Source organism: Bacillus sp. FSL W7-1354, from assembly GCF_038002405.1.
In the GTDB taxonomy this organism is placed as follows: domain Bacteria; phylum Bacillota; class Bacilli; order Bacillales; family Bacillaceae; genus Bacillus; species Bacillus paralicheniformis.
The window spans coordinates 3,876,028-3,991,370 of sequence record NZ_JBBOCL010000001.1; the positions used below are offsets into that span (position 1 = coordinate 3,876,028).

Sequence of the window (115,343 nt, forward strand, 5' to 3'; positions counted from 1 at the left end):
CTGGAAGAGCTGAAAAAGAACAAAGAATTGGAAGTCAGCAATTCAAGCCCGACCAATATTGAAGTCAACGCCATCGGGATCAATAAAGCGGCCGCTTTGGCAAAAGTATGCGAGCGCCTCGGCTTTACGATGGAACACGTGATGGCGGTCGGAGACAGTTTAAATGATATCGCCATGATCAAAGAAGCGGGTTTAGGCGTTGCCATGGGGAACGCCCAGGAAATCGTCAAAGAAACCGCAGACTGGATCACGGATTCCAATATCGAACACGGAGTCGCAAAAGCGATCAGGCATTGGGTATTGTCCTAGCCGAAAAAAGAGCCGATTTGCGGCTCTTTTTTTTGTGCAAAATAAAAAATATTCATGGACTGAAGCAAGTTGAAAAAACCTTGTGAAATCAGGTTTTTCAGCTAAAACTTTTTAGGAAAAATGATTTATTTTATGTGAGGTTTTCTAACAATATGATGCCAAGCGGGCAAATCCTTGATATAATCTATTCAAGTTTGATTATTCGGAATTAAGGTTCCGAAAATCGGAACAAAACGAGGGATATACTAAAATTCGACCGAATGTGCATCAATATATAGGGGGGATTTGATGAATCAAGTTGATTTAAACTGCGATCTTGGAGAAAGCTTCGGCGCTTATAAAATCGGGCTCGATGAGGAGATTCTCGAATTTGTTACATCAGCCAACATCGCTTGCGGATTTCATGCCGGAGACCCTGGCGTCATGCGCAAAACCGTCAAAATGGCGGCGGAAAAAGGCGTGAAAATCGGCGCGCATCCGGGACTTCCCGATTTAGCGGGATTCGGGCGCCGCAATATGGCGATTACGCCTGAAGAAGCATACGATCTTGTCGTGTATCAAATCGGTGCGCTTTCAGGATTTTTAAAGGCCGAAGGTGTGACCATGCAGCATGTGAAACCCCATGGCGCACTGTATAATATGGCGGCGCAAAGCCGGGAACTGTCGGATGCGATCGTGCGTGCAGTTTATCAAACAGACCCGGAACTGATTTTATTCGGTTTGGCGGGAAGCGAACTTGTGCTTGCCGGTGAAAGAGCCGGTTTGAAAACGGCTCACGAAGTGTTCGCCGACCGTACATATCAGGAAGACGGAACGCTGACTTCCCGCCGCCAGAATGATGCGCTGATTCATGATGATGATGAAGCCGTCGGTCAGGTGATCCGCATGGTCAAAGAAGGCAAAGTCCGCAGCCTGCAAGGAACGGATGTCAGCCTTAAAGCAGATACGGTATGCATTCATGGAGATGGTGCACACGCGCTTCAGTTTGCGAAAAAAATCCGCCGTGAACTCAGAGCAGCAGATATTAAAATACAAGCTTTTTCTACATGATGTTGACAAAAGGAGGAATACCATTTGAAACAAAATAAAAAAACAAAAGCGTCATCAAGCAACTGGACGTTGCTTTTGGGCGCCGCTTTTTTAATGGCCACATCTGCAATCGGGCCGGGATTTTTAACACAAACCACAGTATTTACACAATCTCTGGCCGCAAGCTTCGGCTTTGTCATCCTCGTTTCCATCATTTTAGATATTTTCGCCCAAACCAATGTATGGAGAATTATTGCGGTTTCTGAAAAAAGAGGACAGGAAATAGCCAACCTCGTCTTACCGGGACTCGGCTATTTTATCGCCTTTCTTGTCGTTCTGGGCGGGCTTGCCTTCAACATCGGCAATATCGGAGGCGCCGGTCTCGGCCTTCAGGTTTTATTCGGCATTACACCGCAGACGGGTGCGATCATCAGCGCCGCGATCGCGGTTTTGATCTTTGTCATTAAAGAAGCGGGAAAAGCGATGGACCGGTTTACGCTGATCGCGGGCTTTGTCATGATTTTATTGGTTGTGTACGTTGCGATTACGACCGGGCCTCCGGTTGGAGAAGCGGTAACAAAGACGATCATGCCTGATAATATCGACATTCTTGCGATTGTGACGCTTGTCGGCGGTACGGTCGGCGGATACATTACATTTGCCGGCGGACACCGTTTACTTGATGCGGGTGTTAAAGGGAGGGCTGCGATTCCTGAAGTAACGAAAAGCTCTGTTTCCGGCATTTTGATCACATCTGTCATGAGAATTGCGCTTTTCCTTGCCGTACTTGGAGTCGTCTCAAAAGGCCTGCACATTAATCCGGATAACCCGCCGGCTTCTGTCTTCCAGCTTGCTGCGGGAAATATCGGCTACAAAATTTTCGGCCTCGTCATGTGGGGAGCTGCCGTTACATCTGTAATCGGCGCTGCTTATACGTCGGTATCATTCTTTAAAACGTTTTCTCCGAAAATCGAAAAGAATTCGCGCGGCATTATAATTGTCTTTATTATTGTATCAACGCTTTGTTTTGTAACAATTGGAAAGCCGGTCAACCTTCTCGTTCTTGCCGGCGCATTAAACGGTCTAATCTTACCGATCGCACTCGGATCCCTTTTGATCGGCGCGCATAAGAAGAATATTGTCGGCGACTACAGGCATCCGATCTGGCTTACAATTCCGGGTATTCTGGTCGTTATTGTCATGGCGGTCATGGGAGGCTATACGTTAATCAATGAAATTCCTAAGTTATGGGGATGATATCGTTGCGTCATGTAAATGAAATGCGCCCTGACGAAGTCAGGGCCCTGATTCGAAAAGGCGAAATAACGGGTCCGACAGCCGGGATGGCCGGGGGTTTTACCCAGGCAAACCTGGTGATTTTGAAAAAAGAGCTCGCTTTTGAGTTTTTGCTGTTTTGCCAGCGCAATCAAAAGCCGTGTCCGATTCTCGATGTCACAGATCCCGGATCTCCGGTTCCGTCCATCACGGCGCCGGATGCCGATATCCGCACCGATTTTCCGAAATACCGCGTATACAGGCGCGGCGAATTGGCGGATGAAGTGACCGATATCCATTCTTTATGGGAAAACGACATGGTCGGTTTTTTAATCGGCTGCAGCTTTACGTTTGAACAAGCGTTAATCAATAACGGAATCCCTGTCAGACACATTGAAGAAAAGCGAAATGTTCCGATGTATCAAACGAATATTCCTTGTGTCCCGGCAGGCCGTTTTCAAGGGCCGATGGTTGTCAGTATGAGGCCGGTTCCAAAAGAGCAGGCGGTGCGTGCCGTTCAGGTTACATCAAGGTTTCCCGCTGTTCACGGAGGACCTGTCCATATCGGCAGTCCTGAAGCCATCGGTATAACAGACATCGCAAAACCCGATTTCGGCGATGCGGTCACGATAAAAAAAGAAGAAGTTCCGGTATTTTGGGCATGCGGCGTCACCCCTCAGGCCGTCGCCATGCACGTAAAGCCGGAGCTGATGATCACGCATTCGCCCGGCCATATGCTGGTTACCGATGTTCGGGACGAACAATTTGGCGTGTTATAGGATCTAAAAAATCAATACAGAGTGGTTTATCTGTATTGATTTTTGATTTAAGGGGATGAAAGGCAAGGTGAAACAGAATGAAAAATCTATCGAATGTGACAATGTCTCCGCTCGGCGACTCCGCGGTTATCATTCAGCTCGGAGAGGGGATAAGCGAACAGACGCATCGTGTCGTCAGTGCACTGACAAAGCGGATTGAAAACGATCCGTTTCCCGGTTTTATTGAGTGTGTGCCGGCTTTCACGAGTGTGACCGTTTTCTATCAGCCGTTTGAAGTATACCGCAAGATGGAGAGCGGCAAGGCTGTTGATTCTCCGTATGAAAAGGTAAAAGCCCTCATCGAACATCATCTCCAAGAGCTCACAATGGAAGAAGAAACAAATCAGCGTACGGTGGAAATTCCGGTTTGTTACGGCGGCCGTTTCGGCCCTGATTTGGAGGAAGTGGCCGACATCAACGGACTGACTGCACAGGAAGTCATCGATATTCACACCTCGAGTGAGTACCTCGTTTATATGATCGGCTTTGCGCCGGGCTTCCCTTACTTAGGCGGAATGTCTGAAAAGATAGCCGCGCCGCGGCGGTCCTCTCCGCGGACTTCGATTCCCGCCGGCTCCGTGGGAATCGCCGGCATGCAAACAGGCGTCTATCCCCTTTCAACGCCGGGCGGCTGGCAGCTGATCGGCAATACGCCGCTTGAATTATTCAAGCCTTATGAACAGCCTCCGAGCCTTCTGAGAGCAGGGGATATCGTGAAATTTGTCAGCGTGACAGAAGAGGAGTATCACGCGCTGAAGGAGGGAAAATCTTGAGCATAGAAGTGTTAAAGCCGGGTCTGATGACGACGGTTCAAGACTTGGGCCGCGCAGGTTTTCAAAAATACGGCGCGCTTGTCAGCGGGGCCATGGATGCCGATTCTTTGCGGATTGCCAATCTCCTCGCGGGGAACAGCCAGAACGAAGCTGCACTTGAAGTGACGCTGATGGGACCGGGGCCGTCTCTCCGCTTTCAAAAACCGGCTCTTATAGCGGTGACGGGCGCTGACTTTTCACTGATGGTAAATGACGAAGAAGTCCCGCTTTGGCGTCCGGTTTTCATCAAAGAAGGCAGTGTGTTGACATTCGGCATGTGCAAGCGCGGAAGCCGTGCATACATGGCGGTGGCCGGAGGGATTGATGTGCCGCCTGTGATGGAAAGCAAAAGCACATATGTCAGAGCAGGGCTCGGCGGCTTTCAAGGAAGGGCGCTTCAAAAGGGAGACGTGTTATCGCTAGGCAGCCCGACGCCGTTGTCGGAAGCGATGTACAGAAAGCTTGCAGACCATGGCGATGGCTTAGGCTTTGGGGCTCCGAAGTGGGCTGTCGACCGCAAATATTTTCTCCCGTTAAAAAAGAATCCGGTCATTCGTGTCATCAAAGGCGATCAGTTCGCTTGCTTCACCTCATCATCGCAAGAACGCTTTTTCGCGGATACATTCCGGGTGACGGCCAAATCCGACCGGATGGGGTACCGTCTTCAAGGAGAAGCGCTCGAACTCACTCAGCCGCTGGAAATGATCTCTGAAGCGGTATCGTTCGGAACGATTCAGGTGCCGCCTGACGGCAATCCGATCGTTCTTCTCGCAGACAGACAGACAGCGGGCGGATATCCGAGAATCGCCCATATCGTATCCGCCGATTTTTCACAGGTGACGCAGATGATGCCGGGCGAGCAGGTACAGTTTCAGCTTGTCAGCCTTCAGGAAGCAGAGCGCATTTACATCGAACGGGAGACGAAAATCAGCGAACTTTCCGCCCGATTGAAGCTTGAATACATGTTATGATAGGTGTGATGTGTATCAGGAGGGGGAAGGCATGGAACATAAAAACAAAACAGTTGTCAAAGCTATGACCCTGCTCAATTTGTTCCTGACGAGAGAAAGGCTCTCACTAGGCGACATGATTGAGCTGACAGGCATGCCGAAAACATCTGTCTACCGCATGGTTTGTTCTCTCGAAGAAATGGGTTTTCTCGACCGTGACGAGAACGGGATGTATGCTTTAGGACTGCTGTTTTTGCAATACGGCCACCTTGTTTCAGAAAGGCTTGATATCCGAAAAATCGCTCTGCCTATCATGGAAGAACTCCGCGATGACGTGGATGAAGCCGTCCATTTGATCGTGAGGCAGGGGAATGAAGCGATGTATATAGAAAAAATTGAGGGCACGCAGACCGTTCGCCTCTATACAGCGATCGGGAGGCGGTCCCCTTTATATGCCGGAGCCTGCGCGAGAAGCATTCTGACGTTTTTACCTGAAGAGGAGCGGGATGCCTATATCAAGAAAACAGAGCTGGTGCCGATCGCTTCCGGTACGATCCGGGATAAGAACGAGCTGATCCGTATTTTGAATGAGTCGTACCGGAGCGGCTGCACGGTCAGTCATTCGGAGCTCGAAGATTATACCTCTGCGATCGCCGCGCCGATTTTCAATCATAAGCGCGAAGTCGCGGCGGGGATCAGCATCGCCGGGTTTGAAGCCCGCTTTCAGAAAGACCGTCTTCCTTATTTGACCGAAAGAGTGAAAAAGGCGGCGCTTGACATTTCGAGAAAGTTAGGTTTTTAGGAAAAAAGAAAAGTATCCTTTCGAGCCTCTCCCGAGTACATATATGGTAGCTGCCTCGAAAAAACGGCATACCGGAGGGGGAAAGGATATGACGCTTCAATATACGGCTCTCGGCGATTCTCTAACCGTCGGGGTCGGTGCAGGTTTGTTTGAGCCGGGGTTTGTCCAGCGCTATAAAAGGAAAATGGAAGAGGATTTGAACGAATGCGTTTCTTTGCTTGTATTTGCGAAATCGGGTCTTGAAACGTCGGACATTCTGGCGATGCTGAACGAGCCGTTCATCATGGAACAGGTCAAAAAAGCGGACGTCATCACGATAACGGGCTGCGGCAATGACCTTCTGCAATCGCTGGAGATATATGAAAAAGAAAAGGATGAACACGTCTTTTTGGAGGCTTCCTCACACTGTCAGAAAAACTACTCAGGCATGCTTGAGAAAATCGGAGACATAAAGGGAGACAAAGATACGCGTTACCTCGTCCGTCTTCTCAATTTATACAACCCTTTTCCGTCGATCGAATTAGCGGACAAATGGATTTCCGGCTTTAACAGGCATTTAAAACAACTCGAGTCCTCTCCGCAAATCAAGGTGATCGATACTTATGCTGTCTTTAAAGGACACGAACAAGAATATTTGTCAATTGACCGCGTACATCCAAACAGCAGAGGGTATGAAGCGATGGCGGAAAATTTGCGAGCGGCGGGCTACGGGCCGCTGAAAAGCTGAATATGATGAAGAAAGACCATTCCAATCAGGAATGGTCTTTTCAGCGTGTCGAGAAACCCTCGCATTCGTTGTCAGGCCTGCGCGTCGGTGCTCACGAATTCCAACATTCGCTGCGCTCCGATGCTCGGCCTTCCTAGACTGCAAGGGTTTTCAATCACGCTGAAAGGGTGACAAAATAGGTCGGATTTTTATAATCCGACCTATTTTTGTCCAATTTATTCTGTTTTTTCGATGAGAATGCTGGCGAATTGGACTTTTCCAAGTCCAATTCGCCAGCTTTTTGAGATTCATGGCAGCGAAAACAAGCATCGCCTGCATGGACAATTTTTTCTTACCCCGTAGGGTTGTCCAGCGCAGGCCATGCTTGTGTTTTAAATCCGCAAAAACCCGTTCGATCGTTTCTTTGCGTTTGGCGTAGATTCGCCTATTCTCATCCGTGTGGCGAAGATGGTCGGCTTCATCCAAATGATCCTGCCAGAGATGCCTGTGAATCATCTTTCGATGATTTCGACTTTCCGTACATTGCTTCAAAAAAGAACAGTGTTCACATCGGTTTGGATCTGATGCATAAATCCGATAGCCTTCACGGTTGGTTGTGCGATATGTCAGAACATGATCGTCAGGGCAAATATAAGCATCGTAATATTCATCGTATACATATTCATGTTTTCTCATGAACCCTTTTTTAGTTTGTGGTCGGGTGTAGGGCATGACGGGATGGACATTTTGATCACTTAGAAATTTTGCGATAAACGGCGTTTTATATCCGGCATCAACTGCGACCGTATGAGGCTTGGCGACGTGCTCTTTCACCTGTTGAAACAGGGTCGTGAACACTTGGCTGTCATGAATATTGGCAGGCTCAACAACCGTCCCCAGCACAAATCCATTCCGGTCACAAGCTGTATGAAAACCATAAGCAAAAAGACGTTCCCGTTCACCTTTTACAAAATAACCGCTCTCAGGATCTGTCGTACTTTCTTTTATTTCTCGTTCTTCTAAGCATTGCCTGGGCTTTAAGGGCTTTTTGCCGTTGGCTTCGCGATCGGCATTAATTTCTCGATCTAATTGTTCCTGATAAGCTCTTGTTTCTTTTCTCACAATCTTCTTCACAAACTTTTTCTTATTCGCATTGGCTTTGACATGGGTTCCATCGATAAAGGCGACCGCCGGGTCGACAAGACCGAGATCCATGGCCTGACGCAAGATTTTATAGAAGATTGTTTCAAATAGGTCCGTATCATGAAAACGGCGCTCATAGTTTTTACTGAAGGTTGAAAAATGAGGGATTTTTTCAGAAAATCCATATCCAATAAACCAGCGATAAGCGACATCGGTTTCGATCCGTTTAATGGTTTCGCGCATCGAGCGGTGGCCAAACACGTACTGAATCAGAACCATTTTGATCAATACAACGGGATCAATGCTTGGGCGCCCTTTTGAAGAATAAAGGGGAGCAACTTTTTCATAAATAAAAGAAAAGTCCATGGCTTCTTCTATTTTCCTGACCAGATGGTCTTCCGGGACAAGTTCACTTAAGGCAAAGACTTCAAGCTGTTCGCGCTGATCTTTAGAGTGCTTAGACAACATGGAAAAACCTCCAAAAACTAGATTTCACTCACATTTTAACAAAAAAAGCTTGTCGATCAAGCCACTTTTTGTGGCTTTGTCGACAAGCTGAGACCATTCCAATCAGGAATGGTCTTTTTTTATGCAATTCTTCAGCGCGCCTTTATTTTCCTCGAGTCGGCCGCGGTAGCCGAAACCAGACTAAAAAATGAAACTATTAAATTTTGTCACACGGCTCCTGCCAAAGTGCCGTTTTCTTTCAATTGAGCAGTCATCTGTAAGCGTTTTAATATAAAGACAAGGAGCCGACATTATTCGACATCATTTTTTTATCAGGCTTTAAAGGACAACAAAGGAGGGTTATGAAATGGAAGAAAGACAAAATCCAGATTTCAAAGTAAAGATTCAACGTTTCGGAAGCTATTTGAGCGGAATGATCATGCCGAATATCGGTGCATTTATCGCATGGGGGATCATTACCGCCCTGTTTATTCCGACGGGATGGATGCCGAATGAGGCGCTTGCTTCATTGGTTGATCCGATGATCAAATTTCTGCTGCCGCTCTTGATCGGATACACGGGCGGTAAGATGGTGTACGACCACCGCGGAGGCGTCGTCGGTGCGACTGCAGCGATGGGTGTCATTGTCGGTGCGGACATTCCGATGTTCCTCGGCGCGATGATCATGGGGCCGCTGGGCGGCTTCCTGATGAAACTGACGGACAGGCTTTTCAAAGATAAGGTCCGTTCCGGATTTGAAATGCTGATCAACAACTTTACAGCCGGAATTCTCGGTTTCATTTTGGCAGTGCTTGGCTTTCTTGCGATCGGTCCGGTGGTGCTCGGCTTGAACAAAACATTGGCGGCCGGCGTGGAAGTGATCGTCAATGCGAATCTGCTTCCATTGGCAAGTATTTTTGTAGAGCCTGCGAAAGTTCTTTTCCTTAACAATGCGATTAATCACGGTATTTTGAGCCCGATTGGTATTGAACAGGCCGCCCAGACAGGAAAATCGATTTTATTCCTTTTGGAGGCGAACCCAGGTCCGGGTCTCGGGATTCTTTTAGCTTACATGATTTTTGGAAAAGGCACATCAAAGCAGACCGCCCCGGGCGCTGCAGTGATTCACTTCCTTGGCGGGATTCACGAAATTTATTTCCCTTACATTCTGATGAAACCGCTGTTAATCCTGGCTGCAATAGCGGGCGGAGCGAGCGGTGTGCTGACATTCTCCATCTTTAATGCTGGGCTGGCGGCTGTTCCTTCACCGGGAAGCATTATTGCGGTGCTGGCGATGACGCCGAAAGGCAACCACATCGGTGTGATCCTTGGTGTTCTCGTCGCGGCAGCCGTTTCATTCATTGTAGCTTCTTTGATTTTGAAAACGTCTAAAGCCGGCGAAGAAGATTTAACAGCCGCAGCGGAAAAAATGCAGCAAATGAAAGGTAAGAAGAGCCAAGCCGTTTCTGCATTGACTTCGGCTGATGAAGCGGAAGAATCAGAGGCAACTTATGAAAATGTCGGCAAGATCATTTTCGCGTGTGATGCCGGAATGGGCTCCAGTGCGATGGGGGCATCGATTTTGAAAAACAAAGTCAAAAAAGCAGAACTCGATATCGACGTATCCAATACATCGATCAATAATCTGCCTGGAGATGCCGACATCGTCATTACGCATAAAGACTTAACGGAACGCGCAAAAGCGAAGCTTCCAAACGCTAGACACATATCAGTGGAAAATTTCCTTAACAGTCCAAAATACGATGAACTGATCAATCAGCTTAAAAAGTAAAGTTTGAGAATCCGTGAGCCTGTCAATCAGGCTCACACAACATGTATGAAAGAGAGTGATTTCCCAATGAAACCAGTACTTGCAAAAGAAAACATTCATCTCAATCAATCTGCCGCAACGCAGGAAGAAGCGATCAGGCTGGCCGGAAAGGCGCTGGTTGACGCCGGCTATGTGACCGCGGATTATATCGAGAAAATGTTGGAGAGGGAAGGCCTCACTTCCACTTACATGGGGAACGCAATCGCTATTCCGCATGGTACGGAAGACAGCAAGCGGGATGTTCTTCACTCCGGAATATCCGTGATCCAGCTTCCAGAAGGTGTCGAATACGGCGATGGCAATATCGCTAAAGTGATCTTTGGCATTGCCGGGAAAAATGATGAGCATTTGGACATTTTGTCAAAGATTGCGATCGTCTGCTCAGAAGCGGACAACGTCGAACGGATCATCAATGCGAAAAATGAAGACGAGTTAATGGCGGTTTTTGAAGAAGGTGACCAAATATGATTGCACTGCATTTCGGTGCGGGGAACATCGGCCGGGGATTTATCGGAGCCTTGCTCTGCAAATCGGGGTATGATGTCGTGTTCGCCGATGTAAACGATGCCGTGATCAAGGAACTGAACGACAAGGGCCGCTATATCGTCGAATTGGCCGATGCCGGAAGGAAGCAGGAAACGATTGGCCCGGTTCGGGCGATCAACAGTGCGACCCAGCTTGACGAATTGTATGATTTCATAGCGAAAGCCGACCTTGTCACCACTGCGGTGGGCCCTGCGGTTCTTAAGCTGATCGCAGAGCCGATTGCAGAAGGTTTGAAGCGCCGGATAAAACTAAATACACAGCCTTTAAACATCATAGCTTGCGAGAATATGATCGGAGGCAGCGCTCATCTTCGCGAGGAGATTTTTGCCCGCTTAACTGAAACAGAGCGCGCCGCAATCAGCGATTCAGTCGGTTTTCCGAACTCGGCAGTCGACAGAATTGTGCCGATCCAGCATCATGATGATCTGTTGAAAGTAACGGTGGAGCCTTTTTTCGAATGGGCCGTCGATCAAACGGAATTCGCCGGAAAAGTGCCGGATATTGAAGGTGTGACATATGTACCGGATCTCGCGCCATTCATCGAAAGAAAGCTGTTTACGGTCAATACCGGACATGCCATGGCGGCGTATGCCGGCTATAAGAAAGGTTTGAAGACGATAAAAGCCGCCATTCATCACCCGGAGGTCCGTCAAACGGTAGCAGGCGCGCTTGAAGAAACAGGCCGGTACCTTGTTCAAACATACGATTTTACACAGGAAGAGCACCGGGCATATATGACAAAAATTATCGGGCGCTTTGAAAATGAATGCCTATCAGACGATGTCACCCGTGTGGCCAGGTCGCCGCTTCGCAAGCTTGGCAGGGATGACCGTCTTGTCGGCCCGGCCAGAAAGCTTTGCGACCTCGGCTTTGAACCTGTCCGCCTTGCAGAAGGTATTGCCTTGGCGCTGCAGTTTGATTGTGCCGATGATCCGGAAGCCGTTGAGCTTCAAAGCATGATCGCTGAAAAAGGCTATGAAGGCGTGCTTCGAGATGTATGCGGACTAAAAGAGGATCATTCTTTATTCAAACTGGTGATCAGCCATTTGAAAGCATAGTTTCAGATAGAATCGGGAAAAGTTCGGCAGCCGGGCGGGGGCTGCCGAAACAGAATGTATGAACAGGGCGGCGCAGATGCAACCTAACCTGGAAACATCAGCTGTGGGCTGATGTTTCTTCACTTCTTGAAGATTTTAATAAAAAATTAATTAGTTCGAATTGAAGATTTCTTAACAGCGTTTTATGATAGGGATACCGTTTCAACCGCCGGACCCCCTTTCACTCCCGCAAAAACGACAACACCGGAGGCGGCGTTTTATGTATATGACAGCAAGGGAACAAAAATTGATGAAATACCTTTTGCATCAAAACCGCTATGTCAAAGTCAATGAAATTGCCGACTATATTGAAGTCAGCACAAGAACGGTCCACCGCGAGCTCAAAGCGGTTAAATCCGTTCTGGACAAGTACAGTCTTCAGCTTGATAAGCAGCCGGGAAAAGGCTTGAAACTGGTCGGTGTCTACAGAGACAAACAGCGGCTTCTTGAAGATCTGTCCCGGGACAGCCATGTCGAATACAGTGCCGATGAACGAAAGCTTTTGATTTTATGCGCGATGCTTGAAGCGGGAGAACCGATCAAGCTTTATACAATCGCCAATGACTTGCAGGTGACGACGGCAACGATCAGCAACGATCTTGACGAGCTGGAGAAGTGGATCGCTCCGTTCGGCCTGTCGCTGATCAGAAAAAGAGGTTACGGCATAGAGCTGAGGGGGCCGGAGGATGCCAAGCGAAAAATCGTCGGAAACTTGATGGCCGACAAGCTCGATGTTCAGCAGTTTCTGGAAACAATCGAAATGAATATTAAAGGCAAGAACGAAGCGCCGGAGAAAATATTCGGTGTCGTCAGCAGGGGGAAATTGCTGAAAGCGGAAAAAGTGCTGTTTCAGATGAAAGAAAAGTATGGGCTTTCCCTTTCCGACAGTGCATACATCGCTCTCGTCGTCCACTTGACGTTTGCGATCGAGCGGATACAGCTCGGTGAAATGATTAATATGAATGAAGAAGAATTGACGGACCTGAAGCGTACGAAAGAGTTTGAACTGGCGCTTGCGCTTGCAAAGGAGCTTGAAAATGCGTTTCACGTGAAGATCCCCGAAGCTGAGGCGGGTTATATAACGATGCATTTAAGAAGTGCCAACAAAAGCTTCAAAATCGACTACAGAGCGGAAGATATCGAGCTGGATACCGCCCTCAGGACGAAAAAGCTGATCGATTTCATCTCGCAAAAAACGGGCACGAATTTAACAGGCAACCATTCGCTTTATGAAGGATTAATCGCCCACCTTGAACCGGCGATCATCCGGATCAAAGAAAAGATGTCGGTGCATAATCCGTTAACAGAACAGGTCAAAAAAGATTATTTTCTCTTATATATGGCCATAGAGGAAGGCGTCGAAACATTTTTTCCGGAAATCCGGTTTCCAGATGAAGAAATTGCTTTTATCGTCCTTCACTTTGGATCGGCGCTTGAGATGAGCAAACAAAAAGTAGACATCAGCGCGCTCGTGATTTGTTCGAGCGGAATCGGTTCATCAAAGATGCTGGCCTCGCGGCTGAAAAAAGAGCTTCCTGAAATCGCTTCCTTTGAGATATCCTCGCTGATGGAGCTGAAATCGAAAAATACCGGTGCCTATGACATCATCGTTTCAACCGTGCCGATCCCATATGAAAACATTGACTGCGTCACCGTCAGTCCGCTCCTTGACACAGAAGATGTGAAACAGATCAAACACCAGCTCACCCGGAAAATCCCGCTCATCCTTCGGAAAAAGCGGATGACTCCCAAAAAACCGGAGCCGTTTCCTGATATGCTTCAGATTGCGCGGAAAATCGGCCATTACGCAGCCGGCATTCAACATTTACTGAGCCATTTTACAGTTGAAACGCTGGAAGCTGAATCAAGCCTGGAACATACGGTCAAACGCCTTTGCAGCACCCTTGAAGATCAAGGTCTGGTTACGGATGCAGGGCAGATGGCCGGCGGGCTGATGACAAGAGAAGCACAGGGGGGCCTCGGCATTCCCGGAACCACCTTCGCACTGTTCCATTTAAAAAGCGAAGCGGCCGCGATTCCCCTCTTTAAAGCTTATGATCTGTCCAAACCGTTCGAGATCAAAGGGATGGACGGAAGCGTCATGAAGATGACGCGGATGCTTATCATGCTGGCGCCGGCCGATCTGTCTCCGGAAGGTTCCGAGATTTTGAGCTTGATCAGCTCTTCGATGATTGAAAGTGACGAAAGTATAAAAGCGTACCAGACCGGAGACCGCGAGCAGCTGTACGGAAGGCTGAACGTTTTGTTTCACCGGTTTATACAGGATAAAGAGTGGTAAAAGCCCCGGTCACCCGGGGCTTTCTTCATTTTTCGCGCACACGGTCATGTTTAAACAAAAATTTCTCCGGTTAAAAGTCTAGTAATATCAGCTAAAGGGAGGAATCACAAATGGATTTGCGCAATCAGCAGACAAACGGACAGCCGGCACAGACGCAAGACCGTCAGCCCGGCATCGAAAGCGTCATGAACCCGCGTCCGATCTATGAAGATGAAAATTACAAAGGGACGGATAAATTGAAAGGAAAGGTCGCACTGATTACAGGGGGCGACAGCGGAATCGGCAGGGCAGTTGCCGTTGCCTATGCTAAAGAAGGCGCGGACATCTCGATCGTCTACTTAAATGAACATGAGGACGCTCAGGAGACGAAAGTGCGGGTTGAAAAAGAAGGCGTCAAATGCATGCTGCTTCCCGGAGACGTCAGAGACGAAGCATTTTGCAATGACGCGGTTGAACAGACTGTAAAGGAGCTCGGCCGTCTTGATATTCTTGTCAATAATGTGGCCGAACAGCATCCAAAAGACAGCATTAAAGAGATTTCCAGTGAACAGCTTGAGAAAACATTTAAAACAAATTTCTTCTCTTATTTCTACTTTACAAAAAAAGCGATCGATTATTTGGAGCCGGGCAGCGCGATCATCAATACAACATCGATCAACCCTTACCGGGGCAATCCGCAGCTGATTGACTACACGGCAACAAAAGGTGCGATCAATGCATTTACACGGTCGATGTCACAGGCGCTCGTCAAAGACGGCATCCGTGTCAATGCCGTTGCACCGGGACCGATTTGGACGCCGCTGATCCCGTCCACATTTTCAGGTGAGGAAGTGGCGAAGTTCGGTACAAATACACCGATGGGCCGTCCAGGTCAGCCGGTGGATCATGTGGGCTGCTATGTGCTTTTAGCATCTGACGATTCTTCGTATATGACAGGGCAGACCCTCCACGTCAACGGCGGAGACTTTATCACGACATAAAAGGGGGAAGCTCGTGTGAAGGTGACAAAGGAAGACGTAATCGAATACTACGAAAAAGCGGGCATCGCGCTGAGCGACGATGATAAAGAAAACATCCAAATCATGGACTACGGTTTAAATAAGCTGAATAAGCTGGGACTTCAGCTGTTCGTCTATGTCAACACAGACCGCTACTGTGCCAAAGAGCTTGTATTATTCCCTGAACAAACATGCCCCGAACACCGGCATCCTCCCGTAGACGGGCAGGAAGGGAAAGAAGAGACATTCAGGTGCAGATACGGAAAAGTGTATTTGTATGTAGAAGGAGAAAAAACGGAAGTCCCGGCCGTTCTGCCGCCGCACGAAGATATCGAGCATTTCACCGTTTGGCACGAAATTCAGCTCACACCCGGCGAACAGTACACGATTCCGCCGGATACGAAACATTGGTTCAAAGCGGGGAGTGAAGGTGCTGTGGTTACGGAGTTTTCTTCAACAAGCACCGATGATCACGATGTGTTTACAGACCCGAGAATTTAGCGAATGGGAGCCAATCTCATTCGCTTTTTTCCGTCCGATCAAACACATCAAAGCCGATGAAGCGTTGTCCGTCATGATCGGCAAAATAAAATTGAACACCGTTCACACAAAGTGTTTTGACCGCTTCCTGTGACGTCGGTCGAAACCGATGAACGCGGGCGCCGTTTAGGAAAGCCGGTTCAAGTTTGTGTTTTCTGCCGGTCAGCGTTCCAAGCCGCGCTATTTCCGGAGCCGCCTTCCCCGGAAATTCGACACCGATCATCCGCTGATGGCGGTCAAAGTCTGCAGCCAAAGCCGTATTGCCGATATCATCGGTTGCTGCGGCAGACCCGGCACGGTTTTCCGTCAAAGCAATGTAGCCCATATCAGCCCCAGCATCAAACGATATGAAAATATTCACGTCAAAAACCTCCGTTCAATTGTTTAATATACAAGACATTGTGGAAAAGTAACAGTGGAGACGATACAAAGGAGGGAACTTAAAATGGATCAGCAGCAATTGAAGAACAAAGTGCTCGACATTCTCGATCATCATAAAATCGGTTCGCTTGCAACGGTCGAAAGCGGCAAACCTCATTCCCGCTACATGACCTTTTTCCACGACGGGCTGACGCTTTATACACCGACAAGCGATGAGACGCACAAGGCAGAAGAAATTGATAACAATCCGAACGTCCACGTGCTGTTGGGTTATAACGGCGAAGGATTAGGCGATGCATACCTTGAAATCACAGGTACGGCAAAGCTCAACCATTCAAAAGATTTAAAGGACAAAGTCTGGGATGAAAAGCTTGAGCGCTGGTTTGACGGAAAGGACGATCCGAACTTGACCGTGCTTGAGATTGAGCCTTCGGAAATCAGACTGATGAATGAAGGTGAAAGCACCCCGGTCACGCTGGATCTGTAGCGCGCTGTGCTTAACAGTTTGTCATCAAGGACGAACTGTAGTATAATAAAAAACAGGAACACGCAAAAGAGCAAATAAATGGAAAGTAGACTTCTTTTTTCTTTCTTAGAAGATACTGATTTCTTCCTCTGACCCGCCCCTAACAGGATAGAGGGAAAAAAGACTTTTTGTTTCACAATTCACACTGGCGCGGCTTCGGAGCCGCAAGGACGAATGAGAGGTAGGGCTTTCGTTGTCTTGTATCAGAAATTCCATGGTGTTTACTTTCAACTCGGAACGATAGATGCTGATCTTTTACGAAATTCAAATGACCGCCTTTGGCAGCGGATAAATTATTTGCTCGAATAAATATGATAATTGAGACCGCTTCGGCTTTTGCCGGGGCGGTTTTTGATTTGCCGAAACGTTTGCGTTTTGAAAACAGTCTTACCTATAGACTGGAGGAAGAGAAATGGACTTTTTAACATCTAAGGTACTATTGATTTTTTGTTTTCTGTTGCTGATCCATTCCATCGAAACGCTCGCATACGCCGCTCGTCTGTCAGGCGCGAGAGTCGGATTTATCGCATCGGCGCTGTCATTATTTAATGTGATGGTCATCGTCTCAAGAATGTCAAACATGGTTCAGCAGCCTGTGACGGGGAAGCTTGTCGATGTTGCGGGTGCGGACGCACTTTCCCTCGTCGGCAGCCAATTTCGGTTTTTAATCTTTGGTTCAACCGTCGGTACAATTTTCGGAATGCTGCTTCTGCCGACGTTTGTCGCCGTATTTTCGAGAGCGATTGTTCATTTGGCAGGGGAAAACGGCTCCGTTTTGCAAGTGTTTCGCAAGGCGTTCTCAAAAAATATCTTCAAGCATGCCAAGCATTATGCGAGAAGACCGAGTCTGGAATATGTGAAAGACTTTCGGTTCTGCTACATACCGAAGCGGCTGTTTGTCTTGAACATGGCCATCACGGCGATTTATACAATCGGCGTTCTTGCCGCTCTTTATGCGGGCGTCCTCGTGCCCGAAAGGCATACGACCGCGGTGATGGCTTCCGGCCTTGTCAACGGGGTGGCGACGATGCTGCTGGCGCTGTTTGTCGATCCGAAGGTTTCGGTACTTGCAGATGACGTAGCAAAAGGGAGGCGGAGCTACACCTATTTGAAATGGGCTTCGATCACGATGGCAACATCGAGGGTGGCCGGGACGATTTTTGCCCAAGTTCTGTTTATCCCGGCTTCTTACTATATCGCATGGATGACGAAGTGGATGTAGTCGATTTTTGACGAAAAGATCAAAATTCGATCATTTTTCTTTCAAAATGAAACAAATGAAAATAAAAGATTATCTTTTTCGACACGATTAGACGGCTTGATCTTTCTTTTATTAATTGCCCGCTGTTTGATCCTGTGATAGTCTTATGTGTGGCGGTGATAAAAGTGGAGAGGGTTAGAGTAAGAGTAAGAAAACCGAAAAGAAAAAGGCGAAAAATCATAAAGCGCCTGTTTACCTTAATGTTGCTGGTTATCATAGCAGCAGCGGGTTATACCTACTTTGAATACAAAAAAGGCTTATCCGAATCTGACGGGGATTTTAAAGAAGACGGTCAGTTTGAATTTAACGGGGAAGGCTCTGATCTTGATGAAGTGAACATCCTCGTTCTAGGGATCGATTCAAGAGGGGAAGACCATTCAAGGTCTGACTCGATGATGGTGATCCATTATAATAAAAAGCAGAAACAGCCTAAATTGATTTCGATTATGAGGGACAGCTATGTCGACATACCGGGATATGACAAGCAAAAAGTCAATGCGGCTTATGCATACGGAGGCCCGGAACTCGTCAGAAAAACATTAAAAGAATCCTTTGATTTGGACATTAACTATTATGCCATCATCGATTTTAAAGGTTTTGCCAAAATCGTTGATGCGGTGGCGCCTGACGGCATCGAAGTCGACGTTCCGAAAAAAATGTCGTACGGAATCGGCATGACACTGCAGCCGGGAAAACAAATTCTTCACGGTGATAGGCTGCTGGGCTATGTCCGGTTCAGGCATGACAGAGAAAGCGATTTTGGACGGGTCAGAAGACAGCAGGAAATCTTTTCAGAGCTTCAAAAAGAAGCGATGAGCATCGGAAATATCGCCCAGCTTCCGAAGCTGTGGGGGCTCGTCGATCCGTATATTGAAACAAACATTCCGAACGGCGTCATCTTCTCCCTCGGCAAAGACTTTTTGCTCGGAAGCGTAAAAGAAACCAAAAGCTTCAGGCTCCCGGTTGACGGATCATTCACGAACAAAGACGATCCAACATACGGGGCGGTCCTCGATTTAGACCTTGAACAAAACAAGGAAGAGCTGAAACGCTTTTTAAATGAGTGATCAAAAAAACCGCCGGGTTTCCCGGCGGTTTTTACTGATCATATTTTTTTAGTCCCCGGTCATAAAGGAAATTGCCGAACGGAACAAATGCGGCCACAAGACCGGCAGCCGGCCATTTCACAGACCACCTCAGCACAAAAGTCGCATACAACAGAACAAACAAATACAAAATAAACAATCCGCCGTGAAGCGATCCGACAATCGTAACGGCCATCGGATAATCCGCCCAATATTTAAGCGGCATGGCGATAAACAGCAGGATTAAAAGCGACATGCCTTCAATAAAACCCATCAACCGAAGGCGGCCAATCGGCGTTTGCAGCATAGTATACCTCCTGTGGAGTGATAGTCTACCTTTATACTATAAACCAAAAGGGGACAAATATGACAGGTTTTTTCTCCGTTGGATTTATGCGTCTGCCGGAAGCTTCATTAAAGCGCCGAAATATTGCTGAGCAGTCGTAAAACAAATAAATGCGGTCAATTCCGTTATTTCTTCTTCTGAAAACACTTCTTTTAAAACATCAAACTGCCTGTCTGAAACGCGCTCCCTCTGCGCCAAAAAGACCTCTGCAAACCCCATTGCAAAGCTCGTTTTCTGCTGATTCGGGATCTCGGGTTTCCCCTTTGCCTTGCAATATTCGCATCCGTTTCCCTGAGCCAGCACGCGGCGCACCTGCTCCTTTAGTTCCTTTGATAAAAAGCCGTCTCCTGACAGCTCCTCAGCTAAAGCCGTCCAGTTTGACATCAGGCTTTCGGAGTGTCCGAGCAGCCGCTGAAACGGCGTCTCTCCTCTGTCTGAAAAATTGATTCTTGTCATATGATGATCACCTCTTCATAATCATATATAAGCAGAAGTGAAAAATGAATTTCGAACGAAAGAATTTTCATGATAATATTAAAATGATGAAATAGAATGAAGGGAATAAAGTTACATATGAAAATTGATGACCTCGATTTTAAAATCATAGCCGAATTAAAGAAAGACAGCCGTTTATCGATGCGGGAGCTGGGCAGGAAGATCAGCCTTTCCGCGCCGTCTGTGACCGAAAGAGTCAGGCGGCTCGAATCGTTCGGCGTCATTAAAAAATATACGCTTGACATCGATTACCAAAAGGTCGGCCTTCCCGTATCCTGCATCATTGAAGCAACGGTGAAAAACGGGGAATACGAAAGGTTTAAAGCGTATATCGAACGCCTCCCGAATATTGAATTCTGCTACCGGATCGCGGGAGCCGCCTGCTATATGCTGAAAATCAATGCAGAGAGCCTGACGCAGATCGAAGCGTTTATCAATGAAACATCACCATATGCCCAAACCGTGACACACGTCATTTTTTCTGAAATTGAAATAAAGGAATCATGAACATTAGAGCTGCATCTGTATGATCTGTTATAATAAAAGGATGCATGAACAAGAAAGTGATGTGATGGACTTGTCTAAAACAGTCGTTTTAGCAGAAAAACCTTCAGTCGGCCGTGACTTGGCCCGCGTGCTGAAGTGTCATAAAAAAGGAAACGGATATCTTGAAGGCGACCGCTATATCGTGACATGGGCGCTCGGCCATCTGGTCACATTGGCGGACCCTGAAGGATACGGAAAGGAATTCCAGTCTTGGCGGCTTGAAGATCTGCCAATCATCCCCGAGCCTTTAAAGCTCGTCGTCATTAAAAAGACCGGAAAGCAGTTTCAGGCGGTTAAATCGCAGCTGATCAGAAAAGACGTCAAAGACATCGTCATAGCAACCGATGCCGGCCGGGAAGGCGAGCTTGTCGCCCGCTGGATCATCGAAAAAGCAAAGATTACGAAGCCATTGAAGCGCCTGTGGATTTCATCGGTCACAGACAAAGCGATTAAAGACGGATTTAAAAACTTAAAGAACGGCAAAGACTTTGAAAACCTTTACCATTCAGCCGTGGCTCGAGCTGAAGCCGATTGGATCGTCGGCATCAACGCGACGAGGGCGCTGACAACGAAATTCAACGCCCAGCTTTCCTGCGGACGCGTACAGACGCCGACATTGGCGATGATCGCGAAAAGAGAGGAAGATATCAAGAACTTTAAACCCGTCCCTTATTTCGGCTTGCGTGCAGCGGTTGACGGTATGACGCTGACGTGGCAGGACAAGAAAACGAAGCAGACTCGCACTTTCAACGCGTCTGTGACGTCACAGCTTGCAGGAGCGCTGCAAGGCAAACCGGCCGCTATCGTCGACTTGAAAAAAACGGCGAAAAAAAGCTTTGCCCCCGGACTTTATGATCTGACCGAGCTGCAGAGGGACGCCCATAAACGCTATGGATTTTCCGCAAAAGAAACGCTGTCCGTTTTGCAGAAGCTCTATGAGCAGCATAAGCTCGTCACCTATCCGCGGACGGACTCAAGATTTCTTTCTAATGACATCGTCCCTACCCTGAAAGACCGTTTGGAAGGCATGCAGGTGAAGCCTTATGCTCAGCATGTGACCCGGATCTTAAAGCATGGCGTTAAAGTCAATAAAAGCTTTGTTAACGATGCGAAAGTATCCGATCACCACGCGATTATTCCGACGGAAGAGCCGCTTGCGCTCGGCGCGTTAAGCGAAAAGGAAAGAAAGCTTTACGATTTGATCGCGAAGCGCTTTCTCGCCGTTTTAATGCCGCCGTTTGAATATGAAGAAACTAAAGTGTTCGCCGAAATCGGTGGAGAAACCTTTACGGCAAAAGGGAAAACCGTTCAGTCGCAAGGCTGGAAAGCGGTGTACGATTTCGCAGACGAAGATGATGACGAGGAAGAAAAGGATCAAACCCTTCCTAAACTCGCAAAAGGCGACACGCTGTCCGTCCGGTCTTTGACAGAGACGAAGGGTGAAACAAAACCGCCGGCGCGGTTTAATGAAGGAACATTGCTGTCTGCGATGGAAAATCCGGCCGCATTTATGCAGGGAGAAGAAAAAAAACTTGTGAAAACTCTCGGAGAGACGGGCGGACTCGGGACGGTGGCAACACGCGCCGACATTATCGAAAAGCTGTTCAACACATTCCTGATCGAGAAAAAAGGAAAAGATATCTATATCACCTCAAAAGGAAAACAGCTCCTTGAGCTTGTTCCGTCAGATTTAAAATCTCCTGCCCTCACCGCTGAATGGGAGCAGAAGCTGTCAGGCATTGCGAAAGGAAAACTGAAATCCTCCGCCTTTATCAAAGAAATGAAGGAGTACGCAAAGCAGACGATCAGAGAAATCAAAAGCAGCAATCAAACGTTTAAGCACGACAATATCACAGGGACCCATTGCCCTGACTGCGGAAAACTGATGCTGAAAGTAAACGGCAAACGCGGCACAATGCTCGTCTGCCAGGACAGGGAGTGCGGCCACCGCAAAACAGTCGCCAAACAGACGAACGCCCGCTGCCCGAACTGCCATAAGCGCATGGAACTGCGAGGACACGGAGAAGGCCAGACATTCGCCTGCGTCTGCGGCCACAGAGAAAAACTCTCCGTTTTCGAAAAGCGCAGGGCAAAAGACAAAAATTCAAAAGCATCAAAACGCGATGTACACTCCTACATGAAAAAGCAAAACAAAGATGAGCCAATCAACAACGCGCTCGCCGAACAGCTGAAGAAGCTGAAGCTTGATCAATAATCATCAAACAGCCTGCCGGAAACGGCAGGCTGTTTTAATGTGACCAAATATCACAAAACTAGCGAACTTGTCAGTGGAAAAGTCGCGAATCTACACGATATTTTTATACTTCTATTTATCCCGGAAAGCTGTTCAAAGGAATCAGTTGTTTATAAAATTCAATTAACCGGGGGATTGGTTTGGCTGTGCTTTCCCTGGTGCGATTGGACCTTCAAAGATACTAGTACAGAGATCTTGGTAATGGGCTATTTCAGATCCAAATACCTCTCGGGATTTACGCATCAGTTCGGTGAATACGGACTGATCCCTCACCGATTCATTCAACGATGCAACTGCTTCAGCCAGTGCAGCACGAGCCGTCATTGCTTGGTGGTTCACGGATTGGACGTCCCAATACACATCCGGTGTTCCAGAACTAATCCGTGCCAGTAGCGCAAGCATAGTTGCATGCGGAGGGGGTGCAAGAGAACCAAGTTTTGCAATGTCAACATCTAATTCTGCAAGCGCCAATCCAAAGGTGAGTATCGCTGCATGAGTGAGTGCCTGCAAAGCCGCGGCCAATTGATCATGCTCCTCAGCTTCTAATAGCACCGGACGACCTTTCCAATCTAAAATCATCTGAATCAAATGACTTCCTTTAGGCCCATCGTTTTGAACGATGACAGCTACCGGTCTACCCACGATACTAAGGCTGGGAGCAAACATAGGGTTAAGACCTATGCTTTCGAAAGGCAAACCCAAAGCGTGTATTTTGTTAAATATGGGTGATTGTACAGAAAGAGTGTGCGCCAAGAGAGAATCAGGCTTCATTAACGCCCCGACAACTTTTACTGCTTGAAGAGCCGCGGTCTCTGGTAAAGCGAGCATCACCATGTCGGCCTTTTGGATCTTATCTTTGGCCTGTGGAGTCGGAACCGTAATGTCACATTTCATGAATTGTCGACGAACGGAAGGAGGATTCATATCGATAATACATACTTCAACACCCGATTCTTCAAGAAGGTCTGCAAACATCCCGCCAACGCCGCCGGCTCCTCCCGCAATCACACACTGCCTTATTTCCTGACTCATCTTGAACCTCCCACTGCAGAGACTTCCGCTGCTGCGATAGCTGAGACCATAGCTCGCGCTTTAACCTGAGTTTCTTTGAATTCCTCTTCTGGATCTGACAATGCTACGATCGCTCCTCCGACACCAAAAGTCGCCTTGTCACCGGTCACAACAACTGTGCGGATAACAATACTAAGATCCGCAGCTCCACTCAGTCCAAACCAGCCGAGGCTGCCAGAGTAGACACCTCGGGGGCCCTTCTCGAGTCGGTCTATGATTTCCATCGTCCGAATTTTCGGAGCACCGGTCATCGAACCGCCTGGAAAAGCAGCGCGGACGCAATCAACCGTTGATTTGTCCGGACGTATAGTGCCGCGAATCGTCGAGATCAACTGGTGAACTGGTGCATATGTTTCTACATCGAACAGCTTAGGTACATGAACAGATCCTATTTCACAAACAGTGTTAAGGTCATTTCTGACTAAGTCAACGATCATTAAGTTCTCTGCGAGATCTTTTTCATCACTTAGCAACTCATTTCGTAATTGGTGATCTTCAGCAGAAGTCCTGCCTCTCATCCGGGTACCCTTGATCGGTTTGGACTCAACGATACGATCAGCACCGATTGAGAGGAACCGTTCCGGAGAGGCACTTAGTACTGCTGCATCCGCAAAGTTTAAAAATGCCCCATAGGGAACCGGACTGATTCTTCTTAGGTGCGTATACGTAATCCAAGGATCTATAGGGGTATAAACAGTTGCTGAATTAGTCAAACATATCTCATAGGATTCACCATTGCGGATTTCTTCTAAGCAATTGTTGATCAGTTGAAGATAAGAGGGCCGGTTATGCCGAAATTCGATTGGGATATTGTGGTCCGGCACGGATGTAAGGATTGAATCCTTGTCCGAATCGTTTGCTGCAGCAGGAATGTCATTCAAGATTCGCTCTGCCGTATTTAGCCAGTTGAGTGCTTGCTTATCCTCATCCCCAGTCGAAAGACACAACAGATAGGCTTCCTGTTCAAGATGATCAAAAACAAGCATGCGGTCAACGAAAAGCAGGGCTGCATCAGGAATCTCAGATTGATACCGGCTGCTCCCGCAAGTTTCAGCTTTTAGCTCATAGCCAATGTAGCCCACATAGCCGAGATTGAAGTCAAAGGGAAGGCCTTCCGGAGTAGATGTTGCCCGACGGCGGATTTGCTCATCAAGATAATCATAAAATGACTGTTGAATGAACTCCGTCTCTTGACCCGAACGTTGTACTTTTACAACACCTTCTGCTACTCTATAGGTCAAATATTCAGCATTCTCTCCCGCACCATCGCCAAGATAGGAAAATCGTGACAAGCCTTCGATGACACTGCTGCTGTCAAGCCAGAATCCATGAGGTGCATCAGCAAATAGTGTCTGGTAACTTAACTGAGCGTCAGGAAATCCCGATAATTTTCGAAAATGGATCCGGTAGAAATCGCTTTTAGAATGGGAAGGCTCCTTTAATTTGGGAGACGGTCTTGATCGTTCAGTGCGCTTCGGAGTCAGGTCTCTAAAGTTGGCAAGCAACTCGCGCCCATAATGACTGCAGATTGACTCGGGGTGGAATTGCACACCCCAAATCGGCAGATTGCGGTGTCGAAGCCCCATAATCAACTCATCTTTTGTCCACGCAATTGCTTCCACATCATCACCCAGATCAGTAACGACAAGGGAGTGATAGCGTACGACAGAGAACTCAGGAGGAAGCCCGTCAAAGATATCAACCCCTGAATGGTGAATGACTGATGTTCGTCCATGCATAGGCTCAGAAGCGTGGTTCACCTTCCCGCCAAACAAATGAGCTATGCCTTGATGTCCAAGACAGACTCCGAGGACTGGCAGCTTAGCTTCTTGAATAATAGTTGCATTAATACCAAAGTCCTCAACCCGTTCCGGTCGACCGGGGCCTGGGGAGATCACGATGTTGTCAATCTCATCAATCGGCACTTGTGACCAGTCCACATCATTACGGACAACTATTGGCGGTCGGCCATTTACTTCGCCGATCAATTGATACAGGTTGTAAGTAAATGAATCATAGTTGTCAATTAGAAGTGTTTGTATCCCTGCCCCCATTAAACAATTCCTCCCTTTTTCTTTTTTGGCCGGCCAGGCTTGAAGAAATGTCCTGTCTCCGATTTTCTGAATGGTCAATTACGATATCCTCAACCCTGCACGTTTCAGAAATAATGAGCTCATAAAGGTTACGCAAAAACTCTTGACTTAAACCATTCTCGTCAGCGTATCGAGCTGCCCGTTCCTGGACAAAGTTAATTCGGTGCGGCTGCATCATCGGAATATTATACTCGCGTTTGTATAATCCAATCTTAATGCAGCATTCTAAACGTTCTTTCAATGTATCCAACAGTTGTTCATCAATACGATCAAGTTTTACACGCAGGCCCTCAAGCCCCTTTTCTATTTCTGATAACATGTAAATGCCTCCAATTCTAAATTCTTTTGATAAAAGAGAGGGACTTTACCTTGACGATCCGCGTCTCTCCTTTTCACCCGAAACTTAGACTATGAAGTATACGGTTAATAAGATAAGAAGATTTGAGTGTTTCGACTATAGTTTCAGTGAAATTACCTTCAGACCGCAACAACCGAATCTCGAAGACAGATGGTTTCCACAGCACTTGAAAATGATAATCTGCAGCATTATGAATACCTAACGTGCCGAGGAGACTTAACAAGCGGATTGAAATTGTCGTGGTATCTGCATTAATAGAATAGACCAGCTTGTCCTTCTAAAATGGAGTAACCTTGATACAATGCCGCATGACAGGTGGATTCACATACGTACGAGCACTGCTGACCCATCAGATCAGGATGATTGGATAAACAATCCAGTATCAAATGCTAAAAATTTTATAAAAGCAGATTATAATAGTTTCCGCCACGACCACCCCTGTGTTGACGAAGGATTTAACAATCTTAACTTTCATCGATGCTATGCAAATTCGGTTTATTTCTGTTAAATTATAACTCTGAACCTAAATTATAACAATTTAAATATTAAAAAAAGTTTCAACACTTGTGTGAATGAACTGCGCCGCGATTGCTCTAAAGGATGAAGACCAAATGAAAAGGCATGAGTGCCATACAATTCCGGACTCATGCCAGTCTAACCGCTTCATGACATTTTATTGTCTAACTTCGCTGGGGCATATCAAAATGAGCGGCAGCCTTTTAGTAGATTTGATCATGTATACATGGAGTGGTGCTTAGGATAGGTGCCGCCGGATTTACCGGGCATGGCTTCAAGTTCAGCAGTGTGGCGGAGAGATCTTTATGCGAGATGAGCACCGCTGGGAACACAAAGCATGAAACAGCCGCTGTCGTGGTTTCCTTCACTTTCGTCAGCATGCCGGATCACGTTTCCCGGCAGCGAAAAAGTGGTATGGAAGAAACAAAGGAGGACGTGATATGGCAAACAAAACCGCAGGAAAAGTAGCTGCAGAACTGCTGAAGGAATGGAATATTGATCATGTTTACGGCATGCCGGGGGACAGCGTCAACGAATTTATCGATGAATTGCGGCATGAAGAAAACAGCCTCCGCTTCATTCAAGTGCGCCATGAAGAAACCGCTGCTCTCGCTGCCGCAGCTGATGCGAAGCTGACAGGCAAAATCGGCGTCTGCCTTTCGATAGCGGGCCCGGGTGCCGTTCATCTGCTGAACGGATTGTATGACGCGAAAGCTGACGGGGCGCCTGTGCTGGCGATTACAGGGCAGGTGTCTTCAAATGAAATCGGAAGAGATTACTTTCAGGAGATCGGTCTTGAACGAATGTTTGAGGATGTGGCTGTCTTTAATCAGCAGGTTCATTCGGCCGAAGCCCTGCCTGACCTTTTAAATCAGGCGATCCGTACCGCCTACAGCCAAAAAGGGGTCGCCGTACTGAGCGTATCCGATGATCTGTTTGCGGAAAAGATTAAACGGAAGCCGGTTTATACGTCTGCGCTTTATATTGAAGGCGATCTTCAACCGAAGCAAAGCCAGCTGATGCAGTGTGCACAATTGATTAATCATGCGAAAAAGCCGGTGATTTTAGCCGGAAAGGGAATGAAATCGGCAAGAGATGAGCTGCTCGAGTTTGCCGATAAAGCGGCCGCACCGATCATCGTTACGCTCCCCGGGAAAGGAGTCGTACCCGATCGGCACCCGCACATGCTCGGGAATCTCGGACACATCGGTACAAAACCCGCATATGAAGCGATGGAGGAAAGCGATCTGTTGATCATGCTGGGGACTTCTTTTCCGTACCGCGATTATCTTCCGGAAGATGCGCCGGCTATTCAGCTTGATAACAACCCGGCGAAAATCGGCAAACGGTATCCTGTCACCGCCGGCCTTGTCTGCGATGCGAAAAAAGGGCTTATGGAACTGACGAAAACCATTGAACGGAAATCGAACCGCGCATTTTTGGAAAGCTGTATACAACATATGAGGAAGTGGCGCTATGAAATTGAAAAAGACGAACAGGTGGCGACAGAACCGCTCAAGCCTCAGCAGGTGATTGCAAGGCTTGAGGACGCAGTCGCCGATGATGCGGTCCTGTCCGTTGACGTCGGAAATGTGACGGTTTGGACGGCGCGCCATTTTAATATGACCAATCAGGATTTTCTGATTTCAAGCTGGCTTGGCACGATGGGATGCGGTCTTCCAGGCGCGATTTCCGCAAAGCTTTCCAATCCGGAGCGCCAAGCTGTAGCCGTGTGCGGAGACGGCGGCTTCAGCATGTCCATGCACGATTTTCCGACTGCTGTCAAATATGACCTGCCCATTGTTGTCGTGATTTTAAATAATCAGAACTTGGGAATGATTCAATATGAACAGCAGGAAAAAGGGCATGTTAATTATGCAACAGCGCTTGAAAACGTCGATTATGCCAAGTTTGCCGAGGCCTGCGGCGGGAAGGGCTTCAGCGTGACAAAGCACGAAGAGCTCATTCCGGCTTTGAAAAATGCCTTTCAATCACAAAAGCCGTCGATTATCGATGTGGCAATAGCAGATGAACCGCCGCTTCCGGGAAAAATATCTTATACACAAGCTGTCAACTACAGCAAATATATGATCAAAAAACTGGTTGAGAAAAAAGAGCTCGACTTGCCGCCGCTGAAAAAAAGTTTGAAAAGGATTTTTTAGTATGATGCCAAGGGAGATCGTCCCTTGGCTTTATCATGTTCAGATGTTAAAATTTGATGGATAGTATTGGAATATCCGCGTTTTTTCTTTTTGCATCAAAACCCGTCTCAACACGATAAAAAGAGAGGGGATTGAAACGTGGGTTATTTTAAGAAAAGTACCTTCAGTACAGCTTTCATACTATCAGCCGGATTGCTGTTGATGTCAATCATTCCTCAGCACGCCTTCGCTCATGGTTTTGTCGAAAAACCAGGGAGCAGAGCGGCTCTGTGCAGTGAGGCTTACGGACTTCTCAATCTGAACTGCGGAAGCGTGATGTATGAGCCGCAAAGCCTGGAAGCGAAAAAAGGGTTTCCGCATGACGGCCCGGCAGACGGACAAATAGCATCTGCGGGCGGACTGTTCGGCGGGATTCTTGATCAGCAGTCGGAAAATCGCTGGTTTAAACATATCATGACCGGCGGGGAACACACCTTTACCTGGACATATACCGCCCCCCACAACACCAGCCAATGGCACTACTATATCACCAAAAAAGGCTGGGATCCTGACAAACCGCTAAAGCGTGCAGATTTCGAACGGATTGGAACCGTTCCGCATGATGGTTCCCCTGCATCCCGCCATTTATCTCACCAAATTTACATTCCAGAAGACCGCTCCGGGTATCATGTGATATTGGCCGTTTGGGATGTGGCTGATACTGAAAACGCTTTCTATCAGGTGATCGACGTTGATCTAGTGAACAAATAAAGCCCAGTCGTCTGAAAACCGATTTGTGAATCAGCGGGTTTTGGTGCAAACAGAGAAAATAAGTAATCAAAAACCCCGGCATGTTTTGGGAAAGCCGGGGTTTTTGGTATTCTTTATTTCTTTTTCTTCATGGCGGCAGCCATGAACGGCAGCAGGGTGCCGAACAGCATCGTGCCGCCGAAGAAATTCCCGAGGTAAGGCTGTCCGATCAGGTAACAGACGGCAAATACAGCCGCAGCAAGACCGATCATGATATAGCCTGGATAAAACCTTTTTTTAAAGCTTGTCCGCTGGGTCACCCGGAAAAATATCAACCCGATGACGAGCGGGACAATCCATAGGTAAAACAGTATAAATACTTTCATAATCAAAACTCCATATTTTTTTATCTATCATACCAGATTGCAGTATAAAATGCGTGTGACAAATCCCGGACTCATTTGCTGCGGGCGAGGTATTCCTCCTTCAGGAGCCCGTATACGAAATGGTCGGCGAAGTGGTCGTGGAGCCACTCGCATTGCCTGAGGCAGCCTTCTTTCGTGAAGCCGAGCCTTTCCGGAATAGCCTGGCTTTTTACGTTTTGAACAGCGGCTCTAATTTCAATTCTGTTTAAATCGTATTCGCTGAAAAGCGTGTCGATCAGCGCCCGGCAGGCATCAGTCATCAGCCCTTTTCCTTGAAAAGGCTCCCCCAGCCAATAGCCGATCGAAGTCGTACGGTTGATCCAATTAATATAATGGAGTCCGATGATTCCGGCAAAATTGCCTTGATGCCATATTCCCGCTTGAAACCCGTTGTTCGCAGCGGCCTGTTTCATGCATTCTTCGATAAAAGCTTCGGTATCCTCCAGCTGCTTTGTGCCGTCCACCCAAAACAGCCATTTCCGCAACACATCTTTAGACTGCTGGATCTGCATATAAACTGTTTTGGCATCTTTTGGTTCGAGCATTTTTAAATAAAGATCATCACGCACCATTAATTTAAACATCCAGAATCCCCCTTTTCTTCAGTATAATATAAAAAAGCCGACCAAGGTCGGCTTTAACCAGAAAATGTATCATAAATCAAGAAAATATTAAGGGCGACGATTAAGGCGGCGATCAGCCAAGAGAGGGCTGTTATCCACTTCGCATTTTTCAGGCTCCCCATAATGCGTTTATTGCTCGTAAATAAGATAAGCGGGATAAGGGCAAAGGCGATCCCGAATGACAGGACGACCTGGCTCAAGACAAGAGCGGTTGTCGGATTCACCCCTGAAGCAATAATAGCGATAGGCGGCAACATCGTAATGAACCGTCTTAAATAAAGCGGAATCCTGAAATTAATGAAGCCCTGCATGATAATATCTCCTGAAAGCGTTCCGACAGACGAACTTGATAAACCAGCGATTAACAGGCCGACGCCGAACAGTACGGCGGAAAGCGGACTGACCATGCTGCTGAAGTGGCTGAAGGCCACATCAAGGTCTTCGACAAAAATGCCGTTCTTATAAAACAGTGCAGCGGCGACGATCAGCATGCTCGCATTGATTGCTCCGGCAATCAGCATGGCGATTAAAATGTCGATGAACTCAAACCGGAATATCTTCTTCTTTTCCGCTTCCGTTTTTCCGATCACTCTCCGCTGGGTGAGAGCGGAATGGAGATAGATGGCATGCGGCATCACGGTCGCTCCCAAGATTCCCGCCGCCAGCAGGATGCTGTCTGCACCATCGAAGCGGGGAACAAACATGCCCTCCAAAACCGAACCGATATCAGGTTTTGCAAAAAAGGTTTGAAAGGCAAAAGCGATCACGACGATGAACAGCATTCCTGTTATCGCCGCTTCTAGCGGCCTGACGCCGCGCCTTTGCAGTTCCAAAATCGCGAAAGATCCGGCGGCTGCAATAATCGAGGCTTCAAGCATCGGTATGCCGAACAGCAAGTAGAGACCGAGAGCAGCTCCGATAAATTCAGCCAAGTCGGTCGCGATCACGACAAGCTCTCCCTGAATCCACAAGCCGATGGAGACCGGTTTAGGGAATTCTTCCCTGGCGACTTCGGGCAGATTTTTACCCGTTGCAATTCCGAGCTTGGCAGACAGCGACTGAATCAGCAAAGCCATAATATTTGAAAAAAGAATCACCCATAAAAGCAAGTAGCCGTATTTCGAACCAGCCGCGATATTTGTGGCGAAATTGCCGGGATCAATATAAGCTATAGCCGCGATAAACGCCGGACCCAAAAAAGGGAGCAGCCTTTTGAAGCCTTTGCTTTTTCCGTCCAGTGCATCTTGAGCTTCTTTTGATATTTGCGAGTGTTTGGACAAATCGTGACTGACCATTTGATTCACCTAGATTCTCAGTTGTTTTTCCTTGTACATAAAAGTTTCCTTAGTGCAAAAATTATATCATCATCATATGCCCGCGATGATCAATTGTCAACCATAAGATGTTATAGTATATGCGCGAACGGTTTCGCCCAAACAAAAAACCAGCACCGCTTTTGGGCGATGCTGGCCGGATATTATGCCTGAGAACCCATTCTCCCGTGGAAGATTAGGTTTAAAATGAAGACGAGAATTGCGGCTCCGATTATCGCTGGAAAGATGGCGAATCCCGCAATATCAGGCCCCCACGTTCCAAGCAGCCCGTGGCCGATCCAGGCTCCGATAAAGCCGACAACCATGGAGCCGATAATACCTCCTGGTGCACCGTGGCCTCCGATTGCGCCTCCTATTAAACCGATGACAATCGCTACGATTAAAGAAACGAGAAATCCTAACATTGTCTTTCCACCTCTTTCAATTGATTTATATTACATGTTTAGCCCGTCTCGGGCGTCTATAAACGCTTGAAAGCATATTGAGAAAGACGGCTGGCTATTCCTCGAGAAGCGAAGCGCCTGCGATGCCCGGATGCGTCATTTCATACGGATCCAAAATGAGATCCAATTCTTCCTCTGTCAAAACATCATGGAGCAAACACAGCTCGCGCACGGATTGTCCTGTGGCGATCGCTTCTTTTGCAATTCGTGCGGCAGCTTCATAGCCGAGGTGCGGATTGACGGCCGTAATCGTTCCTACGCTTTTTTCGACGAATTCTTTCAGCCTGATCTCATTCGCTTCAATCCCGGTGATGCAGTAATCGGTAAATACGCGAAATCCGTTGTTCATGATTTTAATCGACTGCAGCAAATTAAAGACGAGTACGGGCTCCATCACGTTTAACTCAAGCTGCCCCGCCTCTGATGCAAGGCAGATGGTATGATCGTTGCCGATCACCTGAAATGCGATCTGGTTCATCAGTTCAGGCATCACCGGATTCACCTTGCCGGGCATGATGGAGGAGCCGGGCTGGCGGGGGGGCAGCCGGATCTCGGCAAGCCCTGCCCTCGGGCCTGACGCCATTAAACGCAAATCGTTGGCGATTTTGGACATGTTCATCATGCCGACTTTCAATGCAGCCGATACTTCTGTGTAGGCATCCGTGTTTTGTGTGGCATCGACAAGATGGTCAGCGCCTTTCAGCTGATAGCCGCTGATATCTGATAGGTGTTCGACAACGCTTTGAATATATCTCGGATCAGCGTTTAAACCTGTGCCGACTGCGGTTGCTCCCATATTGACTTCATAGAGATGATGCTGAGACTGCTTGATCCGCTGAATATCGCGTTCGATGACCCGGGAATAGGCTTCGAATTCCTGACCGAGCCTGATCGGAACGGCATCCTGAAGATGAGTGCGGCCCATTTTGATAACGGAATCGAACTCCTCCGCTTTTTGGCGGAAGGCATCCAGCATATGTTCCATCGTCGATATAAGCTGTCTTAAGTGATTCAATGTGGCCAGATGAATGGCTGTCGGAAACACATCATTCGTTGATTGGGCCATATTGACATGTGTGTTCGGGCTTAAATGGAAGTAATCACCTTTTTCTTTTCCTAAAAGCTCCAAACCTCTGTTTGCGATAACTTCATTTGTATTCATATTCATTGAAGTGCCGGCGCCGCCTTGAATGGGGTCGACAATAAAATGATCGTGCCAGAGCCCTTCCGCTATTTCGCCGGCCGCTTTTACAATGACTTCGCCGAGCTCTTTATATAAACGTTTAATATCCATATTGGCGAGAGCCGCCGCTTTTTTGACCATTGCCAAAGCTTTAATCAGCTCTTCATCAATCCGGTAGCCTGTAATCGGAAAGTTCTCCACGGCCCTCATGGTTTGTACGCCGTAATAGGCGTCAGCCGGAACTTCTTTTTCGCCTAGAAAATCCTTTTCGATCCTGGTTGCTTTCGTATCCATGGCAAAACCTCCGTAGGTTGTTTCTTATGATGTATTGTGCCTCGATCGGCCGTGTTTTAATTTGCTTTTAAAAAAAGGAAAATCGTCTTCTGATTGGGGCTGTCAAGTAATAAAGAGCCTGTTTTCTCTAATAATATACGCTCATTTGCATGGCAAAAAAATTTAAAGGAAAGATATGCAGAAACAGACAAATGGTCATATAGTTATGTTTATGTATTATTAACTTAATTAAATTTCTTTACTTCATTTGTCTTTTTGTAGTAAATTTCCTTATATAAATTTTCGTATGAGAAAGGAAGAGCTGTGATGGGACATGTACTGATGATCAATTTCCCGGGAGAGGGGCACATCAATCCCTCTCTTGGCGTCACAAAGGAGCTGCAAAGACGAGGAGAAAGCATCGTCTATTATGCAGTTGAGGAATACGCTGAAAAAATTAAAAAAACAGGGGCGGAAGTCCGTTTATACCCGGATTTCAGAGAGGCTTTATCACCCGAAAAAGAAAGAGAAAAGATGGACTTTGCCGAGTTGGTATACAATATGTCAGGTAAAGTCGATGAGATCGTTCAGCTCATCTACCAGGAAGTCAGGGACGAGTCTTATGATTATGTGATATATGACCATCACTTTTTGGCGGGGAAAATCATTGCTGAAATGCTTGGGCTGCCGAGCGTTTCGTTATGTACGACATTTGCAATTGACGAGACGTTCGCAAAAACGTTTACGCTGCAAGGCGACCTTGAAAGCTCGCCGTATTTTGAAAAATTGAAGCAATCCCTTGGCGAATTAAGTGAGCGGTACCCCGTCAGTCTCGACAAGCCGTTTGACGTATTCTCCTGTCCGGGGGACATTACGATTGTCTTTACCTCCAGGGAGTTTCAGCCTCATGCCGAGCGATTTGGAAATGACTATTTGTTTGTCGGGCCGTCGATTACGAGCAGACAGGATCCAGGCAGCTTCCCGTTCGCTGAGCTGGAGGGGGAAACCGTCATCGTGATCTCGATGGGCACGATCTTTAATCAGCAAAAAGAGCTGTATCATATGTGTATCGAAGCGTTGAAAGACTTTGACGGCAAGGTGGTTATGGCTGTTGGGAAATCAACGGACCCCGCGGATCTCGGCACCATACCGGATCATTTTATCGTGAGGCCGTATATCCCGCAATTGGAGGTTTTGAAAAAAGCCGATGTATTTGTCACCCACGGCGGCATGAACAGTACAAATGAAGGCCTGTATTTTGATACGCCGCTCATCGTCATTCCGATGGGTGCTGACCAGTTTTTCGTCGCAGCTCAGGTGGAACGGACAGGGGCCGGGATCAAGCTTGATAAAAATGAACTTTCTCCGGCTGTTTTACAAAAAACGATTAAAGATATGCTTGAAAACCGCTCCTATAAAGACGGAGCCGCCAAAATCGGCCGCTCGCTCCGCGATGCCGGCGGCTATCAAAAAGCAGCTGATGCTGTATTGGAGTTGGCGGGGAAAAAAGTAAGACGCTCCAAAAACGGAGCGCCCCGTTAATTCATCCTGATCTTCCGCTCCACACTGCCGTCTTTTTTATGGACGATGACGGCAGTGCCTTTGTTTTCGGCGATTTCTTTCGCCCGTTCGACGGCTTCTGCTTTTGTATCCTTTACTTCGCTGGCCCGCTTGGCGTCTTCGGCTTTGACTGCCCAGCCTTTTTCGTGTTTAATGACATGCTCGCACTTTTCCGCAAGCTCCGGCCTGCTGCTCGAACCGCTGTCACCGCGTACCGTTTCATCAGCTTCCTCCGCATAGGATTTGAGTTCGCTTTTGCTCCTGTTATCCGCCCATTCCTTCGCCTGACTCGTCGCGATCGGAATCGCCCGGCTTTCGTCGTATCCTTCGTCTACCATTGCATTCGCAATTTCAATGGCTTTCTTTTTTACCGGTTTGTCCAAATGCTTCAATGAAGCGGGATAGTCTTCCATTGACCATGGCATTTGATCATTCCTCCTTTTACATAAAGGTTTACCCTCCGGCTGCCGATCAAAAAACACGGATTCATAAAGTGAATCATTGTATACTATAAAAAAACACGATTGAGAGGGCGAACCTTCTGTGCGCAACGATAAAACAGATTTGGAAAACGAACTGAAAAAAATTGAAAAATGGGAAAAAGAGCAGCAGAAAGCGTGGTTTTGGGAAAGGATCGGGCGGCTGCCGTTCAAGGTTCTGGACAAGCTTACACCGGCATTCATTCAAGATAAAATCGGTCTCTTGCTCGACGAAATCGGCGGCTTTATTCAAAACGGCGGCCAATATTTGACGTCCGAAAAACATCTGATCCGCCAGTTTCAAAAAAAGCTGCCGGATGAAACGATCGAAACGGTCGAAGATATTCAAAGGGCTCCTTTGGAAGTGATGGATCAAATGTGTGAAAACCTCGGAAAAAACAGGGCGAATACCGCGGCTGTCCAAGGAGCGACAACAGGTGTCGGCGGCTTATTCACGCTTGCCGTCGATATTCCCGCGATCCTCGGCCTTTCATTGAAGACATTACAGGACATCGCGGTGTCTTACGGCTACGATCCTAAAGAAAAAACGGAGCGGATGTTCATTATTAAATGCCTGCAGCTCAGCGCTGCTGATATTGTCGGGAAAAGGGCGATCATTCAGGAACTCAGCCGATACCATCTACAGTCAGGCTCACGGGAAAATATGATTTCGCAAATTCAAGGCTGGCGGGAGGTTGTTTATACATACCGCGATTCTTTCGGATGGAAAAAGCTGTTTCAAATGGTGCCCGTCGCAGGCATCCTCTTTGGCGCAATCTCAAACCGTTCAATGGTGAACGGCGTTGCCGAAACAGGGATGATGATGTATAAAAAGCGGAGGATCATGGAAAGGCTTGCGGAGCTGGACGCCGCAGATACAGAGTGATAAAAAGGCTGCCGTTTCGATAACGGCAGCCTTTTTCATGGAGTTACGCTTTTTCCGTAAAGCGAGGCAGTCTGAAGATAATCGCGCATATGCCGCAGACGCCGATCAAAATCGGATAAAAAGAATAAGGAAGAATGCTGACAGGCGATATTTTCGCGATTTGTGCAGCTGACAGCATTTGCGCGCCGTAAGGAATCAATCCTTGTACCACACAGGAAAAGATATCGAGGATGCTCGCCGATTTCCTATTGTCGATTCCGTACCGGTCGGATAAATCTTTTGCCAGCGGCCCCGCTGTAATAATGGCAATCGTATTGTTGGCCGTCGCCAGGTTTGCCGCACTGACAAGGCCGGCAATGCCCGCTTCCGCTCCTTTTTTTGAACGGATTCTCCGCGATACAAATTGAAGGAGAAATGCGATCCCGCCGTTTCGCTTCATCATTTCCGCCATTCCGCCAATCAGAAGCGATAAAATGATTAGTTCGGACATCCCGCCGATGCCTTCGGTGATCGCGGTTAAATACGTATGAAGCGTCAGGCTGCCGTCGGAAATACCGATTACTCCGGCTAACACGATGCCGCCGAAAATAACGGCCATAACATTAAATCCGAGAAGGGCGAATATCAGAACCCCGAGATACGGCAGCACCTTCACCCAGCTGTAAGTCCCGGCTTGTGCGGCAGGATGCCCTCCGGCTGAAAACACCATCAGCAGGATGACCGTGGCAACCGCGGCAGGCAGGACGATCAGGAAATTCGTTTTAAACTTGTCCGACATTTTCGTCTTTTGTGTGCGGACAGCGGCAATGGTCGTATCGGAAATAAATGATAAGTTATCACCGAACATCGCGCCCCCCACAACCGCAGCAACCGAATAGGCCGCCGGAACGCCGATTTCGGCGCTGATCCCTGCTGAGATCGGAGCGAGCGCAGCAATCGTTCCGGTTGACGTGCCCATCGACACAGAGATAAACGCAGCGATGATAAATAAACCGGCAACCATAAACTGCCCCGGTACAAACGAAAGCGCAAGATTAACGGTTGATTCGACGGCCCCCATCGCCTTTGCGGCTGATGAAAACGCGCCGGCCAAAATAAAGATCATCACCATGATCATAATATCGGGGTGTCCGGCGCCTTTCGCAAACCACTCCGTCTTTTGGCTGAGCTTCTCCTTACTGTTCATCGCCAGTGAGACAACCGATGCCGCAAGCGCCGCGGCCACGATTGGCAGGCTGTAAAAATCGCCTGTGATCAAGCCTGATCCAACGAATAAACAAACAAATAAAAACAGCGGCAAAAGCCCTGAAGCTTTTCCGTTTTGATTTTGCATGATGTACACCTCTTCTATAGGTTCAAACCGTTTTTTCACCAATATCCAACACTTTAAAAGGCGAACGCTCAAAAGTCAAATGGTAAAATAAGTTCGGGAGAAAATCAAATGAAAGAGGAGTGAAGCTGATGGATCGCAAAACGAGTCTTCTTGAATTGACAAAGGAAGTCACAGAAAAGCATGCCAATTTTTCCGTTTCGGAAGTGAACGACCATTGTATGCGAATTGCTGTTTTGGAGGGCGAATACGTATGGCATTTCCATCCCGGCTCAGATGAGCTGTTTATTGTTTTGGAAGGAGAGCTGTTGATCGACTTTCAGGACCGTCCCACAGAAGTCCTGAAAGCGAACGATTCCCTGCTGATTCCGAAAGGCGTCATTCACCGGACGCGCGCTGATGTAAGGTCGGTTAACCTTTGTATAGAAAAAACTAATGCGGAAACCGTCCCGTTCGCGGAAGGGAATGTGCTGAAGCTGATACGGTGCAAACCAGCCGGACAACAGCTTCATGCATTCAGCGAGGCGCAGGCCAAATGGGCTCCGCTGCAAAACGTCAGCGGATTCATCAGACAGTGGGGCGGATGGATGGAAACAGAAAACGGGCCGGAAGCCCTTGTCCTCGTGCTTTGGAAATCAAAGCGCGATTATTTGAACTTTATGGCCGATCATCATGATGCAATATATGAAAGAACGAATCAGAAAGGTACGTTCGAATCCATCAACATTACCCTGTTTGAAGAGCCTGCCGAGATATCTAAGACGCTGCAGAACAATACGCCGGCTCCGGTACCGGAATGGACGGTAAAAGGCAGCGGATGATTGCATGATTCCCGGACTCTTTCGTGAATGTGCTATTTGTGTTTACTCTTTTTGAAATGTGGAATGTAAAAACCATAACACTTCAAAAGGAGGAATCGAAAATGGCAAACAATAATGACAACAACAAAATGAGCAGGGAAGAAGCAGGCAGAAAAGGCGGAGAAAAAACAAGCCAAAACCATGATAAAGAATTCTACCAAGAGATCGGTCAAAAAGGCGGAGAAGCAACAAGCAAAAATCATGACAAAGAATTCTACCAGGAAATCGGCGAAAAAGGCGGGGAAGCCACAAGCCGTAATCATGACAAAGAATTCTACCAGGAAATCGGTGAAAAAGGCGGAGAAGCCACAAGCCGAAACCATGATAAAGAATTCTACCAGGAAATCGGTGAAAAGGGCGGAGAAGCCACAAGCAAAAACCATGACAAAGAATTCTACCAGGAGATCGGTCAAAAAGGCGGAGAAGCCACAAGCCGAAACCATGACAAGGAGTTCTATCAAGAAAACGGTGAAAAAGGCGGACGTCAAAGAAGAAGCGGTTAATGTACAGTGAAGAGAGGGGCTGACAAACAGTCCCTCTCAGCGTGTCGACAAACCCTCGCATTCGTTGTCAGGCCTGCGCGTCGGTGCTCACGAATTGCAACATTCGCTCCGCCCCAATGCTCGGCCTTCCTAGACTGCAAGGGTTGAGGGTCACGCTGAAAGGATTTTGTCAATAATCTGGAGGGGCTGAACATCAGCCCCTCCTTTTTTATGGAAGATGCCTGCCGCTGCCGCACGAGCGCTCATATTAAAATATTATTAATTATTGATCTTCTGAAGAGATTTCCGGTCTGTTTTGTTATATAATTTACAGATGATGCATCAAATTGTAATTATAAAAGTTTGAATGCTAAAAGTTAAGGACTAAAGTACTGGTGGGAGTGTACCGAATGGCAGCGTTGATTAAATTTTTTCAGCATCCTGGGGTCAGGCGTTTTTCAGTTTTTGTTGTATTGGCGGGAGTTTTATATCTGTTCCGCAGCATGATGAATCTCATATTGCTCACATTTATCTTTACGTTTTTGATGAACCGTCTGGAAAATGTGATCCGCGGTTTTTTAAACCGCTTTATTAAAGTCAGCCAGAGACTGATTATTTCCTGTTTGTATGCGGCTCTTGCCATCGCGCTTTCGATCGGCGGTGTGGTCTATTACCCCGTGATCGTCACCCAGATTCAGCAGCTGATCAAACAAGGAAAGTATATTGCTTCTCACCCTGACAGCATTCCTTTTCTCGATATGATCACCGGTATGTTCGGCGATATCAATTTGACATCCTATTTGGAAAAAGGTCTTAACTTTATCTATACATATATCACAGATATTAGCGCGTTTGGCCTGCAGGTGGTTATGTCATTGGTTCTCAGCATGTTCTTATTGATCGAAAAAGACAAGGTCTTGAGCTTAATGGATAAATTTAAGACGAGCAAAATAGCCATTTTCTACGAGGAAATTGCTTACTTTGGTAAAAAATTCACGAGAACGTTCGGAAAGGTGCTTGAGGCTCAGTTTATTATCGCCTCCATCAATTGCGCATTGACGACCATTGCCCTCGCGATTATGGGTTTTCCTCAGCTATTCGGCCTTGCCGTCATGGTGTTTTTCCTCGGGCTGGTTCCGGTCGCAGGCGTTGTGCTCTCCCTTATTCCGTTAAGCATTATCGCCTACAGTATCGGCGGAATCGCTTATATCGTATCACTGGTATTGGTCATCATGATCGTCCATGCGATAGAGGCCTATTTCCTCAATCCGAAACTAATGTCCGCCAAGACGGAGCTGCCGATTTTCTTCACGTTTATCGTGCTGATTTTTTCTGAACATTTCATAGGGATTTGGGGTTTAATTATCGGTATTCCGATATTTGTTTTCCTGCTTGATATCCTTGATGTCACAAGTCAAGAGAAAAGCCGAACAGCGGGCACCGGAAAATAGCATATATGTAAATCAGAAAATTTGGTTTACATATTTCGAATTTTCAGGTATAACTGTTATATAACGAAATAGCGCCACACGTTTAATCCTTTAGTAGGAGTGGGGGACCCGATCATTTGGGGTGAATTTTTCTGTTCCCGTGCGAACTGAAAGACGGACATCTCTTCGTCCGAACCCGTCAGCTAACCTCATCAACGTGAAGAGAGTCATGTGGAACCAATTTTAATGGTAAAAGCCCATGGGAGATCTCTCATGGGCTTTTTTTGGAAAGGGGAGACATGTTATATGAAGTTAGCAACAAAAATTATTATCGCTCTATTACTCGGTGCAGTCGTCGGTATTATACTGAACGTCACTTCGCCGGATTTATTTAGCAAGCTTAATACATTTTTATTCGGGCCGCTCGGCACGATCTTCCTCAACTTAATTAAAATGCTCGTTGTACCGATTGTTTTCTTTTCTCTCACTTTAGGGGTAGCAGGACTTGGAGATCCAAAGAAACTTGGCAGGATCGGTGCCAAAACGATTTCTTTCTTTTTAGTTACAACTGCAATTGCCATTATTATCGGACTTATTTTAGCGTTGGTCATCAAACCGGGAACCATCGGAACGTATGATACAAGCGCAGCGGAATATTCAGCTGAGAAGGCGCCGAGCATTGCCGAAACGCTTTTGAATATCATTCCGACAAACCCGGTTCAGGCAATGGCTGAAGGAAATATGCTGCAAATCATTGCTTTCTCCATTTTGGTCGGTCTCGGAATTACGATGCTCGGCAAAAAAGCGGACGCTCTTCTCAAAGTGGTTGAACAAGGTAACGATCTCATGATGTATCTCGTCAATCTCGTGATGAAGTTCGCGCCGTACGGTACATTCGGCTTGATTGCCGGGGCGATCGGAAGCCAAGGCTGGGACGCCATTAAAGCAATGGGGCTTTATATGATCGTCGTCATTCTGGCGCTTTTCATACACACCATCGTCACATACGGCGCAGCGATTGCGTTTTTGGCAAAGCGGAACCCGCTCACATTCTTTAAAGATTTTTCAGAGGTTATGCTTGTTGCCTTCAGTACGTCAAGCAGCAACGCGACGCTTCCGGTTTCGATGGATGTCGCTCAAAGAAAGCTGAAAGTGCCAGAGCCGATCTCAAGCTTTGTTCAGCCGCTTGGAGCTACGATCAACATGGATGGCACGGCGATTATGCAAGGGGTAGCGACGGTCTTTATCGCTCAGGTGTACGGCAATGACCTGTCACTCACACAGCTGTTGATGGTTGTTCTCACCGCAGTGCTTGCCAGCATTGGAACAGCGGGTGTACCGGGTGTCGGACTGATTATGCTCGCCATGGTTCTTCAAACAGTTGGCCTTCCAGTTGAGGGAATTGCGCTAATATTGGGAATTGACAGACTTCTGGACATGATTCGTACGGCTGTCAATACAACAGGCGATGCAGCATGCGCTGTCATCGTCACCGAGACGGAAAAGAAACACGGCAAAATCGAAGCCCCTCATAGTGAAGTGTCCGTGTAACTCAAAAATGATATAATCAAACAGTGCCTTTTCGGCACTGTTTATTTTTTTGGGAAAGAGGAGGGGGCTATGACAAAGCAGCCTGTTTTACATATAGAAAATGTTGATAAAATCATAGACGGCAAAACGATATTGAAGGATATCCGCTTAACGGCGAATGAAGGGGAGATCATCGGCCTGCTTGGTCCGAACGGATCAGGAAAAACGACCCTCATTAAATTGATCACCGGGTTAATTAAAATGAAGAGCGGATCAATTGTCATAAACGGCTTTCCGATTGACCGCCAATTTGAAAAAGCGATCCGATCGGTCGGAGCCATCGTTGAAAATCCTGAATTTTATCCGTATCTGACAGGCTATGAAAACCTGAAACACTACGCAAATATGCACGCTGGAATCGGTCGGGATAGACTGGCGGAAGTGATCAGCAGGGTCGGGCTAGAAGATGCCGCAGAAGACAAGGTCAAAACATACTCGCTCGGGATGAAACAGCGCCTCGGTATTGCCCAGGCGATTCTTCACCGTCCGAAGCTGCTGATTTTGGACGAGCCGACGAACGGATTGGACCCGGCGGGAATGAAAGATTTCCGCGAGCATCTGCGTGAGCTTGCCGAAGAAGAAGGAACGGCGATCCTGTTTGCGACCCACTTGCTGAAGGAAGTGGAAGATTTGTGCGATCGGGTCGTCATTCTTCAACAAGGGAAAATCAAATCAACCGTCGTCCTCAATGATGCAGATGAAAAGCAGGAAAAGGCGATGCTGGAGGTACAGCCCTATGACAAAGCGCTTCAGTGGCTGAAAGACCAGGGATACGAAGCCCGCGCCGAAAAAGGTTTGCTCGCCGTAAAGGTCGCGAAAGCGCAAATTCCTGCTTTAAATCAACAGCTTGTCGCCAATGAGATTGACGTCTATTCGATCGCTCCGTTTAAGCAGTCTCTTGAGGATGAATATATGGCGCGGACGAATGGAACGGAAGAGAGGAATACTGATGTTTAAACTGATTCAAAACGAGCATGTTAAATTGCTGAAGCGAAAAGTAACATTTGTATCGCTGGCGCTGATCGCAGTCTTTCAATTTCTCCTCGCGCTCATAACGAAAAGAATCCTGATGAGCGCCGGGACAGAGGATCATTTCATCGGCTATTTTTCATTCACCCCAAACCTGAATATCCTCTTGCAGGGGCTTTCGATTGTGGTGGCGGCTTCAATTATATCTTTTGAATATGATAAAAAGACGATCAAATTTTTGCTGATCCGCCCTGTCAGAAGAGAAAAAATTCTTGTTTCAAAATACGTGACGAGCGTGCTCGCAAGCATTTGGCTCTTTATCATTTACTACGGATTTTCTTTATTGTTCGGTCTGCTCTTTTTCGGCGTGAAGCTCGACGAAAAAGCGGAGCCGCTCTTTATCAATACGGTGACAATGATCGGTACGCAGTGGTTTGAAGTATGGATGATGGTTTCCTTTGCGTTTTTATGCTCTGCATTGTTTAAAAGCAGCGCGCTCAGCATCATGGTGTCGATCGTCGTGCTGTACGGCGCCAAAATGCTTGTGACGATCATGTCTTATTTGGAAAAACCGCTCGGTAAATTTTTGTTGTTCGCTAATACTGATTTAACGCAATACGCCGGTGAGGCCAAGCCGCTTTTTAGCGGGATGACGCCTTTGTTTTCACTCGTCATCGTCTTTCTCCATCTCGTGTTTTTTCTCGGAACGGCGTGGTGGGCCTTTTGTAAACGCGATATGAAAGTATAAAATATTTTGTCTAAAGTGTGACAAAAGGAATGACATTTTTGTGAAATATGTCGTAATTACCGTGTGAATTTCCTATTCTAAATTATAATTTTAGGATAAGGGAATGGGGGATGAGACATCCATGAAAAAATTTATTACGGCATTGCCGATTGTATTGCTGTTGTCATTTTCATTTGTTTCTTTTGCCTTTAATTTCGATCATCTTGTCTATTTTAGACTTGCGCTCGGGCTCTTTTCGCTCGCAGGTTTGTTTCTGCTATATAAATTGAAAAACGGCGTCCGCTTCTTTATGGCGTATCTTTATGGAAGCTGGGTCGTGCTGGCCGGAATCGCCGCATATGAAGAACCGCTTTTTTCCGATTTCTTCTTCGGCGGTCTCACGATCACGATGGGCTACTTAACCTACATGCTGATTTATCTCGGTATGAAGGTTGACCGTCGCGGCGGTCAAGCCGTTTAGTCAAAAGCGCACCTCGCTGAAGGTGCGCTTTTTTGTTTTGCCAAGGGTATCATTTGCACAACAAGCCGTGAACGAACTATAATACTTATTAAATCTATCGGAATTTGGTCAGGAGGATGCCGGTGTGTGTTCAATATTTGTGAAAACGGAAAGGCAGCAGGAATGGCTCGGTAAAATCGGGAAACTGGCGGATGAATTTGAGAAAACAGCAGCGTATTATGACGAACATGCCCAATTTCCCGCAGAACATATTCAAAAGCTGCGGGATTCAGGCTACACAGCGCTGACGGTCGGAAAAGAATACGGGGGAGAAGGCATTTCACTCTACGATATGCTTTTGTTTCAGGAACGGCTTGCCAAAGGAGACGGACCGACAGCTCTCAGCATCGGCTGGCACTTGAGCGTGATGGGAGAACTGGCGGAAGGAAACAGCTGGGACCGGCATGTGTTTTCATCGATTTCACATGAAGCATTAAAGGGCGCGCTGATCAACAGAGCTGCAAGTGAAGCGCAGACGGGAAGCCCGACAAGAGGAGGACGCCCCGGAACCCATGCGGTTAAAAAGAATGGCGGATGGATTGTAAACGGACGTAAAACATTTACAACGATGTCTCCGGTTCTCGACTACTTTCTTGTCACCGCTTGGATTGAAGAGAAGCAAACGATTGGCGTTTTCTTGATCCATAAAGATGCGGAAGGCTTGGCAATAGAAGAAACGTGGGATATGGCGGCGATGAGGGGTACGGGAAGCCACGATTTGGTGCTGACCGATGTCCGTCTCGACGAATCCATGCTTGTCGAGCTGTTGGCGGGTAAAAGAACGGATAAAGTCAACGGCTGGCTGCTTCATATACCGGCTGTTTATCTAGGTATCGCGCAAGCAGCGAGAGATTATGCCGTCCAATTTGCAAAAGACTATCAGCCGAACAGTTTGAAAGGTCCGATTAAAGAAGTGCCTGCTGTTCAGCGTCATATCGGCGAAATCGATTTGGAACTCATGAAAGCCCGCCACTTTATGTATCATGTCGCAGAGCTTTATGATGACCCGGAGCGCCGCGCCTTTTTAACAGGTGAGCTTGGAGCGGTTAAACATACAGTAACGAATACGGCCATTGCTGTCGTAGACAGGGCGATGAGAGTCGTCGGAGCGAAGAGTCTGGCGAGAACGAACCCGCTCCAAAGATTCTATCGCGATGTCCGGGCGGGCCTCCACAATCCGCCGATGGATGATGCGACAATCGGCAAGCTTGCTGGTATTGCATTCAGTGAATAGTAAAAAAGAAGCCGTTCAAAATGAGCGGCTTCTTTTTTAAGTTTGTTTTGCTTTAGACATTGCCAAAAGGCGGTTCTCGTGTCTGCGGTCGATCTTGTCATAAATGACTTCCATTTCTTTCGGGTTCTTGGCGATTTCTTTCTTATATTCTTCGACAAGCTGATGAAAGGTTTTAATCTTCCGTTTTGACATGATTATCCGCCTTTCTTGTTGGATTGGTATTCGCTTTCGAGTTCGCTTAAAGACAATTCGTAAAGGTGGCGCTCTTCTTTTTTATATATGCCAAGCTGGATAAGCCGCTGAATGAGTTGTTTCTTTCTCATTTCCACCGCTTTCTTTAATTGAGGGGCCATGTGATCACCTCGTCAACCATTAGTGATATTGATAATCATTATCAATAAAGGATATTATACTAAATAGTATCACCAAATGTAAAGAGACATCCTTAAAATAATATTGAAAGAAATTGAAAAATATGAATTATTATCCAAAAACGTATATAAAAAAAGAAGCCGACAAGGGCTTCACAACTAGAAAAAATAATTGCAAAATAGGAACAAAAAACATTCTACCTGAATATAAAAAACGAATCAAGAACTTTTTGCGAAATTTCGACATTTTCGTTTCCCGGGAAATACTCGTGTCGAATTATTAATGAAAGCTCACTTTTATGAAACAAATATTGCTGCTGTCCCGTCTTGTATAAAAAGGACATGGGCGCTCCCATGTCCTGCGGTTCAGACAAAAAATCAGAACTTTAAACGAATTAGCTAATATGTTCAGCCAGGAACTCGTTCACTTCTTCAGGTGTTTTGGCATTTGCGCTGTGAAGGTGACCCGTTTTTTCGCCGTTTTTGAAAATCAACAGGCTTGGAATGCCCATGACCTGATACTTATCGGCAAGTTCAGGAAGATCGTCTTTATTCAGCTCATACCAGTCATTTTCCTGATAAGCCTCAAGAATGTCTCCAATGAACATGTTCATGCGTGTGCAGTCCGGGCACCAGTCAGCATAAAATTTGACGATGATTTCTTTATCGGATTGGATCAGTTCATTAAATTGTGCTTCTGTTGTGATTTTTTTCAATTGCAACCTCTCCTTTTCAATGCCATTTTAATATAAAATGAAAAGGATTTACATACAAATGCTTTTTATATGCTGTTTTTAGACCGTATTAAAATAATTAGATCATTTTCCCGGGAAAGTGATAAGATAGTAAAGATGAATCCAGTGGGGGGAGTACGAATTGAAGACAAGATTAGGATTGGTATACGGCGGAAAATCAGCGGAGCATAACGTTTCTCTGCAAACCGCGCTGGCCGTCACGAAAGCATTAGATACTGAAAAATTTGATATACACCCGATTTATATAACAGAAAAAGGCGAGTGGGTGAGAGGGCCGCAACTGACAGAACCGGTTTCAAATGTGAAAATGCTTCAGTTTGAACAGACGGGCCAGACATTTTCTCCGGCATTGCTGAACCGCGATATGTTTCCGGGCGAAGCTGATGTAAAAGAAGACTCGATTGATGTTGTTTTCCCGCTTTTGCACGGACCGAATGGGGAAGACGGCACCATTCAAGGCATGCTTGAACTATTGAATGTGCCATATGTGGGCAACGGAGTCTTAGCTTCCTCTGCGGGCATGGATAAAGTGGTCATGAAGCATCTGTTTGCACAGGCAGGGCTTGACCAGGCGAAATACGTTTCATTTGTGAAAAAAACATGGAGTCACTCCAAAGAAGAAAGCTATGATCAAGTGGAAGCTGAGCTTGGTTATCCGTGCTTCGTAAAACCGGCTAACCTTGGATCAAGCGTCGGGATCAGCAAATGCAGAAACCGTGAAGAGCTTGACCAAGCCTTTGGGCTTGCATTTCAATATGACCGGAAAATTGTCGTTGAAGAGGGCGTCATCGGCCGCGAAATAGAACTCGGCGTTCTGGGGAATGATGAACCTGTCTGCTCAGTCGCGGGGGAAATCGCTCCGAAGAAAGATTTTTATGACTATAAAGCAAAATATGAAGACGGCGACACTGATTTGATTATTCCGGCTTCCCTGACAGAGGACGAATACGAAACAATGCGCAGCATGGCGGTCAAAGCGTTTCAGGCGATTGACGGCTCAGGCCTTGTGAGAGCGGACTTTTTCCTTACAAACGAAGGCAGGGTCCTGATCAATGAAGTCAATACGATGCCGGGATTCACACCGTTCAGCATGTTCCCGCTTCTCTGGAAGCAATCAGGGGTTGAGTATGCTGAACTGATTGAAAAACTTGTCGCTTTGGCAATCGATCGGCACGAAGAAAAACAGCAGATCAAACATACATTTTAACGGGACGGAGCGGACCGAATCCGGGGGAAAGCGGTTCGCCCTTATATACAGCTGCAGACACTATCCTTATTTGTGGTAGTGTCTCTTTTCCTTGCTGGAGAAAGAGAGGGACATACATGATAACGAGAACGGTAAAAGAAATTGCTGAAATGTCGGAAGGCGTTTTGACGAATGAAGCTTTTGAAGGGCGTCTCGTCAAAGGCGTCTCAACCGATTCGAGAAAACTGGCGAAAGACCAACTGTTTATTCCGCTTGCAGGCGAGCGGTTCAATGGTCACGTTTTTGCAGAGCAGGCTTTTCAGGAAGGCGTCGCAGCCGTGCTGTGGAACCGGAGCGAACCGAATCCTCCGGAAGGGAAGCCGGTCATTTTAGTTGACGATACGCTGGAAGCGCTGCAGAAGCTTGCGAAGGCATACAGGCATCAGCTGGACGTGAAAATCGTCGGCGTGACCGGTTCAAATGGGAAAACGACGACAAAAGACATGATTCATGCTGTGTTGGGCACCGAGTATAAAGTGCATAAGACAGAAGGAAACTATAATAACCACATCGGCCTGCCCCTGACGATTCTGGCGATGCCGGAAGATACGGAAATCGCCATTTTGGAGATGGGGATGAGCGCCAAAGGGGAAATTGATTTTCTGACACGTCTGGCGCGTCCTGATATCGCCGTCATCACAAACATCGGCGAATCGCACCTCCTTGAACTCGGATCAAGAGAAGGAATTGCAGAGGCAAAGCTCGAAATTGTCAATGGGCTTTCAAAAGAGGGCACACTCATTTATATCGGAGATGAACCGCTGCTCGCCGAAAGGCTGAACCAGCCGCCTTACGAGACAAAGACGTTTGGAGAGGATCCGGCTTTCGACTATCAGCTTGAGGATATGACGCAGACGGAAGAGGGCACGGCATTCCGCGTCAGAGGGATCGAAAACCGGTTCTTCATCCCGGTGCTCGGAAAGCATAATGTGAAAAACGCTTTAGCTGCGATTGCGGCCGGAGACCTTCTGAATGTCAGCAGGACTCATATTGCAGAAGGGCTGACGAAACTGAAAGTGACCGGTATGCGGCTTGAGCTTGTAAAGACACGGGCCGGCGTTGCGATCATTAATGACGCCTATAATGCAAGTCCGACATCGATGAAAGCTGCGATCGAGCTTGTCGACCAGATGAAGGGATACGGCAAGAAAATGCTCGTTCTCGGCGATATGCTGGAGCTCGGCGAAGGAGAGAAAGCGTTTCATGAAGACATCGGGCAGGCAGTCAATCCGGACTCAATCGACTTTTTATTTACGTACGGGGATCTCGGTGCATATATTGCAAAAGGGGCGCTTAAACATTTTCCCGAACACCGCGTCCTTCATTTCAACCCGGAAAACAAAGACGGTTTGAAAAAGATATTGAAAGAAAAAGCGAATACAGGGGATCTGATCCTTGTCAAAGCGTCCAGAGGCATGCGTCTTGAGGATGTTATAAAAGATTTGTAAGGGAACATTGAATCATAAAGTCGTTTTTTATGTGATCATCAGTAAAAGAAAACGGGTGAATGGTCATGATAGGATGTTTATGCATTCACGGATTTACCGGAGCACCGTATGAATTGGAACCGCTGGCTTCTCATTTAAAACAAACGGCCGATTGGCGAGTCGAAATGATCACGCTGCCCGGGCACGGGGAGATGCCGGTTTTAAAAGGCGTCTGTTTTCAGGAATGGATCGCTTGCGCAGAAGTGGAGCTTGTCCGTTTGTTGAAAACGTGTGATACGGTATTTTTAATCGGATTTTCAATGGGCGGGATGATTGCCGCCTATTTAGCCGGAAAATATCCGGTCAGCCGCCTTGTCCTGTTGAGCGCGGCTGCCCAGTACATCAGCCCGGGACAGCTGATCCAGGATTTGAAGAATGTGATCAAAGATTCTTTGCAAGGCAAGCTTGAGGATAATCTGCTTTACAAAAGGTACAAACAAAAGCTGACAAGCACCCCGGTGTCTTCAGCATTTCAGTTTCGCAAGCTCGTTAAGATGACAAAGCCTGCTTTGAAAAACCTCCGCATCCCTGTGCTCATTGTTCAGGGGGAATGCGATTCAATCGTGCCGCTGTCAAGCGCGTATTATCTTTATGAAACCATACCTTCCGAAGAGAAAGAGCTGTGCCTCTTGCCGGAATCCAAGCACCATGTCTGCCTTGAAGAAAACTCCGCTGTCCTCTTTCAAACCGTTGAGGCGTTTCTCAAAAAAACGCCGATTGAATCCATAAAAAAATAAATAATTGAACGGCAATCTGCAAAAAATAATCGGGGATGCGGGCAGAGAAAAATGAGTGTATGCTGTCGAAAGCCGCACAAGCCTGTGTTACAATGTGTAAAAGACGTCAACAGGCGGGCTTGACGTTTCGCGGACGGTTGTCCCAGAGGTCTATAGATGGCTGCCGAACCGGCGAGAGAGCACACTGCTCATTTTCATCTTGTTGAAAAACGTATAACGGAATGGTAATATAACATGTAAAGTAATTCGGGCTTTGCATAAGTATGGACCTGTCCTTTGCACAAAGGGCAGTTTTTATTGATAAAACACGATTACTGAAACAGTAAGCAGAAGGAGTTTGAATACATTGACAATAACGTTTCAAGATTTTCAATTAAGTTCTGATCTCACAAAAGCGATCAAGCGTATGGGATTTGAAGAGGCAACACCGATTCAGGCACAAACGATTCCGCTCGGCCTTGCAAATAAAGATGTGATCGGACAAGCGCAAACGGGAACAGGAAAAACGGCTGCATTTGGCATCCCCCTTGTTGAGAAAATCAACCCCGAGTCTCCTAACATTCAAGCCATTGTTATCGCACCTACTCGTGAATTAGCCATTCAAGTTTCTGAAGAGCTATATAAAATTGGACAGGATAAACGCGCTCGCGTGCTGCCGATTTACGGTGGACAGGATATCGGACGCCAGATTCGCGCGCTTAAGAAAAATCCTCATATTATCGTCGGAACACCTGGCCGTTTACTTGACCATATCAACCGCCGCACAATGCGTCTTCAAACAGTGAACACCGTTGTGCTTGATGAAGCGGATGAAATGCTGAACATGGGATTCATCGAAGATATCGAATCCATCCTTTCCAATGTGCCCGCTGAGCATCAAACATTGCTGTTTTCTGCAACAATGCCTGCTCCGATTAAACGGATTGCAGAACGTTTCATGACCAACCCGGAGCACGTGAAAGTGAAAGCGAAGGAAATGACAGTATCAAACATTCAGCAGTTCTACCTTGAAGTACATGAACGCAAAAAGTTTGATACGCTGACACGTCTTCTTGACATCCAGTCTCCTGAACTGGCGATTGTATTCGGCCGGACAAAGCGCCGCGTCGATGAACTAACAGAAGCGCTTAATCTGCGCGGTTATACAGCTGAAGGAATCCACGGCGATTTGACTCAGGCGAAGCGAATGGTGGCACTCCGGAAATTTAAGCAAGGCGCAATTGAAGTGCTCGTTGCGACAGACGTTGCGGCGCGTGGCCTTGATATTTCAGGGGTAACGCACGTCTACAACTTCGATGTGCCGCAAGATCCTGAAAGCTATGTTCACCGCATCGGAAGAACGGGACGCGCAGGCAAAACAGGAATGGCGATGACCTTCATTACACCGCGCGAAAAAGACATGCTCCGCGCCATCGAGCAGACGACAAAACGCAAAATGGACCGCATGAAAGCACCGACTCTAGATGAGGCGATTGAAGGACAGCAGCAGGTGACGGTTGACCGTCTCCGGACGATCATCGAGGAAAATAACCTGAACTTCTATATGACAGCTGCAGCGGAATTATTGGAAGACCATGATTCTGTGACAGTTGTTGCGGCTGCCATTAAAATGATGACCAAAGAGCCGGACAACACGCCTGTCCGTTTGACGGAAGAGGCTCCGCTCAGAACGAAGCGAAATAAAAGTCACCACCCCCGTTCATCAAAACGCAGAGACGGCGGCGGCTACAGAGGAAAGAACAATCGTTCATCTTATGATAAAAAGCGTTCTTCGAATGACAGACGCCAAAAAAAATCATATAATTCATAATCAAAAGGCGGATCCTTTTTTACGGATTCGCCTTTTTTTAAAAACGAAAGTCTTTATCCGAAACATTTTCAGCCTAAGACCGTAAATAGAACTAGATTGGGGGAATCGAGTTTTGAGAAGCGAGCCGAAAAATCAAATAAGCCGCGATGGCGTAAAAGTCTGGAGAATTACAGCTTGTATCACATCATTCGTTTTAATGCTGGCTGCAGCAGGCCTTGTTGCCGCAGGGTTGATATTTAAATGGCCGGTATGGATCGGCATTTTGTCAGCGGCCGTTTGGCTGGTGATTTCATTTGTCATCATTATTATTATTCCGAATATCCGCCACAGAATATGGCGCTACGAAGTCCATGAGAACGAAATCGATATTCAGCACGGCATCTTTGTGGTGACCCGCGTGATCGTTCCGATGGTCAGAGTCCAGCATGTTGATACATCGCAGGGCCCCATCCTCAGAAAATATAATCTCGCCTCCGTGCAAATTTCAACAGCCGCGACGACCCATTCCATTCCCGCTCTGGATGTTGAAGAGGCGGATCAGCTCAGGGACTCCATTTCCAGGCTGGCAAGGGTGACTGAAGATGATGTCTGAACCGAGACGCATGCACCCCGCCGCCGTCATTCTCAACTTTATCAAAGGCCTTGTTGAGACCGTTAAAAACTTTATCATTCCATTTGGCGTAGTGCTTTTTTTAAATCAGTCGCACACAGTCAAAATGCTGGCGATCGCCGCGGCCGTGCTGTTTTTCATTGCTTTGGTCGTGACGAGCATCATCAAGTGGAGCAAATTTACATACCGTATCGAAGAGGATGAATTGCGAATAGAGGAAGGCCTGATTAATAAGAAAAAAAGGTATATTCCGATCGAACGGATTCAAACGATCAACACGAGCGCAGGCCTCATTCAGCAAATATTCAAGCTGGTGAAGCTTCAAGTCGAAACGGCAAGCGGAGGAACGGAAGCGGAAGTTTCCTTGGTCGCCATTACCCAGGCAGAAGCCGAACGTATTCAGCAAGCGCTTTTCGAAAGGAAAAAAGCGGCGGAAAGCACTGGAGCCGATGTCACGGATCCGCAGGAAGAGACTGCTGCAGAGGCGGAGGAAACAGCGGAAGAACCGCAAATGATGTACAAAATGACCGGGCAGGAGCTTTTAACTGCAGCGTCAACATCAAGCGGGATCGGCGTCATTATTTCAGGGGTATTCGCTTTTTTCACTCAAGTCGACGACTTCTTTGATTTGGACTGGCTGTATGACCGTTTTGCTTTTTTGAATAGCGCTGGAGCGACTGTCATCGCCTTAGCTGCTTTTGTTGCCCTTTTCATTGCATGGCTTCTCAGCATTGTCGGGATGCTTTTGAAATACGCGAATTTTACAGTCGTGCGTAAAGAGAAAGAAATCGTCATTTCCAGAGGGCTGATTGAAAAGCATCAAATCACGATTCCGCTGCAGCGGATTCAAGCGATTAAAATCAAGGAGAGTCTGATCAGGCAGCCTTTTGGACTTGCAGCCGTCACAATCGTCAGCGCAGGCGGAAACGTTTTGGAAGAAGATAAATCAGCCGTCCTATTTCCGATTATCAGCAAAAAAATGATCAAACAGCACCTCGGAGAACTCATTCCGGATTATGCGCCGGAAGACGATTTGAACCGCTTGCCGAAACGCGCACTGCGCCGTTATATCCTGCGCGCATCCTGGCCGGTTCTCGCCGTCGTTCCGCTTTCTATTCTGTTTCCGCCGTGGGGCTATTTGTCCGCTGTATTGATTCCTTTTTACTGGATCATCGGCTACTTATCATACCGCGATGCCGGCTGGAAGATCAGCGGCAGCAAAATCATCATGTCATCGCGCTTCATCGGCAGAACAACCGCTGTCATTCAGCGCAGGCGCATGCAGGTGTTCGAAGTCAGCCGCTCGTATTTCCAGCGCAGAAGACAGCTTGTTTCGATCCATACATCAACAAAATCATCTGCTTTAATGGAGAAGTTTTCGGTGGCTGATGTCGAGGAGAAAGATTCGGACGATATTTTTGCATGGTATTCTTATGAAAAAAGAGTGAACGGTTAAAAGCCGTTCACTCTTTTATTTAACAACGGAGGAGCCAGAGCGAGTCCGCCCAGCAGTCCGAAGATGTGCGCCATGATATTGATATTTTGGTTGACAAACGTCATCAAAACCGAAATGGCGAGGATGGTGACGATGATTTGGGAATTGGCGCTTCCCATCAGCTCTTTTCTAAACAGCACGATGTACAGGTACACACCGAACAATCCGAATATCGCTCCTGAAGCACCGACATGCATATACTCCAGCGGTTCGATGAAATACGTGCCGATATTGCCGATCACTCCTGTCCCAATATAAACGATGAGAAACTTGAGTTTCCCGAGCATTCGTTCCAGCCCGGGGGCAAATAAAAAGATCGACATCGAATTAAAGAGCAGATGGCCGAACCCGGCGTGAATAAAGATCGGTGTCACAAACCTCCACCATTCTCCATTCGCTATCCCCCAGTTAAATCCAATCAATAAATCAGACCACATCTGTACGGCCGTCAACGGAAGTAAAAAAAGAATCCAGATGGCAAACTGCAGGGCCAGTATGGCTGATGTGACCGGGTAGAGCCTGATAAACGTCTGAAAATTTTCTGTTCTGATAAACATGCTTATGATTTAAGCCCCTTTACAATGATCTCGTACATATATAGTAACACGTTTATGAACAGGCAGCGGCGATTAGTACGGAGGAGAAAAATGATTTTGAAAGGTTGTCATGCTAGTCTGCATATTGTCTGAGACACGCTCATATATTGGGTAGTGCAATAAGGGAGACGAGTCGTTGCAGGCTTTTATGGTACGCACGCCGATACAGCCGGCCCTGTTCTTATGGCGTACCGTTAAAGTCGAACAAGCGGTTTCTTCCTTTTTACATCAATGATTAAAAAGGGGTTGAAAAAAGGTGAGAAAAAGCTTTGTTTTGCTTTTAACGGGGCTGCTTGTAATCCTTATGCTTTCTGCCTGCGGCCAAAAATCGCAAGAAGATGTTGTGACGGGGCTCGACAAGAAGGCAAAAGAATACACGTCCTATAAGGCAAAAGCGAAAATGACGATTGAAACGGGAAATGAACCGCAGGAGTACAATGTGGAAATCTGGCATAAAAAACCTTCTCTTTACCGGGTCTATTTGGAAAACCCGAAAAAAGACCAGAGCCAGGTGATCTTGCGCAATGAAAACGGCGTGTTTGTTTTGACTCCGTCGCTGAATAAAAGCTTCCGCTTCCACAGCGACTGGCCTAATAACAGCAGCCAAGTATACTTATTCGAATCGCTCGTAAAAGATGTCAAAAATGATGGGGAAGCTTCTTTTTCCGCAAAGGATTCAAAATACATTTTTGAAACGAAAACGAATTATCAGCATAATCAGATGCTGCCGACCCAGGAAATCGTTTTCCATAAAAAAAACATGGCTCCTTCATCGGTTAAGGTGATGGACACGGACCGCAAACCGATGGTAAAGGTTGAGTTTACAAGCTTTGAATTCGATAAGCCGCTCGATAAAGACGCATTTGATGAAAAGAAAAATATGACGCTGTCTCAAATTGACGTAGCGACAAGCGCGGACGTGTCAGACTCTTTCGCCGTCAAAACGCCGCTCGATGTGCCTCAGGGCGTGAAAAAGCTTGAGGAGAAAGAAATGGCGACTGAAGACGGCAAACGAATCGTCATCACATACGGCGGTGAAAAGTCCTTTACATTGATTCAGGAAAAAGCCCGCGTCGCCAAAACATCTACTTCTGTGTCCATGAACGGAGAGCCGGTTGACCTCGGCTTCACGGTCGGCGCACTGACGGATAAATCGTTGTCATGGACTTATGACGGAGTCGACTATTTCATCTCATCAGAAGACCTTTCTCAAGATGAACTTCTGATGGTTGCCAAAAGCATGCAAGGCCAGTCTTCAAAATAGACTGTGCCTATCCAGCAGCCTGTTTTCCGCCCGGAAGCGGAAAACAGGCTGTTTTTATATTTCCGGGGCAAGCGTATGTTTTCTACAGTTTTTCTGTAAAATGTATAGCGTGCCAGCAATTTTTCTCTTGTTCTGGGCAGTTGTTCCCGTACAAAATTTCCCTTTCTCCGAACTTTTTAGTATGATGGGAAGGACGATTGAAACAAGGAACAGGAAGTGTCATGATGAGCTTAAAACCATTCTATAGAAAGACATGGGCCGAAATCGATTTAACGGCTTTAAAAGAAAACGTGCGCAATATGAAGCGGCACATCGGCGAGCATGTCCACTTGATGGCCGTCGTTAAAGCGAATGCCTACGGACACGGGGATGCACAGGTAGCGAAGGCGGCTCTTGCAGAAGGGGCGTCCATTCTTGCTGTGGCTTTACTGGATGAAGCGCTTTCGCTGAGAGCGCAGGGGATTGAAGAACCGATTCTTGTCCTCGGCGCAGTGCCGCCCGAATATGCCGGCATTGCCGCGGAAAAGCGCATTACCGTGACGGGCTACTCAGCCGGCTGGCTGAAAGACGTGCTCGGTTTTCTCGGTGAGACCGAAGCTCCTCTTGAATATCATTTGAAGATCGACACGGGCATGGGCCGCCTTGGCTGCAAAACGGAAGAAGAGATCAAAGAAATGATGGAGATGACCGAATCGAGCGATAAACTCAATTGTACGGGCGTGTTCACTCATTTCGCGACGGCGGACGAAAAGGACACCGATTATTTCGACATGCAGCTTGACCGCTTTAAAGAATTGATCAGCCCTCTCCCGCTTGACCGTTTAATGGTGCATTCGTCAAACAGCGCCGCGGGTCTGCGCTTCAGGGAACAGCTCTTTAATGCCGTCCGCTTCGGCATCGGCATGTACGGTTTGGCGCCGTCAACCGAAATAAAAGACGAGCTGCCGTTTCGTCTGCGGGAAGTGTTTTCGCTTCATACCGAACTCACCCATGTGAAAAAAATTAAAAAAGGTGAGAGCGTCAGCTACGGGGCGACATATACGGCCAAACGCGACGAATGGATCGGGACAGTTCCCGTCGGGTATGCTGATGGATGGCTGAGGCGCCTTGCCGGGACGGAAGTGCTGATCGACGGAAAACGCCAAAAAATAGCGGGGAGAATCTGCATGGACCAGTTCATGATTTCCCTCGCCGAAGAATACCCTGTCGGCACAAAGGTTACCTTGATCGGGAAGCAAAAAGACGAATGGATTTCAGTCGACGAAATCGCCCAACATTTGCAGACGATCAATTATGAAATTACCTGTATGATAAGTTCAAGGGTGCCCCGTATGTTTTTGGAAAATGGGAGTATAATGGAAATAAGGAATCCGATCTTGCCTGATCAATCCTGAAAATTGATGAATTAGCGGAAAAACAACTTTGCTTGCGAAAAGAATAATGATATCATTATGGATGGAATGGATAGAGTGTTGTATCCGTAAGTTTGGTGGAGGTGTATGTTTTTGTCTGAATCCAGCGCAACAACTGAAATATTGATTCGCTTGCCAGAAGCTTTAGTATCAGAACTGGATGGTGTCGTCATGCAAGATAACGGGAGCAGAAATGAACTGATTTACCAAGCCACAAAAATGTATTTGCGCGAGCGCAAAAATCGACAAATTCGGGAATCGATGAGACGCGGTTATATGGAGATGGCCAAGATTAATTTGAACATCTCTTCTGAGGCTCAATTTGCAGAGTATGAGGCTGAAAACACAGTAGAGCGCTTAGTAAGCGGAGGATAATCATTTGATTGTTAAACGCGGCGATGTTTATTTTGCTGACCTATCTCCTGTTGTTGGCTCAGAACAAGGCGGGGTGCGCCCGGTTTTAGTGATTCAAAACAACATCGGCAATCGCTTCAGCCCAACTGCTATTGTTGCAGCCATAACAGCCCAAATACAGAAAGCAAAATTACCTACCCACGTCGAAATTGATGCGAAACGCTACGGTTTTGAAAGAGATTCCGTTATATTGCTCGAACAAATTCGGACGATTGACAAGCAAAGATTAACGGACAAAATCACCCATCTCGATGATGAAATGATGGAAAAGGTCAACGAAGCCTTACAAATCAGTTTGGCACTCATTGATTTTTAATATTGATGAAAGTTGCTCGAGGCGAAAGAGCAACTTTTTTTGTGTTCAAAAATAACAAACGATATAATGGAACTGTTAGTCCAAAAAATGTTATCAGATGTAGTTAGGGGGATGAACATGTCGAATCAAGCAGTGTTAAAATTTATCTCGGAGAACCAAAATGTACTCGCCGTGAATTTGGCGGATATTCTGAAAGAACTAAACAGCAACATGACAAACGTGAAGCTGACTGAACACATGTATGAGACGATCAGCAATGAATACATTCATATCCTTATGAATGAGTCCGGGGACGGGAATGAAAAATCGATCGACACCATCTACCAGTTTTCTTCAAAAGCCGTACAGCTCGGCGTTCCGCTGAAGCTTCTGTCGTCGGGATTATCAGCTTTTTGGAAGCACCTGTACTATGAAATGAACAAGGACGTCCCGGAAGATCAGCAATGCTATGATCTGATATGGGAAATCGATAAATTTATCGAACCGATCAACAGCGAAATCTTGAATCAGTATGCGATCTCCTGGGAGAAAACCGTCGCTCTTCAAAAGGTCGCATTACAGGAGCTCTCGGCGCCGCTGATCCCGGTTTTTGAAAATATTACGGTGATGCCTCTCGTCGGCACGATCGACACGGAGCGGGCCAAAAAGATTATGGAAAACCTGTTGAGCGGCGTCGTCAAACACCGGTCCGAAGTCGTCCTCATTGACATTACGGGCGTGCCTGTCGTCGATACGATGGTCGCACACCACATCATGCAGGCTTCCGAAGCTGTCAGACTGGTCGGCGCAAAATGCCTGCTCGTTGGAATCCGCCCGGAAATCGCGCAGACGATTGTGAATTTGGGAATCGATTTAACTCAGGTTATTACAAAAAATACCCTGCAAAAAGGAATTCAAACCGCATTAGAAATGACAGACAGAAAAATTGTTTCATTGGAGGAATAAGTTTTGAGGATACCTAACATTCCAATTTTGAAGCTATATAACTGTTTATTGGTATCCATTCAAGTGGAGCTCGATGACCAAACCGCCCTGAAATTTCAAGAGGACCTGCTGAACAAAATATATGAAACCGGTTCGAACGGAGTGGTGATCGATCTGACTTCGGTGGACATCATCGATTCATTCATCGCCAAAGTACTTGGCGATGTTATTACAATGTCAAAACTGATGGGCGCCAAAGTCGTTCTGACTGGTATCCAGCCGGCTGTTGCGGTGACATTGATTGAACTCGGCATTTCTTTGGACGAGATCGAGACGGCGCTCGATCTCGAAAAGGGGCTCGAGACATTGCAGCGGGAATTGGGGGAATAAATATGGCAGACCAATCCTGTGTGAAGATTTTGACAGAATGGGACATAGTGGCCGCCAGACAGCTCGGGCGAAATGTCGCCAAAGAACTGGGGTTCGGCACAGTGGACCAGGCCAGAATCACAACAGCCATCTCAGAGCTGGCGCGTAATATTTATTTGTATGCCGGAAAAGGCCGAATCTGCATCGAACAGGTTCAGGAAGAAGGTAAAAAGGGGTTGAAAGTCATAGCGGAGGATGAGGGGCCGGGAATCGCTGACATCAAAAAAGTGATGGAAGACGGTTTTTCAACCTCAGGCGGCCTCGGAGCGGGCCTGCCGGGGGTAAAGCGTCTGATGGACCAATTTGAATTGCATTCGGACGCGGAAAATGGAACGGATATACAAGCCATAAAGTGGCTGCGGTAGGAGGGAAGGAATGGATTTCAGGGAAGTGATTGAGCAGCGCTATCGACAGCTGCTTAGCCGTTATATATCTGAATTAACAGAGACATCCCTTTATCAGGGGCAGAAATTCAGCAGAAAAACGATTGAACATCAAGTGCCGCCGGAAGAGATTATCAGCATACACCGAAAAGTTCTGTCTGAATTATATCCGGATCTTCCGGACCATGTGTTCCATTCTCTCGATTTTTTAATTGAAGTGATGATTGGATACGGTTTGGCCTATCAAGAACATCAGACATTAAGAGGAATTCAGCAGGAAATTAAATCGGAAATCGAAATTGCCGCAAATGTCCAGCAAACGCTGCTCGAAACGAAGATCCCGAAAGTTGAAGCGCTTGAAATCGGAGCGGTCAGCGTTCCGGCTAAGCAAATGAGCGGTGATTATTATCATTTTGTACGGGACAAGGAATCGATTAACATCGCCATTGCAGATGTGATCGGAAAAGGAATACCGGCCGCGTTATGCATGTCGATGATCAAATATGCGATGGACTCTCTGCCGGATTCGGGCACGTCTCCTTCACAGGTGCTGAAAAACCTGAACAGGGTCGTCGAACAAAATGTGGACCCTAGCATGTTTATTACAATGTTTTATGGCAATTATCATCTCCAAAAACACCTATTTACGTTTTCATCTGCCGGTCATGAACCTGGCTTTTATTATTCTTGCAGGGAAAATAAATTTTACGATTTAAACGCAAAAGGCCTCGTTCTTGGCATTTCATCACAATACGACTATGAGCAGTACGAGCAAAAACTGGATATTGGCGATATGATCGTTCTTTTTTCAGATGGTGTAACCGAATGCCGGACAGACAGCGGATTTTTGGAGCGGTCTGACTTGCAGAACCTGATCACTGTACATATGGAGAAACCGGCTCAGCAAATGGTTGACTGTATATACGAACATCTGCTCAAGCTTCAGGATTTTCAGCTTCATGACGATTTTACTCTCATTGTTTTCAAAAGAAAGGTTTAAAGTTTCTCTTCGCTGGGTAATAAACCAGTAGCTCATTAAGAGAACCAGAGGTGATATTGTGAATTTGGCAGTTGATACGAAAAAAAATGATCATGTGATAGAAGTAAAAGTGGCGGGCGAAATTGATGTGCATACGGCCCCGGCATTGCGGGATGAGCTGATGCCGCTCGCGGAAGAAGGAAAAGATCTCAAAGTTTCTCTGAAAGACGTTTCATATATGGACAGTACAGGGCTGGGTGTATTTGTCGGCATTTACAAAGCGGTAAACAGAACTGGGGGTTCTTTAGTGCTTGAAAATCTGTCAGAGCGTTTGATCCGTTTGTTTGATATTACAGGCTTAAAGGACATCATTGATATTTCTGGAAAGTCAGAGGGTGGATTATAATGAAGAGAGCAGCTGATTACATTGAAATGAAGTCACCTGCCAAACCTGAATACGTAGGAATCATTCGTTTAACCCTGTCGGGGATTGCAAGCAAGATGGGGTATTCTTATGATGACATCGAAGATTTGAAAATTGCGGTCAGCGAAGCGTGCACAAACGCTGTGCAGCATGCTTATAAAGCAGACAAAACTGGAGAGGTCTCCGTCAGATTCGGCGTGTTTGAAGACCGCCTCGAAATCATCGTCGCAGATCAGGGAGACAGTTTTGACATTCACGATAAACAGAAAGGGCTGGGGCCATATTCCCCTGAACATACGGTAGATCAATTGTCAGAAGGAGGGCTCGGTTTATATTTAATGGAGACGCTCATGGATGAAGTGCGTGTCCAGATTGACTCAGGCGTAACCGTCTCGATGACAAAGTTCTTAAACAGGGAGCGAGTTGATGATGGCACAACCGTCCAAAACTACGAAACTAACTAAAACCGAAGTCGACACGCTGATCAAAAAATATCAGGATAGCCAGGATGAAGACGCTCAGCTGACCCTTGTTCAGACATATAAAAATCTGGTGGAAACACTCGCCAAAAAATACTCAAAAGGAAAAAGCTTTCATGAAGATTTATGCCAGGTTGGGATGCTCGGATTGCTTGGAGCCATCAAACGCTATGATCCCGATGTGGGAAAATCGTTTGAAGCGTTTGCGATTCCGACCATTATCGGAGAAATCAAACGGTTTCTCCGTGATAAAACCTGGAGCGTCCACGTTCCGAGAAGGATCAAGGAGCTCGGGCCGAGAATTAAAATGGCGGTGGATCATTTAACGAATGAAACGCAAAGGTCCCCAAAAGTCGATGAGATTGCCGAGTTTCTTGACGTCACAGAAGAAGAAGTGCTGGAAACAATGGAGATGGGCAAAAGCTATCAGGCGCTTTCCGTCGACCACAGCATTGAAGCGGATGCAGACGGCAGCACGGTGACGATCCTCGACATCGTCGGCTCGCAGGAGGAAGGCTATGAAAAGGTGAACCAAAAGCTGATGCTTGAAAGCGTATTGCACGTACTGTCCGACCGCGAAAAGCAAATCATTGAGCTGACTTACATTCAAAACAAAAGCCAAAAAGAAACCGGTGACATGCTGGGCATATCGCAAATGCACGTCTCACGTCTGCAGCGCAAAGCTGTCAAAAAGCTGCGGGAAGCGTTGGCTGAAGATCCGTTTATGGAGCTTAAACCATGATTTGGACTGAGTCGAATGAACATATGCAAGCGCTTGTTTATCAGCTTCCTAAAGAAGGAAAAGCCGTCTGCGGAGACAGTTTTTATTTCCATGCGACTGACGAAACTATGGTGTGCGCGCTGGCCGACGGGCTTGGCAGCGGTGCGATGGCACAAGAATCCTCCGCGGTTATCAGCGAAGTTGTCGAAGAGCACGGTCATGAAGAAGTCGCAAGCTTGATGGAACGGTGCAATCAAGAGCTGAAACATAAGCGCGGCGCAACTGTGGCGATTTTAAAAGCCGATTTTCGAACAAGAACGATTGCTTACAGCTCTGTAGGCAATATCCGCTTTATCTTGTACGCTCCTTCGGACAAATATATCCACCCTCTCCCTGTGACGGGATACATGTCGGGAAAGCCGCAAACATACAAAACATTCACCTACACGTATGAAAAAGGGTCAAGATTCATCATTTATTCAGACGGATTGGAAGTACCCGCTCTCCGGTCTTATTTAAAACAGCACCACACACCTGGAGATATATCGAATCAGCTAGAATCATACACACTAATGGGAAAAGACGATCTCACCTATATCATCGGACAGCTTTTTTAAAGAAGCTGCCCTTTGATATAGGTGTTTTTCTGTTTGTTTTGGTACACTAAGAAGACAACATTCTTTTGGAGGCTACAATGGATACTTTAGCGTTAATCGTCAAACAAATCGCAAAAGAAACAGAGCTTGCGTCAAAGCATGTCGAGAGTGTCATTCAATTGTTAGAGGACGGAAACACCGTTCCCTTTATCGCGAGATACCGCAAAGAACAAACGGGCTCCATGGATGAAGTCCAAATTCAAACAATCTCCGAACGCTGGGAATACATCCAGCATTTAAATCAGCGGAAAGACGAAGTCATCCGGCTGATCGACGAACAGGGTAAGCTGACCGGACAGCTGAAGCTCGATATCGAAAAAGCGGACAAGCTCCAGGAAGTTGAAGACTTATACAGACCATTTAAACAAAAACGAAAAACGAAGGCGACGATCGCCAAAAGCAAAGGCCTTGAACCTTTGGCTGATTTCATCATCTCGCTCCCGCGCAACGAAGACGTAATAGCCGAAGCACGCAAGTACATAAATGAAGAAAAGGAAGTCATGAGCGCCGAAGAAGCGCTTGAAGGAGCAAAAAACATACTGGCTGAACGGATCTCAGACGAACCGGAATACAGAAAGTGGATCCGGCAGGAGACTTTTAAAAGAGGAACGCTGAAATCCGCGGTGAAAGACGCCGAAGCCGATGAGAAGAAAATCTATGAAATGTATTATGAATATGAAGAGCCGATTCAAAAAATCGTTCCTCATCGCGTGCTTGCGGTTAACCGCGGCGAAAAAGAGGAGATTTTGAGAGTGTCGGTCGAGCCGCCGGCAGACCGCATTCAAGCTTACTTGGAAAAACGAATTTTACAACACAAGCAAACAAGTGCTCAAGATGTGCTGAAAAGCGCAATCGAAGACGGCTATAAGCGCCTCATTCAGCCGTCCATCGAAAGAGAAATCAGAAAAGAATTGACGGAAAAGGCGGAAGATCAAGCGATTCACATTTTTGCCGAGAATCTGCGCAAGCTGCTGCTGCAGCCGCCGATGAAAGGAAAGCTCGTTCTCGGCGTCGATCCGGCATTCCGCACAGGCTGCAAGCTTGCAGTTGTCGATGAGACGGGAAAGATGCTCAAGATCGATGTCATATATCCGCACCCTCCCGTCAATAAAAAAAGCGCGGCCATTGAAAAAGTGAAACGCATCATCGAAGATTTTCAAATTGAGGTCATCGCCATCGGGAACGGAACGGCATCAAGAGAGACGGAACAATTTATCGCCGATCTTTTGAAGGACATCGACAGAAAGGTGTACTATCTGATCGTCAATGAAGCGGGAGCCAGCGTCTACTCGGCATCAGAGCTTGCGAGGGAAGAATTCCCGGATCTGCAGGTTGAAGAACGGAGCGCCGTGTCGATCGCACGCAGACTCCAGGACCCGCTCGCCGAACTTGTCAAAATCGATCCCAAGTCGGTCGGTGTCGGCCAGTACCAGCACGATGTCAGCCAGAAAAAACTAAACGACTCGCTCCGCTTCGTGGTGGAAACCGTCGTCAACCAAGTCGGCGTCAACGTGAATACGGCGTCAGCCGCGCTCTTGCAATATGTAGCCGGACTATCGAAAACAGTCGCGGCCAACATCGTCAAAAAGCGGGATGAAATCGGAAAATTCACGAGCAGGAAAGAGCTGAAAGACATTCCGCGCCTGGGCGCGAAAACGTATGAGCAATGCATCGGCTTTTTAAGGGTGCCTGACGGCGGTGAACCGCTCGACCGCACAGGCATCCACCCTGAGAGCTATAAGGAGACGAGAGAGCTTCTGAAAAAGCTCGGCCTATCAACAGCCGACATCGGTACAAGAGAGCTTCAGGACAAAATCAACGAACTGAATATTTCCGAAGCAGCTGAACAGCTTGGAATCGGGGAAATCACTCTGAAAGACATTTGCGCCCAGCTGACAAGGCCTGAGCGCGATCCGAGGGATGAAGTCCCTAAACCGCTCTTAAAAACCGATGTGCTTCAATTGGAGGACTTAAAAGAAGGGATGGAACTGCAGGGGACAGTGCGGAACGTCGTTGACTTCGGGGCATTTGTCGACATCGGCGTGAAACAGGACGGGCTCGTCCACATTTCCAAGCTCAGCCATTCCTTCGTCAAGCATCCGCTTGACGTGGTATCGGTCGGGGACATTGTTACCGTATGGGTGGAAGATGTCGATGCTGCAAAAGGAAGGGTATCCTTATCAATGGTGAGGGATCGATAGTCCAGCTTGCCGGAGCTTTGTTTCTCCGGCGGGCTGATCTTTTACACTCCGATTTTTAACAGAATGCGGTGGATGACGCCAGCCACATGAGCCGGCGTCTGAACCATCCCTTCATTGATCCATTCCTCCAAAACGCCGACCACTCCTGAGACGACAAATGATATTTCCATTTCATCGCATGTAACCTCGTTTTCCGATTGCTCTATCATGCTCAATTCTTCAAAAATTTTCCTCTGGAAAAAGTCTTTAAATTTATTGATGGTCAAAATGTTTCCTTTCGGTTTCGTCAATAAAGTGAAAATCGCAGCGTTTTGATAAATATATTCGGTCGTTTTTTCGATGAAGGTGAGCAAATTGTGCGGATCTTCGCTCGGAAAATAATCATCGTAAAATCTCCCCAGCTGATCAAACAATTCATTTTCTATTTGTTCATACAAGTCAAAAATATCTTTATAATGAAGATAAAAGGTTCCGCGTCCTAAATCCGCGCGCCTCGATAAATCAGAAACGGTGATTTTATTGATTTCTTTCTCATGGAGCAGTTTTAAAAAAGCCTCTTTTATCGCTCTTTTCGTCTTGATTGATCTTCTGTCCTCCATCGTTTTGCCCTCCGTTTATAGACAAATTTTCATGTGTTGTTCATTATTGAACAGCTCAATCACGATTGCCGATTGAACATCGCTTTTGCTTAAAATTATAATGAACATGTGTTTATTAATCAATAGCTGTTCATATTTTCGAGGAGGTTTTCAATGATTCAATATCGTCTGGCTTCAGCTGATCACTTGGACGAGGTGGCACAACTGTTTCATGAGTCTTTTGACAACTATCCGTTTATGGATTTGCTTGTAAGACCCGAAAAGAAAAACCCCGAATTCTTTTATGAACTGCATAAAGTCATCACTCAGGCATATATAAATAGGCGGGGGTGCTTTATCGGTGTTGTGAATGGTGAAATCGTCACCGCGGCCCTCTTAAAACATCGGGATGATCCAGACGTTGGAGTGATGGATTATATATCAGCCGGAGGAATAAAGTTATTTATAAAAGGGGGCCTTTCCGCGGTATGGAATATGGTGAATGTGGCGGAAGAGGCGAAAAGATCGTACAAGGGCATCAAACAGCAGAAATGGTATTTGGAGGCGCTGGGGGTCTCCTGCTTCCATCAGGGCAAAAGTTTCGGCAGCAAGATGATCAATGACTGCCTGGTCCCTTTCATCCGAAGAAACGGAGGCGGGATCCTCGCTTTAATCACCAACACGAATTTAAATCGATCGTTTTACAAAAAGAACGGATTCGATGAATTTAGTGCATTTCCCCTTAAGCGATTCGGCCGTGAAATAGGAAATTGGAGTTTCAAAAGAACAATTTACTAATGTATTAGAAAGCCGATATAAAAAGTACGACGGCTTTCATGTTGATCAGCAAAACATGAATGTTTTGTCTGACGGCAGCAACCAGCCGTCTTTTTTTAATGAAAAACCCGCACAGCTCATAGAGGAGGAATAAAACGTCAATGAGAACGATTATAAAGGCGAGATGGATCATTGCGGCGCTCTGGATTGCAATGGCCGCCGTCTTATTCATCACGGCGCCTGATATGGGGCAATTAACAAAGGAGAAGGGCCAGATAGCGGTCCCTGAAGGCTATCCGTCTTCTTACGCGAACAAGCTTCTCGAACAAATGTCAAAAGACGGGGATACGGACAAATCGGTTGTTATCGTATTTCAGGACAAACAGCTCCTGCCGAACCGGGAGGCGGCTTTAAAAAAAGCGATCACCATTTTAGAAAAGGATTCCTCCCTTCACGTCTCAGATATTACATCATACTTTGACGCGGAGGAGGATATTCAAAAGCAGCTGTTGTCAAAGGATCGAACGACGCTGCTTGTACCTGTCACATTTGATGCGAACAAAATCAGTGCGGCCGATTTTAAAGCAAAGGTAAATGAAAAGCTCAAACCTTTAAAGCTTGACTACGAGATGACCGGACAGCCGCTCATTGATGATGATGTTATAACAAGCTCACAGGAAGGCCTGAAGAAGACCGAATATATCACGGTCGGTTTTATTTTAATCGTATTGATTCTCGTCTTCCGTTCTGCGGTTGCGCCTTTTGTCCCGCTCTTGGCGGTCGCGCTTTCCTACCTTGTGAGCCAGTCCGTCGTCGCCTATCTTGTCGAATACGCTGATTTTCCGCTGTCCACGTTTACGCAAATCTTCATGGTGGCGATCATGTTCGGAATCGGGACAGATTACTGCATTCTTCTTTTAAGCCGTTTTAAGGAAGAGCTTGCCCACGGGAAAGACAAGATTGAAGCTATCCTGACAACGTATAAAACGGCGGGAAAAACCGTTCTGTTCAGCGGATTCGCCGTTTTGATCGGTTTTACTTGCATCGGCTTCGCCGAATTCCAGCTTTACAAATCTGCGGTCGCAGTAGCGGTTGGTGTCGCAGGCTTGATTTTGGCGCTTTTGACGATCGTGCCGTTTTTCATGGCTGTTTTGGGAAAAGTGCTGTTTTGGCCCATCAGAGGGAATATCGGGCATCCGCAGTCAAAACTATGGGAAACCGCCGGGCGTTTCGCATTCAGTAAGCCGCTGATCAGTCTGTTGATCGTAGCGGCCGTGGCCGTTCCGCCGATCTTAATGTATAAAGGAACGCTTTCCTACAACAACCTTGATGAAATCGGAGATCAATACGAATCCGTCAGTGCATTCAACACCATCTCCGACAAGTTCGGGCCTGGGGAATCTTTGCCGGTCACGGTCGTGCTTAAAACATCGGATGCGCTCGATACCAATGACGGGCTGATCGCGATTGAAAAAATCAGCCGCGCCATTGAACAGACAAATGGCGTCAGTAAAGTTCGCAGTGCGACCCGTCCGGTCGGAAAAGGACTGAGCGACCTGTATGTCAAAACACAGGCAAACGAACTGAATAAAGGGCTTGAGAGCGGCAATAAAGGTCTGAAAAAGATCAAAGACGGGCTTGCCGAGGCGAGCAAGTCGATCGCGGATCAGAAGCCGCAAATCGAAGCATCCGGAAAAGGAATCAATCAGCTGATCAAAGGAACCGAATCGATTAAAGCCGGCATCAGCGACGTTGAAGCCAATATGAGAAAGCTGAAGGACGGTACAGACCAAAGCAAAGAAGGCGTCGCCCGGGCGAAAAAAGAAATTCAAGCTGCGAAAAAACAGCTGACGGCGCAGGTCGATCAATTAAATGGACAAATCGAAAACTACAAAGAAATATCGAAAGTCTTGAAAGCAGCATTGTCACAAGCAGAAAGTGCCCAAGGCATAACGGCTGACGTGCAAAAGATGATCGAGCAGACAAATCAAAATTTCAAAAATCTTGAAAGCGAAATTCCCGAAGTGAAGGAGAATCCTTCTTATTTAGCGATCAAAGGCTCTTACACAGAGCTTGCATCGGCAATCAAGCAGGGATCACAGAAAGCGGCCGTTTACACGAAGCAGGCGGCAAACGCGAAAAAGCAGCTTGAAGCAGCAGATGCATTTATCGCAAAAACGCAGGAAGAGCAAAAAGTGTACACAAGCAAAATCGATGCTCTGATCAACGGCCTCGGCCAAATCGAAAAAGGACTTGAAGAGACATCGAAGGGGCAGGGACAGCTCGCCGATTCGCTGCCTAAGCTCGAATCAGGAGCGGGCGATGTCGCTGAAGGCCAAAAGCAGATGAAGGAAAAAGTCGGAGAATTCGCCGGCCAGCTCGATCAATTAACAAAAGGTTTGAATTCAAGCGTGGACGGCCTCGAAAAAATTTCAAGCGGTCTGATGGGGGCAGGCGACTACCTGGATCAGCTGAAAAACGCATCGGATCAAGAAATGTCCGGCTGGTTTGTCCCTAAAGAAGTCCTGAAAAACAAGCAGTTTCAGCAGGTGTTTAATTCCTATATGTCAGACGACCGCCATATCACGACGATTGATGTGATATTGGAAGGCAATCCGTACGGAAACGGAGCAATTGCTAATGTTAAAGATATTGAAGCGTCCGTAAAACGGGCTCTTCCCGATACGCATTTGAAAGATGCATCATTTGGCGTCGGCGGCGTTTCCAGCATCAATGCCGATCTGAAGCAGCTGTCAGACCAGGATTTCAGCAACACGGTGATCTATATGATGATCGGAATTTTCCTGATCCTCGTCCTGCTGTTCCGTTCTATTGTCATGCCGGTGTATTTGGTCGGATCGTTGATCTTGACGTACTTTGCGTCCATCGGTATAACCGAGTTTATTTTCACGGCGTTTTTCGGCTATCCCGGCCTCAACTGGGCGGTGCCTTTCTTTGGATTCGTGATTTTAATGGCGCTTGGTGTGGACTATTCGATCTTCCTGATGGAACGCTTTAACGAATACCGGGGAACGGATATTAAAACGGCTATGACGGAATCGATGAAAAATATGGGGTCCGTTATTATTTCAGCTGCTGTCATTTTGGCGGGAACCTTCGCGGCGATGCTGCCGTCCGGCGTTTTATCGCTTCTGCAAATCGCCACCCTAATACTGACGGGTCTCTTGCTGTATGCATTCGTCATGCTGCCGCTGTTCGTCCCTGTGATGGTTCGGATCTTCGGCTCAGCCAACTGGTTTCCGTTCAAAAGAAAAGAATAAACGGCTCGTCCATCCACAGAAGAATCATTCGCCCATGCTCCCCGAAATCGGGCGGTCAGCTCCATTTGGGGAGTAACGGGCGCCATTGTGTGAGATGATAAAAGGACCGGTGAAGATGATGAGGAAACAGAAGAAATTCCGTTTGGGCTCCGATGAACACTGTCTATCAGCAGTGTTTTTTTCTGTAAAAATACCAGCACTGATTCAGCAATTTAATCTGGTAATGATCTTTTTCATAAAAAGCTCTCTGCATCTGGCTTTTGAGCCAATTCGGCATTGCTCATCCCTCCTCAGGCTCTTATCATAAGAGTATGGGTGTTGTGTATTAGTTTATGCCGCCCGGAATTTGTCCTGTTCAATGTTTTTAAAAATGAGGTGGACCGAAGCAATGGACGAACAACAACTGCAGCAGCTGACAGAACAGCTATCGCTCACATATTTTAAAAAACCGTTCCGGCACCGCGCTTACTTCAACAGCCGCCTGAAAACGACCGGAGGCAGGTATTTGCTGAATTCCCACAATATCGAACTGAATAAAAAATACCTGACAGAGCACGGGCAAAATGAGCTTGAAGGCATCATCAAGCATGAATTGTGCCATTACCACCTCCATCTTGAAGGAAAAGGCTACAAGCACCGCGACAAAGATTTTAGAACGCTATTAAAGGAAGTCGGTGCGCCGCGATTCTGCACGCCGCTCGCAGGAGAGAAAAAGCCGCAAAGAAAAGTGCGCACATACAAGTGCGAAGCATGCGGACAAACGTTTCTTCGAAAGCGGAAAATGGATACAAGCCGTTACGTTTGCGGCAAGTGCGGAGGGAAAATAAAAGAAATCATAAAAAAGGGTTGACTGATCAGGCTTGTCTATGATAAATTATAAAAGCCGTCGCAAGACGAGCCACAAAGACAAATTGTTCTTCTTGACACATTTTGTCGACATATTTATAATAAAATGAGTCTGATCATTCCACAGTAGCTCAGTGGTAGAGCTATCGGCTGTTAACCGATCGGTCGCAGGTTCGAATCCTGCCTGTGGAGCCAATGGAGAAGTACTCAAGTGGCTGAAGAGGCGCCCCTGCTAAGGGTGTAGGTCGCGTAAGCGGCGCGAGGGTTCAAATCCCTCCTTCTCCGCCATTAGGAAAATATGATGCTGACTTCATATGGCCCGTTGGTCAAGTGGTTAAGACACCGCCCTTTCACGGCGGTAACACGGGTTCGAATCCCGTACGGGTCATTTCTCATATGTTGGGCTATAGCCAAGCGGTAAGGCAACGGACTTTGACTCCGTCATGCGTTGGTTCGAATCCAGCTAGCCCAGCCATTATATTTGAGCCATTAGCTCAGTTGGTAGAGCATCTGACTTTTAATCAGAGGGTCGAAGGTTCGAGTCCTTCATGGCTCACCATTGTTTTTTCACGCGGGTGTGGCGGAATTGGCAGACGCGCTAGACTTAGGATCTAGTGTCTTTACGGCGTGGGGGTTCGAGTCCCTTCACCCGCACTTTAAAAACAACATATCATGCGGTCGTGGCGGAATGGCAGACGCGCTAGGTTGAGGGCCTAGTGGGGGCAACCCCGTGGAGGTTCAAGTCCTCTCGGCCGCATCATAGGAATACCAAGGGTTTAAGCGCCCTTGGTATTTTTTATATTCATCTAGTTTTTTGTCTCCTGTGCCCACACCGTGCCCACTTACTTAAAATAAGTCGTCTAACTTGTCCGTCATTTCTTTCTGTTTATTGGGATATAGGTGTCCGTATACATCTATTGTTGTTTTTACAGAAGTATTTAATTTTACGACTGAAAATGTCCTTTGATGATGGAGTGTCTTTATATTGAAAAATATAGGACTCATCTGAATGAAGAATATTGAGTTTTTTAAATAAATCCTCTTGTTTCTCTCTCCAATAGTCTAGGAGAGAGAAAAGTTTTCTATTAATGCTTATGCGTCGAATAGAATTTTTTGTTTTGGGTAACGTCACTATAAACTCTTTGTTTAAATATGTTGCAGATTTGCGAACATCTATTTCCATTAATATTCGGTCTATGTCTTTCCATTGGAGGGCTAACATTTCACCGCATCTCATTCCGGTGAAAAAGGCTAGTGCATAAAATGTTTTAAAAATGACTTGATCATCAGGAATTAAGTTGATAAATTTTTTAAATTCCTCCGGTCTCCAAAATTTCATCTTTTTTCGATCAAGAGGGAGTTGTTTGATTTTGCTGCATGGATTGTTTTGAATAAATTTTTCATTTTGGGCTGTCTCGAATATTTTATTTAAAGTGGATATGATATTATTTACGGATTTATTGCTCAGTTTCTTATCGAGTAAGTAATTTCTAAAATCGATGATATGGGTGTGCGAGATCTTTTGTAGATCAGCATTTTTGAAATATTCTCGAATGTGTTTATTTATTGTGTATTGCTGAATTGAGTAATAATTTGGCTTGCTGTCGACCTTGCAGTTTTTTAAATGCTGATAAACTCTCTGTTCCTAAAGCTGTAGCATTATAATGAAATTTTGAAAATCCAAAACAAAGATTATGTTGCATTTATTGATGCTGAGGAAGGAACATGTCACTTTAAAGACAGGATTTTTTTGATTCAATAAAACCTATTTATCTTGAGCAGAATGGAAACACCATCCACGCAATACTTGATTACTTAAAGTAAAATTAGCTGTTGATTTTCATACCATATATTGATATATTTGGAATGAAAATAATTAACTAGGAGATCAAATATGGCGAAAAAGTTTATTAAAACTATTGTCTCACTTTTGGTCTTTGTGTTGGTTATGGGTGTTCTAAGTCCATTATCTCAAGCAATTGAAGAGGGGAAAGAGGATGAAAGCATTGATTTCAACTCAACTCTCAATACATTGAATGAGATTTTTCCAAAAAACATTGATGGAATATCATCAATTTCAACAATCAATAAAAAGGACATTCAAAATTTGGATAATGAAGAGTTTGAAAAAGAGTTTGATTTTTTAATAGAAGACCCAGTATTTCAGCAGTTAGAACAGGTGCTTGCCGAACAAGAGATTAAGGACGCTGAAATAAAGCCGATGTGGGTGCCAATTGTTGCTACAGCTTTAAGGGTCTTAATTAGCAAAGTTGGCAGGTCTGGAATGAAAAAAGGTTGGGCAATCGCGAGACCATATGTTGAAAAAGCTTTAAAGGCGCCGAGTAAATACAAGATTGATGGCCCCGGTGGTGGTGGCAGAATTATTCAAGTTCGTTTAAAATCTACCGGAAAACCAATTTTCAGATTAGATTATTATCCAGTTAAGACGGGAGGCCCCTATAAACTTCATTACCATGTGCCGCCTAACATGAAAAAACATCATATCATTTTCTAAAGGGAGGGTTTCCTAAATGAATTATGATGAAACGCAACATCTACATATTAGTTACGATAAAAATGGATTAGATCTTGAAGCAGTAGGATTAAAGAGACTAGATGTTGATGTTTGGGACGTGTATTTTAACTTTCAGGATCATGCAATGGATGAGCCGTCTTTGAAGTTTTCAAAAATCGATCCATTCGGTTGTAAGATATTCTCGATAACAAGTAAAGATTTAAGTGAAGATGAAGCTACTCAATACTTCGAACTTTGGATTAAACATGAGTTAAATAAAGCTCTCTAATTTAAGCTCCCTTGCTACGAGGGAGCTTTATTGTACGCTAAGAAAGAATAAGCACAGCATAGCAATATATATGTATCTTGAGCAGAAGGGAAGAGGTAGCGGTTATTCTTTATTCAATGCCTCAACAAAACGCCACCCGTACAATTCTTTTCTCATTTCAAGGTCATCAGTACCATCACCACCTTGGCTTAAAAGAATCAATTCAGCAGAAAACCACTCTTCAAGAACCTCTTCAAATATTTCACAATAGTTTTTCGAGGACTTTTCACCTATTCTTTGGTGTATTAATTCTTGTTCATGAAAAAAAAGGGGGGATTTATTCTATGCAGGATGCGCTCTATTTGCTTGATGAAGCAGAACAGGCTTTAGAGGATACATGATAAAGCTTTAACTTCTGAAGATTTGCAACATACCTTCGCCTTTAAAATTAAAAAATCTTTAGCTGCTTTAAACATGGATAGACCTTGTTAAATAAAGAGGGAATAGAGAACCACTTTGGTAAGTTCGTACTCCATTTTTACTCCATAATTAATAAAAAACAATCAAATTTTGTGTAATCAACGATGTAATGAAAATAAGCTTTCATAAGCAGTGATAAGCTTCCACTTTATTGAGGGCCTAGTGGGTGAATAACCCGTGAGGTTCAAGTCCTCTCGGCCGCATCATAGGAATACCAAGAGTTTTGACACCCTTGGTATTTTTTGTTTTGTTGTTGTATTTTTACTTTAATGAAAAATAGGCTCAATAAATACATATTCATCAGATTCAGACTTTACTTGTTTCATAGAGTGGAACTTACTTCGTTCTGCATGTGGCATGAATTCCATAAACCCAGCTGCAGTTCTATCGGGATGGGGAAAATTTTATATCCGTTTTGGTGTGCCGGTAATAACGACTTCGGTGTAATGATAATTGATCACTTTCAGCCAATAATGAGAACGTGTATTAATTTCATCAGGCGAGTCAGCTTTCTTGAGCACGATTCCCTCTGAAATTTTTTCTTTGACCAAGGCAAAGTAAGCTAGTCCGTTTCCTTGAATTCCTTCGATAGGATGATTCAGTTCAAGTGAATTCAGAACTGTCTTACGCCACAGTGAGCGGCTTGTTGGCGATTGACCGACTGTCTTTGTAGAAACATCGAAAACACAGTAAACAATCTGATGAGCTGACTTTTTGGACATGAAACGTTCCATTACAGCTTCAAAGTCAGGAGCACCACCTGGGGCAGCTACAATGACTTCACAATCTCTCATGTATATCTCCTTTATACGAAATGGTATAAATAGTTATTAATTACAAATATTAATCCGTCAGATTTATGATTCTGCGAAAAGAGGATAAGGCTATAGTTTTACAAGAACACTTATAATGTGATTTTTTAGGTCTTTGTAATTAAATTACATTTATTTATGATATTCACTCATGAATTCATGGTATTATATTGAAGAGAACGATCAAAAACTTTGGCATTAGTAATTAATAATGTTTTAAATCTATACGGGTGCTACCTCATGTCAAAGTCAGAATAATTATTATAGGAGGTAACATATGTTTAAGTTTAAAAGGAATTTCTTAGTTGGATTAACGGCAGCTTTAATGAGTATTAGCTTGTTTTCGGCAACCGCCTCTGCAGCTAGTCCAGACTACTGGCAAAATTGGACTGATGGCGGCGGAACAGTAAACGCTGTTAATGGGCCTGGCGGGAATTACAGCGTTAATTGGTCTAATACCGGAAATTTCGTTGTTGGTAAAGGTTGGACTACAGGTTCGCCATCTAGGACAATAAACTATAATGCCGGAGTTTGGGCGCCGAATGGCAATGGATATTTGGCTTTATATGGTTGGACGAGAGCACCGCTCATAGAATATTATGTAGTGGATTCATGGGGTACTTATAGACCTACTGGAACGTATAAAGGTACTGTAAAAAGTGATGGCGGCACATATGACATATATACAACTACACGTTATAATGCACCTTCCATTGATGGCGAAAAAACTACTTTCACGCAGTACTGGAGTGTTCGCCAAACGAAGAGACCAACTGGAAGCAACGCTAAAATCACTTTCAGCAATCATGTTAGAGCATGGAAGAGTCATGGAATGAATCTGGGTAGTATTTGGTCTTATCAAGTCTTAGCGACAGAGGGATATCAAAGTAGTGGAAGTTCTAACGTAACAGTGTGGTAAAAGATCATCTTTAATCAGGGGTAGCGGCTGTTGATCGTTCCTTGAGACATTTTATAATCATTGTTAATGTGAGTGACTAAGAGGCGATGGTCTTTTAGTTGGGATTCCAATGTATTCCTCGGAGTGGGGAAAACGATTGTTTAGGCCTTGATAGGAAAACACTGGATTAAAGGGAAAGCAAGGTTATAGAATTTGAACCAGTATAAATTTTAAAGCAGGCATATGCCTGCTTTATTTTAATGCGCTATTAATGATTTTTGCATGTATTCCATCTGATTTGTACCCTGCAAGTATTCCTCAGTTGCTTCATTCGTAAAGTGAGGAATTCCTTTTATTTCGGCTAATTTTTCTCTAAAATTTTCAACCGAAGAGCAAATTGATAAATACAAAGAACGAGCAAGAAGTACAGAATACGATCATTGGAAGGATTGAATTATATTTAGACTTTTCTGTTGTGAAGGCACGAGCTTTTACAACAAATATAAAAGGGTTCAATCGAGGATTCCGTCAAATAAAAATAACTCCAGGATAGCGGTCGAGGGTTCTAATTAACGAAAAAAAAAGACAATAGTGAAATCTCTTTTTTGTCATCAATCTCATGGATAGACCATGTTAAAAAAGCAAAAAATCTTAATAACCACTTTGGTAAACTTCGGAATTCGTTTGAAAAGCTTACTTCATAATTCTTAAAAAACAATGAAGTTTTATGTAATTGGTGTAAAGAGATACAATGAAAACAAGCTTTCATAAATCGTGATAAGCTTCCACTTTATCGAGGGCCTAGTGGGGCAACCCCGTGAGGGTCAAGTCCTCTCGCCCGCATACCAATAATACCGAGGGTTTCATTACCTTTAGTATTATTTTTTTGCAGAAAATACGGAAATAAATGTACCGTATGGTGGAATATGTAATTATATTTAGCACTAAAAAAGTGCTGACCTCTGCACAAAACCGTTGTGCGAGTCTGCACTTTTATTCTGCAAGATACAATGCCGGTTATCATCGATTATGGGGAGTTGTTTAATCCGTTCTTAGGTGTGCTGATATTTGGTTTTTAGAAACTTTTTTTAAGTGGCTAAAACCAACAAATTTTTTGCTTTCTTCATCCCACAGGCGGAACTTTAATGACTTAAGACTTGTTGCCAGTGTAATGGTCGGAACGTTTTGTAATGGTTTAATGTTGTTATACACTTCTTCAAGCTTATAGTTTGGGACTCTCGGGCTTAAATGATGAACATGATGGAAACCGATATTGCCTGTTAGCCATTGCATGACTTTTGGAAGCTTATAAAAAGAGCTTCCTTCAACTGCTGCTTTTACATATTCCCAATGCTCATCTTCTTCAAAATAAGAATCCTCAAACGTATGCTGAATATAAAACATCCAAATTCCGAGAGATCCCGATATCATAAAAATTGGCGCCTGAACCAGCAGGAAGTTTTGCCAGCCAATAGCCCAGCATAAAAGAGCTGTCAAAGCGACGATTCCCAGGTTCGTTACATACGTATTCATCCGTTCTTTGCGTTTTGCCCCTTTACGATTAAAACGATTGGTAATCCCGAAGACGTAAATCGGCCCAACCATAAACATAACAAACGGATTTCTGTACAAACGGTACATTATTTTTGTCTTAGTTGAGGCTTCCTTATATTCTTCAACGGTCAGTACCCAAATATCGCCTGTACCGCGTTTGTCCAAGTTGCTGCTTGTCGCATGGTGGACAGAATGGTCGCGTCCCCAGTGATCAAAAGGATGCAAAGTCAGAATTCCTGTAATTATTCCAAGGATTCGATTCGCCATTTTGTTTTTAAAAAAGGAGTAGTGGCAGCAATCATGAAAGATGATGAAGGTTCTCACTAAAAAACCTGCCGCAACAACAGAAATCGCTAATGTAAGGAAATAAGAAATCGACAAGCTCTTATATGCCAAACACCATAACAGGAAAAATGGCACCAATGTGTTAATGATTTGAGAAATACTTTTTTGTAAATCGGACTTTTCATAAGGTGTAACCAGTTTTCTCAAAGTCCTTAGGTTTTGCTCATTCATTTTTTAATGTTTCCCTCCTATGATGATCTAGAAAACGTTTTATTGCCTTTGAAGTCCCTGTGTCATCCACCATAAATGACAAGTATCTTTCCTATTCTTCTATAAAATCATTGGAAATGAGAAGCTGATTTCCAGCTCGATTAAATGTTTATTAGCAGAGCCAGCCGGGATACAAATGCGTATGAAAATTATACCCGGCTCTTTATCGGGCCAAACGCTCTCCCTGCTCCCCTAGGGAATCGGTTTATTTAGTCCGTGAGCATTGATTGTTTGAGGACATTACTAGTAAGGTTTGAAGACACTCTGATTCATTTTCACGGTGTTTTTAAACCATGGTTATTAGACCTGTTAGACATGTTATAAATTCAATGCAGAATTATTGAGACTCCGCTTCTGCACTGACATCCACATTTAGGAAATAATGCCATGAATAAAACAAAAATATGATTTGCAATTATTTCCGTTCCCTGTTATGATAAAGAAGAATTATTTTTGTTCGGTGTAAAGGATAGTATGAATATTGACTTTTCGTCTTGATGATACTTTGGGCAAGGATAGTAATACAATGTGCGGTAACGCACTAGGAGGCAACAAAAATGGAACAAGGTACAGTTAAATGGTTTAATGCAGAAAAAGGTTTTGGATTTATCGAACGTGAAAATGGAGACGATGTATTCGTACACTTTTCTGCAATCCAAAGTGACGGATTCAAATCATTAGACGAAGGTCAAAAAGTAACATTTGACGTTGAGCAAGGTCCTCGCGGAGCTCAAGCTGCTAACGTTCAAAAAACTGCTTAATCTTCAATCGTTTATACAAACAGGCTCTATATATAGGGCCTGTTTTTTTATGTTCTCTGTATAATGCTTAATAAAAAACCCTACTCAACGTTCGAGTAGGGAGGTGGTAAAAGGTAATAGAAAAAGATTTAACGCTTCAAAGGTTGTTTACAGTATAACATACTGGATTGACAATATGCGGAATGTATATAAAATATTTATTTTTTTTCGAATGCAATTACTTTTTATTTTTTTTCACTAACTTGCTCGTTAATTTAAGTACAAGACTTCGCAATCTAAGTCCTACAAATCACTGGCATCAAACATCAAACAAAAAGCATCCCTTTTCGTAAAGAATCATCCTTTTCTTCGTTCATTCAACAATTTTTAGATATTTTGGATCAATGAAAATAACAGCTGGTCCATCTACAAGAATTCTGCCAACTTCAATTTTTACATAAGACTCAATCTTAATAGAAGTAATCTAGTTATAGAAATTCCATCATTTTTTATTGTTGTCCATATATTTAGATGTTACCAACTCGCGTATCTCTTTTATGAAAGGAAGATAAACGATTCACTGCCGAAGTGAATAAAAAAAATTCTTAAAGATAAAGGTGAGATTGATTGTTCTTTCTTCTAGAAATCATTACTTAGATATACCTAAAACAATGGAAGCCCTGCCTCTCTTCCATCCTTACGGCTCCTTGTCCGTGCCAGTGTGAATCAGGATTACAAAAATCAAGTGACGATTTAATCGAGTTTTTTGATAAACTGTAAATGTTCGTAAAAGAAATTTAAGTAATAAAAATGGATTAATTGTAGGAATAACAAAAGAGGTTAATGTTCTAAAAATAAGTTGAAGAAGTTAAACGTCTTTGAAATGATTTACTTTTAATTATCATAATGTTACCGGAAATTACAGGATGTTTTTTTGGATGCAATATATTATCTATAATGAACTTTAACTGAAACTTTTTATTTGATTTTCAGTGATTCCTTTAATTACTTCCAGTTCACTAATCAAAAATTCATATGCATTATCCAACATTTTTTTTTCGCTTGCATTAAGTGCTTTTTCTTTATTCATACGCATTAAATCACGTACAACTTCAGCGCCTTCTTGTATTTTACCCGTTTTTATTTTGTTCGTGTTTACTTTAAACCTTTGTTTCCACGGCAGTAACCGATCTGATTCTCCATGCTGGAAAATGTGTATAATGTGTTTTAATGCAAGTATATCAGTAACAGGTCGTATACCTGAACTCAATATTTTACCCGTTGGAATCATAACTTGCATATTACTGATTGACATTTTTATGACATAATACTGTTGTTTTTCCCCTAAGAATTCTTTTTCTTCTATGGCTTCAATTATACCTGCTCCTTGCATTGGATAAATAATGTTATCGCCAATTTGAAACATATCATCCACCTCCATATATGGTATCCTTCTTAAGATTACCATATATTCGGTTTTTCATCAAATATTTAATAATAACATGATCATATTTTTGATGTCAATAAATTTCTTTATAAAATTAGATTAAGCAAAAACAACAAAGCAATAGTGAACGTGTCGTATCGCAAAAAGGAAAGGTCACCTCGTTCTTTTCTCTATTTTCTTGTCTATTTTTATATTTTTCGCCTGTATATCTTCTACAGTTTCTCTTTTAACCTCATTACGAAGTTTAAATTTATCAGCAGAAACCTCTACCTGCGATAAAATTGGTGAAATTTTAGTCAGCTTTTTTACATAACGTGACTGGTGGCAAGTCTGTTAAAATAACCAACTTTAATTAGCTTTTTGTTCCTTTATGAAAAAATAGTTGCCACCTTTCACTTTCGGTACTTCCATATTAAGCTATGCAATGTTTCTGTTTTCTTGAGTCATCATTGATCATATGTAGTCAGATCAACGTCAGGAGCTAACATATGCGCAGTCATCTCCTTCACCGAGGAAGAAGTACACAGTATCCCGTTCGGAATTGACCTCGGATTTGTATTTATGGAACTGTATTTTGTTGAGCTCGATCGACAAAAGGAATGGGGCAATTGCATTTTCTCCTCCCACATCTCGAATTTGTTAATGAAAATCAATCAAGTGTTACATCTTCTTCTTCACTGCAAAGTTCAACAGTATCTTTCCATTCAAACCCGGCTGTTCATAATGCTTCAACGCATCATAGAAATCTTCAAAATCATATACTTTTTCTGGAGCATTGATGACCATTCTTCCGCTCTCAACGAGCTTAATCACCTGCGAGAAGCGATTGCGGTATTCAGAAACGGAATGTCTCTCGTTCCAAAGTCTTAAGGCGAATAATTGTGGTGACACATGGTATACATTGTGTAACTTTCGCCAATCGTTTGGTATACCTGACAACAGACCATAACTGACAAACGTTCCTTCAGGTTTTAGCGTCCTCGCCAGCAGTTCGCCGCTTTCTCCTCCAATAGAGTCAATTGCATGGTCAACCCCGATGTCGCAAGCATCAGAAATCTGTTCATATATAGAACCGTTGGAAGCGTCGATGACTCTCCATGCCCCAAGTTTTTGAAGTTTTTCTATCTTGCGGCTGTTTCTTGTAATGACAATTAAACGGAATCCCAGTATAGTAGAAATTTGCGCAAACAAACCTGCAATAGATGTACCTCCGCCATTCATTAACACAATTTCATTCGGCTGAACACGCAATGATTCCGTACAAATTAGCCAGGCTGTTAATGGATTAATATACAGTTGACTGGCGTCGTTATCACTTATTGATGGAGGCAGCTCTATTGCATAATCAGCTTTGGTGGTTACATATTGTTGCCAAGTTCCCTCTCCTCTTACAGGGAGGACCCTTTTTCCAATCAATGATGGTGATACATCTTTGCCCTGATCTATGACAATTCCCACACCATCATATCCTGCAACAGCCGGCAGCTTAATTCTATGAGAATAGGCCCCTCTAATTGGAAGCAAATCTGATGGATTAATTGGACTGGCAATCATTTTGACAAGAATTTCATTTGGCTGAAGAGGAAGCTTTTCTCCGGTATATAGCTGTAATTTTTGAAGCGGATCACCAAATTCCTTATATATTAATGAAACATTATTCATGATTTGTTATTGGCTCCTTAGTTTAATACTTCTATAAATAAATTTGCACTCTTTTGAGATTATGTCAATATTGTCTTTGTTTTTAGCTCCTAGTGTAAGTGCAGCTTCTACTACAGCGCAGACACAACAAAGAAATATCACCCAGACTGTTAGCTATCCATCTGTAGGACAACTGTCTCAAAAAGAAATTCATATCATGGCGCTCATGATGATCCTAAACATCAAAGAGTTTCCATACTCAGCACTGGGCTTCGGCGTTAGCCAAAAAATTAGCTTAACAAGCACTCCGGTACATACTTGAAACAGCCGTGATTGCTAAAAAATTATGCCAAAAAGGCGAAAAACGGTTTTTATAAAGTAGCAAACTACATTGAAAAAGTCCAACATTCAAGAAAAATGAATTGTTGCAATTTTTATAAAAGCCGGACTTCCACCTGATGTTTCGATTTAGTACCTATTACTTAAAGTCGCAGTCTAACTTGTCCGTCATTTCTTATAATTGTTTTATAAACAGCACAACCATATAATAGAACGAAAAAAGGATGGCGTATCATGCCGATCAATTCTTTTGAAAACTATCCGATGAGCTGGAAGCCATCGATTGATAAAACTGAAAAGCCCATTTATAAAGCACTTGCAAGGCAATTGGAGCAGGATATAGTAAACGGAGTTTTATTGCCTGGAACAAAGCTTCCTCCTCAGCGGGAACTGGCTGATTATTTGGATTTAAATTTGAGTACCATTTCAAAGGCGTTTAAAATGTGTGAGTTAAAGGGCCTGTTAAGTGCAACTGTTGGGAGCGGCACATTTGTATCGTATGATGCGTTATCGAATGCGTATTTACTTGAGGATACAAAGCCAAAGCTCATTGAAATGGGCGCAACACTGCCGGATCATGCTTCTTACGAGCCGCTCAAGCTCCATTTGAGCAGCATGCTGCAAGAGACAGATTATGAAAAATGGTTTGGTTATGGCCGGGCGGGCGAAAGCCTTTGGCAAAAGGATGCAGCTGTAAAGCTAATTCGAAGAGGCGGTTTTGAAACAACCGTTGAGCACATTTTATTTGCAAATGGGGGACAAAATGCGATCGCTGCCGCATTGGCGGGTCTTTGTAAGCCTGGAGACCGCATTGGTGTTGATCATCATACATATCCCGGATTAAAAACTGTTGCATCAATGCTAAGTGTGCAAATCGTACCGATAAAATCCGAGAACGGTGAAATGAAGCCGGAGTCACTTGAATATGCTTATAAAAATGAAAACATTACAGGCATTTATTTGATCCCGGATTACCATAACCCGACAGCTTCCTTTATGTCTGTAGAGAATCGAAAGGTCATCGCAGAAATTGCAAAAAAGTATAATTTGTTTGTTATTGAAGATGCATCGTACCATCTTCTTGGCAAAAATCCACTTCCAGCCCTTGCATCATTCGCGCCGGAACAGGTGATCCATATCGCAAGTTTATCTAAATCATTGGCACCGGGGCTGCGACTGGCGTATGTTGCAGTGCCGTATCAATTTAAGGAGCCGGTTTCGAGGGCGCTTTATAATTTAAATATAACGGTTTCCCCGCTATTAGCAGAACTTGCTGCGCGCACGATTGTATCAAATCAATTTGAAGTCTTAATTGAGGGGCATCGTGAACAAACGATTTGCAGAAACCAAATCGCAAATCGATATTTTGCTGACTATACGTGTTTAGGTGGTGAAACAGGCATCTTTCGGTGGTTGTTGTTACCGGGTGGGATTACAGGTGCTGAATTTGAAAAATTAGCTGCTGAACATGGAGTGCAAGTGTATGCGGCTGAACGCTTCGTAGTTGGGAATAGTTGTCCGGAAAGGGCGGTAAGGGTTTCTGTATGTGCACCAGAAACGCTCGAAGAGCTTGAAAAAGGATTAATAATCCTTAGGCGCTTGCTAAACGATCTTGCCTAATTATTGTCCGCCATACAATTTCAATATTGTATGGTTTTTTTGCGCGTGTTATGATGATTCAAATCTAGTTGGAGGTTGATCAAGGAAGGCAGGTTAGATCATGCTGCACAAAGAAAGTGTAAAATCGTTAGACGTTCAATCAGCTTCATTACAAAGCTACATTGGTTCCCCAGAAAAACAAAAAACGTTATACAAGCGTACATTATTTGTTGTAAGTGTTTCACAAATTTTTGGCGGTGCAGGGCTGGCGGCAGGAATTACTGTCGGTGCCCTTATTGCTCAGCAAATGCTCGGAACGGATGCTTACGCAGGGGTCCCGACAGCTTTATTTACTTTAGGATCAGCGGGGGCAGCCTTATTTGTAGGCAGACTTTCTCAACGCTATGGTCGTCGTGCAGGTCTTTCAGCCGGTTTTGTGATTGGCGGTCTTGGAGCAATAGGAGTCATCATTGCAGCAATCATAAATAGTATTTTCTTGTTATTTGCTTCATTGCTTATTTACGGTGCTGGAACAGCGACAAATTTACAAGCTCGTTATGCAGGTACGGACTTGGCAAATCGTAAGCAGCGGGCGACTGCTGTCAGTGTGACGATGGTTATGACGACATTTGGCGCGGTTGCGGGTCCGAATTTAGTGAATGTGATGGGGGGGTTCGCCCATTCTATCGGTGTTCCATCACTAGCGGGCCCTTTCATTTTAGCCGCGGCGGCATATATCTTAGCAGGTGTTGTTCTTTTCATCATGCTTCGTCCAGATCCATTAGTTATCGCAAGAACAATCGAATCGATCAAGCAAGAGCCAAGTGATAAAGGACATTTGACAACAACTGAACACACAGAAAACAAAAGAGGCATAATTGTTGGTGCAGCCGTTATGGTTCTTACCCAAATTGTAATGGTCGCTATTATGACAATGACACCGGTTCATATGAGACATCATGGGCATGACTTGGGTGCAGTTGGTCTTGTTATTGGCTTTCATATAGGTGCCATGTATCTCCCTTCACTTGTTACAGGGGTTCTTGTTGATAAGTTGGGACGTACTGCAATGGCGATTGCATCTGGAACTACGCTGCTTCTGGCAGGCTTAATAGCAGCATTTGCACCGGGAGATTCTATGGTTCTTATCGTAATTGCTCTTTCTTTGCTGGGATTAGGGTGGAATTTTGGTTTGATAAGCGGGACTGCACTGATAGTTGATTCAACTGAAACGGCCACACGGGCGAAAACACAAGGTACGGTGGATGTTCTGATTGCGTTGTCAGGAGCTGCCGGCGGAGCATTGTCCGGAATGGTTGTGGCAGGCTCAAGTTATCTAACATTATCACTTACTGGAGGAATTTTATCCTTATTACTCATTCCTGTGGTGGCATGGTCTCGTGAAGGTAAAAGATAAGCCGGATGCATTCAATTCGGGAGTCCAAGACAAAAACTTAGTATAAATCCCTCATTCGTTTCGATAAGAACACATTCATGTTGCTTGAACAGTACCATTTTATGCCCAAAATACAAATTTCAAATGCTTGAAATAACTTTTGTAACGGACAAAATACTTTCACTTTTATTGAAGTCCTTATGGGGGAACCCCCCCCATGAAGGTTCAAGTTTTCTCGGCAGTATTACCGGAATACCAAGGGTTATGAGTCCTTGGTATTTTTTTCTTTTTTGTTTTTAACTATGTTAGGCTTTGGTAAAAGGTCGAATAGATAACAAGGAGGCGCAAAATGGGGAAACTCTCAACTTATCTATTGAAAGTTTGGCTCGCAATACCTAGATGGTTCAGAATGTTTACTTTAAGTGCAATCTCCATATATGTTTTATGGTCATTGTTCATTAATGGAGTGAAAAATATATTTAGATTATCTCTCTCTTCCTTGATTGTAAGTCTAATAGCATCCGGAATCATATTGATGATTTTCAATAAAAGTTCTGTGAAAAAGTAGGGAGTGGCATTAAAAACATTTCTTATCGTAATATACGAGCGTCTGTAAAGCGGCCTAATACTTTTCCAGCAAACGGCATAAAAAAATGAAGAACAAGCCCTCCTAAACAAACGGTTAATAAAGTTCCGATGCCAATCGGTCCTTTTAAGATGACGGCCGCTGTCAAGAAGACGAGGTAAATGATGGTTCTCGAAACAAATATGTTGGTTCTCGTTAATTCTTTTATGATGAATGTGAATCGGTCAATTGGCATCGGAGCAAAATTTGTGTATAAGTATGTCGCGGTTCCTAAACCTGTAACAACCAAGCCGATTCCAAAACAAATCACTTTGCTCCACCATTGTTCTGGTGTGATAAAAAAGTGCAGGAAAAAAAGCCACATATCAATGCCGATCCCCGTTATAAACGCCGTTAGCATCCCTGAAACTTCCGGTCTTTGGCTTTTTAAAAAAGAATTGCAGCCTATGAATAGCAAAGCAATGATGACTTCCCAACTTCCCACAGTAAGCCCCACATGTATGGACAGTCCCACCAAAAGTGCGTCAAAAGGCGAAGCGCCAAGATCTGATTGAATCGTAAAAGCAATCCCAAGGGTTAAGATTAAAATTCCTAATACATAAAAAACATATTTCACTTAACTCGCCCTCTTTATTTTTATTGCAAATACAACAAAATTTCGGTATATTTAATGTACGCCATTTATGTTGTATTTGCAACAAAAACATGTTCGAAAGGAGTTTATGATGAAGGATATTCTTCGTGAAATTGGAATGATTGCCCGGGCTTTGGATTCTATAAGCAATATCGAATTTAAAGAACATGACCTGACAAAAGGGCAATATTTGTACCTTGTCCGAATATGCGAAAACCCGGGAATCATTCAGGAGAAGTTAGCTGAAATGATTAAAGTGGACCGGACCACCGCAGCCCGCGCTATAAAAAAACTTGAAATGAAAGGCTTTATTGAACGGAGAGATGATGAATATAACAAAAAAATAAAAAAACTCTTTCCGACGGAAAAGGGGAATGAGGTATTTCCTTTTATAAAAAGAGAAAATGATCATTCGAATTGTGTGGCATTAGAGGGGTTTTCCGAGGGGGAAGCGGAGACCATCTTCAATCTTCTTCAAAGAGTAAGAAAAAATGTAGAAAAAGACTGGGAGTTTGTGAAAAAGGGGAACAAGAGAAATTATTGACGGCATAAAGGAGCGGCAGATTGAAATGACAGTAAATATAAAAAGGTGCACCCTTGAAGACTTACAAAAGCTTCAAGAAATTGGTTGTGAAACATTTAATGAGACATTTAAGCATCAGAACTCGCCGGAAAATATGAAGGCCTATTTGGAAAAGGCGTTTCACTTAACACAATTAGAAAAAGAACTATCCAACAGCGCTTCGCAATTCTTTTTTGTCTATTGTAACAATGAAATCGCTGGATATTTAAAGGTCAATACTGATGAGGCCCAAACTGAAAAAATGGGTGATGAATCACTTGAAATTGAGAGAATTTATATCAAGAACGAGTTTCAAAAACATGGGCTTGGCAAATATCTGTTCAATAAAGCTATGGAAATTGCGAAGGAACTGAATAAAAAGAAAATCTGGCTGGGCGTATGGGAAAAAAACGAAAACGCAATTGTTTTTTATAAGAAAATGGGGTTTGTTCAAACCGGTGCTCACTCTTTTTATATGGGAGATGAAGAACAAACGGACTTGATCATGACCAAAACACTCCTATAACTTTTTTGAAAGGAGGATGACGATGTATATTCCAAAATATTTTAAAGTCGAAAATGTTGATGAAATTTTGGATTTTGTCCAAAAAAACTCTTTTGGCACGATTGTTACGACAGAACAAGGGAAGCCAATCGCTACTCATTTGCCTTTGGGGTTCAATAAAAAAGGTGATGATTACTATATCACCGGCCATGTCTCTTTTGGAAATCTGCAGTGGAGAACTTTTGAAACCTGTCAAGATGTGCTTGTTATGTTTCAGGGGCCGCACGCATACATTTCTTCTTCCTGGTATGGGCATGAGGAAGTGCCGACATGGAATTATCAAGCCATCCATATATACGGTCAAGCAAGCATTCTAGAGAGAGATGAATTAATAGAAGAATTAACAATTATGATGGGAAAATACGAAAAACACCGAGAAAATCCAATTTTATGGGATAACCTTTCTCCTCAACTTTTAGAAAGACAACTGAAAGCGATTGTCGGGTTTAAGATTAAGGTGGAAGAAATTCAGGCTGCATATAAATTAAGTCAAAACCGAAATGATACAGACTACATGAACATCATTGATCAATTGCAAAATGAAGGAGATACCCATGCGGAGCAATTGGCGGCAGTGATGAAAAAGAGGCTGGAAAATTAAATATAAATCCACCTTCAACCTCATGCAGGAGTTAAAGGTCGGAATCAGAGCCGTCATTTATGCAGCATCTTAAAGATCGAGCGGGAAATGAAAAGGCAGGCCGAATGGTTAGGTCGAATCATCTTTGTCGAAGACTTAATGGGGTCGCAGCCCGCGAAAGTTCAAGTCTCTCGGCCGCATCATAGGAATACCAAGGGTTATGACCCCTTGGTATTTATTTATGGAGGGTTACCGACTCCATTAATTTGTTGTTGTCCCGTTTATGAAATTATTGATTTAAAATAGGGATTTCACTAAGCAATTTCTTCAAATGAATAGAGTCCCACGGCAAATGTTCGGTTATACCTAATCCAACTACATCTGTTTCGGAAGAGAGTTCTTTCAGAAGATGAAGCAGGTGCGGCATTTGCATTGTTCCCTCAGGAGAAAAAGTTACAGGTGCTTCAGGATTGGCGAATAATAAAGAACGAAACGCCTTCGGATCAAGCACGTCTAAATCAAGGTGTATGGCCAGATACTTGATGTTGCTTTCTTTTATCCATTCTTTTATAGAATTGGTACTGGTCATTAACTCTTTAGTTCCGGCAGTTCTAATCCCAAGTCTTTGAATCACTTCAGTGTCTGGTTCTGTGGGAACTATACCTTGTCTTTGAAGTGCTTTTGATATCGCGTTTGTTTCTTCTTCTGTAGGAGCTGCTAATCCCGCGATAAAGACATTTTCAGGTTTAAGGGGAATGTTCACATGTTTTGCGAACTCTTCATCTCCTTCTCCCAAAAGGTTCCCGAGCGGTAAAGTATGACCGTTATCATATCCTGCATATCTAACTAAATCGCTGTGAGCGTCAATCCAAATTAAACCTAAGTCCCCGCCGTATCGTTCGTTTAAATAAGCAAATGGTGCTTGTTCGACTAAGCAGTCACCGCCAAACATGACAATGCGATCCGGCTTATGGGCATGAATGATATGCTGAGCAGCCTCCAATTGTTCCAGTAGTTGTTTTCTCCCGTTTATTCCGTTTTCGTTTTCAAGTGGAGTTCCATCATAAGTTTGAACCGGAACATGAATAAGGGGCTGATCATTTTCAGGAGCCAGCCAAGCAAGCAGTTCCGCTCCAAAAGAGTAGTTGGGATTGTTTCCCCCTTGCCATTGCGGCATCAACAGACGTATCGTTTTTTTAGCCATGTTATCGTCTCCTTTACTTCAAATTACGGTTAGTATAAAATGAACGCAAACAAAAAAACAGTACGCACTTTATTGATAGGTACTATCCGAAAGGGAAGTGTTAATATGAGTATGGCTGAATATAAAGGCAAAGTTAAAAATATTCAAGATACACCTTTTGGCTACACATTGTCCGTGATCGGCGGCAAATGGAAAATGGTTATTATTTATCTCCTCGCGGAAAATCAACCGGTTCGCTTTAATGAGCTGAAAAGACAAATAGGGGCTATTACTTATAAAACATTGAGTTCACAACTTAAAGAATTGGAAGCGGATGGTCTGGTGAAGCGGAAAGAGTACCCTCAAGTTCCCCCAAAGGTCGAGTACAGTCTCACTGGTAAAGCGGAATCACTATTGCCGGTTTTAGAAGGGTTATGTGAATGGGGGGTGAAAAACCAATAAAGTTAAGGATTCATTCATCTTGGAGAGAGAAGAATCAAATGCTTCGTTCTATTGCCGACAATCCTTTTGTCTGGCCGGAAATGTCCATAAACATTAGGGCCTTTATTAGTTATTCACCAGTTGTGAAAACGGGGTGCTTGCAATATAGCTCTGCCGGCACATGAATGTTCCAAGTCTAAAAGGGTTACCTTAATCCAATATAATGATCGGTATTTGCAGCAGCCGCTCAAAAAACGTGATTGAACTTTTGAACCTAGAAAAACTGTTATGGTATATTTAAATATAACGTAAAATTTGAAATGAGGAATGGCATGAATAAAATCGAAAAACATAAGAAAATTAAAGCGAAAATGATTTTCAAAGTTATAATGGTCATGATCGGAGGAATCATAGCGGCCTATGGATTGGAAACAGTGCTGATTCCTAACAATGTATCTGATGGCGGCGTGACAGGACTCAGCATTGTTGGTTCGCAACTATTTGACTTGCCGCTTGGTATACTTATCGCAGCTTTAAACATCCCGTTTGTCTGGCTGGGGTATAAGCAAATCGGGAAAAGCTTTGCGTTATTATCGATTATCGGAATCGCATCACTTGCAGCAGGTACAAGTTTTATGCACCACACTCCGGCTATAATCGAAGGGGACACTTTGTTAGTCACTGTTGTCGGAGGGATCATCCTTGGTTTTGGAATGGGGCTGGCGCTGCGTAATGGCGGAGCATTGGACGGAATTGATATGCTTGCTGTGCTGTTATCGCGCAAATTGCCATTTGGAACGAGCGATCTCATTCTATTCTTTAACCTTTTTGTGTTTATTTTTGTTTCCGCTGTATTTGGCTTGCAAGGGGCATTGCTATCAGTCATCGCCTACTATATTGCGTCCAAAGTCATTCATGTTGTCGAGGAAGGATTAAGCGGTTCTAAAACCTTTCAAATTATTACAACAGAACCTGAGTTGATGGTGGAGACAATTCGCGATCAATTGGGCCGAAGTGCTACATATAAAGAAGCTTACGGTGGTTTTTCCCACGAAAAGTTTAAAGAAATTACATGTGTCATCAATCGCTTAGAAGACACCAAATTAAAGGAAATCATTAATGAAGTTGATAAAAATGCTTTTGTCACTGTATATGACGTAGCTGAAGTTAAAGGAAGTAATTTTAGAAAACCTAATATTCATTAATCAGGGATTTCCTAAGAAAAAACATACCAAAGCTTGTTGGTATGTTTTTTTATATCATGTCGGTTTCCGAACAATTTGCTAATGCTGGACAGGCATGTGCCAAGGCAAAGTTATAATGTTCCTACTCATTTTTTAAGAGTACTTTTTTACCGGTCTTTGCCGACTTCCGAATGGCGTCTAACAACCGGTGCAGTTTGACAGCGTCATGAAAGTTTGGGATTTGATTTTTATGTTCAAATATATCTTCCGCTAAAATAGTATAAGCAGTTTCAACATAGCCTCTTGCACCATGATCCTTTACTGGGGAAATTTTTACTTCTTCAGAATAAACATCTTCAGCATTTAACAAATTATGAGGATGTGTAATCTTTTTGACTTTGAGATTGCCAAATTGTACGTGTCCTGAGGAATTATGCTGTGTTAAACGCAAAACACCTTTTTCCCCTCTAATCTCTAATTGAAAAGCTGGATAAACTCCGCCCTGAATATGGACAGAGGCTGAAGCGCCATTAACGAGCGTCCCCTGGATTAAAATTTGGTCAGCTGTGTTTTTTGGTATTTTCATCCCTGTTTCTTGTATGACGGCTTCTGTATAATGACTGTTCATTGCAGCTGATAATTCTTTAAAATCACCCAGGATATGACAAAGAACATCAAGCGAGTGACCACCGTTGATTGTAAGAAGGTTCGCCCCATTTTCTCTTTTTAAAAGGTAACTGCTTTTTTCATCTGTTATTCCTCCCTTTCCTTGTGTTGCTACCTGCATCGTGCAGGAGATGACCTTGCCGATCTCCCCCTGTTTGATTGCCCGCTTTAAATAATTGACTTCTGGAGATTGCCTTCCCTGTAATCCAATCGCATGATGAATGTTTGCGTCATCTGCCAATTTTGCCAGTTTTTCAGCCTGCACAGTATCTTTGCCTAAAGGCCATTCACAATATATATGTTTATTTTCTTCTATGGCTGCAAGCGAAGCTTCATAATGGAAAGGAACCTTTATACTGACGACTACCAAATCAACATCTTTTGATTGTGCTAATTCCTTATAATCTATAAAAGCAGAGGCAGCCTTAAGCATCATAGCGCTTTTTTTGCGGTTTCCATTTTTGATGTTCCAATCGCCGTTATTTCATAAAAAGGATTTTCCTTCAATACCGGAATATGTGTTTGACTAGCCCATTGATTATTCAAAGATCCGCCTATAATCCCTGCTTTTATCACGTTGTTCTTCATTAGCTATCCCTCCAAAACTCTTTAAACCGAGTATAATTAAAATTAGAGATCATTTTAAATGTTAAGTTATGATGGTTATATCACTTTTTTTGATGGGGGTTGAAATATGAATGGATATTGAAAACATGAAAGCTTTTGTTTCAGTGGCGGAATTAAAAAGCATATCTGCTGCTGCAATTAAATTGAATCACCTTCAATCCAATATGACTGCGAAAATAAAAAAAATCGAAACTCATTATCATCAACAACTGTTTATCAGAAATTCAAAAGGAGTCAAACTAACGAAAGAGGGAGAAAAATTATATCATCAATACAAGAAAATCTTGTTCGTTTGGGAAGAAACCGAAAACATCATGAAAAAACACGATGAAAAACTCCGTATTGGCACGATGATATCTGTTGGTGGAACTCAATTCTCAAGTGCTTTAAATAAGCTTTATCATACATATCCTGATTTATCGGTAACATTAAAAACAGGTTCAACAGAATATATTGAAAATCAAGTTCTCCTTGGAAAAATCGATGTTGCTTATACGATTGGATCGCTAAACAATAAAAAGATAAGTTATCAAAAAGTGGGATATGAAGAATTGGTGATCATAGGCCAAGGTATAGATCAATATACGAGATTTGATGATTATATAAACGGAAAAAACGTACTTGTATTATCAGATAAGTGCTTGTATCTAACATTATTATGTCATATTTTTGAAGATTCGAACATCCAACAGGGGGAAATCATTGAAGTGGGCGATCCAGAATCCTTAGTGCAATTTGCATTGATGGGTATGGGAATTTCCTTAGTATCAAAGCGCATAGCAGATCGCTACAATATCCTTAATTATTTAGAAGTTCCCTCATCTTATCGAAACGTCGATTTGTATTTCATTACAAGACTAAATCATAAATTTACACCTATAGAGAAACAGTTTATTGAATTAAATAACTCGCTTAGCGACATCATTAAAGGAATGTAAGGTTGATAAAAAAGTTATGCTCTCTTAAAACCAATACAAAAAGGTGTACCCTTATGCGTGAAACATATATCAATGAAAGGGATTCATTTCTTTTGGGAACTTGGTTAGGTAATATCCCTGATCTAAATTAGAGATGATTCATTTTGAAGCTTTAAGTGCTAAGCTTTCACAAGAAACATAAGCCGCGCTTTCATTCAAGTGCCTTCAACAAAGCTATATTATACACATTTTCAATTGGCATGACGTAACAGACCACTTCAAAACAGGGAACTTTGGCATCGATTTTTTCCACACTTATTAAGAAATTGGAGAAGGGCGGCTTCTAAGCCCTTTGCCGCCCTAAAATCCGAATATCCTTTATTGTTTTTAGCAAGTTTCTTTTGAGAAATAGGAGTTTAAAACATCATAAACAATCGGCAAAGAAGTAAATCCGTCAGTTTCTAAAAAGTGCCCCCCGTGTTGAACTTCGTAAAGCTTAGCGTCAATTTGTTGCGCCAGATCTTTGCTCCAATCAAATGGCACAATTTGATCGTCTCTAGAGGCAATGACAGCACGATGCTTAGCTGACTCAATGATGTTTTGAAAATCAAACGATTCCTCGGTAAATTCATCTAACATCTTTAAATCGGGCAGTGACTTGGCAAAGCCGGAAACGAGCAAGATTCCGCCAAGTGGTTGACGCAATTGCGTTTGTTCCAAAAACCTCAAAACGGCGGCGCACCCCAGGCTGTGTGCAACCAGATAAGTATGTTTATTTAATGTGTTCTTATTTAAAGAGAGCGTATCAAGCCAATCTTTAAGCCTTGGCTGGTGAGGATTAGGCATGTCTAAAATTTCTGCGTGTATTCCGTCTGCAAGCAGACGTTTTTTCAGCCAAGGAAACCAGTGGTTGGTTGAGGAGGCTCTGTAGCCATGAATGATATAAATTTGTTTTGTCATCCTGTTCTCCTTACAAATAATTTTTATTCAGTATAAAATCCCTCCCGTCAGGAAACAAGTACGCACTTTTTAGTAAGTATTTTTTACTCATAAGGCAAACCTTCTCTTTGTCCCCATCTGCACATTTCATCTATGAGAGGGTATAAAGACAGTCCTCTGTCTGATAACGAATACTCCACTCTGAGGGGATTTTGAGAAATCTCCACCCGGTGAATCAGACCGTCAGTTTGCAACTCCTTCAGCTGGGAACTTAACATTTTATGGGTGATTAACGGCATAGCCCGTTTGAGCTCCCCGTATCTCATCGTTTTTTCACACGCCAGCTCATAGAGGATTCTCATTTTCCATTTACCACCTATAAGAGATAAGGTGTATTCAAATGGAGCTTGTTTGCTGCGGCATAAGGTATTCATGGTAATCAAACCTCCTTTTTTAAGATCATAACAAAAATCAATATTGAGCCTGGCTTCAACATGAATAGCAAAAGATTCACTTGTTTTCCTTATTTTGTTGAGGAGATGTGATATGATACAAAAAAAGGGAGCGGATTTCTTCTGAAAAAGGGCGGGAATACTTTTGCGCGAATTTGCACCTCAAGTTTTTCAAACGATAGGGATTATTGGTTTTATTTTAGCTTTTGTCCAGATTCCAATCGGCTGGTTTATCGGATTTTTCTTTTCCGGTTTGTTCTTCATGATGTTGAAATCAAACAATGAAAAATCGGGAACCTTCAATGTGATGGCTGGAGCCGCGTGTTTCTTGTATTCATTTCATTGTTTGTTTACGCAAGTGTTGTGACTGAATGGAGAACCAATATAAAAGCAGGAGGATGTCACTTTTATAAATAACGAGTTTTAAATATGGAGCGTGATGAAATGAAAGAAAACAGCCTTTTCCATTTTGAACCCACAAATCTATTTTTTTGTCTATTTTCTTCTGTGTATTTGGAAATCAAAAATGGGTGATTTATAATTGCGAAAGTTGAAACTATTGCTAGCCGCTAATTTGATTTCCACCATAGGTACCGGTATCACTTCCTATTTAATTGTCTGGCTGCTGATTGATCAATTGAAACAATCCGTTTTATATGGGTTATTGACGATGACAACGATGATTTTAGTGTTTTTTGCTTCACCTTATTTAGGGAGTTTGGTGGATCGATATTCTCGAAAAGCGATATTTCTCTATTTAGAAATAATAGGAATAGTGGTCTTAGGCGTTTTTTCTGTTCTATTCAATATTTCCGCCGTGTTGGACATCACCCTTGTTGTGATACTGATTTTTTATCATACGGCTTACGATTCGATAAAGTATCCTGCTTTAGCCGCTTTAACTCAGGAAATGTTCAAAAAAGAGGACTATAGTAAGGTGAACAGCAGTCTTGAAGTTCAGGGGCAGGCGGCGCTGATGATTAGTTCGGGGCTGGCTGCCATGATGATCGGCAAGATGGATGCGACAGTCATTTTGGTCATAAACATCGCTACATTTATAGCAGCTTCCATCCTCATCTACAAACTTCCCTATCAACGAAATGCTGAAGCAGAAGAGCATTCCAATACAATGAAAAATGAATCTTACTGGCAAAACTTTAGCTCCTCACTCCAATATTTATCTCATCGAAAAGTTTTGTTTGCTCTTTTATTGACTTCTTTTATACCAAGCATCGTGATTATTGTCGCAAACTACTTGGATCCGGTTTTCATTTACGACTATTTAAACGAAGGTCCGTCAGTTATCGGCATTGCCAATATTGTTTACGCCATTGGAGCTATGGGCGCCGGTTTTGTCACATATCAAATATCAAAGAAATGGCCCGATATGCAAGGTGTTATATTGTTTATGACAGTATTTGCTCTAGCAACCATTGTGATCTTCCTCGTTCCGAATGCTGTGACATTTATAGTTGCAAGCCTCTTTTGGGGGCATTCAAATGCTGCGATCAGAGTATTTAGGAAAAGTTATATGTTCCATCATGTCGATAATGCATATATGGGACGTGTCAATTCGTTGTTTAATGCGGTAAAGCTGTTGGGACAAGTTGCTTTAATAGGCATCTTAACGATTACAGTAGTGCCGGCGGGTCAAACTGTTTACGGATACTTCGTTTTATTCATCATTGTAATTGCTGCTCTTTTAACAACAACTTATTTATTTAACAGAACTTATAACAAAGATAAAGAAAAGCGGGTATCTTTATAGAGTAGCTCCCCCCGTAGAGGAGGCATAAAAAAGCATTGCTGTTTAAATACGATGCTTTTTTATGCCATAGGAGCCTCCCGTGATGATCTCAAAGCTTCATTCACCGCTAAGAATAGCAACCGGGCGCGCCCAGCCGGCAGACGCTTTTTCAACTTTTACCGGAAAAGCCATGACGTAAAATCCAGTGGAAGGCAATTGATCAAGGTTGGCGAGCTTTTCAATTTGGCAGTAAGGAATGGTGCTGCCTGAATAATGACCTTCCTAAATAATGGATGGGTCTTTTTCCTGCTCAAAGCGCTTGGCGGTCATGCTGAATGGAGCGTCCCAGCTCCAGGCGTCAGTTCCGACAAGGCGCACGCCGCGTTCCGTTAAAAATAGAGTGGCTTCACGCCCCATCCCGCAGCCGCTGTGCAGGTAATCGTTTTGTCCGTATTTGGCGCCAGCCGACGTATTCACAAGAACAATGTCGCCGGGCGCGAGTTTATGATTGATGCGGTGAAGCTCCTGTTCGATTTCTTCAGGGGTAACGATATGCCCGTCTTTCAAATGTCTGAAATCCAGCTTAACGCCAGGGCCATGAAACCAGTCAAGCGGCACTTCATCAATTGTCATCATCCGCTTGCCGTCGTCTGTAACAGAACGGTAATGATATGGAGCGTCGATATGCGTTCCGGCATGCGTGGACATCTTCACTTTTTCCAGCGACCAGCCTTCTCCCCCGGGAAGATCTTGCGAGGAAAGGCCGGGAAAGCTCTGGACCATCTGTTTAGCTCCTTGCTTATGATCCGCATATTCGATTTCAGGGACAAACCCCGGCGGATCAGACGGTATATCACCTCTTAACGATACCGACAAATCTACAATTTGATTGATTTTCATCTGTTTTCTCCTTTCTGCCTAAGCGGCTGACCATTGAAATTGTAGGCGATCAAGCTGTTATCTTTTTTATTTTACATGATGAGCCATACAAAAAGCCTGCAGAACATTCTGCAGGCGATTCGCATTTTTCTACACTTGCTGTGACTTAGGTTTCCTCAGCTTGTAAATCGCGATCAGCATGATAAACCAAACCGGCGTGACAAATAAGGCAACGCGGGTGTCCTGCGCCAGTGCAAGGACGATGAGGATAAACGTAAGAAAACCGAGAACCACATAATTTGAAAACGGGTAAAGCGGCATCTTGAATTTGTTTATTTTCGCTAAATCCGGTCTTGTTTTGCGGTATTTCAAATGGCAAATGACGGTGATTCCCCAAATAAAGATGAAGCATATCGTCGAGATGCTTGTAATCAGCCTAAACACTTGTTCAGGCATGATATAGTTCAGCATGATGCCAATCAGAATCACGACCGCTGAGAAAAACAACGCATTGCTCGGCACTTTGCTTGAGGTCAGTTTGGTCATAGCGCCGTGCGCATTATGTTCTTTCGCAAGCGAGTATATCATCCGGCTCGTGCTGAAGACTGCGCTGTTGCTTGCCGCAGCCGCCGATGTCAGCACCACAAAATTGATGATGCTTGCAGCCGCAATGATGCCGACCGCTGCAAAGACTTGGACGAACGGACTCTCATTTGGGTTGATGACATTCCACGGATAGATGCTCATGATCACAAGGAGCGCACCGATATAAAACAGCAAAACACGGACGGGGATATTGTTGATCGCTTTAGGAATGACCTTTTCCGGATCTTTCGTTTCCCCCTCTGTCAGTCCCACAAGTTCGATGCCAACAAACGCAAAGACAACCATCTGGAATGAAAGGAGAAAACCGTGCAGTCCATTTGGAAACATGCCGCCGTGGCTCCAAAGGTTGTGAAAGGCGGCAGCGCCCGAATGGGTGGGAAATCCTTTGAAGATCATGAAAAGGCCGATCACGATCAGCGCCAAAATCGCAATAACTTTGATTAATGCGAACCAGAACTCCAATTCTCCAAAAAGCTTGACGGTCGCCAGGTTCATGATCAGCAAAATGAGCAGGGCGATCAATCCGGGCAGCCATTGCGGTACATCAGGCAGCCAGTATTGGGTATAAAGCCCGACCGCGGTTAAATCGGCTATCGCGAGCGAAATCCAGCAAAACCAGTATGTCCAACCCGTTATTAATGCCGCCATGTCGCCTAAGTAGTCCCTGACAAAGTCGACAAACGAATGGTATTCCAAATTGGATAAAAGCAGTTCTCCAAGAGAACGCATAATGAAAAAACAAATGATTCCCGTAATCAGATAAGCAAATAAAATCGACGGTCCTGCAAAATGGATTGATTTCCCCGAACCAAGAAACAGCCCCGTTCCGATCGCTCCGCCGATGGCGATGAGCTGAATATGCCTGTTTTTCAGGCCTCTCGATAATTTTTGTTCGCGTATATCGTTGTCAGTTACATCTTCTGTCACTTTATGTATGCCTCTATTTTTATTTTTTAGGCCCGATCCCCGCATGTTTTAAAATCTATAATAACATTAAAATTTGAAGTAACAGATAAGATTCGCCTGATGCGTTTGTAAAGAGGTGGTTTGCGTGGAAGTAGACTGATCCTTCTTTTTGTAACCAGATCTTTATACAATGGTCGTTGTTCATTAATCATATTTGGTTCGGAATAAGAAGCGGGAATGAATCGAATCGTCCGTAAGTATTGTCATACCTGCTGCAAAATACATATCCGTCTGTTTGGACAGCGTGCTGAGGCAAATCCTTGAAATTGTTGAAGCCATTGTCATCGACTCGCGATTTCAGCAGAGACATCATTCAAAAGTATGCCGCAAAAGATGACGGCTTTCCAGAAAAACGGGAGGCCCGAGCCAAGCAACAAATCGTACTTGGCCTGTTTTTAATGGGGAAGGTTTTGTCATTGAGGGCTTGATATGCCAAGCTGCTGCGCACGTCCGCTTTCGTGATACAATATAGGTATTTCAGAGAGCATGATGTATTAGGAGGAACGAAAGCTGAACAAAAGGAAATCTCAACGCAGTCAATCGGTTTTTTCGGCAATGCTGATCGTAATCGCGGTGTATGTTCTGTATACCTTGTTTGAAAATTTAATTCTTGATCCGCAATCAACATCTTTTCTCAGCCATAAATCTCACCTGAGGGACTCCTTTCATCTCCCGGTCTGGCTGAAGGTGATGTATGTTCACGTTGTTGCCGCTTGTTTGGCGATGGCTTCGGGCGCTGTCAACTTCTCCAGCGCCTTGTTGACCAAAAGCCGCAAGATTCACCGTTTTAACGGCTGGTTCTACGTCGTTTGCGTGCTGATTGTGACGCTGTCGTCAGGCTATATGGCACCGCATTCTACCGGTGGGAAGGCCGTCAGCATAGCCTTTAACATGGTGAATATGTATTGGCCTGCCGCCACGGTTATTTCCGTCATCAAAGCCCGGCGTAATCAGTTTATCAAGCACCGGAATTGGATGATTCGCAGCTATCTATTCTGTTTTACCAATATGTTCATTCACTTGATCACTTTCGTGTGCCATAAAGGACTCGGCCTGATATATGACATCAGCTACACGATAGGCGTTTTCGGAGCGATTGTGCTTTGCATCGCGTTGGCCGAATGGATCATTCGGTTCGCCTTTAAAAAGCGGGCGCAAATTTTTCATACAAATCACAGGGGCTTTTAAGCCCCTGCTCTTTTTCCTGAGGATTCCATATAGATCAAGGAGGCGAGTATTCTCATTGAATACGGGAAAGGAGTGTGAAGCAGTTTTGCTTTTGCTTGGGCTGTTTGATTCAGCTCATAGAGTAATAGAAAAAGTGATCTGGCTCACAGTTTTCATCACGCACCTCCTGTAAAGTAAATGATAGTTTTTTGCCGGCGAAAATAAAGAAAAACAGGGGATGTGTCAACCGATGAAAAGAACTGATCTGCCTCTAGTGTATTCGTGCTCCGGATGTTCCTCGGCCGCGCAAACGGCCAATATGATTGCCATTAAAATGGATCGGGAGAAAACGGCCGAAATGTCGTGCATTGCCGGAGTCGGCGGCGATGTGAAACCGCTTGTCAAAACAGCAAAATCCGGGCGGGATATCATTGCGATTGACGGCTGTCCTTTATGCTGTGTCAAGAGCTGTTTAGCTAAGCATGATGTTCAGCCGAAGCATCATTTTGTATTATCGGATTTTAACGTGCCGAAGAAAAAAGGAGCAGATCCCGACCCTGTCCTTTATATGAATGCGTATGAACAAATTTTGCAGCTCTTAAAATGCTAAGCCTTTTGGGAATGTTTATTTAGGGTGCTGTTTAGAGCATCAGTGAACGGATGCATTTGAATTGAAAAATCGAATGTCGATTACAGGCCATACGCTTTCTGCGAACGGCGGATTGATTTAAAATACCGAGGGTTTCATCCCTTGGTATTTTTGTTGTTACATCTTCTAAAAACCATGTCCAGCTTTTCGGCAAATTCCTCCGGGTATAAAACGCATCCCACATGATTGCCTGGAAAATCGACTACTTTCGTTTTCAAATGATCAGCCAATGCTTTTGCATACCTGTACGGGAGACAGCCTTGCGAATCAATGCCGCCGGCAGGAACGACTGTAACCGGTGAAGCTTTAAGCCTGCCGATGTCGGGTGAATATTCTCTTAAACCCGGCACCTCGGACAGGATAAAATAGTCAATGTTGGCCATGAGCTGCTCCGTCCGGGTTTTTGGACGGTCCGGCTGAGCTGTGGACGTAATGCCCATCGCTTTCGCGAATGCTTCTAAAGCCTGTAATCCGCTTCGTTTGTATTGTTTTTCAAGGTTCTCCAAGCTCTCGAACCCTTTGGTGCGGTCACTGCCGGCCAACAATTGCGGAATCGGAGGCTCGTGTGCGACCAACATGCGGATTTGTGCAGGATGGCGGATGGCAAGATCAAGGCCGATGACCGCGCCGGAGCTGCAGCCGAATACATGGGCCGGTTCATCCGTCAGAGCGGCCAGCAGCCGGCTCGCATCATCGCTGTGTGCGGAAACCTGGTAATTTTCATTCGGATCTTCCAGCCTGCTGCGGGAATGCCCGCGGCGGTCGTATGTGACGACCGTGTAACGGTCGGATAGGCGGTCTGTAATCGGGTATGATTCTGCATCGCCGTTGCCCCCGTGAATCATAAGCAAGATAGGCCCCGAGCCGCGCACTTCGTAGTAGAGCTTTGCTCCGGGTACTTCCAATACACCGTGTTTCATGACAATATTCTCCTCTCGTTGCATGATCACTTTTACATTACATGACGGAGAAAGCATAGAAAATGCAGAAATCAGCTAATAAACAAACTCGCCATATTAAAAAGCACCGATCACAAGGATCCGTGCTCCAGTTTATTTTGTGTAAACGATTTTTTTAATCGTTTCGATGGAAAGATGATGTTCCGCTGCTAAGTGCTCAATCGTTTCGCCATTTTTAAAGGCCCTTTTTATCGCGGTGTTGCGATCATCGATCAGCTTTCTTGCTCCTGAACGTGCACCCCATTTTTTGTGGGCGGATTCAGTCTTGGGAATGTAGATCGTTTCCCCTTGAACATACTTTTGAATTTCCGATAGCAGCTTTTCAGGTAGAACAGCGGCAGCCTTTACGTATGCCATGTTTGCCAGCTCCTTATTCCTTTGATTGTAAAATAAGGGGCAAAGCCAATTACCAGAAAAGCTTACTTCAGGCGATTTTATTTGTCCACCCCATGCAAAGTATCGCCTTTTCCGATAACAGGCTTTGCATGAGACGCTGCATGATCCGGCATTCTGATGCTTGCCATGTGATCACCTCCTTCGAATTTGCTATTCATTATAAATGAAATCGAGATTGGCGGCACTTGATGATAAAATATTTTTAAAAAGAATGACCAGTCCGCAAACTATTTTTCACGCTCCCGCGTCTATCCTAATGTAACAGCCGTATATACGTATATTCGAAAAAGGAGTTCTTTATTGCAATGAAGAAACAAGCAGCCAGAGCGTCTCTTGTCGCTTGCATAACAGACCGGAAAGAAGACTTTTACCGGCTGGCGCACAGCTATGTGAAAAATCAAGAAGACGCCTTAGATATTGTCCAGGAATCAATCAAAAAAGCGCTCGATTCCGTCGATTCTGTTCGCAATCCGGATACGATCAAAAGCTGGTTTTACAAAATTTTGGTGCGGACGGCAATCGATTTTTTGCGCAAACGGAAAAAACTAAAGGTTATGGATGATCAAACGATCGAATTTTTAAGCAAGGGCAAGGAAGATATCTACCGGGATACAGATCTTCATGAGGCGCTTGACGAGTTGCCGCATCCCTACCGCACCATTATTGTTCTACGATTTTTTGAGGATCTCAAACTGGAAGAGATTGCGGAAATCACAGGCGAAAATTTGAATACGGTCAAAACGCGCCTTTACAGAGGATTGAAGCTTATGCGCATCCAATTGACGAAGGAGGATCTTTCTTAATGGAAAAGAAATTGGAACAGCTGAGAAAAGCATATCAAAACGTCCCCATTCCGAAGGAACTGGATCAGGTTGTCGAAACTGCGCTTCAGCATAAACCGAAGAAGAAGAGAAGGCTGGTGGTATGGCCTGCATCAACGCTTGTCGCGGCGGCTGTACTACTGGCTGCCGTCGTGAATATCAATCCCGGAGCAGCCCAGGCCATGTCGCGTTTACCCGTCATCGGCAAGGTCGTTAAGGCCATCACATTCACCGAGATCAAACAGAAAGATGGAGAATCGAGTATTGACGTGAAAACACCGGCTCTGTCCGGCTTGAATAACCGGGAGCTTGAAAATGGCATTAACGAGAAATATGTAAAGGAAAGCCGTCAGCTTTACCGGGAATTCATGAAGGAGACGTCCCGGAATAAAAAAGGGCATCTCAGCATCTACAGCGATTATGAGACAGTCACGGATACGAAGGATTTGATTTCGATTCGGCGAAGCGTCGAAAGAACGGAAGCGTCCAGCTATACCGAACGGCGCTATATCACCATTGACAAAAAGAATGAAATTCTGCTTACCTTGAAGAGTTTGTTTAAAGACGACCGGTATATTACGGCCATCAGCGAAAACATTAAAGAACAAATGAAACAGCAAATGAAAGATGATCCTGATAAAATATATTGGATCAATGACGAGGAAGTCGAGCCATTCAAACGAATCAAGGCCGACCAAAATTTTTATATTACAGAGAATCATAAACTGGTGATTTCGTTTGACGATTATGAAGTCGCACCCGGATATATGGGCGCGGTAGAGTTTGAAATTCCGACTAAGGCGATTTCGAGCCTGCTGATCGGCGACCGCTACATCCGCTAGTCAAAAAATCCATGATTCGCTGAAATCATGGATTTCTTACTTTTTACAACTTTGTAACACCATATTCAGCTAGAAACTTTTATACTAGAGAGACGGCATCATTCAGGGTAGATAAAAATGACGATTTTTTGAAACAAAAAACGGTCCTGACTTCGTCTATAATATCGGAGCCGTAAAAGGCGCGAAACATAAAGAAGAACCGTACGTACATATCATTGGAGGAATACCATGCGAGATCAGACACAACAACACCGTTACATACCGGGGTTAGACGGGCTTCGGGCTTTTGCCGTTTTGGCGGTTATCGCTTACCACCTCAACATGAGCTGGGCCGACGGAGGCTTTATTGGCGTTGATATCTTTTTTGTTTTATCAGGATATTTGATTACATCGATTATCCTGCCAGCGTATGGAAATGACATTTCCCTCACATTCAGAGATTTTTGGGTGCGCCGGATACGGCGGCTGCTTCCAGCGGCGACGCTCATGATTTTCGCAACCGTCATATGGGTCGCTTTGTTTAACAGAGAGCTGATGCATACCGTGCGGGGAGATGCGATCTCCTCTCTTTTGTATGTCAGCAATTGGTGGTTTATCTTTCACGACCTCTCATATTTTGATAGTTTCGGATCGCCGTCTCCTTTAAAAAACTTGTGGTCACTGGCGATTGAAGAACAGTTTTATTTCATCTGGCCGATCATTTTGCTGTTGGGCATCTACATATTTAAAAAGCGGGAGAGGCTGGCTGCGGCGGTTGTGCTGTGTGCGCTTTGTTCAGCCGTATGGATGAGCATCCTGTACGTCCCTGGCGGCGATCCGAGCCGCGTATATTACGGGACTGATACGCGCGCCTTCGAGCTGTTGATCGGATGCGCATTAGCACTTGTGTGGCCGATGAAAAGACTATCTGGGAACAGGCTCCCAAGCAGCCTGAAGCACGCGTTGCACGGAACTGAGCTTGCCGCTTTCGCGCTGCTTATGATGAGCATTTATTTTGTCGATGAATTCAGCCCGTTTCTCTATCACGGCGGAATGCTTCTGATCAGCATAATCGCAGCGATTTTGATTGCATGCGTCAGTCATCCGAGCAGCTTCTTGGGCTTTGTCCTTTCCGTGAAGCCGCTGCGCTGGATCGGGAAAAGGTCGTACGGCATTTATCTTTGGCACTATCCCGTCATCGTGCTGAGCACACCTGTTCAAGAGATTGGAAATCCGGTGTTCTGGCATGTTGCGATTAAGGTCGCTGTTACGTTTATTCTGGCGGAACTTTCGTATCGCTTTATCGAGAAGCCAATCCGACAAGACGGTTTTAAACCGTTTGTCAGCCGGGTTTTTCTGGATAAAATCACGGAATGGAAAACCGCTTCCGTTCCCAGCAAAATATCAATCGGACTGATGTTTGCCGCACTCCTCATTTTTGCAGGAGGCCTGTCGGGATTGGCCGACGAAAAGAAACAGCCGCAACAGGCCTATTCCAAATCTTATGAGGAAACAAGCGCCTCAGCGGATCAGCCGGCTGACAAAAGTGAAGAACGGAAGGATGATAAGAAAGCACAAGCTGAAAGCGGGAAAGATGATGAAACTAAAAGCCGGCAGAAAGCCGGCGGGGATGAATCGTCAAATACAAAAGATGAGCAGTCTGCGGAAAAAGAGCCTGATCATATCGAGAAAGAGGTATTGGCTGTCGGGGATTCGGTCATGCTTGACATTGCTTCCAGCCTGCGTAAGAAAATTCCGGGAATCACAATCGACGGTCAGGTTGGAAGGCAAGTGAGGGAAGCGCTTCAATTGACATCAACCTACGCTTCCTTTAATCATTCGGACAAAGCCGTCGTGATTGAACTGGGAACAAACGGCTATTTTACGGACAGTCAGATGGACGCTTTGCTTGATGCGTTCTCAAACGCTGATGTCTATCTCGTGAACACGCGCGTCCCCCGTCAGTGGGAGAGCAAGGTGAATGAATCGCTTCGGAAGCAAGCGGACAGCCGTCAAAACGTGACATTGGTCGATTGGCATACTGAAGCCCTGAAACATCCCGAATATTTCACCGCTGACGGCGTACACCTGATGCCGAAAGGGACCGAAGCTTTGGCATCGCTTATCGTCAAAGCGATGAAATAATGCTTAAACATAAAAAGAGGCTGTTATTTCTTGAAATTCGTGATAAATCTAATCAAATAAGGTGTTTTTAAAGTTTCTTTTACTAGTTTGTTATGATGTTTTGTAAAATTTTTTATTTGTTTTCTTCTATGGGGAACCATTAACAAAGGTAATCTATCTTTGCGAAACCATCCGATTTTTGCTGTTTCCGGCCCTTGTTTAATGGGTTCCCCACCTAGTAATTTTCCTGAATAGATGTACTGTATGTCATGATATTGCGGTTGATCGTACTCTCCTATTTTGCACATAATAGAAATACGGTAGCCTGTTTCTTCTTCCATTTCCCTCATGGCGCATGTTTCCGGCTGCTCGTGCTTTTCCATTCTGCCTCCTGGCAAGTCCCAGACAGGATAATCTTTTCTTTTAACCAGAAGTATTTTTCCTTTGCTATTTTCCACAATTGTAAAGCAACCTACAGTGTTTACTGCATTCAAGTTAAGATAACTCCTTCCTGTGTTTCACTTCAATTATAAATCATCTGACCGATTCGATCTCCGATCTTAACCGGTCATGAGCAATCCTCTTTCACAGCCAAAAAAATATGTTACAATATACAAATGTTTTGCGATCCTCCAGTTTATTTCATGATGAAACAATATATTTTACTAGCTTGAAAGAAAGGTTTGATACTATGCTCCATAATCCAACAGGAAAGGAACGCCTTGCATTGGCTTTTCTGCTCGGCATGCTTGCGATACTGGGCCCGCTGAATATCGATATGTATTTGCCAAGCTTTCCCGAAATTGCCGATGATTTATCAGCTGGAGCCTCGCTCGTACAGCTAAGCTTAACAGCGTGTTTGATCGGGCTTACGTTTGGTCAGCTCGTTATTGGGCCGGTCAGTGATGCACAAGGAAGACGGAAGCCCTTATTAATATCCATCTTTTTATTTGCGTTGTCTTCTTTGTTTTGCGCGCTTTCCCCGAACATTATTATGCTGGTCATTGGTCGTTTTTTACAGGGGTTTACCGCTTCGGCGGGAATTGTGCTGTCGCGCGCCATTGTACGGGACGTGTTTACAGGCAGAGAGCTTTCTAAATTTTTCTCGCTTTTAATGGTGATCACCGCGGTTGCGCCAATGGTCGCACCAATGACGGGGGGAGCCATCCTGCTTTTGCCGTTCGCTACTTGGCATACGATTTTTTATACTCTATCATTGATCGGATTGTTCCTAGTGCTCGTTATCTCAATGAAATTGACTGAAACATTGCCGCCTGAAAAACGGATTCCAAGCTCAATCGGTTCGTCTCTCAAAACGATGGGGAGCTTGTTGAAGGACCGGTCTTTCATCGGCTATGCGCTGACTGTCGGTTTCATTCACGGAGGCAGCTTTGCATACGTGTCCGGAACCCCTTTTGTATATCAGGACATCTATGGGGTTTCTCCTCAAGTGTTCAGCGTGCTGTTCGGCATTAACGGCCTCGCCATTATTTCTGGAAGCTTTATCATCGGGCGTTTCGGGGGTATCATTCATGAGAGGAAGCTCTTGCGGATCGCGGTTATTACCGCTGTCATCGCGACATCCGTTCTCCTGACGATGACGATTTTGAAAGGACCGCTTGCAGCGATTGTCATTTCCATCTTTATCTACATGATAACCATCGGAATGACGTTGACAAGCACATTTACGCTGGCGATGGAAAACCAGGGACACCGTGCGGGCAGTGCAAGCGCGATGCTCGGCATGCTTCCGCTTCTGCTCGGTTCGATCGTTTCGCCTCTCGTTGGAATGAATGAAACAACGGCCGTTCCAATGGGTGCGATCATGTTTATTACAGCTGTGATCGGATCTTTCACCTTTTTTGCCTTAACACGGGAAAGGCAGGGGGAGCGGTAAAGATAAGGACGGAATCACTTGATTCCGTCCTTTTGTTGTTATAGAGAAGCCCGGAGAATGGCGAGTACGTCATCTTTGTTTAGTTTTTGGAAATTGGCGAAGCCGCCGTGCTCGATTTCTTTAGCGGCGATGTCTGCGATCAGATCGAGCTTTTCTTCGCCGATGCCGTAGTCGGCAAGGCGGGAAGGAGCGCCAAGGCTTGTCCAGAACGCGGACAGCTTATCGATTCCTTCAAGCGCGATGTCTTTATCGGTTTTGCCTTCTGTGTCAATGTCAAACATGTTCAGCATAAGGGCTTTGAAGCGGCTGACATTCGTATCAAGCGTATATCTCATCCAGTTCGGGAACAAGATCGCAAGGCCGCCCGCATGCGGAATGTCGTAAACGGCCGAAACGGCGTGCTCCATTGTATGGGAAGCCCAATCGCCGAAATAGCCCATTTGCAGCGTGCCATTCAAAGCGATTGTGCCTGCGTATAAAATGGTTTCCCGGTGCTCATAGTTTTGCAGGTCTTCCAACAGCTTCGGTGCCGTTTCGATGACCGTCTGCAAAACGGAAAAGCACATTCTGTCCTGAAGCGGCGTGTTTTTGACATTATGAAAATATTGTTCAAACACATGGCTCATCATATCAACAATGCCGTAAACCGTTTGGTTTTCCGGGACGCTGAACGTATTTTCAGGGTCTAAAATGGAGAACTTCGGATGCGTGACATCGCTTCCCCATACATATTTTTCATTCGTTTCCCAGTTTGTAATGACGGAATCGGGGTTCATTTCAGATCCGGTTGCAGCTAAGGTTAAAATCGTACCGAACGGCAGGGCGTCTTTTGCTGTCGTTTTTTTGCTGAAGATATCCCAAGGGTCGCCGTCGTATTTTGCTCCGGCAGCAATCGCTTTTGTGCAGTCGATGACGCTTCCTCCGCCGACAGCGAGGAGAAAATCGATTTCATGCCGGGCACACAATTCGATCCCTTTTTTAACCGTAGCAAGACGCGGATTTGGTTCTACTCCGGAAAGCTCGTGCAAGTCAGCGCCTTCTTCTTTCAACACGCGCGTAACTTCGTCATAAAGACCGTTCTTTTTAATACTGCCGCCTCCATAAACAAGCAATACATTTTTTCCGTATTCCTTTAATTCTTTTCTTAACTGTTCAAGCTGGCCTTTTCCGAAGATCAATTTCGTTGGATTGTAATAACTGAAATTTTCCATTGATGAACAAACCTCCTATGGTATATGTAAAAACAGTTTTCTACTATAACATATTGAATCGTATAGAAAAAGAGGCCGTGTTCTTACAAAGGACAGGGTCAAATTGTACAGAGGGGAGGAAGCACACACCTGATTTACTGCATAAAAAAGCTTGCCGACTTTGCCGGCAAGCTGAGGAGGCCGTTCTGTCTTCAGGTTAAAACCTATACTGAGACGTCCGCCGATTCGTTGATAGAGATGACCATTGAGACAGCGGTTCCGTCATCCGGCGCACTCTCGATATTCAGTTCGCTCCCGCAGAAGTGCTTCAGTCTTCGGTTGATATTTTTCATACCGACGCTATGAGTGAAATGAGAGGAAAAGATATCGTGTTGTTTTTCCGGCGGCATGCCGATTCCATTGTCCTCTATCTTGATATAATAGCGGTTTTCGCTTTCTTTTTTTGCCGTCAGCTTGATCCAGCCTCCGCCTCTTTTTTTGCTGATGCCGTGGTGGACGGCATTTTCGACAAGAGGCTGAATCATTAATGGCGGAAGGGCAAAGTCAATGTCTTCGTCAATATCGTAAATGACGTCCAGCCGATCGCCGAAGCGCGTTTTTTCAATAGAAAGATACGAATTCACAATCGACAGTTCATGTTTGAAAGAACTCATCCCTGATGTATTTTGAAAATCAAAACTCATTCTTAAGTAGTTTGTAAAATCAGCCGTTACTTCGCGCGCTTTTTCAATATCCAAATGACTGAGCGCGATAATTGTATTTAATACGTTGAAAAGAAAGTGCGGCTTGATCTGCGACTGGAGGAATGCCATCTCCATATTGGTCGCTTGGGCTGCCGTATCTTTCATCATGATCAGGTTTTTAACGCGGGCTGCAAATTCAGTGTAGTTGTACGGTTTTTGCAAAATGTCATTTGCCCCGGCGTGAAAAGCCTTGTATTTATCATGATCGATGATGGCTGCCGTAATAATGAGAACCGGAAGTTCCACCATTGTGAATCTTTCACGGATTTTCATAGAGACTTCAAACCCTGTCATATCGGGCATCATCAGATCCAAAATCACCAAGTCAAGCTTTGAACGGGAGGCGACTTCGAGAGCCTCTTTGCCGCTTTTTGCTGCGATGACTTGATAAGGAACGCCTTCAAGCATATCGGCCAAAATTTTTAAGCTTTCAATGTTATCATCGACGATCAGAACAGTTGGAGCATCCATTTTCTTTGAATAATACGGCGTGCTGATTGAAACATCGGGCAAACTCCTGACGGCTTGCTGTTGAGGCATGTTCACTTTATCGTCAAGAAGCGAGTCATCCTTTGCGACAGGCAGTGTGAAATGAAATGCCGATCCTTTCCCTTCTTCCGATTCTACCCAGATCTCCCCATTTTGAAGCTGAACGAGCTGCCTGACGATGCTTAAACCGAGCCCGGCTCCGTCATCTTTATGGTTTCTTGCTTGTTGGAAAGATTCGAATATCGATTGACGGACGGCCTTTGGTATGCCGACTCCTGTATCCGCTACAGTGATTTTGACCTTCTCTTGGTTGATCCTCTCGGCAGAGAGCGTAATTTGTCCCTCCGGCGTATACTTGATTGCGTTATCTACCAGGTTGGTCATGATTTGCCGGAAGCGGTTTTCGTCAGCTAAGACGAGCGGCAGTCCGGATGGAACCCGGTTTACAATCCGGACCTGTTTATTTTTCGACAACAGCCGATAGAAGCCCATTTCCGTACTGATCGCTGAATGGGTATCGACAGGAACGGCTTGAATCTGCAGCATGCCCTGCTTCATTTTTTCCAAATCGAGAATGTCATTCACCAGGCTGGAGAGCCTGTATCCCATGCGGATGACCAGCTGCAGATTTTCTTTTTCTTCCTCTACCGTCCTTTTGCTTTTCCTTGCCAAAAGGGTCTGGCATATATTAATCATGCTGTTCAGCGGCGTTTTAAATTCATGCGATGTTTTGGCGATAAATTCGTCTTTTAATCGATTCATTCTGAGCAATTTCAAGGATAGGACTTCATTCTCGCGGAATGCGCCTGCGAATTGCTGCGCCATCATCAGAACAGCCGCCAGCAAAGCGATGATTGACGGCACGGCATAGAGCGAATTGAACGAAAAGCCTCTTTTGCCGCTGTAAGCAGAAACGGTCGTTAAAATGACGAATGCGCTCATTGAAATCGCTGCAATCGTAAGATAAAGACTGCCTTTCATTTTCCGAAGGGCAGCAATCGCAAACACATACGTAATATAAATCAAAGTCGTGACGGCAAGAACGGAATGCAATACATATGCGAGACGGTCTGTAAAACCCCATGATATAAAATCAATCAACAAAACCAGTGCAGAAAATGCAGTCGCGGCGATTATCCATTTTTTCGAAACGATTTCTCTGTAAGCGAAATAGAGATAGAGAAAAACCGCTATACTGACAAGCACCATTGTGGTTGCCCTCATTACGCTTAAAGCCGAGAATGAAACAGACGGAAAGAAAAGAAAGATCATTCGTTCTCGTCCGATTAAAAGCACAATGACTGAAAAAAGAAGACACATCGTGGAAAAAAAGAATAAGTGCTTATCCTTTTTTCGATGCAGGAAAAAGCCGAGAAAGTATAAACCGGTAATGAAGAATGCCGTGATCATGCTGGTTTCATTAAAGAAAGAAATTTTGCTTTGGTGTAAAATGTGCTGCTGCGTTCCGAAGGTAATCGGTTTTTCTATTCCCCATGAAGGTGTTTTTTTGAAGTTCGAAAATTGTACAATCAGCTCGTTGTCCCCGCGGTGAATGTCGAAAAAACTCGTATAAGGCCTGTTTTGAGCCCTGAAATTCGCTTTACTTGAAGGAGTTCCGCTCTGCCCGATCAATTTGCCGTTGAAATAAATTCGGTTTGCGCTGTTAATAAAAGAGGTGCTGATTCCGAACATCTCATTGTCCTGCTTTGACCGGATCATCAGTCTGTATGTACCGTAATCCACGTTTTCCCCTGAATCGGTAAGTTTGACATTGTTAGGCACAGCGGAATAAATGGGGGCTTTTCCAATGCCTGAATGGATCGCCTTTGGCGAGAGAAGCTGGTTTCGATAGAGTGTCCATTCCCCGGTGAGCGCGATGTTCCCATCTTTCTGAAAATCCCATGTTTCCAGATTGATGATTCCTTGCTTTGCTTCAGGGTAATTCTGATCGGACAGTTGATTGTTAATGAATAAGAAAATAAAAAAGAAGCCGGCATAGCCGAGAATAATCGAAAGGAAAACAAATAGCTTTTTCAATATCAGCACTCCTCATTCAGCCTGCTGCAGTCTTGTCGAATCCATATGAATATTGTACTCTTCAATGTTAATAAACGACAAGAATAAGAAAATGAATCCAACTAAGTAGGGCCATTGACATGATATAATCATTATAATAATTTCCAGATGACTCGATGAAATTGGGGTGGGTGTCGTGAAAGCGTTAATTGTGGATGATGAGGAATTGGCATTGCTTCATTTTAAAAATATGCTTGAACGAACAAATTGTTTTCGATCCATTGAAATGTTTCAAGATCCGGCTGATGTTATGGAGTATCCGGATATTCAGGATATAGACACGGTGTTTCTTGACATTGAAATGCCGGGGATCAACGGGATTGAGCTCGCTGAAGCGATTCAATCGATGAATGAAAACATTCAGGTTGTTTTTATCACGGCCTATAACGATTTTGCCATAAAAGCATTTGAATTAAATGCGATGGATTATTTGCTTAAACCCGTCGATTACGTCCGGCTCGTGAAGACGGTTGAACGGATCAGAGAAAACAGCTTGCTGAAGGCTTCCGCGGAAAACGGCGGAGGAGACTATTTCATTCAATGTTTTGGGAGTTTGCAATTTTACAAAACGGAGAAGGATGTCAAAACATATATACCCGTAAAGTGGAGAACGTCCAAAGCACGCGAAATTTACGCGTATTTGCTTCATCATCACGGCCATGTGATCAGCAAAGACGTGTTGATCGACCTGTTCTGGCCTGACCATGATGTCTCTAAAGCGAGCACCCAGCTGTATACGGCGATTTATCAAATCAGAAAGTTAATCGAAAGGCTTCCTTTCAGCCAATCCATCGAGAAGACTGACACCGGATATGTCCTCCGGATTTCCGGTGTGAAAGTGGATGCTGACGAATGGGAAAAGTCGCTGAAAGAGGCTCCTCCAATTCATATGGCGACGATCAACCGGCACATGGAATTGCTGCTTGCATACGAAAACCATTACTTTATGGAACACGGTTATTTGTGGGCCGAACCCGAAAAGACACGGCTTGCCCGGATATGGCTTGGAAAAGCTTATGAACTGGTCGATTTCCTTATTCGTGAAAAAGACTACCGCCGGGCGCTTGATATATGTCTGCAGGTCGAGAAATTCGAACCGTACGATCATAAAATCATCCAATACAAGATGCAGCTGTTTAATAAAACCGGGAATGTAGAAGAAGCGATCAAGGAGTATGAGCGCTACAAACTCATCAAGGACAAAATGAATGAAATGTAAACACGAGGACCGGATCAGCCGGTCTTTTTTTTATGCCATTTTCAGCTTACATGCCGATGTTCAGAAATTGTATAGTTCCATCTCATACAATGTAGTTTGGTTCGGATGATCTCAGCTGACATAAAGCAAAATTCATAGCCGCGATATCTTGATTACCGCCGCTAAACATACAGCAGCGAATTTAAAAGCCTGTCATTCTTCAAATAGAAAAGTATTTTCAGGGATTCATTTTCCAGGCTCAATCGATCCGTACACAAAAACATGATAAAAGGGGAGGAATCACAATTTGAGATCGAAAAAATATTCGTTCAGCCTCAGCAAAAAAAGAGGGCTGAAACCATTTTTGATCACTTGCCTGGCATTGTATTTGATCTTCAGTCAAGTTGTCGGCTTTACGCTGACGGCAGTGGCTGCCGGCACATCAACAGGGAGCAGCGTGTTTTTTGATTCAGTGACAATCAAAAACAGCGAAGATCAAACGGTTGACGGGTCAAAGGGAGACGACCCGGCATTAAAACCGGGTGACAAAGTGACACTCACATACGAGTGGGCGTTAAAAAACGATGAAGAAGCCGGCACCGAAAAAAGCTTCACTGTAGAGGTGCCTAAAAGCTTCGAATTCGCTCAGGATGCCAAGGGAGATGTGAAATCGGCAGATCAGCAGATCATCGGCAGCTATGAAGTGAAAGCGGACAGCAACATTTTGACCGTAACCTTGAACAGCACTGCAGAGGCAAAAGGGTCCATCACTCTGGAAGCAAAGTTTGCCGCTGCTGTGAAAAGCGGTACAAAAACGGTCACCGCTCTCTTTCAACTTGGAGCAGGCAAGACGCAGCAAGTGATCATACCTGTGAATACAGGCTCCGGTTCTGAAACGGCGAAAAACGATTCTCCGTCATCTGAGGATGATCAGGCAGCAGCTGACGATCAATCAAAATCTTCAGGGGAGCAGGACGAAGAGGAAACGAAGACAAAAGCTGCTGACACTGAGAGCAGCGATTCAAAACCGCCAGCATCTTCAAGACTAGCGGCAGCCGGGAGCCTTGCGTCCGGAGGTAATCAAATCACCCAAAATATTTTAACCGGCGTGACGCTGACAGATGAACACGGAAAGCCTTATGACAAAAGCAACCGGGCCGACACGAATTCTCCGGCAAAAATTTCAATCACTTGGGACATCCCGGATGAGCTCGGAAAGACGATAAATGACGGCGATCGCTATGAATTTGATCTGCCTGAAGCTTTCATTATGTACAACGATATTACGAATCAGCCATTAAGCTCAGGCGGTATCACGTACGGCTATTTTTCAATTGATACAAAAGGCCATGTTGTGATGACGTTTAATGGTGAAGTGAAAACAGATTCGAAGGTCAAAGGGACGTTATTTGTCAATACGCAGTTCAACGCGCAAAAAATAAAAGGATCGACGACTCAAAAGATTCCCTTCCCGGTGAAATCAGACACTCCGGAGGTAACGGTTTATTTTAAACCAAACGTAAGCAAAACCATCGATAAATCAGGAACTTTTGATAAAGGCATCAATCCGGGGCAAGTCACATGGACAGTCGACCTCAACAAAAAATTGGATCAAGTCAAAAATGCCAAGTTGACAGAGAACTTTCCGGAGGGGCTGATCTATCGTTCTGTCAAAGTTTATCAACTCGATGTCAACATAGATGGTTCAGTCAGCCAGGGAGATGAAGTTCTTTCAGGCTACACAGTAGACGCAAATGGGAATGTCACATTTGATGGTGAGATAGATTCGGCTTATCGCCTGATCTATGTGACGGACATCGATGACTCCGCAAAGCCGGACGAAGGCGGAAATGCTGCATTTACGAACGAGGCGACATTCGGCGGAGACAATCTGGAACCGGCTTCTGCAGAGGCCTCTGTCACAGCCAAATACGGGAAAATGATCGAAAAATCGTCGACAGGTTATAAAAGCGATTCACAGACTTTCAGCTGGACGATTTTATATAACTATGGTGAGAAGAAGATTGACGAATCCAAGGCGAGTATAACA

Annotated in this window: 109 protein-coding genes, 7 tRNA genes, 7 pseudogenes and 1 riboswitch (2 of these 124 only partly in view); of the genes and pseudogenes, 84 read left to right on the forward strand and 39 right to left on the reverse strand. The window is 44.8% G+C overall.

Going from position 1 to position 115,343, the window contains the following annotated elements:
* The 8 genes from MKZ04_RS19575 to MKZ04_RS19610 form a co-directional block, all read left to right on the forward strand.
* A protein-coding gene (locus tag MKZ04_RS19575) for a Cof-type HAD-IIB family hydrolase (RefSeq protein ID WP_020450202.1) crosses the window boundary here: on the forward strand, positions 1-309 show its final stretch. Its footprint begins 447 nt before the window's first position; the window shows 309 of its 756 coding nt (coding positions 448-756); its start codon lies beyond the left edge, outside the window; its stop codon occupies positions 307-309.
* A 288-nt stretch (positions 310-597) separates the two neighbouring features.
* Positions 598-1,359 (forward strand): 5-oxoprolinase subunit PxpA, encoded by a 762-nt coding sequence (pxpA, locus tag MKZ04_RS19580; protein WP_146873729.1) that lies wholly within the window; start codon positions 598-600, stop codon positions 1,357-1,359.
* Between the two features lie 24 nt (positions 1,360-1,383).
* On the forward strand, positions 1,384-2,595 hold the full coding sequence (locus MKZ04_RS19585) for an NRAMP family divalent metal transporter (RefSeq protein ID WP_023857911.1): 1,212 nt from the start codon (positions 1,384-1,386) through the stop codon (positions 2,593-2,595).
* Complete coding sequence (locus tag MKZ04_RS19590; RefSeq protein WP_261794623.1) at positions 2,592-3,392, forward strand: putative hydro-lyase; 801 nt, start codon at positions 2,592-2,594, stop codon at positions 3,390-3,392. Before MKZ04_RS19585 ends, MKZ04_RS19590 begins: the two co-directional genes overlap by 4 nt.
* Before the next feature lie 77 nt (positions 3,393-3,469).
* Positions 3,470-4,204, forward strand: a complete 735-nt coding sequence (gene pxpB / locus MKZ04_RS19595) for a 5-oxoprolinase subunit PxpB (protein ID WP_146873731.1) — start codon at positions 3,470-3,472, stop codon at positions 4,202-4,204.
* Complete coding sequence (locus MKZ04_RS19600; RefSeq protein ID WP_146873733.1) at positions 4,201-5,214, forward strand: 5-oxoprolinase subunit C family protein; 1,014 nt, start codon at positions 4,201-4,203, stop codon at positions 5,212-5,214. Before pxpB ends, MKZ04_RS19600 begins: the two co-directional genes overlap by 4 nt.
* Before the next feature lie 31 nt (positions 5,215-5,245).
* A complete protein-coding gene (locus MKZ04_RS19605; RefSeq protein WP_023857908.1) occupies positions 5,246-5,995 on the forward strand; it encodes an IclR family transcriptional regulator in 750 nt (249 codons plus the stop codon).
* Positions 5,996-6,083: 88 nt separating this feature from the next.
* Positions 6,084-6,722 (forward strand): GDSL-type esterase/lipase family protein, encoded by a 639-nt coding sequence (locus MKZ04_RS19610; protein ID WP_023857907.1) that lies wholly within the window; start codon positions 6,084-6,086, stop codon positions 6,720-6,722.
* Positions 6,723-6,872: 150 nt separating this feature from the next.
* On the opposite strand, the gene MKZ04_RS19615 is transcribed toward MKZ04_RS19610, so the two are convergent.
* Positions 6,873-8,312, reverse strand: coding sequence for an IS1182 family transposase (locus MKZ04_RS19615; RefSeq protein WP_341046813.1), 1,440 nt, complete (start codon positions 8,310-8,312; stop codon positions 6,873-6,875).
* Between the two features lie 346 nt (positions 8,313-8,658).
* On the opposite strand from MKZ04_RS19615, the gene MKZ04_RS19620 reads away from it, so the two are divergent.
* The 6 genes from MKZ04_RS19620 (at position 8,659) to MKZ04_RS19645 (ending at position 15,563) form a co-directional block, all read left to right on the forward strand.
* The gene (locus MKZ04_RS19620) at positions 8,659-10,083 is read left to right on the forward strand and encodes a PTS mannitol transporter subunit IICB (protein ID WP_145930079.1); all 1,425 of its coding nucleotides are present in this window, start codon (positions 8,659-8,661) and stop codon (positions 10,081-10,083) included.
* Between the two features lie 66 nt (positions 10,084-10,149).
* On the forward strand, positions 10,150-10,590 hold the full coding sequence (locus MKZ04_RS19625) for a PTS sugar transporter subunit IIA (RefSeq protein ID WP_023857905.1): 441 nt from the start codon (positions 10,150-10,152) through the stop codon (positions 10,588-10,590).
* The gene (locus MKZ04_RS19630) at positions 10,587-11,726 is read left to right on the forward strand and encodes a mannitol-1-phosphate 5-dehydrogenase (protein ID WP_039073224.1); all 1,140 of its coding nucleotides are present in this window, start codon (positions 10,587-10,589) and stop codon (positions 11,724-11,726) included. The genes MKZ04_RS19625 and MKZ04_RS19630 overlap by 4 nt, the downstream gene beginning before the upstream one ends.
* 259 nt (positions 11,727-11,985) lie before the next feature.
* Positions 11,986-14,064 carry a BglG family transcription antiterminator gene (locus MKZ04_RS19635; protein WP_080131242.1) on the forward strand — a complete coding sequence of 693 codons (2,079 nt, stop codon included), beginning with the start codon at positions 11,986-11,988 and terminating at the stop codon, positions 14,062-14,064.
* A gap of 110 nt (positions 14,065-14,174) precedes the next feature.
* Positions 14,175-15,044 carry an SDR family oxidoreductase gene (locus tag MKZ04_RS19640; protein WP_080131243.1) on the forward strand — a complete coding sequence of 290 codons (870 nt, stop codon included), beginning with the start codon at positions 14,175-14,177 and terminating at the stop codon, positions 15,042-15,044.
* A 15-nt stretch (positions 15,045-15,059) separates the two neighbouring features.
* Entirely contained in the window at positions 15,060-15,563 is a 504-nt protein-coding gene (locus tag MKZ04_RS19645) for a D-lyxose/D-mannose family sugar isomerase (RefSeq protein WP_020450216.1), read from the forward strand.
* A 16-nt stretch (positions 15,564-15,579) separates the two neighbouring features.
* Here MKZ04_RS19645 and MKZ04_RS19650 read toward each other — a convergent pair whose 3' ends face one another.
* A complete protein-coding gene (locus MKZ04_RS19650; RefSeq protein ID WP_080131244.1) occupies positions 15,580-15,963 on the reverse strand; it encodes a hypothetical protein in 384 nt (127 codons plus the stop codon).
* Positions 15,964-16,047: 84 nt separating this feature from the next.
* On the opposite strand from MKZ04_RS19650, the gene MKZ04_RS19655 reads away from it, so the two are divergent.
* From MKZ04_RS19655 to MKZ04_RS19665, 3 genes are all read left to right on the forward strand, one after another.
* Positions 16,048-16,470: a pyridoxamine 5'-phosphate oxidase family protein gene (locus MKZ04_RS19655; RefSeq protein ID WP_080131245.1), complete on the forward strand. Its 423-nt coding sequence runs from the start codon at positions 16,048-16,050 to the stop codon at positions 16,468-16,470.
* Between the two features lie 451 nt (positions 16,471-16,921).
* Positions 16,922-17,731, forward strand: a complete 810-nt coding sequence (locus tag MKZ04_RS19660; RefSeq protein WP_023857898.1) for a lipid II flippase Amj family protein — start codon at positions 16,922-16,924, stop codon at positions 17,729-17,731.
* Positions 17,732-17,895: 164 nt separating this feature from the next.
* Positions 17,896-18,837 carry an LCP family protein gene (locus MKZ04_RS19665; RefSeq protein WP_023857897.1) on the forward strand — a complete coding sequence of 314 codons (942 nt, stop codon included), beginning with the start codon at positions 17,896-17,898 and terminating at the stop codon, positions 18,835-18,837.
* Positions 18,838-18,868: 31 nt separating this feature from the next.
* On the opposite strand, the gene MKZ04_RS19670 is transcribed toward MKZ04_RS19665, so the two are convergent.
* Entirely contained in the window at positions 18,869-19,162 is a 294-nt protein-coding gene (locus MKZ04_RS19670) for a DUF3817 domain-containing protein (RefSeq protein ID WP_020450222.1), read from the reverse strand.
* A gap of 84 nt (positions 19,163-19,246) precedes the next feature.
* On the reverse strand, positions 19,247-19,657 hold the full coding sequence (locus tag MKZ04_RS19675) for a carboxymuconolactone decarboxylase family protein (protein WP_020450223.1): 411 nt from the start codon (positions 19,655-19,657) through the stop codon (positions 19,247-19,249).
* Between the two features lie 117 nt (positions 19,658-19,774).
* Here MKZ04_RS19675 and MKZ04_RS19680 point away from each other — a divergent pair, with 117 nt between their 5' ends.
* Positions 19,775-20,203 (forward strand): Lrp/AsnC family transcriptional regulator, encoded by a 429-nt coding sequence (locus MKZ04_RS19680; RefSeq protein WP_043926750.1) that lies wholly within the window; start codon positions 19,775-19,777, stop codon positions 20,201-20,203.
* Between the two features lie 70 nt (positions 20,204-20,273).
* Positions 20,274-22,457, forward strand: a complete 2,184-nt coding sequence (locus MKZ04_RS19685) for a DNA topoisomerase III (protein WP_149169522.1) — start codon at positions 20,274-20,276, stop codon at positions 22,455-22,457.
* A 162-nt stretch (positions 22,458-22,619) separates the two neighbouring features.
* Here MKZ04_RS19685 and MKZ04_RS19690 read toward each other — a convergent pair whose 3' ends face one another.
* From MKZ04_RS19690 to MKZ04_RS19700, 3 genes are read right to left on the reverse strand one after another with little or no spacing between them, the layout of a single operon-like run.
* Positions 22,620-23,528: a prephenate dehydrogenase dimerization domain-containing protein gene (locus MKZ04_RS19690; protein WP_050820811.1), complete on the reverse strand. Its 909-nt coding sequence runs from the start codon at positions 23,526-23,528 to the stop codon at positions 22,620-22,622.
* Complete coding sequence (gene pabB / locus MKZ04_RS19695) at positions 23,525-25,621, reverse strand: aminodeoxychorismate synthase component I (RefSeq protein ID WP_200905541.1); 2,097 nt, start codon at positions 25,619-25,621, stop codon at positions 23,525-23,527. The genes MKZ04_RS19690 and pabB overlap by 4 nt, the downstream gene beginning before the upstream one ends.
* Positions 25,590-25,979 carry a chorismate mutase family protein gene (locus MKZ04_RS19700; RefSeq protein ID WP_025810086.1) on the reverse strand — a complete coding sequence of 130 codons (390 nt, stop codon included), beginning with the start codon at positions 25,977-25,979 and terminating at the stop codon, positions 25,590-25,592. Before MKZ04_RS19700 ends, pabB begins: the two co-directional genes overlap by 32 nt.
* Before the next feature lie 995 nt (positions 25,980-26,974).
* Here MKZ04_RS19700 and MKZ04_RS19705 point away from each other — a divergent pair.
* A complete protein-coding gene (locus tag MKZ04_RS19705) occupies positions 26,975-28,696 on the forward strand; it encodes a pyruvate oxidase (protein WP_020450230.1) in 1,722 nt (573 codons plus the stop codon).
* 177 nt (positions 28,697-28,873) lie between these two features.
* Positions 28,874-29,440, forward strand: a pseudogene (locus MKZ04_RS19710) (lytic polysaccharide monooxygenase auxiliary activity family 9 protein); the annotation flags it as partial.
* A 119-nt stretch (positions 29,441-29,559) separates the two neighbouring features.
* Here the strand turns inward: MKZ04_RS19710 and MKZ04_RS19715 are convergent.
* From MKZ04_RS19715 to aspA, 5 genes are all read right to left on the reverse strand, one after another.
* On the reverse strand, positions 29,560-29,811 hold the full coding sequence (locus MKZ04_RS19715) for a hypothetical protein (protein ID WP_020450232.1): 252 nt from the start codon (positions 29,809-29,811) through the stop codon (positions 29,560-29,562).
* Positions 29,812-29,882: 71 nt separating this feature from the next.
* Positions 29,883-30,434, reverse strand: coding sequence for a GNAT family N-acetyltransferase (locus MKZ04_RS19720; protein WP_080131246.1), 552 nt, complete (start codon positions 30,432-30,434; stop codon positions 29,883-29,885).
* A gap of 53 nt (positions 30,435-30,487) precedes the next feature.
* Complete coding sequence (locus tag MKZ04_RS19725) at positions 30,488-31,768, reverse strand: Nramp family divalent metal transporter (RefSeq protein ID WP_080131247.1); 1,281 nt, start codon at positions 31,766-31,768, stop codon at positions 30,488-30,490.
* 182 nt (positions 31,769-31,950) lie between these two features.
* A complete protein-coding gene (locus tag MKZ04_RS19730; RefSeq protein WP_341046822.1) occupies positions 31,951-32,211 on the reverse strand; it encodes a GlsB/YeaQ/YmgE family stress response membrane protein in 261 nt (86 codons plus the stop codon).
* A gap of 94 nt (positions 32,212-32,305) precedes the next feature.
* Positions 32,306-33,727: an aspartate ammonia-lyase gene (aspA, locus tag MKZ04_RS19735; RefSeq protein WP_080131248.1), complete on the reverse strand. Its 1,422-nt coding sequence runs from the start codon at positions 33,725-33,727 to the stop codon at positions 32,306-32,308.
* 306 nt (positions 33,728-34,033) lie between these two features.
* Here aspA and MKZ04_RS19740 point away from each other — a divergent pair, with 306 nt between their 5' ends.
* Entirely contained in the window at positions 34,034-35,248 is a 1,215-nt protein-coding gene (locus tag MKZ04_RS19740; protein WP_341046824.1) for a macrolide family glycosyltransferase, read from the forward strand.
* On the opposite strand, the gene MKZ04_RS19745 is transcribed toward MKZ04_RS19740, so the two are convergent.
* Positions 35,245-35,691 (reverse strand): DUF2188 domain-containing protein, encoded by a 447-nt coding sequence (locus tag MKZ04_RS19745; RefSeq protein WP_020450238.1) that lies wholly within the window; start codon positions 35,689-35,691, stop codon positions 35,245-35,247. The two genes, MKZ04_RS19740 and MKZ04_RS19745, sit on opposite strands and share 4 nt — an antisense overlap.
* Positions 35,692-35,809: 118 nt before the next feature.
* Here MKZ04_RS19745 and MKZ04_RS19750 point away from each other — a divergent pair, with 118 nt between their 5' ends.
* A complete protein-coding gene (locus MKZ04_RS19750; RefSeq protein WP_103750286.1) occupies positions 35,810-36,631 on the forward strand; it encodes an EcsC family protein in 822 nt (273 codons plus the stop codon).
* Between the two features lie 43 nt (positions 36,632-36,674).
* Here the strand turns inward: MKZ04_RS19750 and MKZ04_RS19755 are convergent, their stop codons facing one another.
* A complete protein-coding gene (locus MKZ04_RS19755) occupies positions 36,675-37,964 on the reverse strand; it encodes a Na+/H+ antiporter NhaC family protein (protein ID WP_043054073.1) in 1,290 nt (429 codons plus the stop codon).
* Between the two features lie 128 nt (positions 37,965-38,092).
* Here MKZ04_RS19755 and MKZ04_RS19760 point away from each other — a divergent pair.
* From MKZ04_RS19760 to MKZ04_RS19800, 9 genes and pseudogenes are all read left to right on the forward strand, one after another.
* Positions 38,093-38,422, forward strand: a pseudogene (locus MKZ04_RS19760) (cupin domain-containing protein); the annotation flags it as partial.
* A gap of 21 nt (positions 38,423-38,443) precedes the next feature.
* Positions 38,444-38,782, forward strand: a pseudogene (locus MKZ04_RS19765) (YdbC family protein); the annotation flags it as partial.
* A 101-nt stretch (positions 38,783-38,883) separates the two neighbouring features.
* A complete protein-coding gene (gene gsiB, locus MKZ04_RS19770; RefSeq protein ID WP_023857883.1) occupies positions 38,884-39,324 on the forward strand; it encodes a glucose starvation-inducible protein GsiB in 441 nt (146 codons plus the stop codon).
* 389 nt (positions 39,325-39,713) lie between these two features.
* A complete protein-coding gene (locus MKZ04_RS19775; protein ID WP_043054075.1) occupies positions 39,714-40,754 on the forward strand; it encodes an AI-2E family transporter in 1,041 nt (346 codons plus the stop codon).
* Positions 40,755-40,823: 69 nt separating this feature from the next.
* A riboswitch (cyclic di-AMP (ydaO/yuaA leader) is annotated at positions 40,824-40,965 on the forward strand.
* Between the two features lie 74 nt (positions 40,966-41,039).
* Positions 41,040-42,284: a dicarboxylate/amino acid:cation symporter gene (locus tag MKZ04_RS19780; protein WP_043054076.1), complete on the forward strand. Its 1,245-nt coding sequence runs from the start codon at positions 41,040-41,042 to the stop codon at positions 42,282-42,284.
* Positions 42,285-42,353: 69 nt separating this feature from the next.
* Positions 42,354-43,280, forward strand: coding sequence for an ABC transporter ATP-binding protein (locus MKZ04_RS19785; protein ID WP_043054077.1), 927 nt, complete (start codon positions 42,354-42,356; stop codon positions 43,278-43,280).
* Positions 43,273-44,040: an ABC transporter permease gene (locus MKZ04_RS19790; RefSeq protein ID WP_023857879.1), complete on the forward strand. Its 768-nt coding sequence runs from the start codon at positions 43,273-43,275 to the stop codon at positions 44,038-44,040. Before MKZ04_RS19785 ends, MKZ04_RS19790 begins: the two co-directional genes overlap by 8 nt.
* A 121-nt stretch (positions 44,041-44,161) precedes the next feature.
* On the forward strand, positions 44,162-44,500 hold the full coding sequence (locus MKZ04_RS19795) for a hypothetical protein (RefSeq protein ID WP_023857878.1): 339 nt from the start codon (positions 44,162-44,164) through the stop codon (positions 44,498-44,500).
* Between the two features lie 124 nt (positions 44,501-44,624).
* On the forward strand, positions 44,625-45,773 hold the full coding sequence (locus MKZ04_RS19800) for an acyl-CoA dehydrogenase family protein (protein WP_026580583.1): 1,149 nt from the start codon (positions 44,625-44,627) through the stop codon (positions 45,771-45,773).
* Between the two features lie 36 nt (positions 45,774-45,809).
* Here the strand turns inward: MKZ04_RS19800 and fbpB are convergent, their stop codons facing one another.
* From fbpB to MKZ04_RS19815, 3 genes are all read right to left on the reverse strand, one after another.
* Positions 45,810-45,965 carry a Fur-regulated basic protein FbpB gene (fbpB, locus tag MKZ04_RS19805; protein ID WP_023857876.1) on the reverse strand — a complete coding sequence of 52 codons (156 nt, stop codon included), beginning with the start codon at positions 45,963-45,965 and terminating at the stop codon, positions 45,810-45,812.
* Positions 45,966-45,967: 2 nt separating this feature from the next.
* Positions 45,968-46,126 carry a Fur-regulated basic protein FbpA gene (gene fbpA, locus MKZ04_RS19810; protein ID WP_023857875.1) on the reverse strand — a complete coding sequence of 53 codons (159 nt, stop codon included), beginning with the start codon at positions 46,124-46,126 and terminating at the stop codon, positions 45,968-45,970.
* A gap of 413 nt (positions 46,127-46,539) precedes the next feature.
* Positions 46,540-46,860, reverse strand: a complete 321-nt coding sequence (locus MKZ04_RS19815) for a thioredoxin family protein (RefSeq protein WP_003179104.1) — start codon at positions 46,858-46,860, stop codon at positions 46,540-46,542.
* A gap of 160 nt (positions 46,861-47,020) precedes the next feature.
* Here MKZ04_RS19815 and MKZ04_RS19820 point away from each other — a divergent pair, with 160 nt between their 5' ends.
* The 6 genes from MKZ04_RS19820 to MKZ04_RS19845 all read left to right on the forward strand — a co-directional run bounded on the left by MKZ04_RS19820 (position 47,021) and on the right by MKZ04_RS19845 (position 54,245).
* A complete protein-coding gene (locus tag MKZ04_RS19820; protein ID WP_043054078.1) occupies positions 47,021-48,106 on the forward strand; it encodes a D-alanine--D-alanine ligase in 1,086 nt (361 codons plus the stop codon).
* A gap of 116 nt (positions 48,107-48,222) precedes the next feature.
* Entirely contained in the window at positions 48,223-49,593 is a 1,371-nt protein-coding gene (locus tag MKZ04_RS19825) for a UDP-N-acetylmuramoyl-tripeptide--D-alanyl-D-alanine ligase (RefSeq protein ID WP_043054079.1), read from the forward strand.
* A 65-nt stretch (positions 49,594-49,658) separates the two neighbouring features.
* Positions 49,659-50,369, forward strand: a complete 711-nt coding sequence (locus MKZ04_RS19830) for an alpha/beta hydrolase (RefSeq protein ID WP_023857871.1) — start codon at positions 49,659-49,661, stop codon at positions 50,367-50,369.
* A gap of 346 nt (positions 50,370-50,715) precedes the next feature.
* Positions 50,716-52,179, forward strand: coding sequence for a degradosome RNA helicase CshA (cshA, locus tag MKZ04_RS19835; protein ID WP_023857870.1), 1,464 nt, complete (start codon positions 50,716-50,718; stop codon positions 52,177-52,179).
* A gap of 112 nt (positions 52,180-52,291) precedes the next feature.
* Positions 52,292-52,771 (forward strand): PH domain-containing protein, encoded by a 480-nt coding sequence (locus tag MKZ04_RS19840; RefSeq protein WP_035337159.1) that lies wholly within the window; start codon positions 52,292-52,294, stop codon positions 52,769-52,771.
* Complete coding sequence (locus MKZ04_RS19845; RefSeq protein WP_256164234.1) at positions 52,761-54,245, forward strand: PH domain-containing protein; 1,485 nt, start codon at positions 52,761-52,763, stop codon at positions 54,243-54,245. Before MKZ04_RS19840 ends, MKZ04_RS19845 begins: the two co-directional genes overlap by 11 nt.
* Here MKZ04_RS19845 and MKZ04_RS19850 read toward each other — a convergent pair.
* Positions 54,242-54,841: a rhomboid family intramembrane serine protease gene (locus tag MKZ04_RS19850; protein WP_145624575.1), complete on the reverse strand. Its 600-nt coding sequence runs from the start codon at positions 54,839-54,841 to the stop codon at positions 54,242-54,244. The two genes, MKZ04_RS19845 and MKZ04_RS19850, sit on opposite strands and share 4 nt — an antisense overlap.
* A gap of 343 nt (positions 54,842-55,184) precedes the next feature.
* Here MKZ04_RS19850 and MKZ04_RS19855 point away from each other — a divergent pair, with 343 nt between their 5' ends.
* The 13 genes from MKZ04_RS19855 to MKZ04_RS19915 all read left to right on the forward strand — a co-directional run bounded on the left by MKZ04_RS19855 (position 55,185) and on the right by MKZ04_RS19915 (position 65,482).
* Positions 55,185-56,144, forward strand: a complete 960-nt coding sequence (locus tag MKZ04_RS19855) for a LolA family protein (RefSeq protein WP_164468292.1) — start codon at positions 55,185-55,187, stop codon at positions 56,142-56,144.
* A 224-nt stretch (positions 56,145-56,368) separates the two neighbouring features.
* Positions 56,369-57,538, forward strand: a complete 1,170-nt coding sequence (gene alr, locus MKZ04_RS19860) for an alanine racemase (RefSeq protein ID WP_023857864.1) — start codon at positions 56,369-56,371, stop codon at positions 57,536-57,538.
* A 111-nt stretch (positions 57,539-57,649) separates the two neighbouring features.
* The gene (locus MKZ04_RS19865; protein WP_006638778.1) at positions 57,650-57,931 is read left to right on the forward strand and encodes a CopG family ribbon-helix-helix protein; all 282 of its coding nucleotides are present in this window, start codon (positions 57,650-57,652) and stop codon (positions 57,929-57,931) included.
* A 4-nt stretch (positions 57,932-57,935) separates the two neighbouring features.
* The gene (ndoA, locus tag MKZ04_RS19870) at positions 57,936-58,286 is read left to right on the forward strand and encodes a type II toxin-antitoxin system endoribonuclease NdoA (protein WP_003179128.1); all 351 of its coding nucleotides are present in this window, start codon (positions 57,936-57,938) and stop codon (positions 58,284-58,286) included.
* Positions 58,287-58,403: 117 nt separating this feature from the next.
* On the forward strand, positions 58,404-59,231 hold the full coding sequence (locus MKZ04_RS19875) for an RsbT co-antagonist protein RsbRA (protein ID WP_095292561.1): 828 nt from the start codon (positions 58,404-58,406) through the stop codon (positions 59,229-59,231).
* 3 nt (positions 59,232-59,234) lie between these two features.
* On the forward strand, positions 59,235-59,600 hold the full coding sequence (locus MKZ04_RS19880; protein WP_031305225.1) for an STAS domain-containing protein: 366 nt from the start codon (positions 59,235-59,237) through the stop codon (positions 59,598-59,600).
* A gap of 2 nt (positions 59,601-59,602) precedes the next feature.
* Positions 59,603-60,004 carry an anti-sigma regulatory factor gene (locus MKZ04_RS19885; protein ID WP_023857861.1) on the forward strand — a complete coding sequence of 134 codons (402 nt, stop codon included), beginning with the start codon at positions 59,603-59,605 and terminating at the stop codon, positions 60,002-60,004.
* Between the two features lie 10 nt (positions 60,005-60,014).
* Complete coding sequence (locus tag MKZ04_RS19890; RefSeq protein ID WP_020450261.1) at positions 60,015-61,022, forward strand: PP2C family protein-serine/threonine phosphatase; 1,008 nt, start codon at positions 60,015-60,017, stop codon at positions 61,020-61,022.
* Between the two features lie 58 nt (positions 61,023-61,080).
* Positions 61,081-61,407 (forward strand): anti-sigma factor antagonist, encoded by a 327-nt coding sequence (locus MKZ04_RS19895; RefSeq protein WP_020450262.1) that lies wholly within the window; start codon positions 61,081-61,083, stop codon positions 61,405-61,407.
* Positions 61,407-61,889 (forward strand): anti-sigma B factor RsbW, encoded by a 483-nt coding sequence (gene rsbW, locus MKZ04_RS19900; protein WP_020450263.1) that lies wholly within the window; start codon positions 61,407-61,409, stop codon positions 61,887-61,889. The genes MKZ04_RS19895 and rsbW overlap by 1 nt, the downstream gene beginning before the upstream one ends.
* Complete coding sequence (gene sigB / locus MKZ04_RS19905; protein ID WP_023857858.1) at positions 61,855-62,646, forward strand: RNA polymerase sigma factor SigB; 792 nt, start codon at positions 61,855-61,857, stop codon at positions 62,644-62,646. Before rsbW ends, sigB begins: the two co-directional genes overlap by 35 nt.
* A complete protein-coding gene (locus MKZ04_RS19910; protein ID WP_023857857.1) occupies positions 62,643-63,242 on the forward strand; it encodes a PP2C family serine/threonine-protein phosphatase in 600 nt (199 codons plus the stop codon). The genes sigB and MKZ04_RS19910 overlap by 4 nt, the downstream gene beginning before the upstream one ends.
* 77 nt (positions 63,243-63,319) lie before the next feature.
* Positions 63,320-65,482, forward strand: a complete 2,163-nt coding sequence (locus tag MKZ04_RS19915) for a Tex family protein (RefSeq protein WP_050820809.1) — start codon at positions 63,320-63,322, stop codon at positions 65,480-65,482.
* 41 nt (positions 65,483-65,523) lie between these two features.
* Here the strand turns inward: MKZ04_RS19915 and MKZ04_RS19920 are convergent, their stop codons facing one another.
* A complete protein-coding gene (locus MKZ04_RS19920; protein WP_020450267.1) occupies positions 65,524-66,081 on the reverse strand; it encodes a TetR/AcrR family transcriptional regulator in 558 nt (185 codons plus the stop codon).
* Positions 66,082-66,234: 153 nt separating this feature from the next.
* On the opposite strand from MKZ04_RS19920, the gene MKZ04_RS19925 reads away from it, so the two are divergent.
* A complete protein-coding gene (locus MKZ04_RS19925) occupies positions 66,235-66,858 on the forward strand; it encodes a GNAT family N-acetyltransferase (protein WP_023857855.1) in 624 nt (207 codons plus the stop codon).
* 140 nt (positions 66,859-66,998) lie between these two features.
* On the forward strand, positions 66,999-70,118 hold the full coding sequence (locus MKZ04_RS19930) for an MMPL family transporter (RefSeq protein ID WP_043054082.1): 3,120 nt from the start codon (positions 66,999-67,001) through the stop codon (positions 70,116-70,118).
* A 166-nt stretch (positions 70,119-70,284) separates the two neighbouring features.
* On the opposite strand, the gene cmpA is transcribed toward MKZ04_RS19930, so the two are convergent.
* Positions 70,285-70,395 (reverse strand): cortex morphogenetic protein CmpA, encoded by a 111-nt coding sequence (gene cmpA / locus MKZ04_RS19935; RefSeq protein WP_023857852.1) that lies wholly within the window; start codon positions 70,393-70,395, stop codon positions 70,285-70,287.
* 111 nt (positions 70,396-70,506) lie between these two features.
* Between cmpA and MKZ04_RS19940 the strand changes: the two genes are divergently transcribed.
* The 8 genes from MKZ04_RS19940 (at position 70,507) to MKZ04_RS19975 (ending at position 71,721) form a co-directional block, all read left to right on the forward strand.
* Complete coding sequence (locus MKZ04_RS19940; RefSeq protein ID WP_023857851.1) at positions 70,507-70,968, forward strand: SprT family protein; 462 nt, start codon at positions 70,507-70,509, stop codon at positions 70,966-70,968.
* A gap of 116 nt (positions 70,969-71,084) precedes the next feature.
* Positions 71,085-71,159: transfer RNA gene (locus MKZ04_RS19945), tRNA-Asn, on the forward strand.
* Between the two features lie 2 nt (positions 71,160-71,161).
* Positions 71,162-71,252 (forward strand) — tRNA-Ser (locus MKZ04_RS19950).
* Positions 71,253-71,280: 28 nt separating this feature from the next.
* A tRNA-Glu gene (locus MKZ04_RS19955) sits at positions 71,281-71,352 on the forward strand.
* 12 nt (positions 71,353-71,364) lie between these two features.
* Positions 71,365-71,439: transfer RNA gene (locus MKZ04_RS19960), tRNA-Gln, on the forward strand.
* 8 nt (positions 71,440-71,447) lie between these two features.
* A tRNA-Lys gene (locus MKZ04_RS19965) sits at positions 71,448-71,523 on the forward strand.
* Between the two features lie 12 nt (positions 71,524-71,535).
* Positions 71,536-71,618 (forward strand) — tRNA-Leu (locus tag MKZ04_RS19970).
* Between the two features lie 20 nt (positions 71,619-71,638).
* Positions 71,639-71,721 (forward strand) — tRNA-Leu (locus MKZ04_RS19975).
* 129 nt (positions 71,722-71,850) lie between these two features.
* Here the strand turns inward: MKZ04_RS19975 and MKZ04_RS19980 are convergent.
* Positions 71,851-72,546 (reverse strand): tyrosine-type recombinase/integrase, encoded by a 696-nt coding sequence (locus tag MKZ04_RS19980; RefSeq protein ID WP_341047193.1) that lies wholly within the window; start codon positions 72,544-72,546, stop codon positions 71,851-71,853.
* 312 nt (positions 72,547-72,858) lie between these two features.
* Between MKZ04_RS19980 and MKZ04_RS19985 the strand changes: the two genes are divergently transcribed.
* The 3 genes from MKZ04_RS19985 to MKZ04_RS19995 all read left to right on the forward strand — a co-directional run bounded on the left by MKZ04_RS19985 (position 72,859) and on the right by MKZ04_RS19995 (position 74,148).
* Positions 72,859-73,479, forward strand: a complete 621-nt coding sequence (locus MKZ04_RS19985) for a hypothetical protein (RefSeq protein WP_341046834.1) — start codon at positions 72,859-72,861, stop codon at positions 73,477-73,479.
* Between the two features lie 16 nt (positions 73,480-73,495).
* On the forward strand, positions 73,496-73,768 hold the full coding sequence (locus MKZ04_RS19990; RefSeq protein WP_023857848.1) for a DUF3986 family protein: 273 nt from the start codon (positions 73,496-73,498) through the stop codon (positions 73,766-73,768).
* A 77-nt stretch (positions 73,769-73,845) separates the two neighbouring features.
* Positions 73,846-74,148: a hypothetical protein gene (locus tag MKZ04_RS19995; protein WP_341046838.1), complete on the forward strand. Its 303-nt coding sequence runs from the start codon at positions 73,846-73,848 to the stop codon at positions 74,146-74,148.
* Positions 74,149-74,502: 354 nt separating this feature from the next.
* Here MKZ04_RS19995 and MKZ04_RS20000 read toward each other — a convergent pair.
* Positions 74,503-75,015: pseudogene (locus MKZ04_RS20000) on the reverse strand (ATP-dependent DNA ligase); the annotation flags it as partial.
* Between the two features lie 301 nt (positions 75,016-75,316).
* On the opposite strand from MKZ04_RS20000, the gene MKZ04_RS20005 reads away from it, so the two are divergent.
* The gene (locus MKZ04_RS20005) at positions 75,317-75,958 is read left to right on the forward strand and encodes a glycoside hydrolase family 11 protein (RefSeq protein ID WP_035337139.1); all 642 of its coding nucleotides are present in this window, start codon (positions 75,317-75,319) and stop codon (positions 75,956-75,958) included.
* Between the two features lie 1,020 nt (positions 75,959-76,978).
* Here the strand turns inward: MKZ04_RS20005 and MKZ04_RS20010 are convergent.
* Positions 76,979-78,007, reverse strand: coding sequence for a fatty acid desaturase (locus MKZ04_RS20010; protein WP_341046840.1), 1,029 nt, complete (start codon positions 78,005-78,007; stop codon positions 76,979-76,981).
* 596 nt (positions 78,008-78,603) lie between these two features.
* On the opposite strand from MKZ04_RS20010, the gene cspC reads away from it, so the two are divergent.
* A complete protein-coding gene (gene cspC / locus MKZ04_RS20015; protein WP_003179166.1) occupies positions 78,604-78,807 on the forward strand; it encodes a cold shock protein CspC in 204 nt (67 codons plus the stop codon).
* A 352-nt stretch (positions 78,808-79,159) separates the two neighbouring features.
* Here cspC and MKZ04_RS20020 read toward each other — a convergent pair whose 3' ends face one another.
* The 3 genes from MKZ04_RS20020 to MKZ04_RS20030 all read right to left on the reverse strand — a co-directional run bounded on the left by MKZ04_RS20020 (position 79,160) and on the right by MKZ04_RS20030 (position 81,895).
* Positions 79,160-79,270 carry a BC1881 family protein gene (locus MKZ04_RS20020; RefSeq protein ID WP_095323767.1) on the reverse strand — a complete coding sequence of 37 codons (111 nt, stop codon included), beginning with the start codon at positions 79,268-79,270 and terminating at the stop codon, positions 79,160-79,162.
* Positions 79,271-79,750: 480 nt separating this feature from the next.
* Positions 79,751-80,212, reverse strand: coding sequence for a CarD family transcriptional regulator (locus MKZ04_RS20025; RefSeq protein ID WP_023857841.1), 462 nt, complete (start codon positions 80,210-80,212; stop codon positions 79,751-79,753).
* A gap of 681 nt (positions 80,213-80,893) precedes the next feature.
* Positions 80,894-81,895 (reverse strand): zinc-dependent alcohol dehydrogenase family protein, encoded by a 1,002-nt coding sequence (locus MKZ04_RS20030; protein WP_023857840.1) that lies wholly within the window; start codon positions 81,893-81,895, stop codon positions 80,894-80,896.
* A 552-nt stretch (positions 81,896-82,447) separates the two neighbouring features.
* Between MKZ04_RS20030 and MKZ04_RS20035 the strand changes: the two genes are divergently transcribed.
* The gene (locus tag MKZ04_RS20035; protein WP_341046842.1) at positions 82,448-83,833 is read left to right on the forward strand and encodes an aminotransferase-like domain-containing protein; all 1,386 of its coding nucleotides are present in this window, start codon (positions 82,448-82,450) and stop codon (positions 83,831-83,833) included.
* Positions 83,834-83,930: 97 nt separating this feature from the next.
* Positions 83,931-85,229 (forward strand): MFS transporter, encoded by a 1,299-nt coding sequence (locus MKZ04_RS20040; protein ID WP_095292646.1) that lies wholly within the window; start codon positions 83,931-83,933, stop codon positions 85,227-85,229.
* A 569-nt stretch (positions 85,230-85,798) separates the two neighbouring features.
* Here the strand turns inward: MKZ04_RS20040 and MKZ04_RS20045 are convergent.
* Positions 85,799-86,410, reverse strand: a complete 612-nt coding sequence (locus MKZ04_RS20045) for a YczE/YyaS/YitT family protein (protein WP_050820807.1) — start codon at positions 86,408-86,410, stop codon at positions 85,799-85,801.
* 109 nt (positions 86,411-86,519) lie between these two features.
* Between MKZ04_RS20045 and MKZ04_RS20050 the strand changes: the two genes are divergently transcribed.
* Genes MKZ04_RS20050 through MKZ04_RS20060 form a run of 3 tightly spaced genes read left to right on the forward strand, consistent with a single transcriptional unit; the run spans position 86,520 to position 88,156 of the window.
* Positions 86,520-86,972 (forward strand): MarR family winged helix-turn-helix transcriptional regulator, encoded by a 453-nt coding sequence (locus MKZ04_RS20050; RefSeq protein ID WP_023857834.1) that lies wholly within the window; start codon positions 86,520-86,522, stop codon positions 86,970-86,972.
* 25 nt (positions 86,973-86,997) lie between these two features.
* Positions 86,998-87,516 carry a GNAT family N-acetyltransferase gene (locus MKZ04_RS20055; protein ID WP_039073244.1) on the forward strand — a complete coding sequence of 173 codons (519 nt, stop codon included), beginning with the start codon at positions 86,998-87,000 and terminating at the stop codon, positions 87,514-87,516.
* 22 nt (positions 87,517-87,538) lie between these two features.
* Complete coding sequence (locus MKZ04_RS20060; RefSeq protein WP_328066492.1) at positions 87,539-88,156, forward strand: FMN-binding negative transcriptional regulator; 618 nt, start codon at positions 87,539-87,541, stop codon at positions 88,154-88,156.
* Positions 88,157-88,424: 268 nt separating this feature from the next.
* On the opposite strand, the gene MKZ04_RS20065 is transcribed toward MKZ04_RS20060, so the two are convergent.
* The gene (locus MKZ04_RS20065) at positions 88,425-89,339 is read right to left on the reverse strand and encodes an arginase family protein (protein ID WP_105980736.1); all 915 of its coding nucleotides are present in this window, start codon (positions 89,337-89,339) and stop codon (positions 88,425-88,427) included.
* 105 nt (positions 89,340-89,444) lie between these two features.
* Here MKZ04_RS20065 and MKZ04_RS20070 point away from each other — a divergent pair, with 105 nt between their 5' ends.
* Together MKZ04_RS20070 and MKZ04_RS20075 are read left to right on the forward strand one after the other, a co-directional pair.
* On the forward strand, positions 89,445-89,780 hold the full coding sequence (locus MKZ04_RS20070; RefSeq protein WP_020450289.1) for a winged helix-turn-helix transcriptional regulator: 336 nt from the start codon (positions 89,445-89,447) through the stop codon (positions 89,778-89,780).
* Positions 89,781-90,091: 311 nt separating this feature from the next.
* The gene (locus MKZ04_RS20075) at positions 90,092-90,964 is read left to right on the forward strand and encodes a YitT family protein (RefSeq protein ID WP_149169502.1); all 873 of its coding nucleotides are present in this window, start codon (positions 90,092-90,094) and stop codon (positions 90,962-90,964) included.
* Between the two features lie 121 nt (positions 90,965-91,085).
* Here MKZ04_RS20075 and MKZ04_RS20080 read toward each other — a convergent pair.
* A pseudogene (locus MKZ04_RS20080) lies at positions 91,086-92,197 on the reverse strand (Gfo/Idh/MocA family protein).
* Between the two features lie 110 nt (positions 92,198-92,307).
* Here MKZ04_RS20080 and MKZ04_RS20085 point away from each other — a divergent pair.
* The gene (locus tag MKZ04_RS20085; RefSeq protein ID WP_095292658.1) at positions 92,308-93,174 is read left to right on the forward strand and encodes a LysR family transcriptional regulator; all 867 of its coding nucleotides are present in this window, start codon (positions 92,308-92,310) and stop codon (positions 93,172-93,174) included.
* 167 nt (positions 93,175-93,341) lie between these two features.
* A pseudogene (locus MKZ04_RS21845) lies at positions 93,342-93,500 on the forward strand (ISL3 family transposase); the annotation flags it as partial.
* A 40-nt stretch (positions 93,501-93,540) separates the two neighbouring features.
* On the opposite strand, the gene MKZ04_RS20090 reads toward MKZ04_RS21845, so the two are convergent.
* Positions 93,541-94,113: an RBBP9/YdeN family alpha/beta hydrolase gene (locus MKZ04_RS20090; protein ID WP_341046851.1), complete on the reverse strand. Its 573-nt coding sequence runs from the start codon at positions 94,111-94,113 to the stop codon at positions 93,541-93,543.
* Positions 94,114-94,196: 83 nt separating this feature from the next.
* Positions 94,197-94,526, reverse strand: coding sequence for a winged helix-turn-helix transcriptional regulator (locus MKZ04_RS20095; protein WP_023857826.1), 330 nt, complete (start codon positions 94,524-94,526; stop codon positions 94,197-94,199).
* 559 nt (positions 94,527-95,085) lie between these two features.
* Here MKZ04_RS20095 and MKZ04_RS20100 point away from each other — a divergent pair.
* Entirely contained in the window at positions 95,086-96,312 is a 1,227-nt protein-coding gene (locus tag MKZ04_RS20100) for an MFS transporter (protein ID WP_020450300.1), read from the forward strand.
* 261 nt (positions 96,313-96,573) lie between these two features.
* Here the strand turns inward: MKZ04_RS20100 and MKZ04_RS20105 are convergent, their stop codons facing one another.
* Together MKZ04_RS20105 and MKZ04_RS20110 are read right to left on the reverse strand one after the other, a co-directional pair.
* The gene (locus MKZ04_RS20105; RefSeq protein WP_341046853.1) at positions 96,574-97,191 is read right to left on the reverse strand and encodes a cyclase family protein; all 618 of its coding nucleotides are present in this window, start codon (positions 97,189-97,191) and stop codon (positions 96,574-96,576) included.
* A gap of 129 nt (positions 97,192-97,320) precedes the next feature.
* Complete coding sequence (locus MKZ04_RS20110; protein WP_341046854.1) at positions 97,321-98,703, reverse strand: amino acid permease; 1,383 nt, start codon at positions 98,701-98,703, stop codon at positions 97,321-97,323.
* Positions 98,704-99,297: 594 nt separating this feature from the next.
* Between MKZ04_RS20110 and MKZ04_RS20115 the strand changes: the two genes are divergently transcribed.
* The gene (locus MKZ04_RS20115) at positions 99,298-99,930 is read left to right on the forward strand and encodes a DUF2306 domain-containing protein (RefSeq protein WP_341046857.1); all 633 of its coding nucleotides are present in this window, start codon (positions 99,298-99,300) and stop codon (positions 99,928-99,930) included.
* Positions 99,931-100,159: 229 nt separating this feature from the next.
* Positions 100,160-100,519, forward strand: coding sequence for a putative zinc-binding protein (locus MKZ04_RS20120; protein ID WP_020450306.1), 360 nt, complete (start codon positions 100,160-100,162; stop codon positions 100,517-100,519).
* A 134-nt stretch (positions 100,520-100,653) separates the two neighbouring features.
* Here MKZ04_RS20120 and MKZ04_RS20125 read toward each other — a convergent pair whose 3' ends face one another.
* Positions 100,654-101,478: an alpha/beta fold hydrolase gene (locus MKZ04_RS20125; RefSeq protein WP_341046858.1), complete on the reverse strand. Its 825-nt coding sequence runs from the start codon at positions 101,476-101,478 to the stop codon at positions 100,654-100,656.
* A 132-nt stretch (positions 101,479-101,610) separates the two neighbouring features.
* Positions 101,611-101,874 (reverse strand): CD3324 family protein, encoded by a 264-nt coding sequence (locus MKZ04_RS20130; RefSeq protein WP_020450308.1) that lies wholly within the window; start codon positions 101,872-101,874, stop codon positions 101,611-101,613.
* Between the two features lie 344 nt (positions 101,875-102,218).
* Here MKZ04_RS20130 and MKZ04_RS20135 point away from each other — a divergent pair, with 344 nt between their 5' ends.
* The 3 genes from MKZ04_RS20135 to MKZ04_RS20145 all read left to right on the forward strand — a co-directional run bounded on the left by MKZ04_RS20135 (position 102,219) and on the right by MKZ04_RS20145 (position 105,700).
* A complete protein-coding gene (locus tag MKZ04_RS20135) occupies positions 102,219-102,716 on the forward strand; it encodes an RNA polymerase sigma factor (RefSeq protein WP_341046861.1) in 498 nt (165 codons plus the stop codon).
* Complete coding sequence (locus tag MKZ04_RS20140; RefSeq protein ID WP_020450311.1) at positions 102,716-103,576, forward strand: DUF3298 and DUF4163 domain-containing protein; 861 nt, start codon at positions 102,716-102,718, stop codon at positions 103,574-103,576. The genes MKZ04_RS20135 and MKZ04_RS20140 overlap by 1 nt, the downstream gene beginning before the upstream one ends.
* A gap of 228 nt (positions 103,577-103,804) precedes the next feature.
* Entirely contained in the window at positions 103,805-105,700 is a 1,896-nt protein-coding gene (locus MKZ04_RS20145; RefSeq protein WP_020450312.1) for an acyltransferase family protein, read from the forward strand.
* Between the two features lie 23 nt (positions 105,701-105,723).
* On the opposite strand, the gene MKZ04_RS20150 is transcribed toward MKZ04_RS20145, so the two are convergent.
* Positions 105,724-106,173, reverse strand: a complete 450-nt coding sequence (locus MKZ04_RS20150) for an NUDIX hydrolase (protein ID WP_145654119.1) — start codon at positions 106,171-106,173, stop codon at positions 105,724-105,726.
* Between the two features lie 197 nt (positions 106,174-106,370).
* Between MKZ04_RS20150 and MKZ04_RS20155 the strand changes: the two genes are divergently transcribed.
* Positions 106,371-107,576, forward strand: coding sequence for a Bcr/CflA family efflux MFS transporter (locus MKZ04_RS20155; RefSeq protein ID WP_020450314.1), 1,206 nt, complete (start codon positions 106,371-106,373; stop codon positions 107,574-107,576).
* 38 nt (positions 107,577-107,614) lie between these two features.
* On the opposite strand, the gene MKZ04_RS20160 is transcribed toward MKZ04_RS20155, so the two are convergent.
* From MKZ04_RS20160 to MKZ04_RS20170, 3 genes and pseudogenes are all read right to left on the reverse strand, one after another.
* A complete protein-coding gene (locus MKZ04_RS20160) occupies positions 107,615-108,787 on the reverse strand; it encodes an iron-containing alcohol dehydrogenase (protein WP_341046864.1) in 1,173 nt (390 codons plus the stop codon).
* A gap of 203 nt (positions 108,788-108,990) precedes the next feature.
* The gene (locus MKZ04_RS20165; protein WP_306453692.1) at positions 108,991-110,070 is read right to left on the reverse strand and encodes a sensor histidine kinase; all 1,080 of its coding nucleotides are present in this window, start codon (positions 110,068-110,070) and stop codon (positions 108,991-108,993) included.
* 93 nt (positions 110,071-110,163) lie between these two features.
* Positions 110,164-111,738, reverse strand: a pseudogene (locus tag MKZ04_RS20170) (sensor histidine kinase); the annotation flags it as partial.
* A 493-nt stretch (positions 111,739-112,231) separates the two neighbouring features.
* Between MKZ04_RS20170 and MKZ04_RS20175 the strand changes: the two are divergent.
* The gene (locus MKZ04_RS20175; protein WP_026580611.1) at positions 112,232-113,314 is read left to right on the forward strand and encodes a response regulator; all 1,083 of its coding nucleotides are present in this window, start codon (positions 112,232-112,234) and stop codon (positions 113,312-113,314) included.
* 286 nt (positions 113,315-113,600) lie between these two features.
* On the forward strand, positions 113,601-115,343 hold the 5' portion of the coding sequence (locus MKZ04_RS20180) for a SpaA isopeptide-forming pilin-related protein (RefSeq protein ID WP_341046867.1). 4,170 nt of this gene lie beyond the right edge of the window; 1,743 of the gene's 5,913 nt are visible here — the first part of the coding sequence; it begins with the start codon at positions 113,601-113,603; its stop codon lies beyond the right edge, outside the window.

Coding starts and splice junctions, on each gene's coding strand:
- MKZ04_RS19775 (WP_043054075.1), top strand. CDS start 39,714: ATGGCAGCGTTGATTAAATTTTTTCAGCATCCTGGGGTCAGGCGTTTT.
- aspA (WP_080131248.1), bottom strand. CDS start 33,727: ATGGATACGAAAGCAACCAGGATCGAAAAGGATTTTCTAGGCGAAAAA.
- MKZ04_RS20030 (WP_023857840.1), bottom strand. CDS start 81,895: ATGAATAATGTTTCATTAATATATAAGGAATTTGGTGATCCGCTTCAA.
- MKZ04_RS19660 (WP_023857898.1), top strand. CDS start 16,922: ATGGACTTTTTAACATCTAAGGTACTATTGATTTTTTGTTTTCTGTTG.
- MKZ04_RS19725 (WP_080131247.1), bottom strand. CDS start 31,768: ATGGTCAGTCACGATTTGTCCAAACACTCGCAAATATCAAAAGAAGCT.
- MKZ04_RS19705 (WP_020450230.1), top strand. CDS start 26,975: ATGGCAAACAAAACCGCAGGAAAAGTAGCTGCAGAACTGCTGAAGGAA.
- MKZ04_RS19990 (WP_023857848.1), top strand. CDS start 73,496: ATGAATTATGATGAAACGCAACATCTACATATTAGTTACGATAAAAAT.
- MKZ04_RS19875 (WP_095292561.1), top strand. CDS start 58,404: ATGTCGAATCAAGCAGTGTTAAAATTTATCTCGGAGAACCAAAATGTA.
- MKZ04_RS19790 (WP_023857879.1), top strand. CDS start 43,273: ATGTTTAAACTGATTCAAAACGAGCATGTTAAATTGCTGAAGCGAAAA.
- MKZ04_RS19825 (WP_043054079.1), top strand. CDS start 48,223: ATGATAACGAGAACGGTAAAAGAAATTGCTGAAATGTCGGAAGGCGTT.
- MKZ04_RS19690 (WP_050820811.1), bottom strand. CDS start 23,528: ATGAGTCAGGAAATAAGGCAGTGTGTGATTGCGGGAGGAGCCGGCGGC.
- MKZ04_RS19930 (WP_043054082.1), top strand. CDS start 66,999: ATGAGAACGATTATAAAGGCGAGATGGATCATTGCGGCGCTCTGGATT.
- MKZ04_RS19920 (WP_020450267.1), bottom strand. CDS start 66,081: ATGGAGGACAGAAGATCAATCAAGACGAAAAGAGCGATAAAAGAGGCT.
- cmpA (WP_023857852.1), bottom strand. CDS start 70,395: ATGCCGAATTGGCTCAAAAGCCAGATGCAGAGAGCTTTTTATGAAAAA.
- MKZ04_RS19940 (WP_023857851.1), top strand. CDS start 70,507: ATGGACGAACAACAACTGCAGCAGCTGACAGAACAGCTATCGCTCACA.
- fbpA (WP_023857875.1), bottom strand. CDS start 46,126: ATGGCCCCTCAATTAAAGAAAGCGGTGGAAATGAGAAAGAAACAACTC.
- MKZ04_RS19630 (WP_039073224.1), top strand. CDS start 10,587: ATGATTGCACTGCATTTCGGTGCGGGGAACATCGGCCGGGGATTTATC.
- MKZ04_RS19885 (WP_023857861.1), top strand. CDS start 59,603: ATGGCAGACCAATCCTGTGTGAAGATTTTGACAGAATGGGACATAGTG.
- MKZ04_RS19640 (WP_080131243.1), top strand. CDS start 14,175: ATGGATTTGCGCAATCAGCAGACAAACGGACAGCCGGCACAGACGCAA.
- MKZ04_RS20065 (WP_105980736.1), bottom strand. CDS start 89,339: ATGGCTAAAAAAACGATACGTCTGTTGATGCCGCAATGGCAAGGGGGA.
- MKZ04_RS20160 (WP_341046864.1), bottom strand. CDS start 108,787: ATGGAAAATTTCAGTTATTACAATCCAACGAAATTGATCTTCGGAAAA.
- pabB (WP_200905541.1), bottom strand. CDS start 25,621: ATGGGGGCAGGGATACAAACACTTCTAATTGACAACTATGATTCATTT.
- MKZ04_RS19890 (WP_020450261.1), top strand. CDS start 60,015: ATGGATTTCAGGGAAGTGATTGAGCAGCGCTATCGACAGCTGCTTAGC.
- MKZ04_RS19675 (WP_020450223.1), bottom strand. CDS start 19,657: ATGACAAGAATCAATTTTTCAGACAGAGGAGAGACGCCGTTTCAGCGG.
- MKZ04_RS19845 (WP_256164234.1), top strand. CDS start 52,761: ATGATGTCTGAACCGAGACGCATGCACCCCGCCGCCGTCATTCTCAAC.
- MKZ04_RS20060 (WP_328066492.1), top strand. CDS start 87,539: ATGTATATTCCAAAATATTTTAAAGTCGAAAATGTTGATGAAATTTTG.
- MKZ04_RS20140 (WP_020450311.1), top strand. CDS start 102,716: ATGGAAAAGAAATTGGAACAGCTGAGAAAAGCATATCAAAACGTCCCC.
- MKZ04_RS19590 (WP_261794623.1), top strand. CDS start 2,592: ATGATATCGTTGCGTCATGTAAATGAAATGCGCCCTGACGAAGTCAGG.
- MKZ04_RS19740 (WP_341046824.1), top strand. CDS start 34,034: ATGGGACATGTACTGATGATCAATTTCCCGGGAGAGGGGCACATCAAT.
- MKZ04_RS20010 (WP_341046840.1), bottom strand. CDS start 78,007: ATGAATGAGCAAAACCTAAGGACTTTGAGAAAACTGGTTACACCTTAT.
- MKZ04_RS20125 (WP_341046858.1), bottom strand. CDS start 101,478: ATGAAACACGGTGTATTGGAAGTACCCGGAGCAAAGCTCTACTACGAA.
- MKZ04_RS19915 (WP_050820809.1), top strand. CDS start 63,320: ATGGATACTTTAGCGTTAATCGTCAAACAAATCGCAAAAGAAACAGAG.
- alr (WP_023857864.1), top strand. CDS start 56,369: ATGAGCTTAAAACCATTCTATAGAAAGACATGGGCCGAAATCGATTTA.
- MKZ04_RS19755 (WP_043054073.1), bottom strand. CDS start 37,964: ATGCAAAATCAAAACGGAAAAGCTTCAGGGCTTTTGCCGCTGTTTTTA.
- MKZ04_RS20130 (WP_020450308.1), bottom strand. CDS start 101,874: ATGGCATACGTAAAGGCTGCCGCTGTTCTACCTGAAAAGCTGCTATCG.
- MKZ04_RS19625 (WP_023857905.1), top strand. CDS start 10,150: ATGAAACCAGTACTTGCAAAAGAAAACATTCATCTCAATCAATCTGCC.
- MKZ04_RS20155 (WP_020450314.1), top strand. CDS start 106,371: ATGCTCCATAATCCAACAGGAAAGGAACGCCTTGCATTGGCTTTTCTG.
- MKZ04_RS20085 (WP_095292658.1), top strand. CDS start 92,308: ATGGATATTGAAAACATGAAAGCTTTTGTTTCAGTGGCGGAATTAAAA.
- MKZ04_RS19785 (WP_043054077.1), top strand. CDS start 42,354: ATGACAAAGCAGCCTGTTTTACATATAGAAAATGTTGATAAAATCATA.
- MKZ04_RS19605 (WP_023857908.1), top strand. CDS start 5,246: ATGGAACATAAAAACAAAACAGTTGTCAAAGCTATGACCCTGCTCAAT.
- MKZ04_RS19795 (WP_023857878.1), top strand. CDS start 44,162: ATGAAAAAATTTATTACGGCATTGCCGATTGTATTGCTGTTGTCATTT.
- MKZ04_RS19830 (WP_023857871.1), top strand. CDS start 49,659: ATGATAGGATGTTTATGCATTCACGGATTTACCGGAGCACCGTATGAA.
- MKZ04_RS19680 (WP_043926750.1), top strand. CDS start 19,775: ATGAAAATTGATGACCTCGATTTTAAAATCATAGCCGAATTAAAGAAA.
- MKZ04_RS20075 (WP_149169502.1), top strand. CDS start 90,092: ATGAATAAAATCGAAAAACATAAGAAAATTAAAGCGAAAATGATTTTC.
- MKZ04_RS19910 (WP_023857857.1), top strand. CDS start 62,643: ATGATTTGGACTGAGTCGAATGAACATATGCAAGCGCTTGTTTATCAG.
- MKZ04_RS19620 (WP_145930079.1), top strand. CDS start 8,659: ATGGAAGAAAGACAAAATCCAGATTTCAAAGTAAAGATTCAACGTTTC.
- MKZ04_RS20055 (WP_039073244.1), top strand. CDS start 86,998: ATGACAGTAAATATAAAAAGGTGCACCCTTGAAGACTTACAAAAGCTT.
- cspC (WP_003179166.1), top strand. CDS start 78,604: ATGGAACAAGGTACAGTTAAATGGTTTAATGCAGAAAAAGGTTTTGGA.
- MKZ04_RS19925 (WP_023857855.1), top strand. CDS start 66,235: ATGATTCAATATCGTCTGGCTTCAGCTGATCACTTGGACGAGGTGGCA.
- MKZ04_RS19855 (WP_164468292.1), top strand. CDS start 55,185: ATGCTTTCTGCCTGCGGCCAAAAATCGCAAGAAGATGTTGTGACGGGG.
- MKZ04_RS20025 (WP_023857841.1), bottom strand. CDS start 80,212: ATGTTTCAAATTGGCGATAACATTATTTATCCAATGCAAGGAGCAGGT.
- pxpB (WP_146873731.1), top strand. CDS start 3,470: ATGAAAAATCTATCGAATGTGACAATGTCTCCGCTCGGCGACTCCGCG.
- MKZ04_RS20115 (WP_341046857.1), top strand. CDS start 99,298: ATGCTGATCGTAATCGCGGTGTATGTTCTGTATACCTTGTTTGAAAAT.
- gsiB (WP_023857883.1), top strand. CDS start 38,884: ATGGCAAACAATAATGACAACAACAAAATGAGCAGGGAAGAAGCAGGC.
- MKZ04_RS20090 (WP_341046851.1), bottom strand. CDS start 94,113: ATGACAAAACAAATTTATATCATTCATGGCTACAGAGCCTCCTCAACC.
- MKZ04_RS19635 (WP_080131242.1), top strand. CDS start 11,986: ATGTATATGACAGCAAGGGAACAAAAATTGATGAAATACCTTTTGCAT.
- MKZ04_RS19670 (WP_020450222.1), bottom strand. CDS start 19,162: ATGCTGCAAACGCCGATTGGCCGCCTTCGGTTGATGGGTTTTATTGAA.
- MKZ04_RS20070 (WP_020450289.1), top strand. CDS start 89,445: ATGAGTATGGCTGAATATAAAGGCAAAGTTAAAAATATTCAAGATACA.
- MKZ04_RS19700 (WP_025810086.1), bottom strand. CDS start 25,979: ATGTTATCAGAAATAGAAAAGGGGCTTGAGGGCCTGCGTGTAAAACTT.
- MKZ04_RS19730 (WP_341046822.1), bottom strand. CDS start 32,211: ATGTTAGGATTTCTCGTTTCTTTAATCGTAGCGATTGTCATCGGTTTA.
- MKZ04_RS20145 (WP_020450312.1), top strand. CDS start 103,805: ATGCGAGATCAGACACAACAACACCGTTACATACCGGGGTTAGACGGG.
- MKZ04_RS19655 (WP_080131245.1), top strand. CDS start 16,048: ATGGATCAGCAGCAATTGAAGAACAAAGTGCTCGACATTCTCGATCAT.
- MKZ04_RS20105 (WP_341046853.1), bottom strand. CDS start 97,191: ATGAAAATCAATCAAATTGTAGATTTGTCGGTATCGTTAAGAGGTGAT.
- MKZ04_RS20050 (WP_023857834.1), top strand. CDS start 86,520: ATGAAGGATATTCTTCGTGAAATTGGAATGATTGCCCGGGCTTTGGAT.
- MKZ04_RS19780 (WP_043054076.1), top strand. CDS start 41,040: ATGAAGTTAGCAACAAAAATTATTATCGCTCTATTACTCGGTGCAGTC.
- MKZ04_RS19745 (WP_020450238.1), bottom strand. CDS start 35,691: ATGCCATGGTCAATGGAAGACTATCCCGCTTCATTGAAGCATTTGGAC.
- MKZ04_RS19615 (WP_341046813.1), bottom strand. CDS start 8,312: ATGTTGTCTAAGCACTCTAAAGATCAGCGCGAACAGCTTGAAGTCTTT.
- MKZ04_RS20120 (WP_020450306.1), top strand. CDS start 100,160: ATGAAAAGAACTGATCTGCCTCTAGTGTATTCGTGCTCCGGATGTTCC.
- MKZ04_RS20005 (WP_035337139.1), top strand. CDS start 75,317: ATGTTTAAGTTTAAAAGGAATTTCTTAGTTGGATTAACGGCAGCTTTA.
- MKZ04_RS20165 (WP_306453692.1), bottom strand. CDS start 110,070: ATGCCTCAACAGCAAGCCGTCAGGAGTTTGCCCGATGTTTCAATCAGC.
- sigB (WP_023857858.1), top strand. CDS start 61,855: ATGGCACAACCGTCCAAAACTACGAAACTAACTAAAACCGAAGTCGAC.
- MKZ04_RS19720 (WP_080131246.1), bottom strand. CDS start 30,434: ATGTTTAAATTAATGGTGCGTGATGATCTTTATTTAAAAATGCTCGAA.
- MKZ04_RS19850 (WP_145624575.1), bottom strand. CDS start 54,841: ATGTTTATCAGAACAGAAAATTTTCAGACGTTTATCAGGCTCTACCCG.
- pxpA (WP_146873729.1), top strand. CDS start 598: ATGAATCAAGTTGATTTAAACTGCGATCTTGGAGAAAGCTTCGGCGCT.
- MKZ04_RS19715 (WP_020450232.1), bottom strand. CDS start 29,811: ATGAAAGTATTTATACTGTTTTACCTATGGATTGTCCCGCTCGTCATC.
- rsbW (WP_020450263.1), top strand. CDS start 61,407: ATGAAGAGAGCAGCTGATTACATTGAAATGAAGTCACCTGCCAAACCT.
- fbpB (WP_023857876.1), bottom strand. CDS start 45,965: ATGTCAAAACGGAAGATTAAAACCTTTCATCAGCTTGTCGAAGAATAT.
- MKZ04_RS19610 (WP_023857907.1), top strand. CDS start 6,084: ATGACGCTTCAATATACGGCTCTCGGCGATTCTCTAACCGTCGGGGTC.
- MKZ04_RS20095 (WP_023857826.1), bottom strand. CDS start 94,526: ATGAATACCTTATGCCGCAGCAAACAAGCTCCATTTGAATACACCTTA.
- MKZ04_RS20035 (WP_341046842.1), top strand. CDS start 82,448: ATGCCGATCAATTCTTTTGAAAACTATCCGATGAGCTGGAAGCCATCG.
- MKZ04_RS20135 (WP_341046861.1), top strand. CDS start 102,219: ATGAAGAAACAAGCAGCCAGAGCGTCTCTTGTCGCTTGCATAACAGAC.
- MKZ04_RS19985 (WP_341046834.1), top strand. CDS start 72,859: ATGGCGAAAAAGTTTATTAAAACTATTGTCTCACTTTTGGTCTTTGTG.